This window comes from Streptomyces sp. NPDC045956 (assembly GCF_056430705.1).
Genome location: NZ_JBWKKZ010000007.1, coordinates 345,780 through 459,896 on the forward strand (window position 1 = coordinate 345,780; position 114,117 = coordinate 459,896).

Annotated in this window: 103 protein-coding genes and 2 tRNA genes; 53 read left to right on the plus strand and 52 right to left on the minus strand. The window is 70.2% G+C overall.

What is annotated here, in order from left to right; genetic code table 11:
• Positions 1 to 142: 142 nt before the first annotated feature.
• Positions 143 to 919, minus strand: a complete 777-nt coding sequence (locus tag AC07FV_RS20790) for an isoprenyl transferase (protein WP_383642537.1) — start codon at positions 917 to 919, stop codon at positions 143 to 145.
• 394 nt (positions 920 to 1,313) lie between these two features.
• Positions 1,314 to 1,386, minus strand: a tRNA-Ala gene (locus AC07FV_RS20795).
• Positions 1,387 to 1,565: 179 nt separating this feature from the next.
• On the opposite strand from AC07FV_RS20795, the gene AC07FV_RS20800 reads away from it, so the two are divergent.
• Both AC07FV_RS20800 and AC07FV_RS20805 read left to right on the plus strand, forming a co-directional pair.
• Positions 1,566 to 2,114 (plus strand): helix-turn-helix domain-containing protein, encoded by a 549-nt coding sequence (locus tag AC07FV_RS20800; protein ID WP_383642540.1) that lies wholly within the window; start codon positions 1,566 to 1,568, stop codon positions 2,112 to 2,114.
• Between the two features lie 72 nt (positions 2,115 to 2,186).
• Complete coding sequence (locus AC07FV_RS20805; protein ID WP_479088847.1) at positions 2,187 to 3,815, plus strand: serine/threonine-protein kinase; 1,629 nt, start codon at positions 2,187 to 2,189, stop codon at positions 3,813 to 3,815.
• 13 nt (positions 3,816 to 3,828) lie between these two features.
• On the opposite strand, the gene AC07FV_RS20810 is transcribed toward AC07FV_RS20805, so the two are convergent.
• Together AC07FV_RS20810 and AC07FV_RS20815 are read right to left on the minus strand one after the other, a co-directional pair.
• A complete protein-coding gene (locus AC07FV_RS20810) occupies positions 3,829 to 5,190 on the minus strand; it encodes a hypothetical protein (protein WP_479088848.1) in 1,362 nt (453 codons plus the stop codon).
• A 166-nt stretch (positions 5,191 to 5,356) separates the two neighbouring features.
• Positions 5,357 to 5,485 carry a DLW-39 family protein gene (locus AC07FV_RS20815; RefSeq protein ID WP_003999697.1) on the minus strand — a complete coding sequence of 43 codons (129 nt, stop codon included), beginning with the start codon at positions 5,483 to 5,485 and terminating at the stop codon, positions 5,357 to 5,359.
• Positions 5,486 to 5,824: 339 nt separating this feature from the next.
• Here AC07FV_RS20815 and AC07FV_RS20820 point away from each other — a divergent pair, with 339 nt between their 5' ends.
• The gene (locus AC07FV_RS20820) at positions 5,825 to 6,184 is read left to right on the plus strand and encodes a DUF6344 domain-containing protein (protein WP_479088849.1); all 360 of its coding nucleotides are present in this window, start codon (positions 5,825 to 5,827) and stop codon (positions 6,182 to 6,184) included.
• Positions 6,185 to 6,584: 400 nt separating this feature from the next.
• Positions 6,585 to 7,373: a glycosyltransferase family 2 protein gene (locus tag AC07FV_RS20825; RefSeq protein ID WP_479088850.1), complete on the plus strand. Its 789-nt coding sequence runs from the start codon at positions 6,585 to 6,587 to the stop codon at positions 7,371 to 7,373.
• 30 nt (positions 7,374 to 7,403) lie between these two features.
• Here AC07FV_RS20825 and AC07FV_RS20830 read toward each other — a convergent pair whose 3' ends face one another.
• Complete coding sequence (locus tag AC07FV_RS20830) at positions 7,404 to 8,321, minus strand: FkbM family methyltransferase (RefSeq protein ID WP_479088851.1); 918 nt, start codon at positions 8,319 to 8,321, stop codon at positions 7,404 to 7,406.
• Between the two features lie 20 nt (positions 8,322 to 8,341).
• Positions 8,342 to 8,536 (minus strand): ferredoxin, encoded by a 195-nt coding sequence (locus tag AC07FV_RS20835; protein ID WP_479088852.1) that lies wholly within the window; start codon positions 8,534 to 8,536, stop codon positions 8,342 to 8,344.
• Positions 8,537 to 9,284: 748 nt separating this feature from the next.
• Here AC07FV_RS20835 and AC07FV_RS20840 point away from each other — a divergent pair.
• Positions 9,285 to 13,367, plus strand: coding sequence for an nSTAND1 domain-containing NTPase (locus AC07FV_RS20840; RefSeq protein ID WP_479088853.1), 4,083 nt, complete (start codon positions 9,285 to 9,287; stop codon positions 13,365 to 13,367).
• Positions 13,368 to 13,585: 218 nt separating this feature from the next.
• Here AC07FV_RS20840 and AC07FV_RS20845 read toward each other — a convergent pair whose 3' ends face one another.
• From AC07FV_RS20845 to AC07FV_RS20855, 3 genes are all read right to left on the minus strand, one after another.
• The gene (locus AC07FV_RS20845; protein WP_479088854.1) at positions 13,586 to 13,825 is read right to left on the minus strand and encodes a hypothetical protein; all 240 of its coding nucleotides are present in this window, start codon (positions 13,823 to 13,825) and stop codon (positions 13,586 to 13,588) included.
• 814 nt (positions 13,826 to 14,639) lie between these two features.
• Entirely contained in the window at positions 14,640 to 15,152 is a 513-nt protein-coding gene (locus AC07FV_RS20850) for an N-acetyltransferase family protein (protein WP_479088855.1), read from the minus strand.
• A gap of 2 nt (positions 15,153 to 15,154) precedes the next feature.
• Complete coding sequence (locus tag AC07FV_RS20855; RefSeq protein ID WP_479088856.1) at positions 15,155 to 15,937, minus strand: GntR family transcriptional regulator; 783 nt, start codon at positions 15,935 to 15,937, stop codon at positions 15,155 to 15,157.
• A 137-nt stretch (positions 15,938 to 16,074) separates the two neighbouring features.
• Between AC07FV_RS20855 and AC07FV_RS20860 the strand changes: the two genes are divergently transcribed.
• The 11 genes from AC07FV_RS20860 to AC07FV_RS20910 all read left to right on the plus strand — a co-directional run bounded on the left by AC07FV_RS20860 (position 16,075) and on the right by AC07FV_RS20910 (position 22,307).
• Positions 16,075 to 16,404, plus strand: coding sequence for an SCO3933 family regulatory protein (locus AC07FV_RS20860; protein ID WP_479018486.1), 330 nt, complete (start codon positions 16,075 to 16,077; stop codon positions 16,402 to 16,404).
• A 2-nt stretch (positions 16,405 to 16,406) separates the two neighbouring features.
• Entirely contained in the window at positions 16,407 to 17,744 is a 1,338-nt protein-coding gene (locus tag AC07FV_RS20865; protein WP_479088857.1) for an FtsK/SpoIIIE domain-containing protein, read from the plus strand.
• A 20-nt stretch (positions 17,745 to 17,764) separates the two neighbouring features.
• Positions 17,765 to 17,938 (plus strand): hypothetical protein, encoded by a 174-nt coding sequence (locus AC07FV_RS20870; protein ID WP_479088858.1) that lies wholly within the window; start codon positions 17,765 to 17,767, stop codon positions 17,936 to 17,938.
• Positions 17,939 to 17,962: 24 nt separating this feature from the next.
• Positions 17,963 to 18,622, plus strand: a complete 660-nt coding sequence (locus tag AC07FV_RS20875; RefSeq protein ID WP_479088859.1) for a DUF2637 domain-containing protein — start codon at positions 17,963 to 17,965, stop codon at positions 18,620 to 18,622.
• A gap of 15 nt (positions 18,623 to 18,637) precedes the next feature.
• Entirely contained in the window at positions 18,638 to 18,820 is a 183-nt protein-coding gene (locus tag AC07FV_RS20880) for a mobile element transfer protein (RefSeq protein ID WP_479088860.1), read from the plus strand.
• Positions 18,821 to 18,833: 13 nt separating this feature from the next.
• Positions 18,834 to 19,130: a hypothetical protein gene (locus AC07FV_RS20885; protein ID WP_479088861.1), complete on the plus strand. Its 297-nt coding sequence runs from the start codon at positions 18,834 to 18,836 to the stop codon at positions 19,128 to 19,130.
• Positions 19,131 to 19,221: 91 nt separating this feature from the next.
• Entirely contained in the window at positions 19,222 to 19,401 is a 180-nt protein-coding gene (locus AC07FV_RS20890; RefSeq protein ID WP_479088862.1) for a hypothetical protein, read from the plus strand.
• 5 nt (positions 19,402 to 19,406) lie between these two features.
• A complete protein-coding gene (locus tag AC07FV_RS20895; RefSeq protein WP_479088863.1) occupies positions 19,407 to 19,577 on the plus strand; it encodes a hypothetical protein in 171 nt (56 codons plus the stop codon).
• Positions 19,574 to 20,965 (plus strand): replication initiator protein RepSA, encoded by a 1,392-nt coding sequence (repSA, locus tag AC07FV_RS20900; RefSeq protein ID WP_479088864.1) that lies wholly within the window; start codon positions 19,574 to 19,576, stop codon positions 20,963 to 20,965. The genes AC07FV_RS20895 and repSA overlap by 4 nt, the downstream gene beginning before the upstream one ends.
• A complete protein-coding gene (locus AC07FV_RS20905) occupies positions 20,962 to 21,150 on the plus strand; it encodes a helix-turn-helix domain-containing protein (protein WP_365700156.1) in 189 nt (62 codons plus the stop codon). The genes repSA and AC07FV_RS20905 overlap by 4 nt, the downstream gene beginning before the upstream one ends.
• On the plus strand, positions 21,150 to 22,307 hold the full coding sequence (locus AC07FV_RS20910; protein ID WP_479088865.1) for a tyrosine-type recombinase/integrase: 1,158 nt from the start codon (positions 21,150 to 21,152) through the stop codon (positions 22,305 to 22,307). The genes AC07FV_RS20905 and AC07FV_RS20910 overlap by 1 nt, the downstream gene beginning before the upstream one ends.
• Positions 22,308 to 22,362: 55 nt before the next feature.
• On the opposite strand, the gene AC07FV_RS20915 is transcribed toward AC07FV_RS20910, so the two are convergent.
• The 9 genes from AC07FV_RS20915 to dnaA form a co-directional block, all read right to left on the minus strand.
• Positions 22,363 to 22,439, minus strand: a tRNA-Ile gene (locus AC07FV_RS20915).
• A 100-nt stretch (positions 22,440 to 22,539) separates the two neighbouring features.
• On the minus strand, positions 22,540 to 23,268 hold the full coding sequence (locus AC07FV_RS20920) for a DUF3566 domain-containing protein (protein WP_479088866.1): 729 nt from the start codon (positions 23,266 to 23,268) through the stop codon (positions 22,540 to 22,542).
• Between the two features lie 18 nt (positions 23,269 to 23,286).
• On the minus strand, positions 23,287 to 25,881 hold the full coding sequence (gene gyrA / locus AC07FV_RS20925; RefSeq protein ID WP_479088867.1) for a DNA gyrase subunit A: 2,595 nt from the start codon (positions 25,879 to 25,881) through the stop codon (positions 23,287 to 23,289).
• A 42-nt stretch (positions 25,882 to 25,923) separates the two neighbouring features.
• Positions 25,924 to 27,984, minus strand: coding sequence for a DNA topoisomerase (ATP-hydrolyzing) subunit B (gene gyrB, locus AC07FV_RS20930; protein WP_383642566.1), 2,061 nt, complete (start codon positions 27,982 to 27,984; stop codon positions 25,924 to 25,926).
• A 423-nt stretch (positions 27,985 to 28,407) separates the two neighbouring features.
• Positions 28,408 to 28,971 (minus strand): DciA family protein, encoded by a 564-nt coding sequence (locus AC07FV_RS20935; RefSeq protein ID WP_479088868.1) that lies wholly within the window; start codon positions 28,969 to 28,971, stop codon positions 28,408 to 28,410.
• The gene (gene recF, locus AC07FV_RS20940; protein ID WP_479088869.1) at positions 28,968 to 30,089 is read right to left on the minus strand and encodes a DNA replication/repair protein RecF; all 1,122 of its coding nucleotides are present in this window, start codon (positions 30,087 to 30,089) and stop codon (positions 28,968 to 28,970) included. The genes AC07FV_RS20935 and recF overlap by 4 nt, the downstream gene beginning before the upstream one ends.
• A 35-nt stretch (positions 30,090 to 30,124) precedes the next feature.
• The gene (gnd, locus tag AC07FV_RS20945) at positions 30,125 to 31,000 is read right to left on the minus strand and encodes a phosphogluconate dehydrogenase (NAD(+)-dependent, decarboxylating) (protein WP_479088870.1); all 876 of its coding nucleotides are present in this window, start codon (positions 30,998 to 31,000) and stop codon (positions 30,125 to 30,127) included.
• 207 nt (positions 31,001 to 31,207) lie between these two features.
• Positions 31,208 to 32,338, minus strand: coding sequence for a DNA polymerase III subunit beta (gene dnaN / locus AC07FV_RS20950; RefSeq protein ID WP_356602625.1), 1,131 nt, complete (start codon positions 32,336 to 32,338; stop codon positions 31,208 to 31,210).
• A 1,038-nt stretch (positions 32,339 to 33,376) separates the two neighbouring features.
• Complete coding sequence (dnaA, locus tag AC07FV_RS20955) at positions 33,377 to 35,317, minus strand: chromosomal replication initiator protein DnaA (protein ID WP_479088871.1); 1,941 nt, start codon at positions 35,315 to 35,317, stop codon at positions 33,377 to 33,379.
• A 374-nt stretch (positions 35,318 to 35,691) separates the two neighbouring features.
• Between dnaA and rpmH the strand changes: the two genes are divergently transcribed.
• The 9 genes from rpmH (at position 35,692) to AC07FV_RS21000 (ending at position 42,684) form a co-directional block, all read left to right on the plus strand.
• Positions 35,692 to 35,829: a 50S ribosomal protein L34 gene (gene rpmH / locus AC07FV_RS20960; protein ID WP_003975051.1), complete on the plus strand. Its 138-nt coding sequence runs from the start codon at positions 35,692 to 35,694 to the stop codon at positions 35,827 to 35,829.
• Positions 35,830 to 35,850: 21 nt separating this feature from the next.
• Complete coding sequence (rnpA, locus tag AC07FV_RS20965; protein WP_079030275.1) at positions 35,851 to 36,222, plus strand: ribonuclease P protein component; 372 nt, start codon at positions 35,851 to 35,853, stop codon at positions 36,220 to 36,222.
• A complete protein-coding gene (yidD, locus tag AC07FV_RS20970; RefSeq protein WP_479088872.1) occupies positions 36,219 to 36,593 on the plus strand; it encodes a membrane protein insertion efficiency factor YidD in 375 nt (124 codons plus the stop codon). Before rnpA ends, yidD begins: the two co-directional genes overlap by 4 nt.
• Positions 36,594 to 36,596: 3 nt before the next feature.
• Positions 36,597 to 37,883 (plus strand): membrane protein insertase YidC, encoded by a 1,287-nt coding sequence (yidC, locus tag AC07FV_RS20975; protein WP_384689567.1) that lies wholly within the window; start codon positions 36,597 to 36,599, stop codon positions 37,881 to 37,883.
• A gap of 15 nt (positions 37,884 to 37,898) precedes the next feature.
• Complete coding sequence (locus AC07FV_RS20980; RefSeq protein ID WP_479088873.1) at positions 37,899 to 38,411, plus strand: Jag family protein; 513 nt, start codon at positions 37,899 to 37,901, stop codon at positions 38,409 to 38,411.
• 124 nt (positions 38,412 to 38,535) lie between these two features.
• A complete protein-coding gene (gene rsmG, locus AC07FV_RS20985; RefSeq protein ID WP_361015972.1) occupies positions 38,536 to 39,255 on the plus strand; it encodes a 16S rRNA (guanine(527)-N(7))-methyltransferase RsmG in 720 nt (239 codons plus the stop codon).
• 310 nt (positions 39,256 to 39,565) lie between these two features.
• The gene (locus AC07FV_RS20990) at positions 39,566 to 40,639 is read left to right on the plus strand and encodes a ParA family protein (protein WP_162492156.1); all 1,074 of its coding nucleotides are present in this window, start codon (positions 39,566 to 39,568) and stop codon (positions 40,637 to 40,639) included.
• Positions 40,636 to 41,733: a ParB/RepB/Spo0J family partition protein gene (locus AC07FV_RS20995; RefSeq protein WP_479088874.1), complete on the plus strand. Its 1,098-nt coding sequence runs from the start codon at positions 40,636 to 40,638 to the stop codon at positions 41,731 to 41,733. Before AC07FV_RS20990 ends, AC07FV_RS20995 begins: the two co-directional genes overlap by 4 nt.
• A gap of 333 nt (positions 41,734 to 42,066) precedes the next feature.
• On the plus strand, positions 42,067 to 42,684 hold the full coding sequence (locus AC07FV_RS21000) for a GNAT family N-acetyltransferase (protein WP_479088875.1): 618 nt from the start codon (positions 42,067 to 42,069) through the stop codon (positions 42,682 to 42,684).
• An 83-nt stretch (positions 42,685 to 42,767) separates the two neighbouring features.
• Here the strand turns inward: AC07FV_RS21000 and trxA are convergent, their stop codons facing one another.
• The 7 genes from trxA to AC07FV_RS21035 all read right to left on the minus strand — a co-directional run bounded on the left by trxA (position 42,768) and on the right by AC07FV_RS21035 (position 52,676).
• Complete coding sequence (trxA, locus tag AC07FV_RS21005) at positions 42,768 to 43,100, minus strand: thioredoxin (RefSeq protein WP_122616554.1); 333 nt, start codon at positions 43,098 to 43,100, stop codon at positions 42,768 to 42,770.
• Positions 43,101 to 43,145: 45 nt separating this feature from the next.
• Complete coding sequence (gene trxB, locus AC07FV_RS21010; protein WP_356602640.1) at positions 43,146 to 44,114, minus strand: thioredoxin-disulfide reductase; 969 nt, start codon at positions 44,112 to 44,114, stop codon at positions 43,146 to 43,148.
• Between the two features lie 173 nt (positions 44,115 to 44,287).
• Positions 44,288 to 45,175, minus strand: coding sequence for an anti-sigma factor family protein (locus AC07FV_RS21015; protein WP_479088946.1), 888 nt, complete (start codon positions 45,173 to 45,175; stop codon positions 44,288 to 44,290).
• 17 nt (positions 45,176 to 45,192) lie between these two features.
• The gene (sigM, locus tag AC07FV_RS21020) at positions 45,193 to 45,915 is read right to left on the minus strand and encodes an RNA polymerase sigma factor SigM (RefSeq protein ID WP_479088876.1); all 723 of its coding nucleotides are present in this window, start codon (positions 45,913 to 45,915) and stop codon (positions 45,193 to 45,195) included.
• Positions 45,916 to 45,944: 29 nt separating this feature from the next.
• The gene (locus tag AC07FV_RS21025) at positions 45,945 to 47,636 is read right to left on the minus strand and encodes a serine/threonine protein kinase (RefSeq protein WP_479088877.1); all 1,692 of its coding nucleotides are present in this window, start codon (positions 47,634 to 47,636) and stop codon (positions 45,945 to 45,947) included.
• A 139-nt stretch (positions 47,637 to 47,775) separates the two neighbouring features.
• Positions 47,776 to 50,199 carry a murein biosynthesis integral membrane protein MurJ gene (gene murJ / locus AC07FV_RS21030; protein ID WP_479088878.1) on the minus strand — a complete coding sequence of 808 codons (2,424 nt, stop codon included), beginning with the start codon at positions 50,197 to 50,199 and terminating at the stop codon, positions 47,776 to 47,778.
• A gap of 44 nt (positions 50,200 to 50,243) precedes the next feature.
• Positions 50,244 to 52,676, minus strand: a complete 2,433-nt coding sequence (locus AC07FV_RS21035; RefSeq protein WP_479088879.1) for a DUF6049 family protein — start codon at positions 52,674 to 52,676, stop codon at positions 50,244 to 50,246.
• A 224-nt stretch (positions 52,677 to 52,900) separates the two neighbouring features.
• On the opposite strand from AC07FV_RS21035, the gene AC07FV_RS21040 reads away from it, so the two are divergent.
• Complete coding sequence (locus tag AC07FV_RS21040) at positions 52,901 to 54,346, plus strand: CCA tRNA nucleotidyltransferase (RefSeq protein ID WP_479088880.1); 1,446 nt, start codon at positions 52,901 to 52,903, stop codon at positions 54,344 to 54,346.
• 103 nt (positions 54,347 to 54,449) lie between these two features.
• Here AC07FV_RS21040 and AC07FV_RS21045 read toward each other — a convergent pair whose 3' ends face one another.
• The 4 genes from AC07FV_RS21045 to AC07FV_RS21060 form a co-directional block, all read right to left on the minus strand.
• A complete protein-coding gene (locus tag AC07FV_RS21045; RefSeq protein WP_479088881.1) occupies positions 54,450 to 54,956 on the minus strand; it encodes an LppU/SCO3897 family protein in 507 nt (168 codons plus the stop codon).
• A 123-nt stretch (positions 54,957 to 55,079) separates the two neighbouring features.
• Positions 55,080 to 56,342, minus strand: a complete 1,263-nt coding sequence (locus tag AC07FV_RS21050) for an MFS transporter (protein WP_479088882.1) — start codon at positions 56,340 to 56,342, stop codon at positions 55,080 to 55,082.
• Positions 56,343 to 56,419: 77 nt separating this feature from the next.
• Positions 56,420 to 57,502, minus strand: coding sequence for an inositol-3-phosphate synthase (locus AC07FV_RS21055; protein ID WP_479088883.1), 1,083 nt, complete (start codon positions 57,500 to 57,502; stop codon positions 56,420 to 56,422).
• Between the two features lie 44 nt (positions 57,503 to 57,546).
• Positions 57,547 to 58,224, minus strand: coding sequence for a PadR family transcriptional regulator (locus AC07FV_RS21060; protein ID WP_356602657.1), 678 nt, complete (start codon positions 58,222 to 58,224; stop codon positions 57,547 to 57,549).
• Positions 58,225 to 58,888: 664 nt separating this feature from the next.
• Here AC07FV_RS21060 and AC07FV_RS21065 point away from each other — a divergent pair.
• Together AC07FV_RS21065 and AC07FV_RS21070 are read left to right on the plus strand one after the other, a co-directional pair.
• Positions 58,889 to 61,276 (plus strand): transglycosylase domain-containing protein, encoded by a 2,388-nt coding sequence (locus tag AC07FV_RS21065; protein ID WP_479088884.1) that lies wholly within the window; start codon positions 58,889 to 58,891, stop codon positions 61,274 to 61,276.
• Between the two features lie 121 nt (positions 61,277 to 61,397).
• A complete protein-coding gene (locus tag AC07FV_RS21070) occupies positions 61,398 to 62,906 on the plus strand; it encodes a glycosyltransferase family 87 protein (RefSeq protein WP_479088885.1) in 1,509 nt (502 codons plus the stop codon).
• 109 nt (positions 62,907 to 63,015) lie between these two features.
• On the opposite strand, the gene AC07FV_RS21075 is transcribed toward AC07FV_RS21070, so the two are convergent.
• From AC07FV_RS21075 to AC07FV_RS21085, 3 genes are all read right to left on the minus strand, one after another.
• Positions 63,016 to 64,047, minus strand: coding sequence for an alanine racemase (locus AC07FV_RS21075; RefSeq protein WP_053133891.1), 1,032 nt, complete (start codon positions 64,045 to 64,047; stop codon positions 63,016 to 63,018).
• Positions 64,048 to 64,108: 61 nt separating this feature from the next.
• Positions 64,109 to 65,230, minus strand: coding sequence for a peptidoglycan bridge formation glycyltransferase FemX (gene femX, locus AC07FV_RS21080; protein WP_064728796.1), 1,122 nt, complete (start codon positions 65,228 to 65,230; stop codon positions 64,109 to 64,111).
• 159 nt (positions 65,231 to 65,389) lie between these two features.
• Positions 65,390 to 65,695 (minus strand): hypothetical protein, encoded by a 306-nt coding sequence (locus AC07FV_RS21085; RefSeq protein ID WP_479088886.1) that lies wholly within the window; start codon positions 65,693 to 65,695, stop codon positions 65,390 to 65,392.
• 278 nt (positions 65,696 to 65,973) lie between these two features.
• Between AC07FV_RS21085 and rpsF the strand changes: the two genes are divergently transcribed.
• From rpsF to rplI, 4 genes are all read left to right on the plus strand, one after another.
• A complete protein-coding gene (gene rpsF / locus AC07FV_RS21090) occupies positions 65,974 to 66,264 on the plus strand; it encodes a 30S ribosomal protein S6 (RefSeq protein ID WP_003975025.1) in 291 nt (96 codons plus the stop codon).
• A gap of 75 nt (positions 66,265 to 66,339) precedes the next feature.
• Positions 66,340 to 66,939 (plus strand): single-stranded DNA-binding protein, encoded by a 600-nt coding sequence (locus AC07FV_RS21095; RefSeq protein ID WP_356557641.1) that lies wholly within the window; start codon positions 66,340 to 66,342, stop codon positions 66,937 to 66,939.
• A gap of 42 nt (positions 66,940 to 66,981) precedes the next feature.
• Positions 66,982 to 67,218: a 30S ribosomal protein S18 gene (gene rpsR / locus AC07FV_RS21100; RefSeq protein WP_003949403.1), complete on the plus strand. Its 237-nt coding sequence runs from the start codon at positions 66,982 to 66,984 to the stop codon at positions 67,216 to 67,218.
• An 18-nt stretch (positions 67,219 to 67,236) separates the two neighbouring features.
• On the plus strand, positions 67,237 to 67,683 hold the full coding sequence (gene rplI / locus AC07FV_RS21105) for a 50S ribosomal protein L9 (RefSeq protein ID WP_053133879.1): 447 nt from the start codon (positions 67,237 to 67,239) through the stop codon (positions 67,681 to 67,683).
• Positions 67,684 to 67,831: 148 nt separating this feature from the next.
• Here the strand turns inward: rplI and AC07FV_RS21110 are convergent, their stop codons facing one another.
• On the minus strand, positions 67,832 to 69,169 hold the full coding sequence (locus tag AC07FV_RS21110) for an MATE family efflux transporter (protein WP_479088887.1): 1,338 nt from the start codon (positions 69,167 to 69,169) through the stop codon (positions 67,832 to 67,834).
• A gap of 459 nt (positions 69,170 to 69,628) precedes the next feature.
• Between AC07FV_RS21110 and dnaB the strand changes: the two genes are divergently transcribed.
• A complete protein-coding gene (dnaB, locus tag AC07FV_RS21115; protein WP_479088888.1) occupies positions 69,629 to 71,107 on the plus strand; it encodes a replicative DNA helicase in 1,479 nt (492 codons plus the stop codon).
• 58 nt (positions 71,108 to 71,165) lie between these two features.
• The gene (locus AC07FV_RS21120) at positions 71,166 to 72,560 is read left to right on the plus strand and encodes a serine hydrolase domain-containing protein (RefSeq protein WP_479088889.1); all 1,395 of its coding nucleotides are present in this window, start codon (positions 71,166 to 71,168) and stop codon (positions 72,558 to 72,560) included.
• 96 nt (positions 72,561 to 72,656) lie between these two features.
• On the opposite strand, the gene AC07FV_RS21125 is transcribed toward AC07FV_RS21120, so the two are convergent.
• Both AC07FV_RS21125 and AC07FV_RS21130 read right to left on the minus strand, forming a co-directional pair.
• On the minus strand, positions 72,657 to 73,109 hold the full coding sequence (locus tag AC07FV_RS21125; protein WP_479088890.1) for an N-acetyltransferase family protein: 453 nt from the start codon (positions 73,107 to 73,109) through the stop codon (positions 72,657 to 72,659).
• A 58-nt stretch (positions 73,110 to 73,167) separates the two neighbouring features.
• Complete coding sequence (locus tag AC07FV_RS21130; RefSeq protein WP_356602678.1) at positions 73,168 to 73,632, minus strand: MarR family winged helix-turn-helix transcriptional regulator; 465 nt, start codon at positions 73,630 to 73,632, stop codon at positions 73,168 to 73,170.
• A 140-nt stretch (positions 73,633 to 73,772) separates the two neighbouring features.
• Between AC07FV_RS21130 and AC07FV_RS21135 the strand changes: the two genes are divergently transcribed.
• Both AC07FV_RS21135 and AC07FV_RS21140 read left to right on the plus strand, forming a co-directional pair.
• Positions 73,773 to 74,981, plus strand: a complete 1,209-nt coding sequence (locus tag AC07FV_RS21135) for an MFS transporter (protein WP_479088891.1) — start codon at positions 73,773 to 73,775, stop codon at positions 74,979 to 74,981.
• A 157-nt stretch (positions 74,982 to 75,138) separates the two neighbouring features.
• On the plus strand, positions 75,139 to 75,558 hold the full coding sequence (locus AC07FV_RS21140; protein ID WP_479088892.1) for a GlcG/HbpS family heme-binding protein: 420 nt from the start codon (positions 75,139 to 75,141) through the stop codon (positions 75,556 to 75,558).
• A gap of 90 nt (positions 75,559 to 75,648) precedes the next feature.
• Here the strand turns inward: AC07FV_RS21140 and AC07FV_RS21145 are convergent, their stop codons facing one another.
• The 6 genes from AC07FV_RS21145 to AC07FV_RS21170 all read right to left on the minus strand — a co-directional run bounded on the left by AC07FV_RS21145 (position 75,649) and on the right by AC07FV_RS21170 (position 80,400).
• On the minus strand, positions 75,649 to 76,515 hold the full coding sequence (locus tag AC07FV_RS21145) for a GNAT family N-acetyltransferase (RefSeq protein WP_479088893.1): 867 nt from the start codon (positions 76,513 to 76,515) through the stop codon (positions 75,649 to 75,651).
• A 154-nt stretch (positions 76,516 to 76,669) separates the two neighbouring features.
• On the minus strand, positions 76,670 to 77,152 hold the full coding sequence (locus AC07FV_RS21150) for an NUDIX domain-containing protein (protein WP_479088894.1): 483 nt from the start codon (positions 77,150 to 77,152) through the stop codon (positions 76,670 to 76,672).
• A 63-nt stretch (positions 77,153 to 77,215) separates the two neighbouring features.
• On the minus strand, positions 77,216 to 78,124 hold the full coding sequence (locus AC07FV_RS21155; protein ID WP_479088895.1) for a LysR family transcriptional regulator: 909 nt from the start codon (positions 78,122 to 78,124) through the stop codon (positions 77,216 to 77,218).
• A 226-nt stretch (positions 78,125 to 78,350) separates the two neighbouring features.
• Positions 78,351 to 79,526 (minus strand): cystathionine gamma-lyase, encoded by a 1,176-nt coding sequence (locus tag AC07FV_RS21160; protein WP_479088896.1) that lies wholly within the window; start codon positions 79,524 to 79,526, stop codon positions 78,351 to 78,353.
• A complete protein-coding gene (locus tag AC07FV_RS21165; protein ID WP_479088897.1) occupies positions 79,523 to 80,017 on the minus strand; it encodes a low molecular weight protein-tyrosine-phosphatase in 495 nt (164 codons plus the stop codon). The genes AC07FV_RS21160 and AC07FV_RS21165 overlap by 4 nt, the downstream gene beginning before the upstream one ends.
• Positions 80,018 to 80,022: 5 nt before the next feature.
• A complete protein-coding gene (locus AC07FV_RS21170; RefSeq protein ID WP_479088898.1) occupies positions 80,023 to 80,400 on the minus strand; it encodes a phage holin family protein in 378 nt (125 codons plus the stop codon).
• 59 nt (positions 80,401 to 80,459) lie between these two features.
• On the opposite strand from AC07FV_RS21170, the gene AC07FV_RS21175 reads away from it, so the two are divergent.
• The 4 genes from AC07FV_RS21175 to AC07FV_RS21190 all read left to right on the plus strand — a co-directional run bounded on the left by AC07FV_RS21175 (position 80,460) and on the right by AC07FV_RS21190 (position 82,741).
• A complete protein-coding gene (locus tag AC07FV_RS21175) occupies positions 80,460 to 80,777 on the plus strand; it encodes a cupin domain-containing protein (protein ID WP_053133839.1) in 318 nt (105 codons plus the stop codon).
• Between the two features lie 176 nt (positions 80,778 to 80,953).
• Positions 80,954 to 81,166 (plus strand): DUF5326 family protein, encoded by a 213-nt coding sequence (locus AC07FV_RS21180; protein WP_479088899.1) that lies wholly within the window; start codon positions 80,954 to 80,956, stop codon positions 81,164 to 81,166.
• A gap of 312 nt (positions 81,167 to 81,478) precedes the next feature.
• Positions 81,479 to 82,204 carry an IclR family transcriptional regulator gene (locus tag AC07FV_RS21185; protein ID WP_479088947.1) on the plus strand — a complete coding sequence of 242 codons (726 nt, stop codon included), beginning with the start codon at positions 81,479 to 81,481 and terminating at the stop codon, positions 82,202 to 82,204.
• Between the two features lie 99 nt (positions 82,205 to 82,303).
• A complete protein-coding gene (locus AC07FV_RS21190) occupies positions 82,304 to 82,741 on the plus strand; it encodes an SsgA family sporulation/cell division regulator (RefSeq protein WP_053133836.1) in 438 nt (145 codons plus the stop codon).
• 50 nt (positions 82,742 to 82,791) lie between these two features.
• Here AC07FV_RS21190 and AC07FV_RS21195 read toward each other — a convergent pair whose 3' ends face one another.
• A complete protein-coding gene (locus AC07FV_RS21195) occupies positions 82,792 to 84,363 on the minus strand; it encodes a YibE/F family protein (protein ID WP_479088900.1) in 1,572 nt (523 codons plus the stop codon).
• A 253-nt stretch (positions 84,364 to 84,616) separates the two neighbouring features.
• Here AC07FV_RS21195 and thiC point away from each other — a divergent pair, with 253 nt between their 5' ends.
• Together thiC and AC07FV_RS21205 are read left to right on the plus strand one after the other, a co-directional pair.
• Complete coding sequence (gene thiC / locus AC07FV_RS21200; RefSeq protein WP_479088901.1) at positions 84,617 to 86,410, plus strand: phosphomethylpyrimidine synthase ThiC; 1,794 nt, start codon at positions 84,617 to 84,619, stop codon at positions 86,408 to 86,410.
• A gap of 100 nt (positions 86,411 to 86,510) precedes the next feature.
• Entirely contained in the window at positions 86,511 to 87,947 is a 1,437-nt protein-coding gene (locus AC07FV_RS21205) for a VWA domain-containing protein (protein WP_479088902.1), read from the plus strand.
• 24 nt (positions 87,948 to 87,971) lie between these two features.
• Here AC07FV_RS21205 and AC07FV_RS21210 read toward each other — a convergent pair whose 3' ends face one another.
• From AC07FV_RS21210 to AC07FV_RS21220, 3 genes are all read right to left on the minus strand, one after another.
• Positions 87,972 to 88,841 (minus strand): hypothetical protein, encoded by an 870-nt coding sequence (locus AC07FV_RS21210; protein ID WP_479088903.1) that lies wholly within the window; start codon positions 88,839 to 88,841, stop codon positions 87,972 to 87,974.
• 182 nt (positions 88,842 to 89,023) lie between these two features.
• Positions 89,024 to 90,130 carry a metallophosphoesterase gene (locus AC07FV_RS21215; protein ID WP_479088904.1) on the minus strand — a complete coding sequence of 369 codons (1,107 nt, stop codon included), beginning with the start codon at positions 90,128 to 90,130 and terminating at the stop codon, positions 89,024 to 89,026.
• Between the two features lie 212 nt (positions 90,131 to 90,342).
• Complete coding sequence (locus tag AC07FV_RS21220) at positions 90,343 to 91,455, minus strand: LacI family DNA-binding transcriptional regulator (protein WP_479088905.1); 1,113 nt, start codon at positions 91,453 to 91,455, stop codon at positions 90,343 to 90,345.
• A 398-nt stretch (positions 91,456 to 91,853) separates the two neighbouring features.
• On the opposite strand from AC07FV_RS21220, the gene hisC reads away from it, so the two are divergent.
• Positions 91,854 to 92,933, plus strand: coding sequence for a histidinol-phosphate transaminase (gene hisC / locus AC07FV_RS21225; protein ID WP_479088906.1), 1,080 nt, complete (start codon positions 91,854 to 91,856; stop codon positions 92,931 to 92,933).
• A gap of 51 nt (positions 92,934 to 92,984) precedes the next feature.
• Here the strand turns inward: hisC and AC07FV_RS21230 are convergent, their stop codons facing one another.
• On the minus strand, positions 92,985 to 93,359 hold the full coding sequence (locus AC07FV_RS21230; protein ID WP_479088907.1) for a cyclophilin-like fold protein: 375 nt from the start codon (positions 93,357 to 93,359) through the stop codon (positions 92,985 to 92,987).
• 208 nt (positions 93,360 to 93,567) lie between these two features.
• Between AC07FV_RS21230 and AC07FV_RS21235 the strand changes: the two genes are divergently transcribed.
• The 5 genes from AC07FV_RS21235 (at position 93,568) to AC07FV_RS21255 (ending at position 102,613) form a co-directional block, all read left to right on the plus strand.
• Positions 93,568 to 95,073 (plus strand): cytochrome ubiquinol oxidase subunit I, encoded by a 1,506-nt coding sequence (locus AC07FV_RS21235; protein WP_479088908.1) that lies wholly within the window; start codon positions 93,568 to 93,570, stop codon positions 95,071 to 95,073.
• A 20-nt stretch (positions 95,074 to 95,093) separates the two neighbouring features.
• Positions 95,094 to 96,098 carry a cytochrome d ubiquinol oxidase subunit II gene (gene cydB, locus AC07FV_RS21240; RefSeq protein ID WP_479088909.1) on the plus strand — a complete coding sequence of 335 codons (1,005 nt, stop codon included), beginning with the start codon at positions 95,094 to 95,096 and terminating at the stop codon, positions 96,096 to 96,098.
• A gap of 78 nt (positions 96,099 to 96,176) precedes the next feature.
• Positions 96,177 to 99,677, plus strand: coding sequence for a thiol reductant ABC exporter subunit CydD (gene cydD / locus AC07FV_RS21245; protein ID WP_479088910.1), 3,501 nt, complete (start codon positions 96,177 to 96,179; stop codon positions 99,675 to 99,677).
• A gap of 79 nt (positions 99,678 to 99,756) precedes the next feature.
• Positions 99,757 to 101,439 carry a GAF domain-containing sensor histidine kinase gene (locus tag AC07FV_RS21250; protein WP_479088911.1) on the plus strand — a complete coding sequence of 561 codons (1,683 nt, stop codon included), beginning with the start codon at positions 99,757 to 99,759 and terminating at the stop codon, positions 101,437 to 101,439.
• A 124-nt stretch (positions 101,440 to 101,563) separates the two neighbouring features.
• The gene (locus tag AC07FV_RS21255; RefSeq protein WP_479088912.1) at positions 101,564 to 102,613 is read left to right on the plus strand and encodes a M23 family metallopeptidase; all 1,050 of its coding nucleotides are present in this window, start codon (positions 101,564 to 101,566) and stop codon (positions 102,611 to 102,613) included.
• Positions 102,614 to 102,639: 26 nt separating this feature from the next.
• Here the strand turns inward: AC07FV_RS21255 and AC07FV_RS21260 are convergent, their stop codons facing one another.
• The 4 genes from AC07FV_RS21260 to AC07FV_RS21275 all read right to left on the minus strand — a co-directional run bounded on the left by AC07FV_RS21260 (position 102,640) and on the right by AC07FV_RS21275 (position 107,067).
• Complete coding sequence (locus tag AC07FV_RS21260) at positions 102,640 to 103,530, minus strand: Cof-type HAD-IIB family hydrolase (protein WP_479088913.1); 891 nt, start codon at positions 103,528 to 103,530, stop codon at positions 102,640 to 102,642.
• A gap of 48 nt (positions 103,531 to 103,578) precedes the next feature.
• On the minus strand, positions 103,579 to 104,484 hold the full coding sequence (locus AC07FV_RS21265; RefSeq protein ID WP_356602725.1) for an LLM class flavin-dependent oxidoreductase: 906 nt from the start codon (positions 104,482 to 104,484) through the stop codon (positions 103,579 to 103,581).
• A gap of 151 nt (positions 104,485 to 104,635) precedes the next feature.
• Complete coding sequence (locus AC07FV_RS21270; protein WP_479088948.1) at positions 104,636 to 105,184, minus strand: RNA 2'-phosphotransferase; 549 nt, start codon at positions 105,182 to 105,184, stop codon at positions 104,636 to 104,638.
• Positions 105,185 to 105,309: 125 nt separating this feature from the next.
• On the minus strand, positions 105,310 to 107,067 hold the full coding sequence (locus AC07FV_RS21275; RefSeq protein WP_479088914.1) for an SDR family oxidoreductase: 1,758 nt from the start codon (positions 107,065 to 107,067) through the stop codon (positions 105,310 to 105,312).
• 270 nt (positions 107,068 to 107,337) lie between these two features.
• Between AC07FV_RS21275 and AC07FV_RS21280 the strand changes: the two genes are divergently transcribed.
• The 5 genes from AC07FV_RS21280 to AC07FV_RS21300 all read left to right on the plus strand — a co-directional run bounded on the left by AC07FV_RS21280 (position 107,338) and on the right by AC07FV_RS21300 (position 111,294).
• A complete protein-coding gene (locus AC07FV_RS21280; RefSeq protein ID WP_391971777.1) occupies positions 107,338 to 108,300 on the plus strand; it encodes an ABC transporter ATP-binding protein in 963 nt (320 codons plus the stop codon).
• The gene (locus AC07FV_RS21285) at positions 108,290 to 109,207 is read left to right on the plus strand and encodes an ABC transporter permease (protein ID WP_479088915.1); all 918 of its coding nucleotides are present in this window, start codon (positions 108,290 to 108,292) and stop codon (positions 109,205 to 109,207) included. The genes AC07FV_RS21280 and AC07FV_RS21285 overlap by 11 nt, the downstream gene beginning before the upstream one ends.
• Positions 109,204 to 110,115 (plus strand): ABC transporter ATP-binding protein, encoded by a 912-nt coding sequence (locus tag AC07FV_RS21290; protein WP_479088916.1) that lies wholly within the window; start codon positions 109,204 to 109,206, stop codon positions 110,113 to 110,115. The genes AC07FV_RS21285 and AC07FV_RS21290 overlap by 4 nt, the downstream gene beginning before the upstream one ends.
• An 11-nt stretch (positions 110,116 to 110,126) precedes the next feature.
• Positions 110,127 to 110,846: an ABC transporter permease subunit gene (locus tag AC07FV_RS21295; protein WP_384689440.1), complete on the plus strand. Its 720-nt coding sequence runs from the start codon at positions 110,127 to 110,129 to the stop codon at positions 110,844 to 110,846.
• A gap of 145 nt (positions 110,847 to 110,991) precedes the next feature.
• On the plus strand, positions 110,992 to 111,294 hold the full coding sequence (locus AC07FV_RS21300) for an SGM_3592 family protein (protein ID WP_479088917.1): 303 nt from the start codon (positions 110,992 to 110,994) through the stop codon (positions 111,292 to 111,294).
• A gap of 271 nt (positions 111,295 to 111,565) precedes the next feature.
• Here AC07FV_RS21300 and AC07FV_RS21305 read toward each other — a convergent pair whose 3' ends face one another.
• Positions 111,566 to 112,408 (minus strand): HAD family hydrolase, encoded by an 843-nt coding sequence (locus AC07FV_RS21305; RefSeq protein ID WP_479088918.1) that lies wholly within the window; start codon positions 112,406 to 112,408, stop codon positions 111,566 to 111,568.
• On the minus strand, positions 112,405 to 113,682 hold the full coding sequence (gene serS, locus AC07FV_RS21310) for a serine--tRNA ligase (RefSeq protein WP_479088919.1): 1,278 nt from the start codon (positions 113,680 to 113,682) through the stop codon (positions 112,405 to 112,407). The genes AC07FV_RS21305 and serS overlap by 4 nt, the downstream gene beginning before the upstream one ends.
• Between the last annotated feature and the right edge of the window lie 435 nt (positions 113,683 to 114,117).

Below are 114,117 nucleotides of genomic sequence, written 5' to 3' on the forward strand. Positions count from 1 at the left end.
AAGCCCAAGGAAAGGGGGACGAGGGGGAAAAACCCCCCTGCCCCCTCCCCGCCCTGGCCCCCACCACCGGGGGGGGGAAACCTGAAGTTTCCCCCCCCCCGCGGCGTCGTTTCACAGGCGTTGTTTCACGTGAAACCGTCGCTCAGCGGCCGTAGCGGCGTTCACGGAGGGAGTAGGAACGCAGGGCGCGCAGGAAGTCGATCTCACGGAAGTCCGGCCAGTAGGTCTCACAGAAGTGGACCTCGGCGTAGGCGGACTGCCAGAGCAGGAATCCGGAGAGGCGCTGTTCGCCGGACGTACGGATGATGAGGTCGGACTCGGACCGCGTCTTGGAGTACAGGTGCTTGGAGATGTGCTCCATGGTGAAGGTCTCGATGAACTCGTCGATGTCCCCGCCCTGGGAACTGTGCTCGGTCAGGGCGGACCGTACGGCGTCGACGATCTCCCGACGGCCTCCGTAGCCCACGGCGACGTCTACCTTGGTGCCGCCCTTGCGGTCCTGGGTCGCGGCGGTGGCGGTCTTCAGGCGGCTCGCGGACTCCGCGGGCAGCAGGTCCAGCGCACCCACCGCTTCGACGGGCCAGGGGTTCCCCGGCGCGGCCAGCCGCTCGACGACTTCCGCGATGATGTCGATGAGCGGGTTCAGCTGGTCCTCGGGCCGGTGGAGGTTGTCGTCGGAGAGCATGAACAGGGTGACGTGCTCGATCTGCGCGGAGTCGCACCAGCGCAGGAAGTCCAGCACCTTGGCCCCGCCGGCCCGGTAACCCTCACGCGGGTCGTCTATGCCCGACATCTTGGCCCAGCGGCGGTTCCCGTCGAGCATGATGCCGATGTGCTGGGGGCGTGGGCGTCCCTCCAACTCCCTGACCAGGCGCTTCATGTAGAGCTTGTCGAGAGCGGCCCGTACCTTCGCCCGCATGGTTACCCCTTCCACCTCGTCGGCAGCGACCGGACGGCTCCGACGGCGATGAGCCACGTGGCACCGCCCCGCAGGGGTGTGGCGCTGGTGCCCTGTGGGGTGACGATATCAAGAGCAGACCGCGCCTCCCCGGTGCCGAGCGGCGTCCGTTCGTGGGCTCCCGCGCGGGGAGCCGCGGGGAGCGGTCGGTCGTTCATCCCGATCAACTGGCCTTCTTCATTGAGTCGTTGTACGGCGGACACGATGCGTGACGGGACGGCCGCGCCACCGGCTGCTCGGTGGCGGCGCCGCGACCGCGCCGGGGCGGCTGCCGTGGCCGCCCCAGGGCTGCGCCGTGGATGCGAAGAGCCCGTCCTGACTTGCGTTTCCGCAGGTCGGACGGGCTCTTGAGGTGTGGAGCCTAGGGGAGTCGAACCCCTGACATCTGCCATGCAAAGACAGCGCTCTACCAACTGAGCTAAGGCCCCGTAGGAGGCTTCCGGCCGGAGGAACCACATACCGGCAGGCGCCGCAGACAAGAGTACCGGGTCGCCCCCCGTATCTCACAAATGATGGGGACTCCCGGGGAACAACCACGCTCCGTAAGATGCTCGGCGTGGTTCGCTGGAGCGAACTGCGGTTCTTGGGGAAGCGATGGGGAGACGCAATGGACGCCGCACAGCAGGAAGCCACCGCAAGAGCGCGGGAACTGCAGCGGAACTGGTACGGGGAGCCGCTGGGGGCGCTCTTCCGTAGGCTCATCGACGATCTTGGTCTCAACCAGGCCCGTCTCGCGGGGGTGCTGGGGCTGTCCGCGCCGATGCTGTCGCAGCTCATGAGCGGCCAGCGGGCGAAGATCGGCAATCCCGCGGTGGTCCAGCGGGTACAGCTGCTGCAGGAGCTGGCGGGTCAGGTCGCGGACGGCAGCGTGAGCGCGGCCGAGGCCACGGAGCGCATGGACGAGATCAAGAAGTCGCAGGGGGGCTCGGTGCTGAGCAACACCACGCACACGACGAACAGTTCGGGCGCTCCCACGGTCAAGCGCGTGGTGCGCGAGATCCAGTCGCTGCTGCGTTCGGTGGCGGCGGCCGGGGACATCATCGACGCGGCGGACGCGCTCTCCCCCACCCACCCGGAGCTGGCGGAGTTCCTCCGGGTGTACGGCGCCGGCCGCACCTCGGACGCGGTGGCGCACTACCAGTCCCACCAGAACTGATCGCGGGCCCGGCTGCCGAGGGGGCGGTGGCCGGGCGCCGAAGTGGCGCCAGGGGAGGAGCGACGCACGGTCATGGGTGAGGTCTTCGCCGGACGGTACGAGCTGGTCGACCCGATCGGTCGCGGCGGGGTCGGTGCCGTCTGGCGTGCCTGGGACCATCGCCGCCGACGCTACGTGGCCGCCAAGGTGCTCCAGCAGCGGGACGCGCACGCCCTGCTGCGGTTCGTACGCGAGCAGGCCCTGCGTATCGATCACCCCCATGTCCTCGCGCCCGCCAGCTGGGCCGCCGACGACGACCAGGTCCTGTTCACCATGGACCTGGTCACGGGGGGATCCCTCGTCCACCTGGTCGGGGACTACGGTCCGCTGCCGACCGGGTTCGTGTGCACCCTGCTCGACCAGCTCCTGGCGGGACTGGCGGCGGTCCACGGAGAGGGCGTCGTGCACCGGGACATCAAGCCCGCCAACCTGCTGCTGGAGGCCACCGGAACGGGCCGGCCCCGGTTGCGGCTCTCCGACTTCGGGATCGCGATGCGGCTGGGGGAGCCCCGGCTGACGGAGACGAACCTCGTGGTGGGGACGCCCGGTTACCTCGCGCCGGAGCAGCTGATGGGGGCGGAGCCGGACTTCCCCGCCGACCTGTTCGCCGTGGGCCTGGTCGCCCTGTACCTGCTGGAGGGGGCCAAGCCGGACGCCAAGGCGCTGGTGCAGTATTTCGCCGAGCACGGGACGCCGCCCGCGCCGCAGGGCATCCCCGAGCCGCTGTGGCAGGTCGTCGCGACGCTGGTCCAGCCGGACCCGGAGGCGAGGTTCCGCACGGCGACCGGCGCGCGCAAGGCGTTGGCCTCCGCCGCGGAGCTGCTGCCGGAACCCGGGCCCGACGACGAGCTGATCGAGATCTTCGACCAAGTCGGGCCGCTGCCAACGGGGTTCGGCCTCGCCGGGCCACTCGTACGGGCGTCCGGCGTGGACACCACCCCGACGGACCCACGGCGGATCTCCGCCCCGGCCCGGGCGACGGCCCCGGCCGGCACCCCCTCGCCCCCGGGCCACACCATGTCGTCCCCGGGCCGGCCACCGGCACCGGCGAACGGCACCCCACCCACCCTCGACCGGCCACCGGCACCCCCGAACGGCACGCCACCGCTGCCGGAGCACGCGCCGACGGGCTCGGCGCCGACGGGCACCGACGCCGCCCCGGGCCGCACTCCGCCCGTCCCGGCGGAAAGCCCCCTCACCCCCGGTCTGTCGCCCCCCGCCCCCGGCGATGCGCCGTCGGCATCCTCCGGTGGGGCCGCGCGGCCCGCCGCCATGTCGGAGACCGGCAGTTTCCGCCTGCCGCCCCCGCAGGCGACCGTCACCTCCCCGTCGCCACCCGCCCCCAGGCCCCAGCCGCCCCACTCTCCCCTCCACCCCCAGCCCCCGGCACCGCCGTCGGCCGCTCACGACGGGCCGCGGTACGGGGCCGCCGCGTACCCGCCACCTCCCGCGTCGGCCAGGACGCCGTCCGCGCCGCAGCGCACCGACTCGCCGACCGCGTCGTACACCGCCCGGACCCCGCAGGGGCCCCCTCCCGCGCAGCACCGCGCGCGTCGTCGGCGGCGGCGCCGGCCCGGGCCTCCGGCCAGGGTCGCGGTCCCGCTCCTGCTTCTCGCGCTGGCCTGCTACGCCGTGGGCTTCTGGGCGCTGAGCCGCCTCTGAGGACGGGGGTCCGCTAGGCCCTGCGCCGGGCCACCGCCGTCCACACGCCCAGGCCGACGAGCAGCAGACTGCCGGTGCCGATCCCGCCCGCGGCGACCGCCTGCATGGCGCGGTCGTCGCCGTCCGCGGCCCCGCCTTCCACGGTCCCGTCCTCCGGGGCTGCCACCCGGTCCTGGGCCGAGACCTCGAAGACGCCCTTGGGCCGGGACTCCCCCGTGTACTGCGGCCCGGCCCGCCCCGCCCCGCTGAGCCGCACCCGCAGGGTCAGCCCGAAGGGACCCTCGCCGAAGTCGTCGGCGACCTGCGCCGCGAGGTGCACCACGAGGTAGTACGCGCCGGCGAAGCGCATTCCGGCGACCTGCCCGTCGGCGGAGTACCGGTTGGCGTGGTCCACCGGAGGCAGCGGAGCGAGACCGACGGTCGTCGGGCGGCCGGCGTACCCCTTGGCGGCGTCGTCGACCTCGCCGCGCACCGGGTTGTGCAGGGCCAGGTGCAGGGCGCCGGTGGCGTAGCCGGAAGTGTCGCCGGAGCCGTCGAGTTCGGCGGTCGCGTGCACGCGGCGGCCCCAGTCGACCGGCACCTCGTAGAAGAGGGTCTGTCCCGGTCGGATGTCGTCGCGCCACACTCCCTGCCCGACCGGGGTGGCGTGGGCGAACCCCCGGCCGGCCGGACGGCGTTGCGGCTCACCGGCGAGGGGCTCGGGTGTGGCGGAGTCCCAGGGCGCGGGTGTGGTGGGCGTGTCGGCCGCCGCGGGGCGCGGTTCGGTGACGGCGGCCAGTTCCAGGTCCCAGGCCCGGGGCGGGGAGTCCTGGGGCCTGGTCCGCTCGACGGTGACCCAGTAGGTGCCGGACTCCTGGCAGCGGGTCGCGCCGGGGGTGATCTCGCGCCTGCTCCAGGCGGTGACCGGGCGGGGACTGTGGGCGGCGCCGAAGGTGGCGGTGTCGGTGGAGCAGGAGTTGCCCTCGGCGTCCCGCAGCCGGACGCGGATGCCGTCCACGGCCGTGACCTCCCCGGCCGAGCCGGGTACGGCGGTGACGGATATGTAGGTGTCGGAGGAGGCGTCGAGTTCGACGCGGTAGAAGAGGACACCGTTTCTCGGCAGGGAGCTGCGGTACGTGGCGCCGGGCTCCAGCGCGGCGGCGTCCGCGGTGCCGTTCGCGCCCTCGATCCGCCGGGCGTCCCCGGCGAAGGCGTAGTCGGCGGGCGCGTCGGCCGCGAGGGCCGGACCACCGAGCAGGGCGGCGGTCGTGGCCAGTACGGCGGTCAGGGCGCCCGACCGCACCGGTCCCGGCACCCGACGCACGGCCGGTGGCACATGGCGCCGGGCCCTCCCCGACCCGGCACGGCGCCGCGCCGTACACCACCGTCCCACCATCCGCCACCCCTCGTGCTCACCGGCACCGCCGCCGCCGTCCGGACCGGACCCCGGCCCATCCTGCCGCGCGACCCCCTGCCTCCGCGCCCCCGCACGGAATCCGGGCAACACAAAACCCCGACCGCAGGGCGGCCGGGGTCTGCTCAGAACCGGATGTCGGTCGTACTCACGAACCCGTGGGCACGGAGTCAGTCGCCTCCGTCCACAGATCCTGCTCGGCGCGATCCGCCTGGATCTGGCGGTACACGAGGAGCCCGCCGATGGCGGCCAGTGCGACCAGGAGAAGCTTCTTCACCGCGCGACCTCGTCTTTCCTTGACGTAGGGGACCTCTGGCGCCCGACTATACACACCGGCCGATACCGATCGGTGACCTGTGCCGACGGCCAACTTCCCACCCCCGGGGCCCTATACGGACGGACGAAACCGTTCCGATCGGAGGGTGATCACACCTCCACGGAGGGTGACTATTTGCCCCCATCCCTCCCGTCTGGGGACCTTTTCCGACCCCTTGCGGCCATCCGGGTGGTGTTCATCTGAACATCGCCGCGCCACGTGTGGAGGTCCACCACTTCGCGGTCCGCGTACACATCATGAGGAAAGTACGCAAATCGCCCAACCCGAAAGTGAGGGGTTATGGCCCGGAACAAGGTCATGACGCTGTGGACCACCATCGTCACCGCCTTCCTCGCGCTGTGCACGGCGCTCGGACTCATCACGACGACCGCCTCGGCGGCCGTACCGCAGACCCGAACGCACAGCAACAGCGAGAGCGCCTCCCCCGAGGCGGCCCCCGCGGCGGCGGCCCCCTGGTCCGGGTCACGTACCGGCTCCCTGCCCCCCACGATGAAACAGCGCATCCGCGCCGAGGCCCACGGCAAGGCGCCCAGCTGCCGCCACCGTCCGCTCGGCGACGCCGCCTCGGCCACCGGCCTCCTGTGCGACGACGACACGGCCGAGTCCCCGGCCCAGCACACCGCACCCCTCCAGCGCTGAGCGCCCCCGCGCGCGCCCGGACCCCGGCGCGCCCCCGACACCGACGTCACGGCGATCTGCGTACAGCACCGCACGCGAGAAACGGCCCGGCCGCTCGACAGAGCAGCCGGGCCGCCGCCGTGTGCGGGGGCGCCGCGGTCGTCGCTCCCCGGCGCGAGGGCGGCTCCACTGGTCGCTCCCCGGCGCGAGGACCGCTCCACTCGTCGCCCCCCGGGGCGAGGACCGCTCCACTCGTCGCCCCCCGGCGCGAGGACCGCTCCACTCGTCGCCCCCCGGCGCGGATGCGGCCGCGGCCGCCTTCCCGGTGCGCCGGGCCCCTTCCCGTCGGCGCACCCGGGGAGCCGTAGCCTGTAGCCGCATCGGGACCCAGCCCGACGACGGAGAGGTGGTGAGGGCCGGCGTGAGCAGGCACGTCGTCATCGTCACGGCCGTCCACGGCCCCTCGGCCCCCTTCCTCTCCGAGGCCCACGCGTCCCTGTGCGCACAGGAGTTGCCCGCCGGATGGGACTGGCGCTGGGTCATCCAGGAGGACGGGCGCACGGACGACGTACGGCCCCACGTGCCCGACGACCCGCGCGTCGTCTTCCGGCAGGGACGGCCGGGACGCCAGGGCGGCCCCGGAGTCGCCCGCACCCTCGCCCTGTCCCACGCGGACGGCGAGTACGTGAAGATCCTGGACGCCGACGACCAGCTCACCCCTGGCTCCCTGGCCCGGGACCTGGCCGCTCTGGAGGCCGACCCGTCCCTCGGGTGGGCCACCTCCCGGGCCCTGGACCTGCTGCCGGACGGCTCGACGGCCGGTTTCCCGGGGGATCCGGAGCACGGGCCGATCGAGCCCGGCGCGGTGCTCGACCACTGGAAAGCGAACGACTTCCGCTCCCAGGTCCACCCGGCGACCCTCCTGGTACGGCGCGACCTGCTGCTCGCGCTCGGCGGCTGGATGGCCCTGCCCGCGTCGGAGGACACCGGCCTGCTGCTGGCGCTCAACTGCGTCAGCAGGGGCTGGTTCTCCACCGAGGTCGGCCTCCTCTACCGCAAGTGGCAGGGACAGGTCACCGGTCAGGCGTCCCACGTGGATCCCGCCGAGCGGGCTGCCCGGATGGCGGTCGTGGAGGCCAGGGCGCTGGCGCTGGCCTCCTCCGGATGGAGCTTCCCGCCGGGAGCCGGCGGCCCGCGCGAGCGTCCCTGAACCGCGCGGAGAGGTGAACGGACCGGTGGTTCAGGGGAGCGTCTCGGCGTCCACCCGCGAGAAGATCAGGTCGCTCTCCCCGGTCACGGGCCCGCGCAGACGGACCGGCACGCCGGGCGCACCGCTCAGGGCCGAGGGGTAGCTGCCGGGCGCGTAGTCGTTGGCCATCCGGTACACGTGGAAACCCGCGTCGCGCATCACCGCCAGCAGTTCCTCGATGGAGTCCCCGAGCCGTGCCATCCGCTCGGGCGTCACCTCGACGCCGATCTCCGCGTCGGGTCGCAGGGCACCGAGCATGGGCACCATCCCGCGGACGACGCTCCCCTCCGCGCCCTCGACGTCGATCTTGATCACCCGGGCGTGCGCGATCTCGGCCGGGTCGAGGAGTTCCGGCAGCGGCCGGGCCTCGATCGCGAAGGTCGACTCCGCCGGGCCGTCGTAGGGGACGATGCTGTTCGCGCCCATGTTGCGCGAGCTGGCGAGCACGAAGGTCAGCGTCCGACGGCTGTCCGACACGGCGGCGTTGACCGCGCGGATGTTCCCGCGGCCGTTGAGCCGGCCGTGCCGCACCAGCCGGTGGTGGAAGTCGGGGGAGGCCTCGATCGCGACCACCCGGCCCTCGTCGCCGACGAGTCGGGCGGCCAGGACGCTGAACACCCCGATGTTGGCCCCCACGTCGACGAAGGTGTCCCCCGGCCGCAGCCGGCGCCGCAGCCAGGCCGTCATGTGCGGCTCCCAGACGCCGAACAGGTACAGGTACCGCTGGATGAGGTCCTGGGTGTCCACGGCGAACAGGTCGCCGGAACGGACCCTGACGACCCGTCGGCGCGGGTGGTCGCGCAGCCGGGGGTTCAGCCAGCGGGCGGCGAGCGCCGCCTTGCCCCATTCTCCGGGCGCGCCGCGCACGTAGCGGCTGCCGAGGGTCACCAGAGCCTCCGGCGCGCGCATCCCCGGTCCTCCCGCGCTCCTCAGTCCGTCCCCGTCACGGTGATCGCGGCGGCCGGGCACCCCTCGGCCGCCTCCCGCACCCGCGGCGCGTCGACGTCGTGCTCACGGCCCGGTATCACGGCACCCAACCCGTCCACCTGGGTGAAGACGGTCGGGGCCCGGTGCACGCAGTCTCCGGAGCCGTAGCACTGCTCGGGGTCGACGGAGATCCTCATACGTACTCCAGCGGCGGTCGGCGGCGGAACCTTCAGCACGTGCCTGCCCGCGGACCGGCGCCCTGAACCCGCGACGCGCGCACCCGCGTTGAACCGGCCGGCCCCGCGCGCGTGACCGCGGCCGCCTGCGGTGCGTCCGACCGTGCCCGCCTGCGGTGCGGCCGGCCGTGCCCGCCTGCGGTGCGGGCGACCGTGCCCGCCTGCGGTGCGTCCGACCGTGCCCGCCTGCGGTGCGGCCGGCCGTGCCTGCCTGCGGTGCGTCGACGCGTCGGTGCGTGAGGCGGCGCCCGGCGGTTCACGGTCGAGGCCCGGCACGTGATCCGCCGCCCCGCCCGCACGGCAGCCGTCCACAGGCAGCCGTCCACAGGGAGCCGTCCACAGGGGACCGGCCGCCGCCCGTCACGGTCCCCGGCGCCCGCCGGCATGATCGGGCACCGGTCCCTCCCCTCGTGGGGACCGGTGCCGGACCATGCCGGCGGCGTGCTGCGCGGATTGGACCGGGACGGGGCCGGGCAGACGAAAGCCGACCGAAGCTGACCGAGAACATGCGGCCGCACCGGATGGCTCTCCGGGCGCTGGGCCGCTGACCTGTCCGGGCGCCGGGCGGCCGCCTCGCCACTGCGACGCGATCCTGCCAGTCGAGGCCGCCGCAGAGGAGGCCGTGGTGCCGCAACGATGACGTAACCGCAGGTCAGACATATAGAGTGAGTTTTCCGGTCCGGATGTCCAAGTGCGGAGGAAGTGAGGAGTGAACGCCTTGGGTTTCGACTCAGGGGCACGCACGGCCTTCGCCGAACGTCTCGCACTGCTGTACTCGGAGGCCGGCAACCCTCCCCTCAAACGCGTCTCCGAAGCGGTCGTCCGGCTCCAGCGGGTCGACGAACGCGGGCGCCCCGTACGGGTGTCCGCGCAGCGGATCAGCGACTGGCGGCGGGCCAGGAACGTACCGGCCCAGTTCCCCGCCCTCGCGGCGGTCCTGCACGTCCTCATACCCCAGGCACGGCGCGCACGGCCGGTGCCGGTCTCCGCCGGCCTGTACGACCTGGCCCAGTGGCAGCGCCTGTGGGAGCGGGCGGTGGCCGACCCGACCGGCGAACGCCCGGCGCCGTCCGATCCGGACGAGGAGCACCCGGCGGCCGACACCGGCACCGCCCCGGGCGGGGTCTGCCCCTACCGCGGGCTGGCCGCCTACCGGCAGGAGGACGCCGGCTGGTTCTTCGGTCGGGAGCGGAGCACGCACGCCCTCGTCACCCAGCTCCGCGCCACCGAGGCCACGGGCGGCCTGGTCATGCTCGTGGGCGCCTCGGGCGCGGGGAAGTCCTCGCTGCTGAACGCCGGACTGGTGCCCGCCGTGCGCGACGGCGCGCTGGACGGGGGGACCGGCCCACGCAGGGAGGTGCTCCAGCTCGTCCCGGGTGGTGATCCGCTCGGTGAGCTGACCCGCCGGATACCCGGGCTCGCGTCCGTCGTGGCCGCGACGGAGGAGGCCTCGGCACAGGGCGCGGCAGTGCGCCGCACCGCACCGGACCGGCCGGCCCGGGCCCCGGCCGCACACGGGCCGCCGCCCGGCACCCCGGAGTTCGCGCGGGCGGCACGGGAGGCCGTCTCGGTGTGGGCCCGCGACAGCGCGTCGTCGCCGTCCGCGCGTCCGGTCGTCATCGTGGACCAGTTCGAGGAGATCTTCACCCTCTGCGCCGAGGAGTCGGACCGGCGCCTCTTCGTCCAGCTCCTCCAGGCCGCCTGCACCCCCGGCGGCCCCGAGGACCCGGCACCCGTGCTCGTGGCCCTCGGCGTGCGCGCCGACTTCTACGAGCAGTGCCTGCGCTACCCCGAACTGGCCGACGCGCTCCAGCACCGGCACATGGTGCTCGGGCCGCTGACCACCACGGAGCTGCGCGAGGCGGTGACCGGCCCGGCCAAGGCCGTGGGCATGGAACTCGAACCCGGACTGGCGGAACTGATCGTCCGTGAGGTCAGCAGCGACAGCCCTCGCGGCGCCCACGACGCGGGCGTCCTGCCGCTGCTCTCCCACGCCCTGCTCGCGACCTGGCAGCGGCGCAAGGCGGGCCGGCTGACCCTGGCCGGCTACCGCGCGGCCGGCGGCATCCAGGGAGCGGTGGCGGCGACCGCCGAGCGGGCCTGGTCCGGCCTGGACCCGGCCGCACGCACGGCCGCGCGACTGCTCCTGCTGCGACTGGTCCGGGTGAGCGAGGACACCCAGGCCACCCGCAGGCGGGGCACGCGGCGCCGGCTCGCCCAGGAGTCCAGGGACCCCGGCAAGACCGAGGAGTCGCTCGAAGCGCTGGTCCGGGCCCGGCTGGTGACCCTCGACGCGGAGACCGTGGAGATCACCCACGAGGCGCTGCTGCACGCCTGGCCCAGGCTGCGCGACTGGATCGACGAGGGCCGGGCCGACAACCTGCTGCGCCAGCGGCTGGAGGAGGACGGCCGGGCCTGGGAGGAGTCGGAGCGGGACTCCTCCCTGCTCTACCGCGGCTCCCGCCTGGAGCAGGCCCGCGGCTGGGCGGAGTCGGCGGGCGACACCTTCCTCACCCGGAGCGCCGTGGAGTTCCTGGCCGCGGCGGTCAGGCTGCGCCGGCGCGGCGTCCTGATCAGCCGCGCCGCGGTGGCGTCGCTGGTCGTCCTGGCGCTGCTCGCGGTCGGCTCCGCCGTGATCGCCTGGCAGCAGCGCAACGACGCGGTCTTCGGCCAGGTGGTCGCCGAGGCGGACCAGGTCCAGTACACGGACCCCTCGCTGTCGGCCCAGCTCGACCTGGCGGCGCACCGCCTGCGGCCGGACGACGAGAACGTGCGGAACCGGTTGATCTCGATCGTGAACGCGCCGCTGGCCACACCGCTCCTCGGCCACACCGGCGCCGTCTACCTCACCTCCTTCAGCCCCGACGGCCGGCTCCTGGCGACGGCCAGCTACGACCGGACCGTACGGCTGTGGGACGTGTCGGACGCCGCTCGCCCCGAACCGCTGGGCGCTCCCCTCACCGGCCACACCAGCTGGGTGAGCGCCTCGGTGTTCAGCCCGGACGGGCGCACCCTGGCCAGCGCCTCGGACGACGGCAGCATCCGGCTGTGGGACGTGAGCGACCCCGGCCGCCCGCGCCCGCTCGGCGCCCCCGTACCCGGCCGCGGCGGCACCGTCTACCTGCTCGCCTTCGGACCGGACGGACACACCCTGGCCTCCGCCCACGACGACCACACCGTCCGCCTGTGGGACGTGGCCGACCCGGACCGCCCCGAGAAGCTCGGTACGCTGACCGGCCCCGCCGCGGCGGTGCGCTCGGTGGCGTTCAGCCCCGACGGACGCACCCTGGCGGCCGGTGGCGACGACGACACCGTCCGGCTCTGGGACGTGGCCGACCCGCGCGCGGCCGTACCGGTCGGCCGGCCCCTGACCGGCCACACCGACCTGGTGCACTCCGTCGCCTTCAGCCCCGACGGACGCACCCTGGCCAGCGGCAGCGCGGACGACACCGTCCGGCTCTGGAACGTGGCCGACCCCCGCGACGCCACCCGCATCGGCTCCCCCCTGACCGGCCACACCGGGCCCGTCTGGTCGGTGGCCTTCAGCCCCGACGGGGACACGCTCGCCTCGAGCAGCGCGGACAGCACGGCGCGCCTGTGGAACGTCAGCGACCCGGCCCACCCCTCGCAGGTCGGCGTGCCCCTGTCGGGAAGCAGCGGCGAGATGTACGCCCTGGGCTTCAGTCCGGACGGCCGCACGCTCGCCACCGGCAGCGGCGACAGCAAGGTCCGGCTCTGGTCCATCCCGACGTCGGACGTGACCGGCCGCACCGGGGCGTTCCGCCCGGACGGCCACGTGCTGGCCACGGCGGCGCGCGACGGGCGGGTCCGGCTGTGGAACGTGTCGGACCCCGGCCGGCCCAGGTCCCTGGGGGCCCCCTTCCGTCCCGCGGAGGGTGACGTGCGGTCGCTGGTGTTCTCCCCGGACGGTGGCACCCTCGCGGTGCTGACGGGCAGCCGCGCGATGCAGCTGTGGGACGTCTCCGACACCGCCCGGCCCACCGCGCACGGCCCACCCGTGGCACTGCGCACGCGCTACGCCGGTCCCGACACCCTGGCCTTCGCCCCGGACGGCGACATGCTGGCCACGGCCTACGACGACCGCACGATCCAGTTGTGGGACACGGCCGACCCGTCCCGCCCCCGCCCGCTCGGCAAGCCGCTCGCCGGCCACACGGGGTACGTCAACACCCTCACCTTCAGCCCGGACGGGCGGACCCTCGCCAGCGGCGGCGCCGACGACACCGTCCGCTTCTGGGACGTCGGCGACCCCGCGCACGCCGCCCGCCCCGGCTCCCCGCGCACGGGCCACCTCGGTCCCGTCAACGTCCTGGCCTACAGTCCCGACGGCCGTACGCTGGCCAGCGGCAGCGACGACGGCACGGTCCGGCTCTGGAACACCACCGACCCCTCCGGCGCGCCCCGGCCCGACTCCACCCTCTCCGGCCACACCGACTCGGTGGTGTCACTGACGTTCAGCAAGGACGGCGACACCCTGGTCAGCGGCGCCAACGACAACACCGTCCGGCTCTGGGACGTCGGCACGCCCGCCGAGGCCGCCCCCATCGGGGAGTCGATGAGCCCCAACGCCCAGACGGGCACCTTCCTGGCCTTCAGCCCCCTGAGCCACATGCTCGGCATCTCCAGCGGCACGGACACCGTACGGCTGTGGAACCTGGACGTGGACGACGCCATCGACCGCATCTGCTCCTCCACCCGGGGCGTACTCACCGAGGAGAAGTGGCACGAACACCTGCCACGCCTCTCCTACGAGCAACCGTGCGACCACTGAACGCCCCCGTCCCCCGGCCGCCCCCCTGCATGCCGAAGGCCCCCAGCCGTATCGACTGGGGGCCTTCATGCTGGTGGGGCTAACAGGATTTGAACCTGTGGCCTCATCCTTATCAGGTCGATCGGGGCACCCGAGCAAACTCGATGTTCAGCTGTTCGACCACTAGACACTGGCCGCTGCCGTGCGCCCCGATCCGCGTCCGTACGCGGCTGTTGGTGTCAGCCGTTGATGTCAGGCGCCTGAGCGGGCTTGACACGAGGCTGCGGAAGGTGTCCAGCAACCGTCTGAACGATGAGCAAAGCGATCACCGCGATCACTAGCCAAGTGGCTTGTCGCAGAACGCCGGTCATCGTGTCACCGTTGATCACACATGCCAGCCCAACAGCCAACGAGAGCATGATTTTCTTGCGGCTGTCAGTCCCTCGTGCGAGAGTTGCAAGCAGGTGGGTGTCAAGCACCGACAGTCCACCGAGACCCGGGATGGGCATAGTCCTCCTCGGTTATCAGAAGGGCGCGCCCGGATCCTCTACCAAAGGCGGGCGCGTCCTTCGGTGTTGTTGCTCTAACGGTATGGCACGGCTCCGACAGTAGGTGCCGTTCGCCATCAAGTCTCCTTGTCGAACAGGGCGCACCGCCCATCACTAACTCGGGCAGACTCAAGCGAAGTTGAGCACGCGCACGCTAGCTCGCTGACCAGCAAGAACGCAGCCGCTTATCACACGCCACTGACAATCGACGTGTGCACCGCGTGCGATAACCTCATGTCACATCGGACTTTATTGGGCAAACCCCTTGTAAATAGAGTGACTAAGGTCACTCAATTCACGGCCTTCGCAGGCTGTGCCTTACCGGCTCCCACCACTTCCCCCAGCTCCCATCCCGTACGCCGTCGACCCACACACCGTGGAGCAGGCGTGGTTCAGGGGCGTCAAGGTGGAGCGCGCCACTGTACGAACGACCTTGACGCCCCTGGGCCGCGCCTGCTCGGCTCTGCCTGGGTCGATGGTGTACGGGATGGGAGCACCCCACGCACGCCCCAACGTGCCCGCGGTCGGCAACGGCGCCCCCTCCATCCCGGTGCCGGCCGATCCCCCGCCGGAGGCATCGTCTTTGACCGTCGCACGCTATGCGGTCTCTACCCTCGGGCCGTTGCTTCGCTGCGGCCCCATGGGCCGGCCCCGGCGCCGAAGGCGCAGAGGGGTCGGCCCAAGGGGGCCTGCCCGCGCCTCGCGCGGGCCCTTGATGAGGTAGAGAAACCTGTAACAGCTCTGTTCAGGCGCTCGGAGAGACGTAGCACACGGCAGGGATGGCCTCGCCATTGCCGAAGTGATGGATGGTCTCGCCGATCTTTCGCCAGCCGAGGCGTTCGTACAGGCGGATAGCGGATGCGTCCTTCACCATGACATCGAGGACTAGGCGAAGTCCGTGGTCGCGAGCGTGGGCTACAGCGGCCTCCATGAGCTGTCGGCCGACGGCTTTCTTCCTTGCCGAATGCACCACAAACAGACGTGCCAGCACGCCGACGTGGTCCATGTCGTCGCCACTCTGCTTGACCCAAAGGTCTGCGGCTGCTTCCCCCTGCGGTTTCATCACCGCCACGTGTCCGACGATCCGCCCACCGTTCTCCGCGATCCATGCCGCCAAGACGTCTTCAGACTTGATCCACGCCTCGGGGTCGTCGACACCCTCCACCGGGTAGCCATCCGTCTCGTGAACCTCGACTAGCGCCTCTGCGGCGCCCGTCAGGTCGTCGTCGGCGAACGGACGAACGATTACGGATTCCAAGATCAGTCCTCCTGCTCGACAGGGAGTTCGTAGAGCAATCCGGTCTGGTCGGCGCGATGGACATACCGCGACACCTCGAAGGGGATGTCGTTCTGATCCAGGCTGGTGTGCAGGACTTCGAGCACCGGTACCCCTGGCAACAGCTCCAGGACCGCGGCCTCCTCCGGGGTCGGCATTCGAGCGCTGATTTCGTCCCGAACGCGCGTCATAACGTGCCCAAGCTCTTCGAGCCGCCCGTAGATGCCGTCCTTGCCGGTCTTGGGCTGCATGAGCAAGGTCCCCTGCGCCTCGTCCCACCGCAGATACGTGGAAACAATCTGCACTGGCTCATCATCGGCGAAGTAGTGGTTCTCCCGGTGGACCACGCTGTCGGCGTCGGTCGCCACCCCCAGGCGGTCGGCCACGTCCGCCGGCGGCTTCTCCCTCGCGATGGACGGGACCTCGATCCGCGCCACTTTGCCCTGCCGCTTCGCCTCTAGGCGGAACGGAGTCAGCCCCGTCTCCCGGTTCTTGAGCGAGTAGCGGTCACTGCCGAAGCGGAACAGCCGTTGCGGCGTCCGGACAAACACACCGCTGCCGTGCTTGGCAGTGACAAGTCCTTGCTCCGCCAGCAGGCGCACAGCCTCACGTGCGGTGTTGCGTGCCGCACCGTACTGATCGGCGAGCTTCCTCTCGGACGGCAGCTTGGCGCCGCTGCGGAGTGCTCCGGTCTCGATCTGGCGGCGTAGGTCATCGGCGATGCGCCTGCTCGGGGGCTGTTGGGCCGAGGCGCCGGACGGGGTCATGCGACCACTTTAGCAACTGGCTCAAGCCAGATGCTTGACCCTCTTCGGCCCGTGTGGTCAACTGGCTTAAGCCAGTAAGTGGCTCAAGCCAGTTGGGCGCACAGTAGATGCGCGCCCTCCGACTTAGGGAGTGACGCATGCCGTCCTTCAAGATCGACCTCTCGACCGCCATCGTGTTCGTGGCGACCGCGCCGGAGCCGAAGATGGCCAACAAGAAGACCGGTGAGCGGGCCGTGGACCGGGACACCGGTGCGGGCCTGTCGACCGTGGGCCTGCTCGTCTCCGACGAGGGAGAGGGCAACCTCTACCAGGTCACCATCCCCGAGACCGGCTACCCCGAGGGTCTGGCCCCGGGTATGCCGGTGCGGGTGGTCGGCCTCAAGGCCCGTGACTGGGAGAACGAGTTCAACGGCCAGAAGCGCCACGGGATCTCGTTCCGCGCGGTCGCGATCACTGCGGCGGCCTGACCATGAGCGACCTGACGCTGTTACTGGAGGCCACGGGCGCCCTGGCCGGTGCCGGCGGTCTCGGCTACGCCAAGCACCGGGCGCCGCGCGTGTACTGGTCGACGGTGGGCCTGCCGCTCACCTGGGGCCGGTTCACCTTCTCCTACCGGTCCACGATGGAGGTGTGCGGCCTGACGGTGCAGCCGTCCGGGCTGCGGGCGTTCATGACCCGCAACCTGGCCCGCCGCGAAGTCCGGCCCGTGCCGCCGAAAGTCCGCCGCGTGCGCCCCTCCTCGACCGGGCTGCGCATCACCCTGCGCCTCCCGGCCGGCCTGGAGCCCGCCGACGTCGCCGCCTCCTGTGAGCGGCTGCGCCACGCCTTCGGCGTCCAGTCGGTCACCGTGTCCGAGACCCGGCCCGGCTATGTGGAACTGCGGATGACGGGCTACGACGTCCTTCGCCGGGTCCGCCTCCCGCGCTCCGCACAGCCCCGTGGTCTCACGGTTCCGGTGGCCCTGCGGGAGGACGGGACGGTGTTCGAGCGGGACTACCGGGCGGTTCCCATGGCGCTGACACTCGGCGCGAACCAGTCCGGCAAGTCCGTCTACCAGCGCAACCTGATCAAAGGCCTCGCGAAGCTGCCGGTCGGTCTGGTCGGCATCGACTGTAAGCGCGGTGTCGAGCAGAGTCGCTACGCGCCTCGCCTGTCCGCGCTGGCGACGGACCCGGACATGGCCGGGCGGCTGATAGACGCGCTGGTCCTGGAGATGGGGGAGCGCTTCGATCTCCTCGCGCTCTACGGGGTCTCGGACGTGTGGGACCTGCCGGCCAAGCTGCGTCCGGTGCCGCTGGTCGTCCTGATCGATGAGGTGGCAGAGCTGTTCTTCGTCACCTCGAAGAAGGACGAGGCGGCCCGGGACCGGACGGTCATGCAGCTCGTGCGCCTCGGGCAGATGGCGCGCGCGGTCGGCATCTACCTGGAGGTCTGCGGGCAGCGCTTCGGCTCCGACCTCGGCAGGGGTGCCACCGCCCTGCGGGCCCAGCTCACCGGGCGTGTGGTGCACCGCGTCAACGACAAGCAGACCGCCGAAATGGGCCTGGGCGACATCGCGCCGGACGCGGTGATGGCGGCGACGTCGATCCGGGCTGATCGTCCCGGTGTCGCGGTGGCCGGTGACACCTCCGGTGGCTGGTCCCGCATCCGTACCCCCGAGACCACGCCGGCCGAAGCAGCCGCCGTGTGCCGGGACTTCGCCCACCTGACCCCGGATCTGCCCTTCCTGGCCCCGTTCCGGCCCCCGGCCCGGCAGGTGGTGCCGCCGATGCCCACCACACCCCCGCTCGTCACCCCGCAGACCTGACCCCCGAAGGGGGATCGCTCATGGCTCCGCGTCGCAAGCCCGCCAAGCCCACGACCGTACCGTGTCCGCCCTGCAAGGGCACGGGTGAGGTCTCCCGACCCGTCCGCGTCGGACGCCAGCGCAGGACGGTCGGCCAGCAAACCGGCATGTGCCTGAACTGCTTCGGCGCCGGCGAGATCCCCGCCGACGACTAACCCCAGAGGGGAGGTGAAGAGCCCGTGTTCCGCTCGATCCGCATCGACGCCGTACTCATCCAAGCCGTGATCGCCGGGGCTCTGTCCTTCGCCCACCTGCACGACCTTGCCGAAGCGGCCGGACAGACCGGCTGGAAAGCCTGGGCCTACCCGGTCTCCGTCGACCTGCTCTTGGTCGCGGTGTGGCGACGGCTGCGCACCGAACGCTCGAAACTGGCCTGGTTCTGGTTCCTGGTCGCCCTGGTCGCCTCCCTCGGCGCGAACATCGCCACCGCTGGACTCCTCGACCTCGACCACGTTCCGGCCTGGCTGCGCATCCTCGTCGCCGGCTGGCCCGCCCTGGCCTTCCTCGGCGGCACCCTCCTCGCCCACACCCCCACCGGCCCGACCCCCGCACCAGATCCGGAGCCTGCGCCCCGGCCCGCATCGATCGTCTCCGCGGCGCCCGAACCGACCCCGGAGCCGCTTGCCGCCCCGGAGATCCCGACGCCGGAGCCTGCCCCGGCACTGCCTCAAGCCCCGGCTCCAGCTCCCGCGGTGCCGCCGGCGCTGGTCGATCACGCCCGGAAGGTCGCTACCGAGCACCGCACCCGCACCGGATCGGACATCGACACGGACACCCTGCGTGCTCGCCTCGGCGTCCCGGAAGACCTCGCCGGCGCGATCGTCGCCCAACTCGCCTGAAAGGAGGTGACCCGCGTGCGCCCGAACCGCTTCTACGACGTGATCCGAATCGGCCCGGTCCAGGTCGGCACGTTCAACAACGGCCGCGGTCAGACCAAGCACTCTGCCGCCTGTACCGCCCCGAAGTGCGGCTTCTCCACCGAGCACCGTGACCGCTCGGCGGCCGAACTCGCCGCCCGCACCCACCGCTGCACCTGAAAGGAGGCACGCCATGCAGTTGCCCGAGGACCAGATCCGCGCCGGACACATCCCCGCCGACCTCTACCGGCAGATCCCGACCGGCACCGACATGCGACGCGTCGTGATCGTCCAACAGGCCCCCCGCTCCTACAAGGGCCCGATCGTCCTGACGCTCGTCGTCCTCACGGGGTCGGTCGCGGTGCTGCTGGTGGTCGCCTTCGTCGTCCAGGTCCTCGCTGGCGCCGCCGTTGCGGTCCTGTCGGCCACGGGCGGCCTCACGTACACGATCAACCGCACGTCCAAGCACAAGACCCGCAAGCGCACGTAGCACCGGCCGGGGCGGCCTCAACCGCCAAGTAGCTGCCGCCCCGGACGGCTCGCCCATCCAGATCCAACGGACCCGAAAGGGAAGCCTCATCATGCCCCAGCACGCCTCGAACACGCGCGTCTGCCGCGACTGCGACGGCTTCGCCACCGCCGCCATCACCACCGGCGCCCGCCACGCCGACGGCTCCCGCGCCACCCTCCGGATCACCTGCCCGGCCTGCAAGGGCACCGGCCACACCGCCCCCGCGGCCCTCGCCCGGACGGGTCGGTGATCGCCGTGGCTCTCCTCGACTGGCGCTCTGCCAAGCACTTCGACTCCAGCGGGGACAAGCCGTGCGTCCTCTGCGACAAGCCGACCCCGCTGCGCTCCGACCGCGGCAAGCCCGTGCACAAGGTCTGCGCCGAGGACTGGATCGACCGCCACACCGTGACGGAGGACGACGCGTGACGAACGCCCCCGCCGCGGCGGGCCTGGACCCGGCCACCCTCGCCGACGTGCTGAGGCTGGCCGGGTCCACCGGCTTCGACCGCATCCAGGACCAGATCCGCCGCACCGGCGGCTGCTCCGACCCCATCCACCTCCAGGGCTCGACCGTCACCCGCGAAGCCACCACGGGCAAGGTGCTGCACTCCTACTCGACCGACACCGAGCCCGGCGGCCGGCTCCGCCTCGCCTGCGGCAACCGACGGGCCTCCCGCTGCCCCGCCTGCGCCTGGACCTACGCCGGCGACACCTACCACCTCATCCGCGCCGGCCTCGTCGGCGACCCCGCCAAAGGCACCCCCGAGACGATCCGAGACCACCCGCGGGTGTTCGCCACCCTCACCGCCCCCTCCTTCGGCCCAGTCCACAACCGGCCCGGCAACCGGCCCTGCCGCTGCGGCACCCGTCACACCGAGGACGCCCCCGAGCTTGGGACCCCGCTCGACCCCGACACCTACGACTACGCCGGCGCGGTGCTGTGGAATAACCACGCCTCCGAGCTGTGGCGCTACTTCACGATCTACCTGCGCCGTGAGATCGCCAAGCGCGCCGGCCTCACCCAGAAAGCTGCGAAGGAGCAGTCCCGGGTGTCCTTCGGGAAGGTCGCCGAGTACCAGAAGCGCGGCGCCGTGCACTTCCATGCCGTGATCCGCTTCGACGGACCCGGCGGCCCGGACGACCCTCCGCCGGCGTGGGCCACCCTCGACCTGCTCACCGACGCGATCCATGCCGCTGCCGCCCGCGTGGAAGTCGACGTAGACCCCGCCGGGGACCAGCCCGCCCGCACCCTGCGCTGGGGCACACAGCTCGACGTGCGCCCCATCCGGGCCTTCGGCGAGGGTCAGGAGATCACCGAACAGGCGGTCGCCTCCTACGTCGCCAAGTACGCCACGAAAGCGGCCGAGACCACCGGCACCGTTGACCGCCGCATCGGCAACAAGGAGGCGCTCGTCCTGCTCGGCGTGCCCGACCACCCGGCCCGGCTCATCGCCGCGTGCCTCGACCTCCACGCGCTCTACCCGGACCGCAAGCTCCGCGACTGGGCCCACATGCTCGGCTTCCGCGGCCACTTCTCCACCAAGTCCCGCCGCTACTCCACCACCCTCGGCGAACTACGCCAGACCCGCGCCGACTACCGCGCAGCCCAGCAACGCGCCGCCCTCGGCCTGCCCGACCCCGACGACGAGGAAGCCACCACGCTCACCCTCGCCCACTGGACCTACGCCGGCCACGGCCACACCCCCGGCGAATCCTGGCTCGCCGCCAACATTCGCCGCGACATCCAGCACAACCGCGAAACCGCCCGCGAGGAACTACCCGCCCTGCTCGACCTGGAAGGAGCCGCTACATGACCACCGCTGTCCCGGAACTGCTGACCGTGCCCGAGGTCATGGCGCGGCTTAAGGTGGGCCGGACCAAGGTCTACGACCTGATTCGCACCCACCGCCTCGTGTCCATCAAGGTCGACGGGTGCCGTCGTATCCCCGACCACGCGGTCCGCGACTTCATCGCCGGCCAGATCGGGGAGGCTGCCTGATGGCGAAGCGTCGGCCCAACGGTGGCGGCACAATCACGAAGCGGTCCGATGGCCGGTACCAGGGTGCCGCGTACGTGACCGACACGGACGGCAACCGTGTGCGGAAGTACGTGTACGGCCGGACGTGGGACGAAGCGAACGAGAAGCTGGGCAAGCTCCAGGACCAGGAACGCAACGGCATCCCCGTGCCCTCCCGCTCCTGGACGCTCGGGGAGTGGCTGGCGTACTGGCTGGAGCACATCGTCGCTCCGGAGCGCGAGCACAACACGTACGTGAAGTACGAGTCCAAGGTGCGGCTGTATCTGCTGCCCCATCTCGGCAGGAAACCGCTGGTCAAGCTCACCCCGGCGCAGATCCGCGTCTTCATGGCGGCCCTGACCCAGGAAAAGGTCGGCGCCTCGGCCCGCTTCGAGGTCCTGCGGGTTCTCCGCAACGCCCTCAACCGGGCCATGCGCGAGGAGCTGATCACGCGGAACGTCGCGCTTCTCGTCGACATGCCCAAGGTCAGCAAGGACAGGGGTACGGCGTGGAACGCCCGGGAGGCTATCGCGTTCCTGCGCTCGGTCCGTGCCCACCGGCTCTACGCGGCCTGCGTCCTCGTCCTGGTCCTGGGGCTCCGCCGTAGTGAAGTGCTTGGGCTGCGCTGGCAGGACATCGACTTCGAGGCCGGCCGCTTCACCCCGGTCAAGCAGGTGCAGCGCGTCAAGGGCGTCGGCCTGGTCCTCAAGGACCTCAAGACGGAGTCCTCACAGGCCGTGCTCCCGCTCCCCGAGTTCTGCGCCCGAGTCCTGGATGAGCGCCGGGAGCTGCAAGCGCTGGAAGGGAAGATCGCCGGTGAGCACTGGTCGCAGGAGCCGGATCATGACCTGATCTTCTCCTCGGAGCACGGCGGCATGATCGACCCGGTGGGCTTCTCCCGCACCTTCGATCGGCTCGTCAAGCGCGCCGGCGTCCGCCGGATCACGGTCCGCCTGGCCCGCCACACCTGCGGGACGCTGCTGGCCTTCCTGAAGGTCCACCCCAAGGTCGCTCAGGCGATCCTCCGGCACAGCCAGATCAGCATGACCATGGATGTGTACACGCACGTCGTGGGCGACAGTGAGCGCGAAGCGGTGGGCATGCTGGCCGAGCTTCTGGAAGATCCACTCATCGGCTGATGTCAGCCGTGGATGTCAAAGACCCCCAGCCGGTACCGACTGGGGGTCTTTTCGCTGGTGGGGCTAACAGGATTTGAACCTGTGGCCTCATCCTTATCAGGGATGCGCTCTAACCAACTGAGCTATAGCCCCGCCGCGCTCTGCGGTGTATGTCCCGCGCGCTGACTCCTGAAGATTAGCGCACGAGGCGGGCAGTCCCAAAATCGGTTGGCGCGGGACCCTGGAGGGACGGTCACTCGTCCTCGGCGAGCGTCAGCTCCACCCCGCCGACGAAGCCGGCGGACAGGTTGTAGATGAACGCGCCCAGCGTGGCCAGGGCGGTGGCGAGGACGACGTCGATGACCGCGATGACCGTCGCGAACAGCAGCACGTTGGGCAGCGACAGGAAGGACTGCAGGTCGAAGCCGTTGGACTCGTTCGAGCCGGTCGCCTCGGAGATCGTGCCGCCGACGGTCGAGAAGACGCCCATGGCGTCCATCACCATCCACAGGACGGCGGACGCGACGATCGTGCAGATGCCGAGCGCGATGGAGAGCAGGAAGCTGACCTTCATCACCGACCACGGGTCCGCCTTCGAGACCCGCAGCCGCGCCTTGCGCACGCGGGGCGTGGTGCGGGCGCCGGTGCGGGGGCGGCGCACGGCGGCGGTCGCGTTGCCGCCCTGCGTCTGGTAGGCCTGCGGCGGGTGGTACGGCCCGCCGGGCTGTTGGGGCTGCCGCTCTCCCGGCAGCGGCGAGGCCGCCGCTTGAGTCTGCTGGCCTCGGGTGTCCGTCACAGTTCCCCCCTGGGATCCATGCGTTGTGGACGGGCTCGCCGAGTGCGAATCGGTCGTGCCGTCGTCGATCTTGCGCAGCTGCGTGGTGTGCGGATCGGCCGCACGCGCGGCGGAGCCACGGCCGCCGCCGCCCGTTTCCGTACCCCTGGAGGTACCGGCCGACCCGGCGCCCGTGGCTCCGCTCACGATGACTCTCTCCTCGTGCTACTCGTCCGAGGGCGCCTCACCCTCGTCCGTGCCGGTGGTCGCGGCACCCTCGGCGGTCTCGTCGACGACCACATCGCCGTCGACCTCCTCCGCCTCGCGTCCCGCCTCGGCGTTGCGTGCGATGCCGACGACGGCATCGCGCTTGCCCAGATTGATCAGTTGGACGCCCATGGTGTCACGGCCCGTCTCCCTGACCCCGCTGACTCGCGTACGAATCACACCGCCCGAGAGGGTGATGGCGAGGATCTCGTCGTGCTCCTCGACCACCAGCGCACCCACGAGCGATCCGCGGTCCTCGACGATCTTGGCGGCCTTGATGCCGAGGCCGCCGCGGCCCTGGACGCGGTACTCGTCGACGGAGGTCCGCTTCGCGTAACCGCCGTCGGTGGCAGTGAACACGAACGTACCGGCTCGAACAACATTCATCGAGAGCAGCTCGTCCCCTTCACGGAAACTCATGCCCTTGACGCCCGAGGTGGCACGGCCCATCGGACGCAGTGTGTCGTCCGAGGCGGTGAACCTGATCGACTGTGCCTTCCTGCTGATCAGCAGAAGATCGTCCTCGGCCGAGACGAGTTCGGCTCCGATCAGTTCGTCGTCGGATCCGTCCTCCTGCTCGCGCAGGTTGATGGCGATCACGCCGCCGGAGCGCGGTGAGTCGTAGTCCTTCAGCGGTGTCTTCTTCACCAGGCCGGCCTTGGTGGCCAGGACCAGGTACGGAACCGCCTCGTAGTCGCGGATCGCGCGGATCTGGGCGATCGTCTCGTCCGGCTGGAAGGCCAGGAGGTTGGCCACGTGCTGACCGCGCGCGTCCCGGCCGGCGTCGGGCAGCTCATAGGCCTTCACCCGGTAGACGCGGCCCTTGTTGGTGAAGAACAGCAGCCAGTGGTGCGTGGTGGACACGAAGAAGTGGTTGACGATGTCGTCTTCCTTGAGCTTCGTGCCGCGCACCCCCTTGCCGCCGCGCTTCTGGGCGCGGTAGTCGTCGGTCTTGGTGCGCTTGATGTAGCCGCCCCGCGTGACCGTGACGACGATGTCCTCCTCGGCGATCAGGTCCTCGATGGACATGTCGCCCTCGTAGGGGATCAGCTTCGTCTTGCGGTCGTCGCCGTACTTCTCGACCAGCGCCGCCAGCTCCTCGCTGACGATGCCGCGCTGGCGGACGGGGGACGAGAGGATCTCGTTGTACTCGCGGATCTTGGCCTGGAGCTCGTCGTGCTCCTGGACGATCTTCTGCCGCTCCAGGGCCGCCAGCCGGCGGAGCTGCATCTCCAGGATCGCGTTGGCCTGGATCTCGTCGATCTCCAGGAGCTCCATCAGGCCGCCGCGCGCGATCTCGACGGTGTCGCTGCGCCGGATCAGCGCGATGACCTCGTCGATGGCGTCCAGGGCCTTGAGCAGGCCGCGCAGGATGTGCGCCCGCTCCTCGGCCTTGCGCAGCCGGAACTTCGTCCGCCGGACGATGACCTCGATCTGGTGGTTCACCCAGTGGCGGATGAACGCGTCCAGGGAGAGGGTGCGCGGCACCCCGTCCACCAGGGCCAGCATGTTGGCGCTGAAGTTGGACTGCAGGTCGGTGTGCTTGTACAGGTTGTTCAGGACGACCTTGGCGACCGCGTCCCGCTTCAGCACGATGACCAGGCGCTGACCGGTGCGCGAGGAGGTCTCGTCGCGGACGTCCGCGATGCCGCCGACCTTGCCGTCCTTCACCAGGTCGGCGATCTTCTGCGCGAGGTTGTCCGGGTTGGTCTGGTACGGCAGCTCCGTGACCACCAGGCACTGGCGGTTCTGGATCTCCTCGACCTCGACGACCGCGCGCATGGTGATCGAGCCGCGCCCGGTGCGGTACGCCTCCTCGATGCCCTTGCGGCCCACCACCAGGGCGCCCGTCGGGAAGTCCGGACCCTTGATGCGCTCGATGAGCGCGTCCAGCAGCTCCTCGTGCGAGGCCTCGTAGTTCTCCAGGTACCACTGGGCGCCGGCCGCGACCTCGCGCAGGTTGTGCGGCGGGATGTTGGTCGCCATGCCGACCGCGATACCGGCCGAGCCGTTGATCAGCAGGTTCGGGAAGCGGGCCGGCAGGACGGTCGGCTCCTGGGAGCGGCCGTCGTAGTTGTCCGTGAAGTCGACGGTCTCCTCGTCGATGTCGCGGACCATCTCCATCGACAGCGGCGCCATCTTGCACTCGGTGTAGCGCATGGCCGCCGCCGGGTCGTTGCCCGGCGAACCGAAGTTGCCGTTGGAGTCGACGAGCGGCATACGCATCGACCACGGCTGGGCGAGGCGCACCAGGGCGTCGTAGATGGAGCTGTCGCCGTGCGGGTGGTAGTTGCCCATGACGTCGCCGACGACGCGGGCGCACTTGTAGAAGCCGCGCTCGGGGCGGTAGCCGCCGTCGTACATGGCGTACAGCACGCGCCGGTGGACGGGCTTGAGGCCGTCGCGGACGTCGGGCAGCGCACGCGAGACGATGACGGACATCGCGTAGTCGAGGTAGGAGCGCTGCATCTCCGTCTCGAGCCCGACAGGCTCGACACGCATGGCCAGGGCGTCACCCTCGGGCGGCGTCACAGGAGTGTTCTCGTCGGTCATTGCTGGTGAAGGTCCTTCCTGGTGCGGTCAGCTGAGACCGACTCAGATGTCGAGGAAGCGGACGTCCTTGGCATTGCGCTGGATGAACGCGCGCCGGGCCTCGACGTCCTCGCCCATCAGTACCGAGAACAGGTCGTCGGCCTGCGCGGCGTCGTCGAGGGTGACCTGGCCGAGCACGCGGTGCTCCTGGTCCATGGTCGTGACGCGCAGCTCCTCGGCGTTCATCTCGCCGAGGCCCTTGAAGCGCTGCACGGAGTCCTCGCGGATGCGCTTGCCGGCGTTGCGTCCCAGCTCGATCAGGGCGTCGCGCTCGCGGTCGGAGTACGCGTACTCGAAGTCGTCCCGGCCCCACTTGATCTTGTAGAGCGGCGGGCGGGACAGGTACACGTGCCCGGCCTCGACCAGCGGCCGCATGAAGCGGAACAGGAAGGTCAGCAGCAGGGTGCTGATGTGCTGGCCGTCGACGTCGGCGTCCGCCATCAAGATGATCTTGTGATAGCGGAGCTTCTCGATGTCGAAGTCCTCGTGCACACCCGTGCCGAACGCGGAGATCATCGCCTGGATCTCCTGGTTCTGCAGGATCCGGTCGATGCGCGCCTTCTCGACGTTCAGGATCTTGCCGCGGATCGGGAGGATCGCCTGGTACTGCGGGTTCCGGCCGGACTTGGCGGAGCCGCCGGCGGAGTCGCCCTCGACGATGAAGATCTCGCACTTGGTCGGGTCGTTCGACTGGCAGTCGGAGAGCTTGCCCGGCAGGGACGCGGTCTCCAGCAGGCCCTTACGGCGCGTCAGGTCACGGGCCTTGCGGGCCGCCACGCGCGCGGTGGCCGCCTGGATGCCCTTGCGGATGATGTCCGCGGCCTCGTTCGGGTTCCGGTCGAGCCAGTCGGTGAGGTGCTCGTAGACCACGCGCTGGACGAAGGTCTTGACCTCCGTGTTGCCCAGCTTGGTCTTGGTCTGGCCCTCGAACTGCGGCTCGCTCAGCTTCACCGAGATGATCGCGGTCAGACCCTCGCGGATGTCGTCACCCGTGAGGTTGTCGTCCTTCTCCCGCAGCAGCCGCTTGTCGCGCGCGTACTTGTTGATCAGCGAGGTGAGCGCCGCGCGGAAGCCCTCTTCGTGCGTACCGCCCTCGTGCGTGTGGATGATGTTGGCGAAGGAGTACACGCCCTCGGTGTAGCCGCCGTTCCACTGCATGGCGACCTCGAGGGAGAGGCTCTTCTCCTTGTCCTCGGCCTCCAGGTCGATCACGGTGGGGTGCACCAGCTCCCCCTTGCGGGAGTTCAGGTACTTCACGAAGTCGACGATGCCGCCCTCGTAGTGGTACGAGACGGTCTTGACCTCGTGCTTCTCGTCCTCGCCCGCCTCGTCCGCACCGGCGGTCGCCTTCGCCGACTCGCGCTCGTCGGTGAGGTTGATCTTCAGGCCCTTGTTGAGGAAGGCCATCTCCTGGAAGCGCCGGGAGAGCGTCTCGAAGGAGTAGTCGGTGGTCTCGAAGATGTCCCCGTCGGCCCAGAAGGTGACCGACGTGCCGGTCTCCTCGATGGCCTCGTGCCGGGCGAGCGGCGCAGTGGGGACGCCCAGCTTGTACTCCTGCGTCCAGCGGTAGCCGTCGGTCCTGACCTCCACGGCGACCCGCGTGGAAAGGGCGTTGACGACGGAGACGCCCACGCCGTGCAGACCACCGGAGACCGCGTAGCCGCCGCCGCCGAACTTGCCGCCCGCGTGCAGCACGGTCAGCACGACCTCGACGGCGGGCTTGCCCTCGGAGGGGACGATGCCCACCGGGATGCCGCGGCCGTTGTCGACAACCCGGACGCCGCCGTCGGCGAGGATCGTGACGTCGATTGTGTCCGCGTGGCCGGCCAGCGCCTCGTCGACGGAGTTGTCCACGACCTCCTGCACCAGGTGGTGCAGGCCTCGTTCACCGGTCGAGCCGATGTACATACCGGGTCGCTTGCGGACCGCGTCCAGACCCTCGAGGACGGTGATGGCACTGGCGTCGTACGAGGTGGGAGCCTCGCCGGTCGAGGTGCTCACCGCGTCGTTCACGCCGGTGTCGGTGGACGGGTTGTTCTCGTTGGGGTTGCCGGAATCGGCCACGAAGCGCCCTTTCTGGCACAGCACGAGCCGGGCTCGTCGGCGGATTGCCGGAGCGGCTGCGGCATGTTGCGTTGGTAAGCCTTGATCAGCGTTGCTCAGCTACTCCCGGACGGTCCCCACGTTCGGGGCGGGATTGTCTTCCATTCTACCGGTAGCACTGACACTGATGGGGGTTTGCCGGTACCTGAGTCCGCATGTGCCGCCCTGAACCGTGCTCGTCCGACTCCCGATATAGGGAAGGGGGCCTCAAGAGGCTCACGACGGCACTCAGCGCTTCGAGACGTCAACCCTTGGCTACTTGGGAGTCAGAACCCGATTCGCAACCGTGTGCGGTTGTACGACGAAGAGGGCGCCAACGGTTCACACCGACCGCTGACGCCCATTTATGTGAGGTACATCACCCGTCCATGACGGGGTGCCAGATCACCCGTAGGTGTCACCCGGCCCCCTGCTGCCCGGCGCGCGCAACGGGCCGTAACGACGGCCCGGGCCCCCGGGACCGCCGGGTCCCAGCACCTTGATCACCCGTACCGAACCGTGGCCCAGATCCTCGTTGAGCCGCGCCACCAGCGTCGGCGCGAGCAGCCTCAGGTTCGTCGCCCAGGCCGTCGAGTCGCAGCGGACGACCAGCACCCGCTCGTCCTCGTCGTACCGCTCCGGCACGCAGTGCTTGGCCACGTCCTCGCCGACGATCTCCGGCCAGCGCCCCATCACCCCGCCGACCGCCGCCGGCGTCTCCCAGCCGCGCTCGGTGATCAGCCGGTTGATCGCCGACCCCAGCGCCATCGGATCACGGCCGTCCGCGCGCGCACCGGAGCGCAGACCGCCGCGCCGGGCCTGCTGCTTCTGCTGCGCCACGTCACCCCGCGCGCGTGCCGCCTCCCGTGCCGCCCTGAGCGCCACGCGCGCGAGGTCGACGCCGGACGGCTCCGGCTGACCGGCGCCGTCGGCGGAGGACTTCCCGGGTCCCGCCCCGTCCGCGCTCATACGCGCTCCACCGTGCCCTCGGCCACCGCGTACCGCGCCCCCGCCAGCACGTCCGGTACGTCGTCGTCGACCGCGGCCGTCACCAGTACCTGCTCGCCGGGCGCCACCAGCTCCGCCAGCCGCTCGCGGCGCCGCGCGTCCAGCTCGGCGAAGACGTCGTCGAGCACCAGCACCGGCTCGTTGCCCTCGGCGCGCAGCAGGTCGAACGAGGCCAGCCGCAGCGACAGCGCGTACGACCAGGACTCGCCGTGGGAGGCGTATCCCTTGGCGGGCAGCTCACCGAGCTTGAGCAGCAGGTCGTCCCGGTGCGGGCCCACCAGGGTGACGCCCCGCTCGATCTCCTGCTTGCGGGCCTCGGCGAGCGCGGCCATCAGCTGCTCGAAGAGGTCCTCGCGCGTGTGCGCCTCACCGGGCGCCGACGGCTTGTACTCCAGGGTGACGGGTCCGCCGCCCGGAGCCAGCTGTTCGTAGGCCTTGTCGGCCAGCGGCTGCACGGCGGCGATCAGGTCCAGGCGCTGCGCGAGCAGTTCGGCGCCCGCGCGCGCGAGGTGCTGGTCCCAGACGTCGAGCGTGGACAGGTCCATCGTGCGCCCGCCGTGCCGGCGCGCGAGCGCGGCCGACTTCAGCAGGGTGTTGCGCTGCTTGAGGACCCGGTCGTAGTCGGAGCGCACCGCGGCCATCCGCGGCGAGCGGGCGGTGATCAGCTCGTCGAGGAAGCGGCGCCGCTCCCCGGGGTCGCCCTTCACCAGCGCGAGGTCCTCCGGGGCGAACAGCACGGTGCGCACGATGCCGAGCACGTCACGCGGCTTGACCTGGGTGGATCTGTTGATCCGGGCACGGTTGGCCTTGCCCGGGTTCAGCTCCAGCTCGACCAGCTGCTGCCGCTCGCCCTGCCGGACCTGGGCGCGGATCACCGCACGCTCGGCACCCATGCGCACCAGGGGGGCGTCGGAGGAGACGCGGTGGCTGCCGAGGGTGGCGAGGTAGCCGACCGCCTCGACGAGGTTCGTCTTCCCCTGCCCGTTCGGGCCGACGAAGGCGGTGACGCCCGGGTCCAGGGGCACCTCGACCCGGGCGTACGAGCGGAAGTCGGCCAGCGACAGATGCGTGACGTGCATGGTGGTGCGCCGACCTCCCAACCCTCGGGTGCTGCTTACTTCTTCTCGACCGCGTGACCGCCGAACTGGTTGCGCAGCGCGGCGATCATCTTCATCTGCGGCGAGTCGTCCTGCCGGGACGCGAACCGCGCGAACAGCGACGCGGTGATCGCCGGCAGCGGCACCGCGTTGTCGATCGCGGCCTCCACCGTCCAGCGTCCCTCACCGGAGTCCTGTGCGTAACCGCGCAGGTCACCGAGGTGCTCGTCCTCGTCGAGCGCGTTGACGGCCAGGTCCAGCAGCCAGGAGCGGATGACCGTGCCCTCCTGCCAGGAACGGAAGACCTCGCGGACGTTCTCCACGGAGTCGACCTTCTCCAGCAGCTCCCAGCCCTCGGCGTAGGCCTGCATCATGGCGTACTCGATGCCGTTGTGGACCATCTTCGCGAAGTGGCCCGCGCCGACCTTGCCGGCGTGCACGGCGCCGAAGTCGCCCTCCGGCTTGAGGGCGTCGAAGACCGGCTGCACCTTGGCGACGTTCTCCGCGTCGCCGCCGTACATCAGCGCGTAGCCGTTCTCCAGGCCCCACACGCCGCCGGAGACGCCGCAGTCGACGAAGCCTATGCCCTTGGCGGCCAGCTCCTCGGCGTGCTTCTCGTCGTCCGTCCAGCGGGAGTTCCCGCCGTCGACGACCACGTCACCGGGCTCGAGCAGCTCGCCGAGCCGGTCGACGGTGGCCTGGGTGGCCTCGCCGGCCGGGACCATGACCCAGACCACGCGGGGGGCCTCCAGCTTGCCCACGAGCTCTTCCAGGCTGTGGACGTCGGCGAGGTCCGCATTGCGGTCGTATCCGACGACGGTGTGGCCCGCGCGGCGGATCCGCTCGCGCATGTTGCCGCCCATCTTGCCGAGGCCGACGAGACCGAGCTCCATCAGTTGCTTTCCTTAGGTGTGCGAGGGGGCGGGACGGCACGTCCTGAACCACCGGACGCGTGCCGCGGCACTTTCGTACCCGCGCCGAGCCTAAACCCGGACGTCCGTGCACAGTTGTGGGCGTACGCGCTCAGACGCACGCCCTCACCTGCGGTTCCGTCCCCAGCCTGTGGACGGTCCGGGGTCGCCCCTCGAAGCGTCGGCCGCTCAGCCGCTCAGCCGCACCGGCATGATCAGGTACTTGTAGGCCTCGTCCGCCTCGGCGTCCAGGGCGGGCTTGCCGCTGAGCAGCGCCGGCTTCGTGGACGTCGTGAAGGACAGCTGGGCCACCGGGGAGTCGATCGCGCTCAGGCCGTCGAGCAGGAACGTCGGGTTGAAGGCGATCGAGATGTCGTCGCCCTCCAGCTGCGCGTCGACCCTCTCCACAGCCTGTGCGTCGTCGCTGGAACCGGCCTCCAGGATCAGCACGCCCTGCTCGAAGCTGAGCCGCACCGGGGTGTTGCGCTCCGCCACCAGGGCCACGCGCTTGACGGCCTCCACGAAGGGGGCGGTCTCGATCACCGCGACGCTGTTGAACTCCGTCGGGAACAGCGTCTTGTACTTCGGGAGGTCGCCCTCCAGCAGACGCGTCGTGGTCCGGCGGCCCGCGCCCTCGAAGCCGATCAGCCCCTCGCCCGCACCGGAACCGGCCAGCGCGAGGATCACCTGGTCACCGCTGGTCAGCGCCTTGGCGGTGTCCTGGAGCGTCTTGGCGGGCACCAGGGCGACCGCGGAGACCTCCGGGTTCTCCGGCTTCCACAGGAACTCGCGGACCGCGAAGCGGTAGCGGTCGGTGGAGGCCAGCGTGACCGAGTCGCCCTCGATCTCGATGCGCACACCGGTGAGCACGGGCAGCGTGTCGTCGCGGCCCGCGGCGATGGCGACCTGCTGCACGGCCGCGGCGAACACCTCGCCGGGGACGGTGCCCGTGGCCTCCGGCATCTGCGGCAGCGCCGGGTACTCCTCGACCGGCAGGGTGTGGAGGGTGAACCGCGAGGAACCGCAGACCACCGTCGCCCGTACACCGTCTGTGGAAATCTCCACCGGCCGGTTGGGGAGGGCGCGGGAGATGTCCGCGAGCAGGCGGCCGGAGACGAGGACCGTGCCCTCCTCCTCGACCTCCGCCTCCACCGAGACCCGCGCGGAGACCTCGTAGTCGAAGCTGGACAGGCTCAGCTGCCCCTCCTCGGCCTTCAGCAGCAGGCCCGCGAGGACCGGCGCCGGCGGACGGGCCGGAAGGCTGCGGGCCGCCCAGGCCACCGCCTCCGCGAGTACGTCGCGTTCCACCCGGATCTTCACTGTTGCCGCCTCCTGCTGTTGCCGGCGCTGCTCGCCCTGCCTGGCTTTCGTCGTCTGAGTCGGTGTCGTCGGTCCCTCTCGGGGGCAGAACACCGGGGACCAGTCTGACGCACCCCACTGACAGTAGGTGCCGTTCGGGGTCAAGTCGTGCCGAGGGGCGGTCGGGCCCGAGAGGCCGAGTTGTGCACAGGTCCCGCTTCGAAACGGATTCCGCACTCTCTCTAGTCGTCAGTAGTAGTAGGGCCTGTGGATACCGTGGATAACCTCGTTTCCCCAGGTCAGGGCAGGAATTTTGTCCACTGGCCCTGTGGGCGCAGCCGGTGGACAACCGGGCGCTTCTGTGGAGAACGGAAAGTTCTGCACACTCCGTGCACAGGGAACGGCGACTTCTCCCCAGGGCCGTCCCCAGGTTTCGGAGTCTTTCCCACAGCCCCCTTCGGCACCTCGGTGTGACGCCTTTCACTCGACCCGGTGAGGAGGCGCGTCACGTTGCCGAACAGTGGACAGGCATGTGGAGAAGCGGGTGATCACTGGGGACAACCCGTTTCAGCCTGTGGGTTGCCCGTGGACAACTTGATGCACAGGCTGTGGACCGTTTCGTTGTCCACAGCCTGTGGAGATCGTTCGTCCACGAATCCACAGGAGGCTGACCTGCCCTGATCCTCTCCCACCACCCTGGCCTGTGGACAGGCTTGGGACAACTTCCCGGTCCCCAAGGTGTGGACGGGAAAAAGTCACCGAATCTGTGGAGGACGGCCGTAACCCGGCAGGTATTCGAACAGCCTGGATACGGCGGGGGTGGGCGGGGTGCGCCGAGGGCGGGCGGGAGGACCGGTCGGGGGCGGGCAGGGGGCCGATTCGAGGGGTGCGCGGCGTCGGTCCCGGGCTCGGCGCGAGGCGTGGGCGTGGGACGGGCGGGCGGGAGGGACGGGCGGGGCGCGCTGGAGGGGGCCGCGGGTGCCGGGCACCGAGAAGGCGCCCCCGGGTCTCCCCGGAGGCGCCTCATGGAGTGTGCGGGCACGCGTCGGCCCGCGGCCGTCAGCCGTTCTTGATGCGGTTGGTCAGCTCGGTCACCTGGTTGTAGATGGAGCGCCGCTCGGCCATCAGATTGCGGATCTTGCGGTCCGCGTGCATCACCGTGGTGTGGTCCCGGCCTCCGAACAGCGCGCCGATCTTCGGCAGCGAGAGGTCCGTCAGCTCACGACACAGGTACATGGCGATCTGCCGGGCCGTGACCAGCGCACGCCCGCGCGAGGTGCCGCACAGGTCCTCGACGGTGAGGCCGAAGTAGTCGGCGGTCGCACCCATGATCGCCGTCGACGTGATCTCGGGGGCCGAGTCCTCACCACCCGGGATCAGGTCCTTGAGCACGATCTCCGTCAGGCCCAGGTCGACGGGCTGCCGGTTGAGCGAGGCGAACGCCGTCACCCGGATCAGCGCGCCCTCCAGTTCGCGGATGTTGCGCGAGATCCGGGAGGCGATGAACTCCAGCACCTCCGGCGGGGCGTTGAGCTGCTCCTGCACCGCCTTCTTGCGCAGGATCGCGATGCGCGTCTCCAGCTCGGGCGGCTGGACGTCGGTGGTCAGGCCCCACTCGAAGCGGTTCCGCAGCCGGTCCTCCAGGGTCACCAGCTGCCGGGGCGGCCGGTCGGAGGAGAGCACGATCTGCTTGTTGGCGTTGTGGAGCGTGTTGAAGGTGTGGAAGAACTCCTCCTGCGTCGACTCCTTGTCCGCCAGGAACTGGATGTCGTCGACGAGCAGGATGTCCATCTCGCGGTAGCGCTTGCGGAAGCTGTCGCCCTTGCCGTCGCGGATGGAGTTGATGAACTCGTTGGTGAACTCCTCGGAGCTCACGTAGCGCACGCGCGTGCCGGGGTAGAGGCTGCGGGCGTAGTGCCCGATGGCGTGCAGGAGGTGGGTCTTGCCGAGTCCCGACTCCCCGTAGATGAAGAGCGGGTTGTACGCCTTGGCGGGCGCCTCCGCGACGGCGACGGCCGCCGCGTGGGCGAAGCGGTTGGAGGCGCCGATGACGAAGGTGTCGAAGAGGTACTTCGGGTTCAGCCGCGCGGTCGGCTCGCCCGGTCCGGTCGCCGGCGCGGGCTGTGCCGCCAGAGGGCCCGGGGCGCCGGTGGTGGGGCCGGGACCGACGGGACCGCCGCGGTGCACGTGCCCCGTGACCGAGGGCGGCTCGGGCAGGTCGCGGCGGGGCCTGCGCTGCTCGTAGTCGCCCCGCTGCTGCTCGTAGTCACCGCGGTCGTAGTCCTTGCGGGGCTGGTCGTAGTCGCCCCGGTCGTAGTCCTTGCGCTGCTGGTCGTACTCACCGCGCTGCGTGTCGTACGGCGGGCGCTCCGGTGCCTGCGCCCGGTAGTCCTGGGCGTACGGATCCTGCGGGTACGGCTCCTGGCCGTAGCCGTCCTGCGGCGGCGAGGCGTAGGGGTCGCGCTCGGGGAAGCCGAGGCGCTGCTGCTGCCAGCCGTAGTCGTCGGGCTGCGCCGGACGCGGCCACGAGCCGGGCTCGGGACGCTGGTACTCCTGCGGATAGGCGGGGCGAGCGGTGGGGAGCTGGTCGCCGCGGTGGCGGCCGTAGCCCTCGTACTCGTCGCGGCTGCCCTGGCCCGGGCCGGGGGCCGGAAGCTCGGGCTCCTCGTAGCGGGGCTGGGGCCGGGCCGACGGCGTCTGCGGTGCCGGGGCCGCGGGCTCGCCCACGGTGTCGTCGACGGTGATCGCGATACGGATGGGCCGGCCGCACTCGCGGCTCAGCGTCTCACTGACGACGGGCGCGAGACGCCCTTCCAGTACGCCCTTGGCGAATTCGTTCGGTACGGCGAGCAGGGCCGTGTCGGCGACCAGCGCGAGGGGCTGGCAGCGCCGGATCCAGTGCTCGTCCTTCGACTCGACGCCCTGCCCGCGGCCCTCCCCGAGGAGTTGCTCCAGTACGCGTGGCCACACTGCGGCAAGATCGGCAGGTACGTCAGCCACAGGGCACGCTCTCTCACGAGTCCCTCGAAGGTGTGATCCGGGGACGGGTCGGGATGAAACTCGGGTGGGGCAGGGACAAGGGAACGAATCGGAGTTCAGCCACGGTAGTCAGCGCGGCCGGTAGGGTTCAAGTTGTTGTCCCCAGCCTGTGGACAAGTGTCTCCCGGTCACCGCTGGTTTGACCGAATGGCGCAGTCGCACGTACCGTAACCAGGTCGAGTTGTCGATGGCTGCTGCCGCCTGCCTCCGATGGGCACAGGTCACGTCAGGTGATCGAAAAGCGGTGCACTCGGGCGTAACGCGAGCTACTCGTGGGCGCACGGTGACAGCCAGGACGGCACCCCGCCAACCCCGATTCTTTCTGGAGCCCCCGAGTGAGCAAGCGCACCTTCCAGCCGAACAACCGTCGTCGCGCCAAGACCCACGGCTTCCGGCTGCGTATGCGCACCCGTGCCGGCCGCGCGATTCTCGCGACCCGCCGCAGCAAGGGTCGCGCCCGTCTGTCCGCCTGATCCCGGTCAGGTCATGACATCGTGCTGCCCACCGAGAACCGGCTGAGGCGGCGCGAGGACTTCGCGACCGCGGTACGACGAGGCCGCCGGGCCGGCCGCCCGGCCCTCGTCGTCCACCACCGAAGCGGTGCCACGGACCCGCACGCGCCTGGGGAGAGCGCTCCCCCGACACGTGCGGGTTTCGTCGTGAGCAAAGCTGTCGGTGGCGCGGTGGTGCGCAACAAGGTGAAGCGCAGGCTTCGCCATCTGATGCGCGACCGGATCGACCTGTTCCCCCCCGGTAGCCTGGTAGTCGTACGAGCGCTGCCCGGTGCGGGTGACGCCGACCATGCACAGCTGGCCCGAGACCTGGACGCCGCCATCGAGCGGCTCACGGGAGGGGGCGCGCGATGAAGTACCCGCTACTGGCTCTGATCAAGCTGTACCAGTGGACGATCAGTCCGCTGCTGGGGCCGGTCTGCAAGTACTACCCGTCGTGCTCCCACTACGGCTACACGGCCATCGACCGGCACGGTGCCATCAAGGGCACGGCGCTCACCGCCTGGCGCATCCTGCGGTGCAATCCGTGGTCGCCGGGCGGTGTGGACCATGTCCCGCAGCGCAAGCGCCCGCGGTGGCACGAAGCGCTGCGCGGCGCGTGGCGTGCACGCAAGGGCGGGCCCTCCGCCGCCGAACCGGCCATCGAAGGACAGGCTTCTCACGTGAGTCCGCCCGGTCCTTCGAGCCCGGCCGCAGAGACCCAGTCCCATGCCCAAGGAGCATGATTAGTGGACACGATTGCCAGCCTCTTCAGCTTCATCACGACACCTGTCTCCTGGGTCATCGTCCAGTTCCACAGCGTGTACGGCGCCATCTTCGGCCCTGACACGGGATGGGCCTGGGGCCTGTCCATCGTGTCCCTGGTGATTCTCATCCGTATCTGCCTGATCCCGCTCTTCGTGAAGCAGATCAAGGCGACGCGCGGTATGCAGACGCTCCAGCCGGAGATGAAGAAGATCCAGGAGCGCTACAAGAACGACAAGCAGCGCCAGTCCGAAGAGATGATGAAGCTGTACAAGGAGACGGGTACCAACCCGCTCTCCTCGTGCCTTCCCATCCTGGCGCAGTCGCCGTTCTTCTTCGCCCTGTACCACGTGCTCAACAGCATCGCGTCGAACGACACCATCGGTGTGATCAACGAACGCCTGCTGGAGAGCGCCCAGAAGGCCCACATCTTCGGCGCGCCGCTGGCCGCGAAGTTCACCGACGGCTCCTCCAAGGTGGAAGCCCTCGGGTCCTCGCTGACGGACGTCCGTGTCGTCACCGCGATCATGATCGTGCTGATGTCCGCGTCGCAGTTCTTCACGCAGCGCCAGCTGATGACCAAGAACGTCGACACCACCGTGAAGACGCCGTTCATGCAGCAGCAGAAGATGCTGATGTACGTCTTCCCGGTCATGTTCGCCGTCTTCGGCATCAACTTCCCCGTCGGTGTCCTCGTCTACTGGCTGACCACCAACGTGTGGACCATGGGCCAGCAGATGTACGTCATCCGCAACAACCCGACGCCGGGCTCCAAGGCCCAGGCCGCCTACCTGGAGCGCCTGCACAAGAGCGTCACCCAGAACGGCAAGACGCGCGGGCGTGGTGAACGGGCGATCGTGAAGGCCATCGTCGCCAAGGGCCGGGACCGCAACGAGTTCGAGCGCAAGTTCATCAACGGGCTGAACAAGGCGGGCCTGGCGGCCCAGACCGACGGCACCGTCGTGAAGAGCGACACCGCCGTCGCCGCCCAGACCGAGGACGGCGCGACCGTGGGCACCGCCGCCACGCCGAAGCGCCAGCAGCCCAAGCGGCAGAGCAAGTCCCAGCGCCAGTCCACGAAGGCGGCCGGCGAAGCCGAGCCCAAGACCTCGCTGACCAAGTCGGACGAGCCGCAGGACGGCAAGCAGGACACCAATCCCGCCGGTGCCGCCAAGAAGCCGGCTCAGAAGTCCGGTGGCGGTGGCCGCAGCAAGGCCCAGTCCGGACAGCGCAAGGGCCCGCAGCGGCCCAAGTCCCCGTCGAAGAAGTAAGAAGGAGTCCATCCCGTGACGGAAGGCACCACCTCCGCCGCTGCCGAGGGCGCAGACACCCTGACGCGCCTCGAGCAGGAGGGCGAGATCGCTGCGGACTACCTGGAGGGTCTGCTCGACATCGCCGACCTCGACGGCGACATCGACATGGACGTCGAGGCCGACCGTGCGTCCGTCTCGATCATCAGCGACTCGAACAGCCGTGACCTGCTGAAGCTCGTCGGCCGGGACGGCGAGGTGCTGGAGGCCCTGCAGGAGCTCACGCGTCTGGCCGTGCACCGGGAGACCGGCGACCGCAGCCGTCTGATGCTCGACATCGCGAGCCACCGGGCCACGAAGCGCGCCGAGCTGTCCGAGCTGGGAGCCAAGGCCGCGGCCGAGGTCAGGAGCAGCGGCGAGTCCGTGCGCATGAAGCCCATGACACCCTTCGAGCGCAAGGTCGTGCACGACGCGGTCAAGGCCGCGGGGCTGCGCAGCGAGTCCGAGGGCGAGGAGCCGGAGCGCTTCGTCGTCGTGCTTCCCGCCTGATCGGTCCTCACGTTCTCCGGCCCCGTCTGTTGCGCAGGCGGGGCCGAATTTTGTCAGCCTGATAGTTCTGGTGGTTCCGGTAGCGGCGACTGGCGCGCCGGTGTCGTACGGAAGGACGGTCCCCGTGACGGAGGCAGCGGAGCTCCCCCCTGCGCCCGACAAAGCACACGACGTGTTCGGCGATCGCTACGCGGACGCGGTCCGCTACGCGGAGCTGCTCGCCGAAGCGGGGGTGAAGCGAGGCCTGATCGGCCCTCGTGAGGTTCCCCGCCTGTGGGAGCGGCATCTGCTGAACTGCGCGGTGCTCTCGGAGGTGGTACCCGAGGGCGTCACGGTGTGTGACGTCGGCTCGGGTGCGGGCCTGCCGGGCATTCCGCTGGCGCTCGTGCGGGACGACCTGAAGATCACCCTCCTGGAGCCCCTGCTGCGGCGCACGAACTTCCTGACGGAGGTCGTGGAGCTGCTGGGCCTGGACCATGTCACCGTCGTGCGCGGCCGGGCCGAGGAGGTCATGGGTAAGTTGCAGCCGGTGCACGTGGTGACGGCTCGGGCCGTTGCTCCGCTCGACCGCCTCGCCACCTGGGGAATCCCGCTGCTGCGCCCGTACGGCGAGATGCTCGCCCTCAAGGGCGACACGGCCGAGGAGGAGCTGAAGGCCTCGGCCGCGGCGCTGACCAAGCTGGGTGCCGTGGAGACGTCCATCCTGCATGTGGGAGAAGGCGTCGTGGACCCCATGTCCACCGTGGTGCGGGTCGAGGTCGGGGAGAGCCCCGGGGGCGTGCGGTTTGCCGCCAAGCGGGCCAAGGCGGCCCGGACGGGACGCGCGCGGCGGCGGCGCGGCTGAGCCTAGGAGCCCCCCAGGTTGCGATCAAGAGCAGGGAGGCGTGGATACGCCTCGACGGCTGCCTCTACTCCACACAGCCTGCCCGACACCGCCATGCCGGAGTGTCGCGACTGTTCGGCCTCAGCCGCTGTGCATCGTGTTTCACGTGAAACGTCGCTCACTGCTGCACGGCATCATCAGTCGCGGCCGCGCCGCGGCCGATCCCCGCGACCGTAAGCCTCTCGGGTCGCTCGGAGAGGGGACGGAGTTGTCCACAGAGGTGGATTTCTCCACAGAAGACCAGGCCTCACTGGTTCATGACCCCGAAGACATGGGAGGCTCTGTTCATTGCGAGCCTGAAGTCGAGGAGAGTGAATCCTTGCGGTCCGACGCCAATATCGCGGGACCGATGACCGATCCGGTCCCCGGTCCCCGTACCGAGTCGATGGGGGCGGATGTTTCACGTGAAACACCGCCTCCGATGGACGACACTCCGATCGGTCGCGCTGCCCAACTGGCGGTGGAGGCTCTGGGTCGCGCCGGCGAGGGCCTGCCGCGCCCGGAGCAGACCAGGGTCATGGTGGTCGCCAACCAGAAGGGCGGTGTGGGCAAGACGACGACGACCGTCAACCTTGCCGCGTCGCTCGCCCTGCACGGCGCCAGAGTCCTGGTCGTCGACCTCGACCCGCAGGGAAACGCCTCCACCGCGCTGGGTATCGACCACCATGCGGACGTCCCCTCCATCTATGACGTCCTCGTCGAGAGCAGGCCCCTCTCCGAGGTGGTCCAGCCGGTTCCCGACGTCGAAGGTCTCTTCTGCGCCCCCGCCACGATTGATCTCGCCGGTGCGGAGATCGAGCTGGTGTCGTTGGTGGCACGAGAGAGCCGTCTCCAGCGGGCGATCCAGGCGTACGAGCAGCCGCTGGACTACATCCTCATCGACTGCCCGCCCTCCCTGGGCCTGCTGACGGTCAACGCACTCGTCGCCGGCCAGGAGGTCCTGATCCCGATCCAGTGCGAGTACTACGCACTGGAAGGGCTGGGGCAGCTGCTGCGCAACGTCGACCTCGTCCGGGGCCATCTCAACCCCACCCTGCATGTCTCTACGATCCTGCTCACCATGTACGACGGCCGGACGCGGCTCGCGTCCCAGGTGGCCGACGAGGTGCGCAGCCACTTCGGTGAAGAGGTGCTGAGGACGAGCATCCCCCGCTCCGTCCGTATCTCCGAGGCCCCGAGCTACGGACAGACGGTGCTGACCTACGATCCAGGATCGAGTGGTGCTCTCTCCTATCTGGAGGCGGCACGCGAGATCGCCTTGAAGGGTGTGGGCGTCAGCTATGAAGCGACGCACGCTCACATCGGTGCACAGAACGACCCGAGCATGGTGGAGGGGATCCAGTGAGTGAGCGACGGAGGGGGTTGGGCCGTGGTCTGGGCGCACTGATCCCCAACGCTCCGACGGAGAAGTCGGTGGCATCGGCGGCGCTGGGGAATGCGGCTTCCGTATCCCCGTCGGCGCCCCTGCTGCCGAGTGAGCGTGGGGTGGCTGCGGCAAAGGTGGCCACGTTGCCGCCGGTTTCACGTGAAACGGAGGAGCCGTCGGTATGGGGCACAGTGGACGCCCCTGCCTCCCCTCCGGGGGCTCACTTCGCTGAGATCCCGCTGGACGCCATCACGCCGAACCCGCTTCAGCCCCGTGTGGTCTTCGACAGCGATGCATTGGCCGAGCTGGTCACGTCCATCAAGGAAGTCGGTCTTCTCCAGCCGGTCGTCGTTCGGCCGGTGGGGCCGGAGCGCTACGAGCTCATCATGGGTGAGCGTCGCTGGCGGGCCTGCCGTGAGGCGGGACTGGAGGCGATCCCGGCGATCGTGCGCGCCACGGAGGACGAGAAGCTCCTCCTGGATGCGCTCCTGGAGAACCTGCACCGGGCCCAGCTGAACCCGCTGGAAGAGGCCGCGGCCTACGACCAGCTGCTCAAGGACTTCAACTGCACCCATGATCAGCTGGCCGACCGCATCGGCCGCTCTCGCCCGCAGGTCTCCAACACACTGCGGTTGCTGAAGCTGTCGCCGAAGGTTCAGAACCGGGTGGCTGCCGGGGTGCTGTCCGCCGGCCACGCGCGGGCGCTGCTCTCTGTCGAGGACTCGGAGGAGCAGGAGCGGCTGGCACATCGCATCGTGGCCGAAGGGCTGTCGGTGCGGGCGGTCGAGGAGATCGTCACCCTGATGGGTTCCCGGCCGCAGAAGCCGCAACGAGCGAAGGGTCCCCGGGCCGGCTCCCTCGTGTCCCCGGCGCTCTCCGACCTGGCGACACGGCTCTCGGACCGTTTCGAGACACGGGTGAAGGTCGACCTGGGGCAGAAGAAGGGCAAGATCACCGTCGAGTTCGCCTCGATGGAGGACCTGGAGCGGATCCTGGGAAGCCTCGCTCCTGGTGAGGGTCCCGTGCTCCAGAAGGGGCTGCTGGAAGGCGAAGCCGAGGATCTCGACTCCTGAGGCTCGGGTAGGTGGAGCCCCCAGTGGTGCCCCTGCCGACAGAGGGCGGATCGTTTCCGGTGCGTGTGCACCGGAAACACGGTCCGCCCTTTGCTTTGCGTCGGTGTCGGGGTCATCGCATCGTGGATACGATGCGATCGGGATGGCGCAATCACCTGGCGGTACCTCTGAGACGAAGGCAGGGGACATGCGAACGATGAGCCGCACCGGACTGGTGGGCGCGGGCTTGGGGCTTGCCGCGGTGGGTGGGTTCTTCGGCAGCCTGCTCAGGGAACGGAGCGCTCTGACAGCCGCCCGCGCTGCTGCGGGCGAAGGAAGCGAGGAACAGCCTTCATGGGGCGCCGGCTCGTACCGCTCACGCTGGACAACCTTCAGGATCTTCCCCAGCGCTGTCGCTCGTGTGTCTTCTGGGAACTGGACCCCGTCAGCGGCGAAGCCGCGCTGAAGACGGGCACGTCGGCCCTGGAAAAGGAGTCCTGGATCTCCGCCGTCCTGCTGGACTGGGGATCATGCGGCCGAGTGGTCTACGTGGACGAGGCGCCGGTGGGCTACGTTCTCTACGCTCCTCCGGCGTACGTGCCGCGGTCGACGGCCTTTCCCACGAGCCCTGTCTCACCTGACGCGGTGCAGCTGATCACGGCGTTCGTGATGCCGGGGTACCAGGGGCAGGGATTGGGCCGGGTCCTGGTGCAGACGGTGGCCAAGGATCTGCTGCGGCGGGGCTTCAAGGCGATCGAGGCGTTCGGAGACGCTCGGTGGAAGGAGCCCGCGTGCCTCCTGCCGGCCGACCATCTACTGGCAGTGGGCTTCAAGACGGTTCGGCCCCACCCGGGCCATCCCCGGTTGCGGCTGGATCTCCGGTCCACGCTGTCGTGGAAGGAAGACGTGGAGATGGCCTTGGACCGCCTCCTGGGAGCCGTACAGAAGGAACCGGTGCTGAGGCCGCTGTAACGGACGAGCGATGCCGAGACCGTGACCGCACAGCGGAGGGGCCGACCCGCCTGGGTCGGCCCCTCCGTGTTTCACGTGAAACGTCAGTCGGCGATGAAGTCCTCGAGGTCGCGGACGATCGCGGCCTTCGGCTTCGCACCGACGATGGTCTTGGCGACCTCGCCACCCTGGTACACGTTCAGGGTCGGGATGGACATGACGCCGTACTTGGCGGCCGTACCCGGATTCTCGTCGATGTTCAGCTTGACGATCTCGATCTTGTCGCCGTACTCGGCGGCGATCGCCTCGAGGGACGGCGCGATCTGGCGGCACGGCCCGCACCAGGCGGCCCAGAAGTCCACCAGGACGGGCTTGTCGCTCTTGAGGACGTCCTGCTCGAAGGAATCGTCGGTCACGTGCTTCAGGGTGCCGGCCACGGCGGGCTCCTTAACTGGTTGGTGCGTGCGGGAAGAGGACGGGGGTCAGACGGCGGTCTTCTCGGGCTCGGCCTTGTCCTCGTCGCTGAGGGCGGCGAGGAAGCGCTCGGCGTCGAGGGCGGCGGAGCAGCCGGTGCCGGCGGCGGTGATCGCCTGGCGGTAGGTGTGGTCGACCACGTCACCGGCGCCGAAGACACCGGTCAGGTTGGTACGGGTCGACGGGGCTTCGACCTTGAGGTAGCCCTCCGGGTCCAGTTCGAGCTGGCCCTTGAAGAGCTCGGTGCGCGGGTCATGGCCGATCGCGATGAACAGGCCGGTCACCGCCAGATCCGAGAGCTCGCCGGTCTTGACGTTGCGCAGCTTCAGACTGGCCAGCTTCTGGTCGCCCTGGACCTCGGCCACCTCGCTGTCCCAGACGAACTTGATCTTGGGGTCGGCGAAGGCACGCTCCTGCATGGCCTTGGAGGCACGCAGAGTGTCACGGCGGTGGACGATCGTCACCGACTTCGCGAAGCGGGAGAGGAACGTGGCCTCTTCCATCGCGGTGTCACCGCCACCGATGACGGCGATGTCCTGGTCCTTGAAGAAGAACCCGTCACAGGTCGCGCACCAGGAGACGCCGCGACCGGACAGGGCGTCCTCGTTCGGCAGGCCCAGCTTGCGGTGCTGGGAGCCGGTGGTGACGATGACGGCCTTGGCCTGGTGGACCGTGCCCGCGGTGTCGGTGACGGTCTTGATCTCACCGGTCAGGTCGACGGCCACGACATCGTCGGGGATCAGCTCGGCGCCGAAGCGCTCCGCCTGCGCACGCATGTTGTCCATGAGCTCGGGGCCCATGATGCCGTCCTGGAAGCCCGGGAAGTTCTCCACCTCGGTGGTGTTCATCAGCGCACCGCCCGCAGTGACGGCGCCCTCGAACACCAGCGGCTTCAGCGACGCGCGCGCGGTGTAGAGCGCCGCCGTGTAGCCGGCGGGCCCGGAGCCGATGATGATCACGTTTCGGACGTCGCTCACGGCTTCATTCCTCGTCTCTGGACTGCGTCTTCAGGGCCGGGCGGAGCTTCTCTCGGAGCTCTCATCCCACCCAACGGATCCTACGGGGCGCGCATTCCCGCTGTGTCCGGGCACACGGAGCCGAGGGCCTGGGCAGGGAGGAAGGGAACCGCTGCCGAGGCCTAGCGAGACGTTCAAGAACGCGCGTAGGAGTGGGTGAGCAGGACCTGGGCCTTGCTGACGGCCGGCTGATCCACACAGCTGGACTCAACGATGTAGGCGGTGACCCTGCTGTCGTTGGCGGCGTCGGGCAGCACCACGAGAAGGGCTTCCTTGCCCTTGTAGACGCCTTCCTTGGTGGCGAGCGCCGGGTCGTCGCGGCCGATGCCCTTCTGTATGCACTCGGGGACCGCCGGCTGTTTGAACACGCGGTTGCCGGTACCGGTCTCGGACTCCATTCCGAAGCTGCGCGGCGTGCGCGGCCCGCTCTGGGCGTCCGGCTGGTCCGCGATCAGGCCGGTGACCTCTGCCTTCAGCTCTCCCTCGGAGAAGGTGTCCGCGAGGGCGGTGTTGTCGGACGGGTTCTCCCCGGTCATCGAAGAGACGATCACGGAACCGAGCCCGATGGCGGCAGCGGCGGCCACCGCCCCGAGAAGGGCGATCCTGCGCCGTCCGCCGCTCCGGCGTTGCTTGCGGCCGGGACCGGTCGCGGAGGGACGGGCATGCCCGGCGGGTCGGCTTCCTGATGCCGATGTTTCACGTGAAACACGAGCGCTGTCGTCGCCACGGTCGGCGTGCCCTGGCGGCGGGGCGGAAGCCGCACTCTCCGGGAGGTCGGGCGCCGCGGCGCTCAGCAGTGCCTCGGCCGCGAGGGCGGCGTCGATGCGGCCGGCCACGTCGTCGGGCATCCGTGACGGCCCCGGAAGCGTCCCGAGCATCCCCTGGATCTCCTCCAGTGAGGCGTAGACGTCCGCGCAGAGCTGGCAGGTCTCCAGGTGCCGTCGTAGATCCGTGGTCCGCGAGGGCGGGAGGAGACCCTCGGCGAGATCGGAGATCTCCGCGACGTCCGGGTGCCCGGCCATGTCTGTCGTCGACGACGTCACGCTCGTCCACCTCCGCCCTTCACTGCTGCCGCATCACTCTGATCCGTGCCCGGGGATCCCGCACGGCCGGGTCCCGCTGCGGGTGGGACGGATGTCCCCTGCGTCCGGTTCCGTTCCGCGGTCGTCTTCTTGGTCTCGCCGCCGTCCGGACGCAGGTGGGTGAGCAGCGGCAGGAGCTTCGCCCGGCCACGGGCGCACCGGCTCTTGATCGTGCCGGTCGCCACGTCGAGGATCCGGGCCGCCTCGGCGACGGGATAGCCCTGCATGTCCACCAGGACGAGGGCCGCCCGCTGATCGGCCGGCAGGGTGCCCAGGGCTTCCAGAAGCTGACGGTGCAGGTCGTTGCGCTCGGCGGGTGCCGCGGCCGACTCGTGCGGCTCCAGGAGCTGCTCCAGGCGCTCGGTGTCGTCGACGGGGGCGGTCTTCCGGGAAGCGGCCTTGCGGGCACGGTCCAGGCAGGCGTTCACCGTGATCCGGTGCAGCCAGGTGGTGACGGCGGCCTGGCCGCGGAAGGTGTGGGCGGCCCGGTAGGCGGAGACCAGGGCGTCCTGGACGGCGTCAGCGGCCTCCTCGCGGTCTCCCAGAGTCCGCAGGGCCACCGCCCAGAGACGGTCACGGTGCCGCCGGACGAGCTCACCGAAGGCCTCGGGGTCACCTTCGACGTGGCGGGAGAGCAGGTCCTGATCGCTCACCCCGGCGTACTCGGCGCCTTCCGCCATCGGACCCTCTCCCCTGTCGGCAGACGACCTCAGCTGGTCACCTTGATATCGGTGACCTGGCCGCGGAACTGCCCGTTCGTCAGTGGCAGCTCGGTCAGCCAGACCAGGAGGTAGCGGGACTTGAGTGTCCCGCCCGGCTGGAGTTCCACGGTCGTGCCGGAGCCGTTGGCCACCTTCGTGTAGCCGTCGAAGGACTGCGGTTCCGACTCCGTGTCGCCCCCGGCGCGGAGTTCCACCGACGTGTCGCCACCGAACGACACCGCCACCTTGCCGACCTGCCGGACCTTGCCCAGGTCGATCACGATGCCCACGCCCTGCTTCAACCGTCCGAAGTCGGCACTCGCGTAGTGGCTCGTCTGCCAGTAGGTGGCGGGGTCGCCGTCGTAGGCCTTGCTGACGTCCTCCGGGTATTCGGAACCGTCGCGGCCGAACGGATCGAAGTCGTGCCCACCCGCGATCGCAATCGGCCGGCTCACCGGCTTCTTCTGCCCCTTGTCGTCGTCCCCGTCCACCGTCTGCGTCTGGTTCTGGTCGTCGGCTTTGCCGCCCCGCTCCATGAGCGCGTCCGCGAGCTGCCAGCTGCCGAGACCGAGCGCGGCGATGAGCAGGGCGGAGACGCTCCACTTCAGTGCCCTGCCGGTACGGCTCTGCAGAGGGGGCGGAGGCGAGGGCACTGCCTGGGTCACACCGGGATGCGGTGCCGGACGGCCGTAGGCGCCCTGCTGGTAGGCCGTGCGCTGGTACGTGGGCGGGGCGGTGTAGGTCGGCTCCGGCGGCCGGATGCGGGGCATCTCGCTGATCGCCTTCACCAGTTCCTCCGGCGTGGTGCACGGGGACTCGTGCCGGGAGGCGGTGGCGCCGTCGTTGGCGAGTGCCCGCATGGCGAGCTCGGACAGGCCGCGGTGGACACCCGCGCGCACCTGGTCCGGCGGGATCAGGCCGATGTCCTTGGGCAGACCGGCCAGGCCGTGGGCGTCGCTCTCGTACGGCCAGCGCTGGGTGAGCGTGGCGTACAGCAGGGCGCCGATGGCCTCGGTGTCGGTCCGCTGGGGGGAATCGGAACTGATGCCGCGCAGGGCGGCGTTGACGGCGAGGCCGCGGATCCGCCACTGCCCCGTCGACGTCCGCAGCACCGCGGTCGGACTCAGGCGCAGGTGGGCGAGGCCCTCGCGGTGGGCGGCCGCCATGGCGGACGCGACCTGACTGACCATCTGGTAGGCGTCGTACACCTCCAGTGGTCCGGAGGCGAGGAGCGCGGTCAGTTCGGTGGCGTCGGGGAGCCATTCGTGCACGACGTAGACCAGGTCGTTGTCCTCGACGGCGTCGAGCACCTGGACGAAGCGGGGGTCGCCGAGCAGGGCGGAGGAGCGTGCCGCCGCCAGTACGGAGCGGGCGCGCACGTGGTCCGACGGAAGGATGTGGACGCCGACCGCGCGGCGGAGCTTCTCGTCAACGGCCCGCCAACTGCTGAAGCCGTCCAGACGGGTGACGCATTCCTCGAGGCGGTAGCGTCTGGCGAGCTTGTGCCCGCTGTGCAGTTCGGGAGGCGAGGGCTTGCCCGAATCCTCGCTCGTCGGACTCCCCTGTGCCTCGTCGCTGTCCGTGTCCCGCTCCCGGTTGTTGGCCACCCCGTCGGCCGTGGACTGGTCCGTCTCCGCGGTCAGCGGCTCGTCACCACTGTTGTCTGCCACGTCGACGGCAGCTGTGCTCCGTTCCGCCACCGTCGTTCCTGCCTCCCCATTCGATGCGCGCCGACCGACTCCGATGCGCGCAGTCCGACGCCGAACCCAATTGTGCCCACAGTCCGCCGCTATGCACGACACACGGCGGCGGACGATGGTTGTGCGCCTACCCCGGGCCTCAGCGTCCCAGGCGTCCGCGCACCATACCGACCAGCGAGTTGACTTCCTCGATGCGCATGCGGCGGGCGGCGACGAAGAAGACGCCGAACAGGAGCAGCCCGCCGGCCAGCAGCGCGGCCAGTGAGCCCACGGCACCCTGGCCGAGCGACTTGCTGATCGCGTAGCAGGCCGCGCCGCTGAGCAGGGCCGCCGGAACGGACGCGATGCACAGGCGGGCGTAGGTGCGCAGTACCCGAGCGCCGTCCAGGTCCCCGCCGAGCCGCTTGCGCAGCCTGCGCCAGGCGATGCCGACACCGATCACGTAGGCGAGACCGTAGGAGGCGGCCATACCGACGACGGCCCAGCGGGCGGGCAGCAGGAAGTAACACAGGGCCGATGCCGCGGCGTTGACCACGGCCACGATGACCGTGTTGTAGAAGGGCGTCCGGGTGTCCTCGTAGGCGTAGAAGGCGCGCAGGACGACGTACTGCACCGAGTACGGGATGAGACCGAGGCCGAAGGCCATCAGCATGAAGCCCATGTTGGTGGCAGCGTCCGTGCCCGAGGATCCGAAGATCAGCGTGCACATGGGGATGCCGAGCGCGACGAAGCCGAAGGAGACCGGCACGATGGCGACGGCCGTCGTGCGCAGCCCTTGGGAGATGTCGTCCCTGACGGCGCCGCCGTCCTCCTCGGCTGCCGAGCGGGAGATGCGAGGTAGCAGAGCGGCCATCAGGGAGACGGTGATGATGGCTTGCGGGAGGCCCCAGATGAGCTGGGCATTGGCGTAGGCGCTGTATCCGGTGCCGGGGATGTCCGAGTCCGTGACCGACGCCGTGGCGAGTTGGATGACGACGAGGGCGCCTGCTTGGTTGGCCAGCACGAACAGGATCGTCCATTTGGCGAGCATCGCGGCCTTGCCGAGGCCGTGCCCCTTCCAGTCGAACCGCAGCCGCAGCCGGAAACCGGTTTCTCGTAGGTAGGGGATCATTGCCAGGGCCTGGACCACGAGACCGAGGAGAATGCCTACCCCGAGAAGCCGTTCTCCCTCCGGCGGGATGCTCTCGACCGTCATCCCGGAGTTGGCAGCGGTGCCGTAGACCCACAGGAACATGCCGAGCGTGACGATGATGACGATGTTGTTCAGGACCGGGGTCCACATCATCGCGCCGAAGCGGCCACGGGCGTTCAGGATCTGCCCCATCACCACGTGGACGCCCATGAAGAAGATGGACGGCAGGAAGTACCGGGAGAAGGTGATGGCCGTCTCGTTGGCCGCGGGGTTCGTCGCGACGGGGTTGGAGAGCGCGCGCACCAGCAAGGGGGCAGCCAGCATGCCGAGCACGGTGAGGAGACCGAGCGCGACCATGACCAGGGTCAGAAGCCGGTTGGCGTAGGCCTCGCCGCCGTCCTTGTCTTCTTTCATGGCGCGGACAAGCTGCGGGACGAACACCGAGTTGAGGCCGCCACCGACGGTCAGGATGTAGATCATCGTGGGCAGCTGGTAGGCGATCTGGAACGACTCGCCCAGCAGAGCCAGCCCCAGAGCCGAGACGATCATTGCCGACCGGATGAACCCGGTGAGCCGCGACACCATCGTGCCCGCGGCCATCACGGCGCTCGACTTCAGCAGGCCTCCCGCTCGCCCGCCCTTCTTGGGCGCGGCCGCGGGGGTGGGCTCGGGGTCCTGGAGGGGGGCCTCGGCGGCTTCGGGCGCGGGGGCCACGGCGTACTGGCCCGGCGCCGCGTGCTGCCCGGGTGCCGGCGCGGGACCGCCGTAGTGGCCCTGGGCCGGCGCGGGACCGCCGTACGGGCCCGGGGCCGGAGCGTTTGCGTACGGGTCGGGTCCCTGGTGCCCGCCGTACTGGCCCTGCTCCGGTGCTCCGCCGTACTGCCCGGGTCCGGGTGTTCCGCCGTACTGCCCCGGTGCCGGGGCAGGCGCGGGTACGGACGCGTGGTCGTCGTAGGAGGGGTGGCCGCCGCCCTGCTGCTGGTCGCGGAAGAGGTGCGCGAAGGCGTCCGGCTCGTGGCGCTGCTCCCCGGCCTGGGTGACCAGGTCGTCGACTCCGACGAACTGGGTGGTCCGCGGGTCGTCGCCGTAGGGCAGGTACTGCGTCGGGCCCTCCGGTTCCGGGGCCGGCGTCTGGGCCCAGACGCGCGGGTCGGGTGCGTAGGGCGACTGGGACGGCTGGGAGTACAGCGGCTGCTGCGGCGGGTACGCGCCCGGCGGGGGCGGCGGGTGCGCGGCGCGGTCGTAGAGCGCCTCGGAGACCGGGTCCTGGGCGGAGAGGTCCTGCGCCCGGTAGGGGTCCTGGTCGTAGGCGTCCTGGAGGTACATGTCCGCGGGCGGCTGCGGCGTCCGGCCGGGGTCGGGCGGCGGACCCTCGGAGTGACCCGGGCCGTCCACGGTCTGACCGCGGTCACCGTCGTACGGCGCGTTCATGGTTACCCCACCTCATCGTCCCGGGCCGACCGGCCACGACATCCTCAACGGTCCACTCTCTCACCCGTGCCGGACGGGTCGGCGCTTTCCGCTGCGGTGTCCGGTGTCGGGTCACTCGGCTGCCCCGGGTCGCCTGCCCGGGGGTGTGCCTCGGACGCGTCCTTGAGACGCTCGTCGGAGCCCTCCCGGTTCTCCCGGTCGTCCTCGGACTCCGTCGCCTCCTCGGGCCCCTCGGACTCGCCGTGGCCCTCGGCGCTCGCCGCGGCGTCCGGGTCCGCCCTGTCCTCCTCGCGGGCAGCGGCCCGCTTGCGCTGTGTGTACATGCGGAAACCGGCGAGGACGAGCAGCAGGACACCGCCGCCGATGACGAGCATCACGGTCGCCGTGATCTCGGTGACCTTCACGTCGAAGGTGACGGGCTCGCCGTACTTGCGCCCGTCCATCGTGTAGAGCTGGGCGATCACCGTCGCACGGCCGTTGGCATTGGCCGACGTGGTGAACTTCACCGACTGGCTGTGGCCACCGGAGACAGAGATCGGCTGCTCCTCGTGGTCGGCGCCGTCGATCTCGAGCCGTGTCGGGTTCGTAGAGGTCAGTCGCAGGACCAGGGGGCCGACGTCCTGCACCAGGTTGTTCTGCACGGTCACGGGGATCGTGGCGCTGCGGCCGGAGAGCTTCGTCTCCGACTTGTCGATGAGCCTGACGCGGTCGGTCAGTCCGTCGAGGTACTCCTTGACCCTGCCGCGGAACGACTCGGCCTCGGCGGCCCGGCCGCGCCAGGACGCGGACATCTCGCGGTTCAGGGCGCGCCCGAAGGGGGTCACCACCCGGGAGGGGTTGGACAGGACGACCTTGAAGTTGTCGAGGGTGTCCTGCGTGCGCGCGATCTGCACGAACGCCGACCGGGGCAGTTCCTTCTTGCGCAGCGCCGAGGGATAGGAGGAGGTTCCCGGCACCGTCGTGGTGGCGTCCGGGTCCGGCTTGGCCGCGGCGGCCGCCGCCATGTCCTGGGACTCGGACCAGGTGCCGTCCTGCAGCGTCCGCAGCGCCTCGGCCATCGCTCGGGCCTGGCTGCCGGAGGGCGTGCGCTGCGGCGCGATGACGACGCTGCGCTGGTCGTCGGTCTGGAGGCCCAGCGCGAGGCTCTGGGCGAGGAAGCGCTGCACGGCGAGCGTGGAGTCGGACGCCTTCGTCAGATCTCCCTCGAACGCCTTGGACATGCGGGCGTCCGCGACGACGGCCGTCGTACCGCCGCCGATGGGACGGGCCGCGGACGGCGTGTACGGCAGGTCGTTGGTCTCCTGGAGGCTGTCACTGCGGGCGATCACCTTGTCGGCGCCCGCGGAGGTGGCGACCTTGACGATCGACCGGTCGACGGCGCCGTCCACGGGCCAGGCGAAGTCGGTGCTCGGCTTCACATGGAGGATTGGCCCGACCGTGTCCTCAATGACGTCCGTGGCGCTCTTCAGCTGGCTCAGCGACCCCGTGACGTTCGTGCCGTTGTGGGCCAGGGACGCCAGGTCCGGGTCGGCGAAGGGGAGGGCGATGACCTCCTTGTCGGCCACTGCGTCCTGCAAGTCGGCGAGCCACTGCTTGGCGACGTCCTGATGGGTTCCGGCGACGGTGTTCTCGCCGTCCCGGACGCGGTAGCTGCCGGTCATCGCGTCGAGGGAGGCCAGCAGGTCCGGGTCGACCACCCAGGTGACATCGAGATCCTTGCCCAGGGTCAGCATCTGGTTCAGCCGGCCGCCCGGGGAGATCTCCTTGGCCAGGTCGTCGTTGAGGAAGACCGGTGTCTGCTCCTCGTTCGGCCCCGTCTCGGCCGCCATGTGCGTGGTGGAGATCAGCGGCCACAGGGCCGTCGTCTTCGTCTTGGTGCCGGCCTGGTCGGGCTGCCAGGGCAGGAAGGTCCGCTGGATTCCGAGGATCTGCTCCCACGGCTGCGCGGAGGTCTCGCCCGAGAGGGACACGGCGAAGTCGTAGACACCGTCGTCGCCCAGTTCGAGGTCGTCGACCGGCACGGAGATGTTGAAGTGCTCGGCGACACCGGGGGTGAGCTTGTCGAACTTCTCCGTGTACTTGTCGTCGATCTCCGGGGCGATGGCGCCCTGGAGATCGGTGCTCTCCTTGGCGATCCTGTCGACGGCCGAGCGGGTGTTGACCTCGGCCCCCAGGCGCAGGCCGACGTGGGCGTCGGTGACGGTCTGCTTGCCGTTGTTGATCACGGTGCCCGACACGGTCACGGTGTCCCCGTCCGTGGGCGCCGAAGGGGTGAGCGAGTCGACCGCCACGGCCACCGAGCCCGCCTCGGCGGCGGCCTTGGCGGAGGACTGCCCCTCGGCGTGCGCCGGGCCGGCCGTCGGCAACTGGACCAGGCCGGTCAGCAGGGGCGCACCGGCGAGCAGCGCCGTGGTGCGCCTGAGCCACCGGCGGGCAGGTGAGGGACTGGTCCCCTGGAAGTCTGCCGCCTCGGCCACGCGCTCGCCCGTCCCTCGTCGTCGTCAGTGGTCGTCGGAATGTGCGTCCACGCATGGTAACGATGCGCGGCGAGGGGAAGTGCCGCGGTGTACGCCACAAGATCCGCCACCGACAGTGGCTGTCCCGTATGTGCGCCTATAACGGGAGGGGCGGGTATCGAGGGGTTTCGGGCGGGATCAATCGGGGCGCCGGTGTCCTCCCGGGCCACGTACCCTTTTCTGTTGTGCCGAACGCCAAGGAAGTCACCCCCAGCGCCCTGAGCCAGGAGCAGCACCGAGCGGTGAGGGAACCGCTGCGGGTCGCCCCAGTCGCCGACGACCTCGCCCGCCGTTTCCAGGAGGCCGGGTTCTCCCTCGCCCTGGTCGGCGGCTCGGTCCGGGACGCGTTGCTGGGCCGGCTCGGCAACGACCTGGACTTCACGACCGATGCCCGCCCCCAGGACGTCCTGAAGATCCTGCGTCCGTGGGCGGACGCCGTCTGGGACGTCGGGATCGCCTTCGGGACGGTCGGGGCGCAGAAGGACGGCTACCAGATCGAGGTGACCACCTACCGCTCGGAGGCGTACGACCGCACCTCGCGCAAGCCGGAGGTGTCCTACGGTGACTCGATCGAGGAGGACCTGGTCCGGCGGGACTTCACCGTGAACGCCATGGCGGTGGCGTTGCCGGAGGGCCGGTTCATCGATCCGCACGGTGGGCTGGACGACCTCGCGGCCCGGGTGCTGCGCACTCCGGGCACTCCCGAGGAGTCCTTCTCCGACGACCCGCTCCGCATGATGCGCGCCGCGCGCTTCGCCGCGCAGCTCGACTTCGAGGTGGCACCGGAGGTCGTACAGGCCATGAAGGACATGGCCGGGCGTATCGACATCGTCTCGGCCGAGCGGGTCCGTGACGAACTGAACAAGCTCGTCCTCTCCGCGCACCCGCGCAAGGGACTCTCCCTGCTGGTGGACACCGGACTCGCCGAGCGCATCCTGCCCGAGCTGCCGGCCCTGCGCCTGGAGCGCGACGAACACCACCGGCACAAGGACGTCTACGACCACACGCTGATCGTGCTGGAGCAGGCGATGGCCCTGGAGAGTGACGGGCCCGATCTGACCCTCCGCCTGGCTGCCCTGTTGCACGACATCGGTAAGCCCCGTACCCGGCGCTTCGAGGAGGACGGGCGGGTCTCGTTCCACCACCACGAGGTGGTCGGGGCCAAGATGACGAAGAAGCGCATGATCGCGCTCAAGTACTCCAACGACCTGGTGAAGGACGTCTCACGCCTGGTCGAGCTTCATCTGCGCTTCCACGGTTATGGCACAGGGGAGTGGACCGACTCCGCGGTCCGCCGGTATGTCCGGGACGCCGGTCCGCTGCTCGACCGTTTGCACAAGCTGACCCGTTCCGACTGCACCACCCGGAACAAGCGCAAGGCCACGGCCCTCTCGCGTGCGTATGACGGGCTGGAGGAGCGGATCGCTCAGCTTCAGCAGCAGGAGGAGCTGGACGCGATCCGTCCCGACCTGGACGGTAACGAGATCATGGAGATCCTCGGAGTCCGTCCCGGACCGGCTGTCGGCCAGGCCTACAAGCACCTGTTGGAGCTTCGCCTGGAGAACGGGCCGATGGAGCGCGAGGCCGCTGTCGCAGCGCTCAAGGAGTGGTGGGCCCAGCAGGAGGCGTGAACGGTCGTGGTCATGTTTCACGTGAAACATGACCACGACGGTGAGCAGACGAATGGGCGGTGTTTCACGTGAAACACCGCCCCTTCGGTTTTGCCGGTCCGGATCAGACGTCACCGAGGCAGAGCAGGAACTCTTCGCCGTCGCCCGTCTCCGCGTAGAAGCCCGTAGCGCCTTCGACCGGTCGGCAGGCGGACTCGGCGGTGATCTGGGAGTAGTGCCCCTTGATCTTCTTGAGGACCTTCGCCTCGGCGTCCGTGGCCGTGCAGTCCACGACCTCCATGCGGTCCGAGGAGGACGAGGCGGACTTCAGGCAGTCGCCCACGCCGGCCTGGTCGGCGTCGTCCCGGCTGGCGATGTAGCCACCGACCGCCACGCACACGACGATGACGGCGATGACGATGTTCTTGATCGTCTTGAAGCTCGGCTTGCGACGGGCCGGCTGCGGCGGGACGGGGGCGAACGGCGCACCCTGCGGCGGGAAGCCGGGCTGGCCCGCCTGCTGGGGGAAGCCCGGCTGGCCCTGGGCGTAGGGGTTCTGGCCCTGCGGCTGCTGCGCGGCCTGCGGCTGGCCTTGCGCGAACGGATTGCCCTGGGACGGCGGAGTGGTCACTTGGGGGTCCCCCTGGAACATAGGTGCGTGTCGCGAACATGACGCGAATAAGACCCACGTAAGTTATCGGTCCGCACCGACATCCCCGTAGCCCAGCGAAGCTTCGTGGCATTGATGTGACACTTACTGGCGTTCAAACCAGCCCATAGCCGCCGCAACCGCTCCGTAGACCGCGGTGACTGTCACGACCAGCGATACGGATCGGCCGTCCGGCGGCAGTATCAAGGCGGCCACGCCGGCGGCACCGACGAAAGCGACGTTGAACAGCACGTCGTAGACCGAGAAGATCCGGCCACGGAACGCGTCCTCGACCGAGGACTGCACGACCGTGTCGGTCGCGATCTTCGCTCCCTGGGTCGTCAGGCCCAGGACGAACGCCGCGACGAGCAGCGGCGCGGTGGCGAACGGCAGGCCGAGAGCCGGTACCAGTACCGTGGCAGCTCCCGCGCACACGGCCATCCAGCGGCCCGGCCCCAGCCGTCCCGCCGCCCACGGAGTGATCACCGCGGCCGCGAAGAAGCCCGCTCCGGAGACGCCCAGCGCCAGTCCCAGCAGGGCCAGCCCCTCGTCCGTGGTCGAGGACAGCGCGTACCGGCACAGCATGAGCAGCATGACCAGCAGGGCGCCGTAGCAGAACCGCATCAGGGTCATGCCCGCGAGCGACCAGGCCGCCTCCCGGCGAGCGGGTGCGGCGAGATGGCGTACGCCGGCCACCAGGTCGCGCGCGGTACCGGCCAGGGCCGAGGCCAGGCGTGGGGGCACGCGCTCGGGGTCCGGCCCCAGCAGTTCCACGGCGATGCGCAGTGACGCCAGCGCCCCGCACAGGTACAGGGCGGACCCGAGCAGCACCACGGCGGCGTCGGAGTCCGCGACCACGAGGCGTACGACGAAGGCGAGGCCGCCCCCGGCCGTCGCGGCGAGGGTGCCGGCGGTCGGGGAGAGCGAGTTGGCGACGACCAGGCGCTCCGCGTCGACCACGCGCGGCAGCGCCGCGGACAGACCCGCGAGGACGAAGCGGTTGACGGCCGTGACGCAGAGGGCGGAGACGTAGAAGAGCCAGTCGGGGACGGAGAGGATCATCAGCAGGGCCGTCATCGCCGCCAGCACGGCACGCAGCAGGTTGCCGTACAGGAAGACCTGGCGGCGGCGCCAGCGGTCCAGCAGGACGCCGGCGAAGGGGCCCACCAGGGAGTACGGCAGAAGCAGGACCGCCATCGCGGAGGCGATCGCGGCGGCCGAGGTCTGTTTCTCCGGGGAGAAGACGACGTAGGTGGCGAGCGCGACCTGGTAGACGCCGTCGGCTCCCTGGGAGAGCAGGCGCACGGCGAGCAGGCGCCGGAAGCCCTTCAGGCGCAGCAGGACGCGCAGGTCACGGACGACGGCCATGGTGCACAGCCTCACATACGGGAAAGGTCCCCGGGTCACGCGACCCGGGGACCTCCGACGGACTCAGTCCGCGCTGGTCAGCGCTCGACCTCGCCGGCGATGAACTTCTCGACGTTGGCACGGGCCTCGTCGTCGAAGTACTGGACCGGCGGGGACTTCATGAAGTAGCTCGACGCCGACAGGATCGGGCCGCCGATGCCGCGGTCCTTGGCGATCTTCGCGGCGCGCAGGGCGTCGATGATGACACCGGCCGAGTTCGGGGAGTCCCAGACCTCGAGCTTGTACTCCAGGTTCAGCGGGACGTCACCGAACGCGCGGCCCTCCAGGCGGACGTAGGCCCACTTGCGGTCGTCCAGCCAGGCCACGTAGTCGGACGGGCCGATGTGGACGTTCTTCTCGCCGAGGTCCCGGTCGGGGATCTGGGAGGTGACGGCCTGCGTCTTGGAGATCTTCTTCGACTCGAGGCGGTCACGCTCGAGCATGTTCTTGAAGTCCATGTTGCCGCCGACGTTCAGCTGCATCGTGCGGTCCAGGACGACGCCCCGGTCCTCGAACAGCTTCGCCATGACGCGGTGCGTGATGGTGGCGCCGACCTGCGACTTGATGTCGTCACCGACGATCGGGACGCCGGCCTCGGTGAACTTGTCCGCCCACTCCTTGGTGCCGGCGATGAAGACCGGGAGGGCGTTGACGAAGGCGACCTTGGCGTCGATGGCGCACTGGGCGTAGTACTTCGCCGCGTCCTCGGAGCCGACGGGCAGGTAGCAGACCAGGACGTCGACCTGCTTGTCCTTGAGGACCTTGACGATGTCGGCCGGCTCCTCGGCGGACTCCTCGATGGTCTCGCGGTAGTACTTGCCGAGCCCGTCGAGGGTGTGGCCGCGCTGGACCTGGACGCCGCTGTTGGGCACGTCGCAGATCTTGATCGTGTTGTTCTCGGAGGCGCCGATGGCGTCCGCGAGGTCCAGGCCGACCTTCTTGGCGTCCACGTCGAAGGCGGCGACGAACTCGACGTCGCGGACGTGGTAGTCGCCGAACTGGACGTGCATCAGGCCCGGGACCTTGGACGCCGGGTCGGCGTCCTTGTAGTACTCGACGCCCTGCACCAGCGATGCGGCGCAGTTGCCCACACCGACGATGGCTACGCGAACCGAACCCATTCCGGTTGCTCCCTGTGTGTACGAGTGAGGCCCTGACTGGGCGCTCACGTGGCGGTGTCGCCGGGCGTATCCGGCCGGGGGTCGTCCCCCGGCCGGGGCAGGCCGCCCGTCGCTCCAGATGTCGTGTCCTGTTGAGCGGTCCCCTCCGAAGCGGAACCCCGCAGGTCCCGCCCCGCCCGCTCGCTCTCGATGAGCTCGTTCAGCCAGCGCACCTCGCGCTCCACGGACTCCATTCCGTGGCGCTGGAGCTCGAGCGTGTAGTCGTCGAGTCGCTCCCGGGTGCGCGCCAGGGAGGCGCTCATCTTCTCCAGTCGCTCCTCCAGCCGGCTGCGCCGGCCTTCGAGCACGCGCATGCGGACATCGCGCGAGGTCTGTCCGAAGAACGCGAAGCGAGCGGCGAAGGTCTCGTCCTCGTACGCGTCCGGGCCGGTCTGGGAGAGGAGCTGCTCGAAGTGTTCCTTGCCGTCGGCCGTCAACCGGTAGACGATCTTGGCGCGCCGTCCCGTGAGGGAGGCGGCGGTCTCGTCGACGTTGCCCGGCTCCTCGATCAACCAGCCGTTGGCGACCAGCGTCTTGAGGCAGGGGTAGAGCGTCCCGTAGCTGAACGCCCGGAACACTCCCAGTGACGTGTTGAGCCGTTTACGCAGCTCATAGCCGTGCATCGGGGACTCGCGGAGCAGGCCGAGTACGGCGAACTCGAGGATGCCGGAACGTCGGCTCACGTCGCCTCCTCTCGCCCTTATGCCGCGCTGATGTATCGGCTCGATACATCAGCACGATAGAACGAGCTTCCGCGCGCGACAAGAGGCTCGGTGGTGAACGGGATCACATCCGGGATTCATGGTGAGCAAGTTGCCTGATTTGAGGTGAACTTCGAGTCCCGGGGGTTTTGGCGGTGCGTAGTCTGTGCGCCATGCAAACCACCGGGAACCGAGTGACGCCTGGGGGCGTCCTTGTCCCCGGTGCAGTACGGGTGAATGCGGAAGGGACCGCATCCGTACTTCGGGGGGACCGGAAACCAGCCGCCTTTACCAGGCGCGCGTAAGGTGCGCCTGCCCGAGGAGTAGTCGTTCGATGAGCGAGCACCGTCGCAAACCGCCGCAGCCGCAGGGAGGCGGACGTGCCGCGGCCCGACGCGGCCAGTCCGGCTCGTCCTCCGGCCGCCGTGCGGCACCGCGAGGCGCCACAGGGTCTCCGTCCGGCTCGTACGGTCCGGAGAGCGAGGAGCGTCCGTACGCCAGCCGTGCCGAGGCCCGGCGTGCGGCACAGCGCAATGGAGGCGGTCGCCGCAGAGCGGCCGAGCCGGGCCGCGGAGGCCGGCGTGTCGCCGCCGTCGGCGCGGGTGGGGCGGCCGGCCGGCGCGTCGCCGCGTCCGGCAAGAAGCGGATGATCGACTACCCGCGCTTCGACCGGGACGGGTGGCGCCGCTGGGTGCCCTCCTGGAAGCTCGTCTCCGGCGTGTGCATCGGCTTCTTCGGCACCATGGTGGCCGCGGCCGGCATCGCCTACGCCATGGTGGGCGTCCCCGAGCCGGGCAAGGCCGCCATGGCGCAGAACAACGTCTACTACTGGGCCGACGGCAGCCAGATGGTCGCGACGGGTGGTGAGGTGAACCGCCAGAGTGTGGACCTCGCCCAGATCCCCATGGAGATGCGCAATGCGGTCATCTCCCAGGAGAACAAGACCTTCTACTCCGACAGCGGCATCGACCCCAAGGGCATCGCGCGCGCCGTCTTCAACATGGCCAAGGGCGGCGAGACGCAGGGTGGTTCCACGATCACCCAGCAGTACGTGAAGAACGCGATGCTGAACGACCAGTCGCAGACGATCTCCCGCAAGGTCAAGGAGATCTTCGTATCGATCAAGGTCGGCGCCGAGGAGCCCAAGGACAAGATCCTCGAGGGCTACCTGAACTCCGCCTACTACGGACGCGGTGCCTACGGCATCCAGGCGGCCTCGCGGGCCTACTTCAACGTGGACGCCGTCGACCTCAACCCGGGCCAGTGCGCGTTCCTGTCCGCGGTGCTCAAGGGCGCCACGTACTACGACCCGGCCGGCTCACCCTCGATCGACCCGGTGAACGCGACCGCCAAGGCCAACACCGACCGCGTGCAGCGCCAGATGCAGGACACGCTCGACAAGATGGTCGAGTACGGGCATTTGAGCCAGGAGAAGCGGGCCAAGCACACCAGCCTTCCCTCGGTGCGGAACCCGGAGTCGAACACACAGCTGGGTGGCCAGATCGGCTACCTCGTCAGGCTCGCCAAGTCCTCCGTGATCAAGAACGCCGGTGTGACGGAGCAGCAGCTGGAGAAGGGCGGCTACTCGATCTACACGACCTTCGACAAGAGGAAGGTCGAGGAGCTCGAGAAGGCCGTCGAGAAGGTCTACAAGGAGAAGATCGACCCGAAGAAGCGCCCGAAGACGGACACTCACGTCCAGTTCGGCGGAGCCTCCGTGAACCCGGAGACCGGCGCCCTCGAGGCCATCTACGGTGGTGAGGACGCCACCAAGCACTTCACCAACAACGCCGACGTCACCGGTGCCCAGGTCGGTTCGACGTTCAAGCCGTACGTTCTCGCGGCCGCGATGAAGTGGGGCGTGCGCGATCCCGACCTCGGTGAGACCCAGGCCCAGGACGAGCGCACCGTCGTCTCTCCCAAGAGCCTCTACAGCGGCAAGAACAACCTCAAGATCAAGGACTACAACGGTTCGATCTGGCAGAACGAGAAGGGCGAGCAGTGGCGTCAGGAGAATGACGGCAAGCAGAGCGTGGGTGAAGCGCCGGACTACAAGATCGACCTGCGTGAGGCCATGCGGGAGTCGGTGAACTCCGCCTTCGTGCAGCTCGGCATGGACGTCGGTCTGGACAAGGTGAAGGAGGCGGCCGTCGACGCGGGGCTCCTGGAGAGCAGTCTGGCCGGTTCCGGCTACCCGTCCTTCTCCCTCGGAGTCTCGGACCCGAGCGCCATCCGCATGGCGGGTTCGTACGCCACCTTCGCGGACAGTGGCAAGCAGCGCGAGCCCTTCTCGGTCACCAAGGTGTCGAACAAGGGCGGCACGGTCTACACGCACAAGGTGACGACCAAGCAGGCGTTCGAGGCGAAGGTCGCGGACAACGTCACGGACGTCCTGAAGACCGTTGTCGAGGACGGAACGGGTTCCAACGCCCAGCTGCCCGGCCGAGAGGTGGCCGGTAAGACCGGTACCACGGACGGCAACCAGTCCGCCTGGTTCGTCGGATACACCCCCCAGCTGGCGACCGCAATCAGCATGTTCCGCTACCCGGACGACGAAACGATCAAGAACCGCTCCTTCATGGAGATGTATGGAACGGGCGGCGAGGAGAAGATCCACGGTGCTTCGTTCCCGTCGGTGATCTGGCAGGACTACATGTCGGACGCGCTGAAGGGCGAGCCGAAGGAGAAGTTCCCGAAGCCCGAGCCCATCGGCGAGGTCATCAACGACACCCCGCCGCCGAGCCCGTCCCCCTCGCCCTCCGAGACGGAGGAGGAGGAGACGAGCCCGTCGCCTTCGCCGTCGCCCAGCAAGACGGAGACCACCCCCTCCCCCTCACCGAGTGACACCTGTGGCGTCTTCGAGTGGAACTGCGAGGACGGTGACAACAACGGCAACGAGAACAGCGGCAACGAGAACGGTGGCTCGGAAGGCAGTCCGTCGCCCTCGACATCGCCCAGTGGGACAGGGGAAGAGGAAGACATCAGAGGGAATCAGAACGGAGGCGGTGGCTTCATCGCCGGCCAGGAGGGATAGCTGCCGGAACGTCCGGCATGGGTGTTTCACGTGAAACACCCGCAAGTTTCACGTGAAACAGGGGCCGCCGCATCCATCGGGGTGCGGCGGCCCCGGCGTATCGCCAGGTACGTACGGCAGGATGTGCCCCATGCCCAGTGCAGAATCGACACCAGCGAGCGTGCACGAGCCGGAGCCCGTGCGGCCGACCAGGGAAGACCCGGTCGCCGCGGCGGGCAGCGAGCTGATCGGCGGCCCCGCCGGCCGCCGTGCCCTGCTGGGGACGTCCTGGTGGACGCCCGTCCGGGTGATCGCTCTCGTGGCGATCGGCATGTTCGCCCTCGGCCTTGTCCAGAAGGCGCCCTGCTACAACGGCGCCTGGTTCTTCGGTGCCAGCTCCCAGTACACGCACGCGTGCTACTCGGACATCCCGCACCTCTACCAAGGGCGCGGGTTCGTCGACGGCCTGGTGCCGTACTTCGACAAGCTTCCCGGCGACATGGAGTACCTCGAGTACCCCGTGCTGACCGGTGTGTTCATGGAGGTCGCGTCCTGGCTCACGCCGGGCAGCGGCAGCATCCAGGACCAGGAGCAGTGGTACTGGATGGTCAACGCCGGGATGCTCATGGCGTGCGCGGCCGTCATCGCCGTCTGTGTGACCCGCACGCACACCCGGCGCCCCTGGGACGGACTGCTGGTCGCCCTCGCGCCCGCCCTCGCCCTGACCGCCACCATCAACTGGGACCTGCTGGCGGTCGCCCTGACGTCCGCCGCCCTCCTGATGTGGTCGCGAGGACGTCCGCTGGCCTTCGGCGTGCTGCTGGGCCTGGCCACGGCCGCCAAGCTCTACCCGTTCCTGATCCTCGGTCCGCTGCTCGTGCTGTGCTGGCGCGCGGGCAAGTGGCGGGACTTCGGAAAGGCACTGGGGGGAGCGGCCGTCGCCTGGGCGGTGGTGAACCTGCCGGTCATGCTCTTCGCCTTCGACGGCTGGTCGAAGTTCTACACGTTCAGCCAGGAACGGGGCGTCGACTTCGGTTCCTTCTGGCTGATCCTGGTCCACAACTCCGACAACCCGCCCAGCACCGAGACCGTCAACACGCTCGCCACGCTCCTGATGCTGCTGTGCTGCGGGGCCATCGCCGCGCTCACGCTGACCGCCCCCCGACGTCCGCGGTTCGCCCAGCTCGCCTTCCTGATCGTCGCCGCGTTCATCCTCACCAACAAGGTCTACTCACCGCAGTACGTCCTCTGGCTGGTGCCGCTGGCCGCGCTGGCCCGCCCCAAGTGGCGTGACTTCCTGATCTGGCAGGCATGCGAGGTGGCGTACTTCCTGGGCATCTGGATGTACCTCGCGTACACGACCAGCGGTGACGCCCACAAGGGCCTGCCCACGGACGGCTATCACTGGGCCATCGGCGTGCACCTGCTGGGGACGCTCTTCCTGTGCGTCATGGTCGTGCGCGACATCCTGATGCCGGACCGGGACCCTGTGCGGCGGACGGGCGACGACGACCCCTCGGGTGGTGCGCTCGACGGGGCGGAGGACGTCTTCGTCCTCGGCCCCGCCGCTCGCCCGGCGCGGCACGCCGCCCACTGCGAGGTCTCCCCGGTGCGGTGGGGGGCGCGCCAGCCGACCGGAGATTCGCTCTGAGCGAACGGACTCCGCGGCGGTCCGCCACGGACAGTCATGCCGAAGGCCGTACACGGAACAGCGTGTACGGCCTTCCGGCTGCCGTGGGGCCCACGGCCGGCGTGCAGTCTCAGCGGTCGAGGATCCGGTCGAACTGCGTGGTGGTGTGCCGCAGATGGGCCACCAACTCGTCGCCGACCTTCGGTTCCGGCGCGTCCGACGGCACGAACAGGATGGACACCTGCATGTGCGGCGGTTCCGCGAACCACCGCTGCTTGCCGCCCCAGACGAACGGCGAGAGGTTGCGGTTCACCGTGGCGAGACCGGCCCGGGCGACGCCCTTGGCGCGCGGCATGACACCGTGCAGCGCCTTCGGGGCCTCCAGGCCCACGCCGTGCGACGTACCGCCCGCCACGACCACGAGGAAGCCGTCCGAGGCAGCCTTCTGCTGCCGGTAGCCGAAGCGCTCGCCCTTGGTGACCCGCGTGACGTCCAGGACCGCGCCGTGGTACTCGGTGGCGTCGTGGTCTCCCAGCCACAGCCGGGTGCCGATCCGGGCACGGAAACGGGTCTGCGGGAACTGCTGCTGGAGCCGGGCGAGCTCGTCCGCCTTGAGGTGGCTGACGAACATCGTGTGCAGCGGCAGCCGGGCCGCGCGCAACCGGTCCATCCAGCCGATGACCTCCTCGACGGCGTCCGAGCCGTCGGTACGGTCGAGCGGCAGGTGGATGGCGAAGCCCTCCAGCCGGACGTTCTCTATGGCGGCGTGCAGCTGCGGCAGGTCCTGCTCGCTGATGCCGTGGCGCTTCATCGAGGACATCACCTCGATGACCACACGTGCGCCCACGAGGCCGTACACGCCGTCGATGGACGAGACCGAGCGCACGACCCGGTCGGGCAGCGGTACGGGCTCCTCACCGCGCCGGTACGGCGTCAGGACCAGCAGGTCACCACCGAAGAAGTCCTTGATCCGGGCGGCCTCGTACGTGGTGCCGACGGCCAGCACGTCGGAGCCCAGCCGCGTGGCCTCTTCCGCCAGCCGCTCGTGACCGAAGCCGTAGCCGTTGCCCTTGCAGACCGGGACCAGCCCGGGGAACTGCTCCTGCACGTGCTTGTGGTGCGCCCGCCAGCGCGCGGTGTCGACGTAGAGAGTGAGCGCCATGGCCGGACCTGGGACCTTTCTGGTGGCTGTCAGAGGTGCGGGAGAGGGGTGAGGAGAGGGGTCAGCGGCGCGACATGTAGATGTCGAGCGCCTTGTGGAGCAGCTTGTTCAGCGGGAAGTCCCACTCGCCGAGGTACTCGGCCGCCTGCCCGCCCGTGCCGACCTTGAACTGGATCAGACCGAAGAGGTGGTCGCTCTCGTCCAGGGAGTCGGAGATGCCGCGCAGGTCGTAGACGGTGGCGCCCAGGGCGTAGGCGTCGCGGAGCATGGCCCACTGCATCGCGTTCGAGGGCCGGACCTCGCGGCCGATGTTGTCGGAGGCGCCGTAGGAGTACCAGACGTGCCCACCGACGACCAGCATCGTGGCGGCGGACAGGTTCACCCCGTTGTGCCGGGCGAAGTACAGCCGCATGCGGTTGGGGTCCTCGTTGTTGAGGGCCGCCCACATGCGCTGGAAGTAGGACAGCGGACGCGGCCGGAAGTGGTCGCGCACGGCGGTGATCTCGTAGAGCCGCTGCCACTCCTCGAGGTCGTGGTAGCCGCCCTGTACGACCTCGACGCCGGCCTTCTCGGCCTTCTTGATGTTGCGGCGCCACAGCTGGTTGAAGTTCTTGTGGACCTCTTCCAGGGAGCGGTTGGCCAGCGGCACCTGGAAGACGTAGCGGGGCTGCACGTCGCCGAAGCCGGCGCCGCCGTCCTCGCCCTGCTGCCAGCCCATGCGGCGCAGCTTGTCGGCGACCTCGAAGGCGCGCGGCTCGATGTGGTCGGCCTCTATGTCGCGCAGGCGCTTGACGTCCGGGTCCTGGATGCCCTTCTTGATGGACGTGGCGTCCCAGCGGCGGATGATCACCGGCGGGCCCATCTTCACCGAGAAGGCGCCCTGCTGCTTGAGGTGCGCCAGCATCGGCTCCATCCACTCCTGGAGGTTCGGCGCGAACCAGTTGATGACCGGGCCCTCGGGCAGGTAGGCGAGGTAGCGCTTGATCTTGGGGAGCTGGCGGTAGAGGACGAGGCCCGCACCGACCAGTTCACCGGTCCGGTCGTCGAACCAGCCGAGGTTCTCCGAGCGCCATTCCGCCTTCACGTCCGCCCATGCCGGGACCTGCATGTGACTTGCCGCCGGCAGGCTCTGGATGTAGGCCAGATGCTGCTCGCGACTGATGGTCCTCAGGGTCAGGCTCATTCGGGGCGCTCCTCGGGCTGGTGTGTCCCCATGGGTACAGGGGCTCCGGCTCTCGCGCGAAGCCTACTGCGCCCTGTGAGCGCCTCGTCCGGCGTACGGGTGCAAGGGGTTTCCGGAGGACCTTCGGAGAGTGCTCCGGTTGGACGGGTGGGGCGCGGCTCAGCCGATGAACCCGCCGTGGTCGATGCCGAAGAACATGCCGAGCGCGGAGGCTCCGAGCGCCACCACCAGCCCGAAGCGCTCGCGGGTCGTCACCGAGATGAGCTGGCCGTATCCGGCGGTCAGCACACCCAGCAGTCCTGCCCAGGAGGTCAGGATGTGGAGCCCGCGGAAGCTCGCGGTGGCCAGGGCCAGCACGCCCAGCACCAGGGCCACGGCCAGCAGGGTGTCCTGGAGGGGGTGCGCCTTGCCGTCGGTGGCCAGCAAGCCGGTCCTCGGCTTCGCGGGTCGCATGATCTGTGCCATGGGGAAACCTCCTGCCGAAGGCAGCGTGTCGTCGCCCGTCACATCCGCTGAGTACCGATTGTGTCCCCTCACCGCCGGATTTCAACCGCAAGCGGGTGGCCGGGTACTCTGTACCTTCTGCACTGGTGTCTGCTGCCTGCTTCGGCCGGGCCGCCTCTCCGGAGGAAGCCCGAATGTCAGTGGGTCCTGCTTTACTCGCGGATGCCGGTGCCAACGCATCGCAACCCTCCTGCCACGGAACGACCGTGGCCGCTGAGTCCGAAGGAGGTGGGTTCCACATGCGTCACTACGAGGTGATGGTTATCCTCGACCCCGATCTCGAGGAGCGTTCTGTCTCCCCGCTGATCGAGAACTTCCTCTCTGTCGTCCGTGACGGCGGCGGAAAGGTCGAGAAGGTCGACACCTGGGGCCGTCGTCGTCTCTCGTACGAGATCAAGAAGAAGCCTGAGGGCATCTACTCGGTCATCGACCTGCAGGCCGAGCCTGCGGTCGTCAAGGAGCTCGACCGCCAGATGAACCTGAACGAGTCGGTCCTCCGGACCAAGGTCCTCCGTCCCGAGATGCACTGAGCTTCCGCTCAGCCGATCCCGGGATTCGAGTAGCAGCACAAGCAGCCAGCAGCAAACCCGCCGAGAGGTTCCCCCATGGCAGGCGAGACCGTCATCACGGTCGTCGGCAATCTTGTCGATGACCCCGAGCTGCGCTTCACCCCGTCCGGTGCGGCCGTCGCGAAGTTCCGTGTCGCGTCGACCCCCCGCACCTTCGACCGCCAGACGAACGAGTGGAAGGACGGCGAGAGCCTCTTCCTCACCTGCTCGGTCTGGCGGCAGGCGGCGGAGAACGTCGCCGAGTCGCTCCAGCGAGGCATGCGCGTCATCGTGCAGGGCCGGCTGAAGCAGCGGTCCTACGAGGACCGTGAGGGCGTCAAGCGCACGGTCTACGAGCTGGACGTCGACGAGGTCGGCGCCAGTCTGCGCAGCGCCACGGCCAAGGTCACCAAGACCTCGGGCCAGGGGCGCGGCGGCCAGGGCGGTTACGGCGGCGGTGGCGGCGGCGGCCAGGGTGGCGGCGGCTGGGGCGGCGGCCCCGGCGGTGGCCAGCAGGGCGGCGGCGCTCCGGCCGACGACCCCTGGGCGACCGGCGCTCCCGCCGGTGGCCAGCAGGGTGGCGGCGGCCAGGGTGGCGGCGGCTGGGGCGGTGGCTCCGGCGGCGGTGGCGGCTACTCGGACGAGCCCCCCTTCTAGACGGGCTCTACCCACACTTCTTGATCACACAGGAGAAACATCATGGCTAAGCCGCCTGTGCGCAAGCCGAAGAAGAAGGTCTGCGCATTCTGCAAGGACAAGGTCACGTACGTGGACTACAAGGACACGAACATGCTGCGGAAGTTCATTTCCGACCGCGGCAAGATCCGTGCCCGCCGCGTGACCGGCAACTGCACCCAGCACCAGCGTGACGTCGCCACGGCCGTGAAGAACAGCCGTGAGATGGCGCTGCTGCCCTACACGTCCACCGCGCGATAAGGGAAGGGTGACCGACTAATGAAGATCATCCTCACCCACGAGGTCTCCGGCCTCGGTGCCGCGGGCGAAGTCGTCGACGTCAAGGACGGCTACGCTCGCAACTACCTGATCCCGCGGAAGTTCGCCATCCGCTGGACCAAGGGCGGCGAGAAGGACGTCGAGCAGATCCGTCGCGCTCGCAAGATCCACGAGATCCAGACCATCGAGCAGGCCAACCAGATCAAGGGCCAGCTCGAGGGCGTCAAGGTTCGCCTGGCCGTCCGCTCCGGCGAGGCCGGTCGTCTCTTCGGTTCCGTCACCCCGGCCGACGTCGCTTCGGCGATCAAGGCCGCCGGCGGTCCCGACGTGGACAAGCGTCGCATCGAGCTGGGCGCGCCGATCAAGACGCTGGGCGCCCACGAGACGTCCGTGCGTCTGCACCCCGAGGTTGCCGCCAAGGTCAACATCGAGGTCGTCGCTGCCTGAGCTCCGCTCACGCTGAAGCGCTGAGAAGGGGCCGCATCCTCGCAAGGGGATGCGGCCCCTTCCACGGTCTACCCCCAGCGGGACCTGGTCTGCTCCGCGCGTTCTGTCGCCGCTCTTCCCGGGAAACGTCGTGTTTCACGTGAAACGGTCAGCGCGTCGCGCCGGTGACGACCCAGCGTCCCGAGCGGGTGCGCAGCCAGAGGGTCACCAGGCGCACCGCCATCATCAGCGTCATGGCCGCCCACAGCGCGGTGAGCCCGCCGCCGAAGGCCGGGACGAGGAGCGCCGCGGGAGTGAAGACGGCCAGGGTCAGCAGCATCGCCCAGGCGAGGTACGGGCCGTCGCCCGCGCCCATGAGTACGCCGTCCAGGACATAGACCACTCCGCAGATCGGCTGCGAGGCGGCCACGATGACAAGGGCGGGCAGGGCCGCACCCGTCACCGCGGAGTCGCCGGTGAACAGGGGCAGGAAGACCGGACGTGACAGCACGACGAGCAGACCGAGTGCGATGCCGACCGCGACGCCCCACTCGACCATCCTCCGGCAGGCTTCGCGGGCCCCGCGGGCGTCACCGGCCCCCAGGTAACGCCCGATGATGGCCTGACCGGCGATGGCGATGGCGTCGAGGGCGAAGGCGAGCAAACTCCACAGGGACAGGATGATCTGATGCGCCGCGATGTCGGCGTCTCCCAGGCGCGCCGCCACGGCCGTGGTGATCATGAGAATCGCCCGCAGGGAGAGCGTCCGGACGAGCAGCGGGACCCCCGCCTGGGCGGAGGCCTTGATCCCGGTGACGTCCGGACGCAGTGAGGCGCCGTGGCGGCGGGCCCCGCGGACCACGACCCACAGGTACACCGCGGCCATGCCGCACTGCGCGATGACGGTGCCCCAGGCGGAGCCCGCGATGCCGAGGCCGGCGCCGTAGACGAGGACGACGTTGAGGACGGCGTTGGCGACGAAGCCGGCGATGGCCACGTAGAGCGGGGTCCGGGTGTTCTGCAGCCCCCGCAGGACACCGGTCGCGGCCAGCACGACCAGCATGGCGGGGATGCCGAGGGCGGAGATCCGCAGATAGGTGATGGCGTACGGTGCCGCGGTGTCGGAGGCGCCGAAGAGTTCCACGAGGGCGGGCGCGGTCGGCAGCACCACCGCGATGACGGCGGCGCCCAGCAGCAGGGCCAGCCAGATGCCGTCCATGCCCTGCCGGATCGCCGATTGCAGGTCGCCCGCGCCGACGCGCCGGGACACGGCCGCGGTGGTGGCGTAGGCGAGGAAGACGAAGACGCTGACGGCGGTGGTGAGCAGTGCCGAGGCGATGCCGAGGCCGGCCAGCTGCGCGGTACCGAGATGGCCGACGATCGCACTGTCGGCCATCACGAAAAGGGGCTCGGCGACGAGTGCGCCGAAGGCCGGGACGGCCAGCGCGATGATCTCTCGGTCGTGTCGGCGCCGGAGGGTCCGCGAGCGCGCTGGGGCCTGTGTCATGAGCACCAATCTAATCGTCCACAGGTAAGAGATGCAAAGCCTTTGCAACCCTTACGCTTCGTCTCACCGCGTGTGCTTCTGGGCACGGTTCGGAACGATCTTGATCCGATGGGGAAAGTTTTTCTTCTGCACAGGCCGTGGACGGTGAAAGTGCAGTTCAGAGGCGTTCTGTTAGGCGGAGGGAGTGCTTGTTCACAGGGCTGTCCACCGGCTCGTGCACAGGTTTTGCCGAGTTCTCCACAGCATCTGGCCCGTCGTCCACACGGCCTGTGGATAACCAGATTGGCTGACGGTGCCCGCGGGCCTACGGTGGTCCGGCACCTGCTCCGTCCGTCGACCTGCGAACCAGCCCAAAACCGACGCGCCAGAAGCGAAGTGGGGCGTCTTATTTGTCAGTGCCGTGCCGTAGAAATGAGAGGCACGGCGAGGTCCGCTCGGCGGACGGGAGGAGGTGGCTCGGTGAGCATTTCCGAGCCCTTGGACGACCCGTGGGCCGACAGCGGACCCAGTGATCGTCTGCCCGCTTCCCGCCGTCGCGGTGACGGAGGACGCGGCCGCGACGAGCAGCACGAGCGCGGCTCGGACAACGGCGCGTGGGACGGCGGCGGTCCGTCGTTCGAGCGGGTGCCACCGCAGGACCTGGACGCCGAGCAGTCCGTCCTCGGCGGCATGCTCCTCTCCAAGGACGCCATCGCCGACGTCGTCGAGATCCTCAAGGGCCACGACTTCTACAAGCCGGCCCACGAGATGGTCTACCAGGCCATCCTCGACGTCTATGCCAAGGGCGAACCGGCCGACCCCATCACCATCGCGGCCGAACTCACCAAGCGCGGTGAGATCAACAAGGTCGGCGGCGCCTCCTATCTGCACACCCTCGTCCAGACCGTGCCGACGGCCGCGAACGCCGCGTACTACGCGGAGATCGTGCACGAGCGGGCCGTGCTGCGGCGCCTGGTGGAGGCGGGCACGCGGATCACCCAGATGGGATACGCGGCCGACGACGACGTCGACGAGATCGTCAACCGCGCCCAGGCGGAGATCTACGCCGTCACCGAGCAGCGCACCAGCGAGGACTACCTGCCGCTCGGCGACATCATGGAGGGCGCGCTCGACGAGATCGAGGCGATCGGGTCGCGCAGCGGCGAGATGACCGGTGTGCCCACCGGGTTCACGGACTTCGACTCGCTGACCAACGGCCTGCACCCCGGTCAGATGGTCGTCATCGCCGCGCGACCCGCCATGGGCAAGTCGACGCTCGCGCTGGACTTCGCTCGTGCCGCCTCGATCAAGAACAACCTGCCGAGCGTCATCTTCTCGCTCGAAATGGGGCGCAACGAGATCGCCATGCGCCTGCTCTCCGCCGAGGCGCGCGTCGCACTGCACCACATGCGGTCCGGCACCATGACGGACGACGACTGGACCCGTCTGGCCCGCCGGATGCCGGACGTGTCGGCCGCCCCGCTCTACATCGACGACTCCCCCAACCTGTCGATGATGGAGATCCGCGCCAAGTGCCGCCGCCTCAAGCAGCGCAACGACATCAAGCTGGTCGTCATCGACTACCTCCAGCTCATGCAGTCCGGAGGATCCAAGCGCGCGGAGAACCGCCAGCAGGAGGTCTCGGACATGTCCCGTAACCTCAAGCTCCTGGCCAAGGAGCTGGAGATCCCGGTCATCGCGCTCTCGCAGCTCAACCGTGGCCCCGAGCAGCGCACCGACAAGAAGCCGATGGTCTCCGACCTGCGTGAGTCCGGGTCGATCGAGCAGGACGCCGACATGGTCATCCTGTTGCACCGCGAGGACGCCTACGAGAAGGAGTCGCCGCGTGCCGGCGAAGCGGACCTGATCGTGGCCAAGCACCGTAACGGCCCCACGGCCACGATCACCGTCGCCTTCCAGGGCCACTACTCCCGCTTCGTGGACATGGCCCAGACCTGATCGCCGGGCGCGGGCGAATTGGTTCGACGTGCCGCGCCCGGGCCGGTGGACTGTGGGCATGACGACACTTCAGGAAGACGGGCAGGACCTGCTCCCCGCTACCCGCCGGGCGTTGCTGCACCGGATCGCCGTGGCCCAGTCCGCAGGGCGCACACCGTCGCTGGTGGCGGCGGTCGTCCGGGACGGGCGAGTCGTATGGCACGGTGCGCGGACCTCGGTCGACGGGCACGGCCCGGACGAGGACGTGCAGTACCGGATCGGCTCCCTCACGAAGACCTTCACCGCCGTGCTCGTTCTGCGCCTGCGCGACGAGGGGGTGCTCGACCTCACGGACGCCCTGGAGAAGCATCTGCCGGGTACCGGCGCGGGTGAGGCCACGATCGCCGAGCTGCTGGCGCACTCGGGCGGGCTGGCCGCCGAGTCGCCCGCGCCGTGGTGGGAGCGGACGCCTGGTTACCTGCGGCCGCAGCTCGCCGATGTGCTGGGCGAGAGGCCGCTCGTGCATCCGGTGGGCCGTCGGCACCACTACTCGAACCCCGGCTACACCCTGCTCGGCGCGCTGGTCGAGCGGCTGCGCGGTGCTCCGTGGGAGGAGGTGCTGCGGCGTGAGGTCCTGGAGCCGCTGGGACTGGACCGTACGAGCGCCCAGCCGCGGGCTCCGTACGCCGGTGGCTGGGCGGTGCATCCGTGGGCCGACGTGATGCTGCCCGAGCCCGCCGAGGATCTCGGGCGGATGGCTGCGGCCGGTCAGCTATGGTCCACCACCGGGGACCTGGCGCGGTTCGCCGTCTTCCTGACGAAGGGGGACGACCGAGTACTGAGCGCGCGAACCGTACAGGAGATGCGGGCACCGGCGGCACCGGCCGAGGCCGCGGACGTCATGGACGGCGCGGCCTACGGTCTGGGCCTGCAGATCCAGTACCGGGACGGGCGGCTGCTCGTGGGCCACTCCGGTTCCCTGCCGGGGTTCCTGGCCAACCTCACGATCAGTGTGGAGGACGACGTGGCCGCCGTGGTGCTGACCAACTGCACCTCCGGGCCGCTGACGGCTCAGGTCGGTGCCGATCTCGTGCGCATCGTCGCCGAGGCGGAGCCCCGGATCCCCGAACCGTGGCGTCCAGCGGCGGAAGCCGACGCCGCCTTGCTGGAGCTGGCCGGGCAGTGGTACTGGGGGACGCATGCCTTCGCGCTGCGGTTGACGGCCGACGGGGGAGTGTCGCTGGAGCCGCTCTCCGGCTTCGGTCGCCGTTCACGCTTCCGGGGGAACGGCGACGGTACGTGGACCGGACTCGAGGGCTACTACGCCGGGGAACTTCTCCGAGCCGAGCGGCGCCCGGACGGCACCGTGAGCCATCTGGATCTCGGGTCGTTCGTGTTCACGCGGCAGCCGTACGACGAGGGGGCCCCGGTGCCGGGAGGCGTGGACCCGGAGGGATGGCGGGGGATCGGTTAGCCACAGCCACCCGGGCGCCTGGTCTGCCCCGTTTCACGTGAAACAGGGCCGACCAGGCGCGTGAGGGGTGCCGTCGGGCGGGGCCGGACCGCCTGCTCAGAGCGAGAGCTTGAAGCCCGTGTGCGAGGCGGAGAAGCCGAGGCGCTCGTAGAAGCGGTGGGCGTCGACGCGGGTCTTGTCGGAGGTGAGCTGCACCAACTGGCATCCCTGGCGACGGGACTCGTCGACGGCCCACTCGATGAGCTGTGTTCCCAGGCCCCCGCCACGCTCGTCGGCGTGGACGCGCACTCCCTCGACGATGGACCGGGTGGCGCCGCGCCGGGACAGGCCGGGGACGATCGTCAGTTGCAGCGTGCCCACTACGCGGCCGTCGCGGACGGCGACGACCAGGTGCTGGTTCGGGTCGCTGTCGAGCCGTTCGAACGCGGCCAGGTAGGGGCTCAGGTCGTCCGGTGATTCGCGCTCCGCGCCCAGCGGATCATCGGCGAGCATCGCGACGACCGCTGGGATGTCGTCCTCGGTGGTGGGCCGTATCTCAAGATCTCCCATGACGGCACCTTACGCAGAGCCGCCAGGAGAGACGCAGCACGGGCCGGCACCGCGCCCGTTAGGCGGGCACCGGCGTCTTGAGGGTTTCCACCGCCCGGACCAGGGGGGCCAGGTCGGGATTCTCGGCGGCCTCGTCGAGGGCCTCACGCAGGGCGGCGTCGTTGGTGGGCCGCGCCTCGTCCAGCAGCTTCAGGCCCGCCGCGGTGACATTGGTGTAGATGCCGCGGCGATCGGTGGGGCACAGGTAGCGCTCCAGCAGCCGGCGCTCCTCGAGCCGGGTCACCAGGCGCGTGGTGGCGCTCTGGCTGAGGACGACGGCGTCGGCGACCTGCTTCATCTGCAGGTGCCCCCCGTCGCCGTCGTGCTGCCGACTGAGCACGTCGAGCAGGGAGTACTCGCGCACGCTCAGGTCGTGCCCGGCCTGAAGGGCGCGCTCGATGCGGGCCTCGATCCTCCCGTGCAGCAGGGAGAGGGCGCACCAGCCCTGGGAGAGGGCGGTGAGCGCGGGGTCCGTCGCTGTCATGTGGTTCCTCCGTCCCGGAGTGGCTGACACCAGGGTAGACCAGTGACGCAATTGTCGGCGGTTGCATATTGCCCGCGTCTGCAATTATTGTGAACGCACGCAAAGCGCTCCTGCAATCTCCTGGGAAGGTGTACCCCTCCATGCCTCTCGCGCTTCTGGCCCTCGCGATCGGGGCCTTCGGGATCGGAACGACCGAGTTCGTGATCATGGGCTTGCTGCCCGAGGTCGCGAGCGACTACGGGGTCTCCATCCCCACCGCCGGCTTCCTGGTGACCGGATACGCGCTCGGCGTCATGTTCGGCGCCCCGCTGATGACCGTGCTCGGCACCAAGGTCTCGCGCAAGCGGATGCTGATGCTGCTGATGGGCCTGTTCATCGTCGGCAACCTGTTCTCCGCCCTCGCCCCCGCCTTCTCCGTCATGCTGGTCGGCCGTGTGGTCGCCTCGCTCGCCCACGGTGCCTTCTTCGGCATCGGCTCGGTGGTCGCGGCCGATCTGGTCGCTCCGCAGAAGAGGGCCGGCGCGATCGCCATGATGTTCACCGGACTGACCGTCGCCAACGTCGTCGGTGTCCCGCTGGGGACGCTCGTCGGCCAGTCCGTCGGCTGGCGCGTCACCTTCGCCCTCGTCGCCGCGCTCGGTGTCGTCGGCCTGGCGGGGGTCGCGAAGCTGGTTCCCGACGTACCCAGGGCGGAGGGTGTGCGGCTGCGCCACGAGCTGGCGGCCTTCAAGAACGCGCAGGTGCTGCTGGCGATGGCCATGACGGTCCTCGGCTTCGGCGGCGTCTTCGCGGCCATCACCTACATCGCGCCGATGATGACCCATGTCGCGGGCTTCGCCGACGGCTCGGTCACCTGGCTGCTGGTCCTCTTCGGCCTCGGCATGGTCGGTGGCAACCTCGTCGGCGGCAAGTTCGCCGACCGCGCCCTGATGCCCCTGCTGTACGTCTCACTGGGCGCACTGGCCGTCGTGCTCGCCCTGTTCACACTCACCGCGCACAACAAGATCGCCTCGGCTGTGACCATCGTCCTGATCGGCGCCCTGGGCTTCGCCACCGTCCCGCCGCTGCAGAAGCGCGTCCTGGACCACGCACACGGCGCCCCGACCCTGGCGTCGGCCGTGAACATCGGTGCCTTCAACCTCGGCAACGCGCTCTCCGCCTGGCTCGGAGGTGTCGTCATCGCCGCCGGCTTCGGCTACACCGCGCCCAACTGGGTCGGTGCCGTGCTCGCCGGCGCCGCTCTGGTCCTCGCCTTCCTCTCGGCCGCGCTGGAACGGCGTGACGCCGCTTCCCGGCCGGGGTCCGCGGGCACCGCGCCCGTCGAGCAGCGGGCCGTCGCCCACCACTGAACCACCGGCCGCAGGGGGCGGGGCCAGGGCCGTCTCCCTCCCCTGTGGCTCCCCGCCGCATCGACCACCGAGGCACCGCACCACCGAAAACCGGCCTGACGGCACCACCGCCTGCCGACCTGACCGCACCACCGAGTACCGATCCAGGAGCATCCCCATGAGCACCACCGCTGTCGCCCCGCTGACCATCCAGGACGCCGAGGCCCTGGTCGCCGCGGCCCACCGTGCCGCTGAGGCCGCCGGAGTCGTCGTCAGCGTCACCGTCCTCGACACGGGCGGTCACCTCCTCGCCTTCCGGCGCGACGACCGGGCCGTGCTGATCTCCGGCGAGACCAGCACCCGCAAGGCCTACACGGCGCTCCAGCTGAACGCCGCCACCGCAGACCTGGTCGACGCCGTCCAGCCCGGAGGCCTCTTCCACACCCTGCCCACCGCCCTCGACCGGCCGCTGCTGTTCATCGCGGGCGGCGTACCGGTGCACCGCGACGGTCGGCTGATCGGCGCGGTCGGGGTGGGGGGCGGAGCGCCCGAACAGGACCACTCCTTCGCCACCGCAGCCGTACGGGCCCTCGCCTGACGGCAGCCACGCGCACACCAAGCCGGTTCCTGGGATGCCCCGGGGACCGGCTTCGCCGTCTGGCGGCGCACCGCAGGGACCGCCGGCCAGTCAGCCCGCCGCCACCGTCAGCGGGGCGAACCGCCGGTTCCAGTCCCCGGGCAGCTCGGTGATGCCGTACGTCATGACCGAGTTGAAAGCGACGGAGGCGAGTCCGCGTTCACGGGCCCAGCCCAGCAGCTCTTCGTGCCGTACGTCGATGTCCGTACGCAGCGGACGGTCCGTGCGGGCGGCGAGGGAGGCGAGCAGCGCCTTCGCGGTCTCGGTGTCACGGGCGATCAACGGGCCCACCACATGGGTGTCCATGTTGGGCCAGGCCGCCGCGTACCCGATGAGACGGCCGTTCTCCTCGGCGACCCGCAGCTGGTCCGCGAAGGCGGGCAGCCGGGTGATGATGTGGGTGCGATCGGCGCCGAACACCTCTTCGTCGAGCCGGAGGATCGCGGGGAGGTCCTCGGCCGTGGCCGCGCGTGTGGGCACGCCGGGCTCCGACCCTCCCGGGGTGAAACGCCCGCGCACCATCTCCGCCCGGCCCGTGACCTTGAAGCCCAGCTCCTCGTAGAGCGGCCGGCCGTACGGGGTCGCGTGCAGTGTCAGGGGCGTCGTGCCCAGTGCGGCGACGACATGACGCATCAGCCGCCGTCCGACGCCCTGACGGGCGTGCCGCTCGGCGACCAGCACCATGCCGATGGCGGCGAGGGAGGGACGCTCGTGCGGTCCGTACTCGGTGACCGCGCAGACGCTGACAAGGCCGCCACCGGGATCGTCGATGCCGTAGCCCTTCCCGGCGGTGAGGAGGAACCCCCATTTGTGCTCCTCGCGGGGCCACCCCCGGTCCTCGGACAGGTCGGCGCACGCGGTGAGGTCGCGGAGCGTCAGACGGCGGATCGGCAGCGAGGCGAGGGAAGGTGTCGGCACGCAGGTCAGGCTGTCCGACAGGAGCCCTCCGCGTCCACCACTTTCCGCTGGAACGGGCGAGCTTTTGGCCACGTCGTGAGAGAGCGCACAGTGGCCCGTGACGCGCCGGCCGGCCTGCGGACCGGCAGACCGCCTCTCGCCGCCCGGCAGTCGGTCAGCCGAGGTCGGGCGCGTGCATCGCGCGCACGCCTTCGATGTTGCCGTCCAGATAGTGCCGCAACGACAGCGGTACGAGGTGGACGGAGGCGATCCCGACCCTGGTGAACGGCACCCGGACGATCTCGTACTCGCCCGCGGGCTCGTCGACCTCGGGGCCGTGCCGCAGGGACGGGTCCATGGATTCCAGGCGGCAGACGAAGAAGTGCTGCACCTTCACGCCGGTCGTGCCCTCGTCCTCGCCGATGTGCTCCACCGTGTCGACGAAGCAGGGGACCACGTCGGAGATCTTGGCGCCGAGCTCCTCGTACACCTCACGGTGCAGGGCGTCGACGACGGTGGTGTCGTCCGGCTCGACCCCGCCCCCGGGAGTGACCCAGTAGGGATCGACACCGGGCTTGGTGCGCTTGATCAGGATCAGGTGGTCGCCGTCCAGCAGAACGGCGCGGGCGGTGCGCTTGACCACGGGTCGGACGGTCATGGGAGAAATGTGGCCCGGCTGGTTCCACGTGAAACATCACGGGCGCCTCTCGGTTCCACGGGCTCAGTTCCAGTCGGCGGCCGCGCGCATCAGCCACTCGTGGGCTCGGGCGATGTGCGACATCGCCAACGTGCCGGTCCGCACGATCAGGAAGTACGTCCGCAGCGGCGGCACCACGGGATCGTGCAGGGCGACGACGTCACCGCGCTCCAGCGCGTCGGCGCACAGATAGCGGGGCAGGACCGCGAGCCCGGCGCCGGCGACCGCGCAGGCGAGCACCGCCCGCAGGTCGGGGACGACGACCGTGCCCGGAGAGGCCGGACGGGCGTCGAAGACGGACGCCCAGTAACGGGCGACGAAGGGCAGCGATTCATGCACCTCGACCACGGGGATGCGTTGCAGGGCGAGTGCGGTGGTGCGGTGGGGCGGCCTTCCGTCACCGGACCGCACCGCCCAGCGGGGCGCGGCGACCAGGACGTGCTCCTCGTCGCAGAGCGGGGTCGCCGTGAGCAGCGCGCCGCGCGGACGGGCCGTGCCGATGGCCAGATCGTGATGCCCGGCGGCCAGGCCCTCCATGATCGCCTCTGCGTTCCCGAACGAGGCACGCAGGGCGAACGCCAGTCCGTCCTCGCCGGTGAGCCGCGTGAGCGCGGGCAGCGCTCGCTCGGCGATGAACTCGGGTGGTCCGGCGAGGTGCAGGGAACGCAGGGACGAGTCGATCTCCAGCCCGGTCTCGGCGATCTCCACCAGTGCGTCCAGGTGCGGTGCGGCCTTGTGGGCGAGTTCGTCCCCGATGGTCGTCGGCGTCACGCCCCGGGCCTGGCGCAGGAACAGAGGACGGCCGAGCTGCCGCTCCAACGTGCGGATCTGCGACGTGACGGCCGGCTGGGAGAGGCCGAGCAGGGCTGCCGCGCGCGTGAAGGAACCGGCTCGGTGCACGGTCACGAAAGTGCGCAGCAAGGCCAGATCCACGGCGGCCCCCCTCTGCTGTTCTCCTCCAGCCCTTCGGCCCGCGCCCAACTATAAATATGTCGATAGGTCGCTGTCGCTAGGGTGATTGGACACTGACACAGAGTCAACTAGCCTTGAACGCGCGGTTCTTCGCGCGCGGAACCGGAGGACGGTCCGAGCCACGAGGGGGGAGGCTCGGACCGTCCGTCGTATCGGGTCCACACGGCACGCAGGAGCGCGGCGGCGATCAGTCCGCCGATTCCTCCAGCGCGCGCAGCAGGTCCGCCACCAGGTCCTCGGGGTCCTCCGCACCGACCGAGAGCCGGACGAAGCCCTCCGGTACCGCGTCCCCGCCCCAGCGGCCGCGCCGCTCGGCCGTGGACCGCACCCCGCCGAAGCTCGTCGCGCCCTCCACGAGCCGCAAGGTCTCCAGGAAACGATCCGCACGCGCGCGTGAGGGCAGCGTGAACGAGACGACGCATCCATAGCGCAGCATCTGCTGCGAGGCGATCCTGTGCGAAGGGTCGTCCGGCAGCCCCGGGTACCGCAGCCCGGTGATCTCCGGGCGCGTCCGCAGGGCTTCGGCCACCCTGAGCGCGGTGGCGTTCTGCCGGTCCACGCGCAGCTGGAGGGTGGCGATCGAGCGGTGCGCGAGCCAGGCCTCCATGGGGCCCGGAATCGCGCCTACGATCTTGCGCCAGCGCCGTACGGCGGTCATCGCGGCGGCATCGCGGCCGGTCACGTAACCCAGGAGAACGTCGCCGTGGCCGGTCAGCTGCTTGGTGCCGCTGGCCACCGAGAAGTCGGCACCCAGCTCCAGCGGACGCTGCCCGAGGGGCGTGGCGAGCGTGTTGTCGACGGCCACCAGGGCGCCGTGCGCGTGGGCCGCCTCGGCCAGCCGCCGGACGTCGCAGACGTCGAGCCCGGGGTTCGAGGGGGTCTCGATCCACAGGAGCTTCGCCCCGTCCAGGACGTCGAGCTGGGCGTCCGCGCCGGTCGGCGCGGTGCGCACCTCGATGCCGTACGCCTCGAGCTGGGCGCGGACCAGGGGCAGCACCTGGTAGCCGTCGGCGGGCAGAACGGCCACGTCACCGGCGCGCAGCTGCGAGAAGAGCACCGCGGAGATCGCGGCCATGCCGGAGGCGAACACGAGCGTCTCGACGTCGTCCCGCCCGGGCGCCTCGAGCTCGGTGATGGCGCTCTCGAGACGGGACCAGGTCGGGTTCTCGTCCCGGCCGTAGGTGTACGGGCCGGTCGGCTCACCCGGCAGATGGAAGTGGGCGGCGAACACGGGGCCGGGCAAGGTCGGCTCGTGCTTGACGGGCTCGGGCAGCCCGGCCCGTACGGCGCGCGTACCGTCCCCGGTGTACGGACGGCCGTCCTCGCCCGTGCCGGCCCCGTCGTTGGTAGCGGAATCACTCATGCCGCCCGTCCCTCCACTTGCTCGTGTACCGCGGCGAGCAGTCCGGTGCTCGCCGCCTCCACCATCTCAAGGCATTCCTCGAAGCCGTCCGCGCCCCCGTAGTAGGGGTCCGGCACGTCGAGATCGGCACGGTCGGCGGCGGGATCGTAGGACCGCAGCAGCCGTACCTTGGCCGCGTCCTGTTCCGAGGGCGCGAGGCGGCGCAGTTCCCGCAGGTGTTCCGCGTCGAGGGCGATCACCAGGTCCAGGTGGGAGAACCAGGCCGGCCGGAAACGGCGGGCCGTGTGGTCGAGGTGGTAGCCGTTCTCCTCCAGGACGGCCAGAGTGCGCGGGTCGGCGCCCTCGCCCTCGTGCCAGCCGCCGGTGCCGGCGCTGTCGGCCTCGACCAGGCCGTCCAGCCCGGCGTCCGCCACGCGCGCGTGGAAGACGGCTTCGGCCATCGGGGAGCGGCAGATGTTGCCCGTGCACACGAAGCAGACGCGGTAGGTCATCGGGATCAGTCCCCGTCGGGGAGGAACGCGTTGAGGGCCCAGGAGACGATCGAGATGATCAGGCCGCCCAGGACGGCGGTCCAGAACCCGTCGACGTGGAAGCTCACGTCGAGCATGTCCGCGACCCATGACGTCAGCAGCAGCATCAGCGCGTTGACCACCAGCGTGAACAGGCCGAGGGTCAGGATGAACAACGGGAAGGTCAACACCTGTACGACCGGCTTCACCAGCATGTTCACCAGGCCGAACAGCAGGGCGACCACGATCAGCGTGGCGGCCTTCTCGCCGGTACTGCCCCCGGTCAGTGTGATCTTGTCGAGCAGCCACACGGCGACCGCGAGGGCACCGGCGTTGGCGATCGTCTTGACTAGGAAATTCTTCATGTGTCTGATCGTGGCAGACGCGATCGGAAACGAACGGTGAGGCAGGGGCGGACGAGGCGATGAAGGCATTCCGGCTGGACGAACTGGAGGCGGAGCGTGCCGCCAACGACGGTGCCTACCTTCAGTTCCTGCGGGAGCGGAACATGTCGGTCGGTCTGTACGCCCTCGACGCGGGCACGGCCGACCCCCAGAAGCCGCACGCGCAGGACGAGGTGTACTTCGTGGTGAGCGGACGGGCCGCGATCACCGTGGGCATGGAGACCACGCAGGTCGCCCGCGGCAGCGTGGTGTACGTGCCGGCCGGGGTCGCCCACAAGTTCCACCACATCAGCGAGGATCTGAGGGTCCTGGTGGTGTTCTCTCCGCCCGAGAGCTGAGCCGCGCCCTCGGGGTTCCCTAGGGGATCGGTCAGGGTGAGACAAGGGCCGCGAGGGCCCCGCCGGCGCCTTCGCGGTCCTAGCATCGAGTGCAGTGCAACAGGTGATTCCCCGAGGGATCCCGGGCCGCTGGAGGTCCCGGCACTCGAACGGGCGGAAAGGTAAGGACGAGGGCGATGCGAGAGATCTTCACGGGACTGCCGTGGTGGGTGAAGTGGATCGCGGTGCCGGTCATCGCCCTGGTCGTGTTCGGCGGGCTGATCGCCAGCGTGGTCGGCTTCGTGGTCGAACTTCTGTTCAAACTGCTGGTCTTCGTCGCGCTCGTCGGCGGACTGATCTACGTCGTACGCAAGTTCATGTCGAGTTCGTCGTCGCGCAGCGACTGGTGAGAGTGGTGGGACACCGGTGGCGGTAACAGGAACCACCGGTTCCCTCGCGAGGGGGAAGTTTGCCGGACGGGCCGTCGGCGGTCGATGACCGGCGGTTAGAGTCCGGAACTCCACGCGGGGGCGACCCCGCGAGTGGCGTCCACCCCCACCCGTGTTCCCCGCACGGGCTATCCCTCGCGCCCCGGGAGTGCCCCCTTGGCCACGGCTGACACCGCGTCCGTCCCGCTCACCCTGCCCGCGCAGCCCCACTCGACGCCCCGGCCACCCGCCGTCCCTCCCGCGGACGCTCCCTCAGCGACCCTCATCGGCTCCGTGCAGCGGGCGATGCGCCTGATGGAGTGCGTCGCCGAGCACGCGTACGGGGCACCCGCCAAGCAACTGGCCCGGGAGACCGGGCTGGCGCTGCCCACGGCATACCACCTGCTGCGCACGCTGGTGCACGAGGGTTATCTGCGCCGGGAGAAGGGCCTGTTCTTCCTCGGTGAGGCCGCCGAGCGGCTGGGCAGCAGCGGGGCCGCGCAGAAACGTCGCAGCACGGTGGTCGACGCGCTGGCGCGCTGGCGGGACGCGATCGGCGTACCCCTGTACTACGCCATGTACCGGGACGGCGAGATCGACGTCCTGTGCGTCTCCGACACCCCGGCCAACCCCGCGGTGGAGGAGTGGGCGGACTTCCGCGAGACCGGGCACGCCCATGCCATCGGCCAGTGTCTGCTGTCGCAGCTGGACGAGGAGGCCCGCCGGGACCACCTCGACCGCTACCCGGTGCAGCCGGTCACGCCGTACACGGTGCGTGATGGCAATGCCATGCTCAAACGCCTGGAACGCATGCGCCGGATGACGCCGGTGGTCGAACGCCAGGAGTACGCACTGGGGACCGTCTGTGCCGCGATCCCGATCACCGTCGGCACCACCGCCGCGACCATGGCCTTGTCCCTGCCTGTCCATCAGGCCGATCGGCTGCTGCCCGCGGCGCAGCGATTGCAGGACGAAGTGGGACGGTTTCTGGGGTCACTCGCCCTCTCTATCAGTATCTGAAAACTCACTCCTTGTGATCTGGTGTGTACGTTGAGCAAGATGCCACCAGTGTTAGAGGTTTGATTCCCGGACAGTCGACGGCGAATGACGGGGTAGGCGATGGGCGAGTCCGTACAGGCAGAGGTCATGATGAGCTTTCTCGTGTCAGAGGAGCTCTCGTTCCGCATCCCGGTGGAGCTGGGGTACGAGACCTGTGATCCCTATGCCGTGCGACTGACCTTCCATCTGCCCGGGGACGCCCCGGTGACATGGGCCTTCGGCCGGGAGCTGTTGGTGGACGGAGTGGGCCGGCCGTGCGGTGACGGTGACGTGCGCATCGCGCCCGTCGATCCCGAGCCGCTCGCCGAGGTGCTGATCCGACTTCAGGTCGGCACCGACCAGGCGCTGTTCCGTTCGTCGGCGGCCCCCCTGGTGGCGTTCCTCGACCGGACCGACAAGCTGGTGCCGCTGGGGCAGGAAGGCGCGCTCGCCGACTTCGACGCCCACCTCGACGAGGCGCTGGACCGCATCCTGGCGGAGGAACAGAGCGCGGGCTGAACCGTTCCCGCAGCTCGACGGGGAGTGGCGTAACGCTTCACCGGAACAGGTCAGCGCTTGCGGCGGCGGCCCCGCCCGCCGCGTACGGGAGCAGCCCCCGCACCCGGTGCCGCTCCGGCCACCTGCGCCGCCGGCCGGTCGGCCGACACGACGAGGGCCGCGAGAGCGGTGGTCACCGGCACGGACGCCACCAGGCCGATCGATCCGACCAGGGTGCGCACGATCTCCTCCGCGACCAGTTCACTGTTGGCGACCGTCCCCACTCCGCTCTGCGCGATCGAGAACAGCAGCAGCAGCGGCAGCGCGGCGCCCGCGTAGGCGAGGACGAGTGTGTTGACGACCGAGGCGATGTGGTCACGGCCGATACGGATGCCGGCGCGGTAGAGCCCGCGCCAGCCCATCGTCGGGTTGGCCTCGTGCAGCTCCCACACCGCCGACGTCTGGGTGACCGTCACGTCGTCGAGCACGCCGAGCGAACCGATGATGACGCCGGCGAGCAGCAGACCGCTCATGTCGATCGTCGGGTACAGCCCGTGGATGAGCCCGGTGTTGTCGTCCGTGTTGCCGGTGAGCGCGGCCCAGCCGATGAACAGCGATCCGAGAACGCCGATGAGCAGCAACGAGATGAGGGTGCCGAGCACCGCGACGGACGTCCGGGCCGACAGGCCGTGGCACAGGTACAGCGCGATCAGCATGATGGCGCTGGCCCCGATGACCGCCACGACCAGCGGATTCGACCCCTGAAGGATCGCGGGCAGGATGAAGAAGTTCAGCAGCAGGAAGCTGATGGCCAGCGAGACGAGGGCCATGAGTCCCCGCAGCCGCCCGACGACCACGACGGCGAGCGCGAAGATGCCGGCGAGCAGGGCCAGCGGCAGTCGGCGGTTGATGTCGGTCACCGAGTACTGCAGGTCCTCGGGGGCGGAGGGCTCGTAGGCGACCACGACCTCCTGGCCCTGGTGCAGCTGCCGCGACTGGTCGGGCTGCACGATCTCGGTGAAGGTACGGCCCTTGTCCTTGCCGGTGTCGACGCGGATCGTCGCTCGCTTGCACTCGCCGTTCGCCCGCTGTACCGCGGAGGAGCCCTCGGCGGTGGAGGTGTCACCGGTCGGCGGGACGCCCGAGTTGCCGGCGGCCTGGCAGCTCAGCCCGACCACCTTGGTGACGGTGGCCTGCTGGGTCTGCCGGTCGAAGCCGACGCCCGTGCGCTCGTGCGGGGGCGCACCGCCCGGCCACAGCACCGCCAGCCCGACCAGCACCGCGGCGGTGAAGGGGATCAGGATCGCGGCGATGACCTTCCGCAGATGCCGGGACACGGGCGCGGCCGGGCCGTGACTGTGGGAGTGACCGTGGCCGCCACCGGTTCCGTGGCCTCCACCGCTGCCGGGACCGCCGTGGCCTCCGCCATCGCCGTGACTGCCATGGCCTCCGTCACCGCCATGACCGCCGTGACCGCCGTGAGCGAGGTGCCCGCCGCCCGTGTCGTATCTGCCGTCTCCCGCGCCCGGTGCGGCGTGAGGGCCGTGCGGGGCGGATCCGGCCGCGCGGCCGTCGCCGTTCTCGGCGCCCGGACCGCGGCGGGGCTCGTGCGGCGGGAAGGGAGGATGCTGCGGTGTGGTCACCGACCGATCATCGCAAGAACGAGGGGGGCCCTCTGTTCACCGCGCCCGAATTGACGCTAGCGTGGGGGCACCTTTGTACACGCGGGAGCTCGGAGCACCGGGCTGAGAGGGCGCTGACCTCCGTCCCAGCGATGTTTCACGGGAAACGTCACCGACACCGAGTGATGTTTGCCACGAAGCATCCGCAGACGGAAGCCGCTGCGTCGACCGCCGAACCTGTTACCGGGTAATGCCGGCGTAGGGAGTAGGTCTCATGACCATCAAGGACGCACGCACGCCTGCCTCCGCGCAGAACTCCTCCCAGGAGGAGCCCGCGGAGACCGGGAAGTCCATCGGCTGGCACAAGGCGTACGTCGAGGGCTCGCGCCCCGACCTGCGGGTGCCGGTCCGTCAGGTGCACCTCACCAACGGGCAGTCGGTCACGCTGTACGACACCTCCGGCCCGTACACCGATCCGCTCGTCGACACCGACGTCCGCAGGGGGCTGTCGCCGCTGCGGGAGAACTGGATCATCGCCCGCGGAGACACCGAGGAGTACGCGGGCCGCCCCGTCCGTCCCGAGGACGACGGGATCAAGCACACCTCTCCGCGGGGTGGCCTGCGCAACCTCGACGCCGTCTTCCCCGGCCGCCCGCGTCAGCCGCGGCGCGGCCGGGACGGCGGCGCGGTCACGCAGCTCGCGTACGCACGGCGCGGCGAGATCACCCCGGAGATGGAGTACGTGGCCCTCCGGGAGAACGTGTCCCCGGAAGTGGTCCGCGAGGAGATCGCGGCGGGCCGCGCCGTCCTGCCGGCCAACGTCAACCACCCGGAGATCGAGCCGATGATCATCGGCAAGCGGTTCCTGGTGAAGGTCAACGCCAACATCGGCAACTCGGCGGTGACGTCCTCCATCGAGGAGGAGGTCGAGAAGATGACCTGGGCGACCCGCTGGGGCGCCGACACGGTCATGGACCTGTCCACCGGCCGCAACATCCACACCACCCGCGAGTGGGTGCTGCGCAACTCGCCCGTCCCCATCGGAACGGTGCCGCTCTACCAGGCCCTGGAGAAGGTCGACGGCCGCGCCGAGGAGCTGACCTGGGAGATCTACAAGGACACGGTCATCGAGCAGGCCGAACAGGGCGTGGACTACATGACGGTCCACGCCGGAGTGCGCCTGGCGTACGTACCGCTCACGGCGAACCGCAAGACCGGCATCGTCTCGCGCGGCGGCTCGATCATGGCGGCTTGGTGTCTGGCGCACCACAGGGAGTCGTTCCTGTACGAGAACTTCGAGGAACTCTGCGAGATCCTCGCCGCCTACGACGTCACCTACTCCCTCGGCGACGGACTGCGGCCGGGCTCGATCGCGGACGCCAACGACGAGGCGCAGTTCGCGGAGTTGCGTACGCTCGGGGAACTCAACACGATCGCCAAGCGTTTCCACGTACAGACCATGATCGAAGGCCCGGGCCACGTCCCGATGCACAAGATCAAGGAGAACATCGACCTTCAGCAGGAGATCTGCGATGAAGCTCCGTTCTATACGCTCGGCCCGCTGACGACGGACGTCGCGCCGGCGTACGACCACATCACTTCCGGCATCGGTGCCGCGATGATCGCCTGGTGGGGCACGGCCATGCTCTGCTACGTCACGCCCAAGGAGCATTTGGGCCTGCCCAACCGTGACGACGTCAAGACCGGCGTCATCACCTACAAGATCGCCGCCCATGCCGCCGACCTCGCCAAGGGGCACCCAGGTGCACAGGAGTGGGACGACGCGCTGTCCGACGCCCGGTTCGAGTTCCGCTGGGAGGACCAGTTCAACCTGGCCCTCGACCCCGACACGGCCCGCCAGTTCCACGACGAGACCCTGCCGGCCGAGCCTGCCAAGACGGCCCACTTCTGCTCGATGTGCGGGCCGAAGTTCTGTTCGATGAAGATCTCGCAGGACATCCGACGGGAGCACGGGGGCAGCAAGTCCGAGATCGAGGAGGGCATGGCCCAGAAGTCGAAGGAGTTCGCCGCCGCCGGCAACCGGGTCTACCTGCCGATCGCCGACTGAGTCGACTGAGTCGACTGAGCCGACGGCTCCGGTGACGAAGGGGGCGGACCGCCGGGCCTGCCCCCTCCCCACCGGGGACCCGCCTCGGCAGACTGGGCGTATGACAGCCACATCCCTGAGCAAGGGTGCCAATCTCGCCGTCGACTCCCCCGCGGTGCGCGTCGAGCTCGTCTGGTCCGCCGGGCCGGGCGTGCCCGAGGTCGACGCGTCCGCGCTGTTGCTCACAGCGGCCGGACGGGTCCGGGACGACGGGGACTTCGTCTTCTACAACCAGCCCCGCCACACGTCCGACGCGGTGCGGCATCTGGGCAAACAGGGCGGTGCAGGCACGGCCGCGGACGTGACCACCGACGCCGTCGAAGTGGACCTGCGCGAGGTCGAAGCGGCCGTCGACCGGATCGTCCTGTGCGCCTCGGCGGACGGTGGGACCTTCGGCCAGGTGCCGGGGCTGTCCCTGCGGTTGCTGGACGCGGGCACCCGTGCCGAGCTGGCGCGGTTCGACATGACGGCCGGGACGGAGACAGCCCTGGTCGGCGGTGAGCTGTACCGGCGCCAGGGGAAGTGGAAGTTCCGCGCGGTCGGTCAGGGGTACGCCTCCGGGCTGGCCGGGGTGGCCACCGACTTCGGCATCACCGTCGACGACGCGCCGCCCGTCTCCGCGCCCGCCGCCGCCCGGCCCACGACGCAGACGCCCCCGGCTCCCCCGCCCCCTCCGGTCTCCACGCCGCCGGCACCCCCCGCGACACCGGCACCGGCAGCCGGCAGCGCAGGACCCCGCCTGACGAAGGGGGAGGAACGCCTGCCCGTCGACATGCGCAAGCGGCTGTCCCTGCGCAAGGAGCAGGTCGCGGTCAGCCTGAGCAAGCACGGGGCCGCCGGTGCCACCGCGCGCGTCGTCCTCGTCCTCGACGCGTCGGGGTCCATGTCCTTCCTCTACTCCAAGGGCGTCGTCGCCGACGTCGTGGAGCGGATGGCCGCCGTCGCGGCGCAACTCGACGACGACGGCGAGATGCAGGCCTGGACCTTCGCGTCGAACCCGGCACGCCTGCCCGACCTCCGCCTCGGTGAGCTGCCCGAGTGGCTGCGGCTGCACGTACGCGTGGGCGAGATCAGCCTCTTCCGCCGCGGGAGGAAGAAGGGCCTGCACCCCGAGCAGGTCGACATGCGCGCCGTCGGCATCCAGAACGAGGAGCAGAAGGTCATCGCCGAGGTGCGTGCCTTCGTCCGCGACAACCCGGCGTCGGCTCCCACGCTCGTGCTCTTCTTCTCCGACGGCGGCGTCTACCGCAACGCCGAGATCGAGCGGGAGCTGCGGGAGGCGGTGGAGGAACCCGTCTTCTGGCAGTTCGTCGGGCTCGGGCGGTCCGACTACGGGGTCCTCGAACGGTTCGACACCCTGCCGGGCCGACGCGTCGACAACGTGGGCTTCTTCGCCGTGGACGACATCGGCACCGTCCCCGATCCGGAGCTGTACGACCGCCTGCTGTCGGAGTTCCCGTCGTGGATCACTGCCGCCGGCCGGGCGGGCATCCTCTGACCCGTTGCCCGCCCAGGCCGGAGGCTACTCGGGCCGGTGATCCGGGCCGCCGAAGTCCGGGCTGCTGAAGTCCGGACTCGAATAGCTCGGACGCTGCGACGCGCCTCGGCCCTCCCCGGGACTCGTGAACCCCGGTCGGCCGTAACCCAGGTGCGGCATGCGGCTCGTGGGTGCCGCGGGCCCCGTGGGGTGCAGGGCCGTGTTACCCGGGGCCGCCAGCGCCTCCCGCAGGAACGGCAGGATGCCCCGTTCCAGCAGGGCCTCGCGCCAGGCGTCCCGGGCCCGGGCCACCTCCTCGTCGAGTTCGCCGTACGGGCCGGGCTCGGTCGAGGAGTGGTTGCGCAGCGCGGTGAGCAGCAGCCCCACCGCGGCGACGAGGATCGCCACCGCGGTCATGGCGCCGAACACCCAGCCGGTGGTGAGCATGGTCTGCGCGAAGGCCTGCCCCGGATCGAGCATCTTGAGGATGTACCCGACGAGCAGGAAGATCGCCGCGGCGGTACCGGCCAGGACCGGCGCCAGGACGGCGACGACGGCGACGGCACCCGCGCCGGTCGCCTCGGCGACCTCGCCCACGGTGGCGGCCAGTCCCCCCGCGCCCGTGCCCGACTCCTCGGAGCCGGACTCGCGCGTGGCGGGCGTCCCGGTGGACGGCGCCGGCCGGCGCAGTTCCTCGCGGGCCTTCACGTAGTGCCGGTACTCGGTCGTGGCCGCCGCGGTGATGAGGGCGGTCGCGTTGAGTGCCATGGTGCGCAGTTGTTCGGTGTTCAGCCGCTGTCCGAGTGCGGCCAGTTCCGGGCGGTGTGGTGCGGAGCGCAGCGCCTCGTCGAGGATCCGCTCGTACTCCTGGCGGTCCTCGTTCGGCAGGTGCTGCGGAACGCTGTTCATGTGCATCCCCCGATGCTCCGTAGGGCTTGGGGCTCGCATGCCAACGAGCCGTCGGGCAGAAACGGAGGGGAGCCTGCTACGGATAAGCCGATGGTAGAGCGGTGACGGTGGCGGGTGACAGGGGGTTTCCAGAAATTGGGTGCCGACCTGTACACGCGCCACTGCCGCCCGGAGCGCCCGGGAAACGGTCAGACGTCGAGCGGCAGTTGCTGGACCAGCAGCTTTCCGGCCATGGTCACCCCGCCGTCCATCGCGATGGCCAATCCGTCCGCGTAGACGTGAGGTCCTTCGACAGCGGTACGCGTGTCGTCCTCGCCGTCCTCGGAGCCGACCTCGCCCAGCAGGTAGGGGATGGGGCTGTGGCCGTGGACGATGCGGGTGCCGCCGTACGTGTCCAGCAGGGAGCGCACGGCGTCGGCGCCGCCCTCGTCGCGGAAGGAGAAGCGCTTGGTGAACTTGCGGAACAGGTCCCACACCTCTTCCGCGTCGTTGCGCGTGAGCGCCTCGCGGACGGTGTCGTTGACCTCCTCGATGGAGCGGCCGTAGTCGAGGTAGGTGGTGGTGTCGGAGTGGACCAGCAGGTGCCCGTCGACCTCTTCGAGGGCGTCGAGGCGGGCCATCCACTGCAGGTGGTGGTCCTGCAGACGGTCCATGTCGGTCTTCTGCCCGCCGTTCAGCAGCCAGGCTGCCTGGAAGGTGGCGGTGCCCGCACCGGAGTTGACGGGGGTGTCGCCGAACCGCTTGGCGCCGAGCAGCAGCAGCTCGTGGTTTCCCATCAGCGCCTTGCAGTAGCCGCCGGCCGCGGCGGCCTCGGCGGACAGCCGCATCACCAGGTCGATGACGCCGATCCCGTCCGGGCCGCGGTCGGTGAAGTCACCGAGGAACCACAGGCGCGAGGTCCCCGCGCACCACTGGCCCGCCTCGTCGACGAGGCCCTTCTCCCGCAGGGCGGCCAGCAGCTCGTCGAGGTATCCGTGCACGTCACCGACGACGAACAGCGGCCCCTGCCCCGTGGCGGCCTGCTGCACCACCACCGGTTCGGGATCCACGGCCACCTGGACCGTGTCACCCCGGCGGATGACGGGCAGATCCCGCTGAGTGGGTGTGTACCCCTCCGGATAGGGCTCCGCGTCCCTGGCCTCGGAAGGCGGCGCGACCTCGCTCACCTGCGCGCCGGAGCCGGCGTACGGAGCGGTCTCGTGGACGTACGCGGGCACCCGGAAGTCGCGCACCGTCGCCGTCCGCTCCACCTCGGGTCCCTGACTGGCCCCCTGAGTCATCGACCCCTCCACCATCGCGCCGCATCTGCACCGCTTCGGACTGCCTGGTCGCAGCGGCCCGCGGTGTGTGGGCCCATCATAGGAATGCGGATCGCGCTGTGTGATGACCCAGGGGTGGTGAATCGGAACAGGACTCCGCTTCACCGCGGCTTTCGCCCCGATTGGGCCGGTCTTGGTCATCCGCAGAGGTGACGCGGTCACGCTCCGGCCGTGCCGGCCCGGCGCTGCTACTCGCGCTCGGGTGACCGCGGGGGACTGACCGTCGTGCGGGGCGGACGGCGCTGCGACGACGTACGGACGATCAGCTCGGTCGGTATCACCTGCTCGACCGGCTGCTCCGAGTCGAGTCCCTCGATGGCGTCGATGAGGACCTGGACCACCGCCGTGCCGATGCGGCGGGGCTTGAGCGACAACGTGGTGATCGGCGGCTCGGTGCTGGCGTAGACGGTGGACTCGCTGCAGCAGACGAGCAGCAGGTCCTCGGGGACACGCAGCCCGTAGCGGCGGGCGGCGGCGAGCAGGTCGGTGCCGTTCGGGTCGAAGAGGCCGTAGACGGCGTCGGGCCGGTCCGGGCGGGCCAGCAGTCGGTCGGCGGCGACGGCGCCGGCGCACGGGTCGTGTGCCGGGTAGGCCTCGTAGACCGGGTCCTGCCCGACACGCTCGCACCAGTGGAGGTAGGCGGTGGTCGACAGGTGGGTGTACGTGTCGGTCGTGGTGCCGGTGAGCAGGCCGATCCTGCGGGCGCCGGCGTCCGCGAGGTGGTCGAGGATGCCGAGCACGGCGGCCTCGTGGTCGTTGTCGACCCAGGCGGTCACGGGGAGCGTGCCGGCCGGACGGCCGTCGGACACGACGGGTAAGCCCTGCCGTACCAGCTCGCTGACGACCGGGTCGTGGTCGGAGGGATCGATGACGACCGTGCCGTCGAGCGCGACGTTGGACCACACGTCGTGACGGGAGGTCGCCGGGAGGATCACGAGGGCGTAGCCGCGGGCGAGCGCGGCCGACGTGGCGGCGCGCGCCATCTCGGCGAAGTACGCGAACTCGGTGAAGGTGAAAGGTTCATCCCCGTACGTCGTCACGGTCAGGCCGATCAGTCCCGACTTGCCGGTGCGGAGCGTGCGGGCGGCCGCCGAGGGCCGGTAGCCCAGTCGGTCGGCGACCTCGCGCACGTGGCGCCGGGTGGCATCCGGGAGTCGGCCCTTGCCGTTGAGGGCGTCGGAGACGGTCGTGATGGAGACTCCGGCGGCGGCGGCCACGTCCCTGATGCCCGCCCGACCCGGCCGGCTGCCTCGACGGGAGGTTTCCGCGCGGCTCACCTGGTGCTTCCCTGCTGCTGTCATGGCGAGCCGATAGTAGGGCTCATGGGGCGGGGTAGGGCGGACGCATATGCACGCGTTGACAGTCACGTTTCTGCATGATCATCAAGGGCGAACAGCCATGGAAAGCACGCCAGTTGGCGTATACCGACCCAGTATCTGACGTGTCGACCACCGAGGGCCTGCCCCGTGGCGGATGTTGCGAAGAGGTCTCAACTCACCTGCACGGGGGATGCGCGCCACGGCGCGAGCCACCGGCGCGTAGATATATGTGCGGCGCGCCCCCCGAATCGTGCGCCTTCGTGCACTGATGCCCCTGATGCCAGTGTGACGGAGGAGGTCCGGCCTCCCCTATACGCAGGGGCGCCGAATCCTCTTAAGGTGAGGAGTATTCGACGGTGGTGGTCATGAGGAGGACTGCGGTGAGTGAGACGAGCCCCAAGCTGCGTGCCGAGCTGGAGGGAATCCCCACCTACAAGCCGGGCAAGCCCGCCGCGGCCGACGGCCCGGTGGCCTACAAGCTGTCCTCCAACGAGAACCCGTACCCGCCCCTGCCGGGCGTGATGGAGACGGTGACGGCCGCGGCCTCGTCGTTCAACCGGTACCCGGACATGGCCTGTACGGCCCTGATGAGCGAGCTGTCGGACCGGTTCGGCGTTCCTCTCTCCCACCTGGCCACCGGTACCGGATCGGTGGGCGTGGCCCAGCAGCTGATCCAGGCGACCTCGGGGCCGGGTGACGAGGTGATCTACGCCTGGCGTTCCTTCGAGGCGTACCCGATCATCACGCAGATCAGTGGCGCGACCTCCGTGCAGGTGCCCCTGACGGCCGGCGACGTGCACGATCTGGACGCGATGGCGGCCGCGATCACCGACCGGACCCGGCTGATCTTCGTCTGCAACCCCAACAACCCGACGGGCACGGTGGTACGGAGGGCCGAGCTGGAGCGTTTCCTCGACCGGGTGCCGAGTGACGTCCTGGTGGTCCTCGACGAGGCGTACCGCGAGTTCATCCGCGACCCCGAGGTCCCGGACGGCGTCGAGATCTACCGCCGGCGGCCCAACGTCTGCGTCCTGCGGACCTTCTCCAAGGCGTACGGCCTCGCCGGCCTCCGGGTCGGCTTCGCGATCGCCCACGAGCCGGTGGCGGCGGCGCTGCGCAAGACGGCGGTGCCGTTCGGGGTCAGCCAGATCGCGCAGGAGGCGGCGATCGCCTCGCTGCGTGCCGAGGACGAGTTGATCGGCCGGGTCGGCTCGCTGGTGTGCGAGCGCACGCGCGTGGTCGACGCGTTGCGCGCGCAGGGCTGGACGGTGCCGGAGACCCAGGCCAACTTCGTGTGGCTGCGGCTGGGGGAGCGGACGGTCGCCTTCGCGGGCGCGTGCGAGCGGGCCGGTGTGGTGGTCCGACCGTTCCCGGGCGAGGGTGTGCGGGTGACGGTCGGGGAGAGCGAGGCGAACGACATCTTCCTGAAGGTGTCGGAGGAGTTCCGCCAGGAGATGTAGGCCGTCGTGCGGCCGGTCGGACTGTGCGGCGGTCAGGTGCGCTGCACAGTCCTAGGCGTCGACGAGTTCGACGCGTACCGGGTCGCCGTTGCGCACGGTGGCCAGCAGGCGCGGGTCGCCGTCGAGGCGCCCGAGCACGTTGCAGGGACTCGCCAGGCGGCACTCGTCGCCCAGCGAGATCGGCGTGGGCCCGTACGGGAGCGCCAGAGCGTCGCCGTCGGTCCAGAACGCGACCGTGCCCGGTTCTACGACCTGCCGGGCGTCCGTTTCACGTGAAACCGACATGCCTGTGTCGAAGTACACCTCTTCGCCCCAGGTATGGGCGGAGGCGGTGAGCGGCAGGACCGTCAGGAGGGCCTGCGCGGTCGGCGTGTCGTCGAGTACCGCGGTGAGGTGACCCGCGGGCCATGAGATCCGTAGCTTCATGCGGCGGATTCAACAAGATGTTGAAGTCCTTGCCAAGGGGTTGACGTCACAGGGGGCCCCCCTTCCGGTGCCGAAAAGCTGTAAGTCATAATTGCTTGTGAATGTGAACGCGTTCACAAGCGTGTCCCGGTTGCGCCCGAGATAGGTGTGACATACACGCTCAAACTGCCGCTGACACGGCGAGTGGCAACGCAAGGAGAGTGACGACGTGGACTTGGCTCTGGCGCCGGAGACGCTGGCGCGATGGCAGTTCGGCATCACGACCGTCTACCACTTCCTGTTCGTCCCGCTGACGATCTCGCTGGCCGCCCTCACGGCCGGTCTGCAGACCGCCTGGGTCCGTACCGAGAAGGAGAAGTACCTCAGGGCCACCAAGTTCTGGGGCAAGCTCTTCCTGATCAACATCGCCATGGGTGTCGTCACCGGCATCGTGCAGGAGTTCCAGTTCGGCATGAACTGGTCGGACTACTCCCGCTTCGTCGGTGACGTCTTCGGAGCCCCGCTCGCTTTCGAGGCGCTGATCGCCTTCTTCTTCGAGTCCACCTTCATCGGCCTGTGGATCTTCGGCTGGGACAAGCTGCCCAAGAAGATCCACCTGGCCTGCATCTGGATGGTCTCGATCGGCACCCTGCTGTCGGCCTACTTCATCCTCGCGGCCAACTCCTGGATGCAGCACCCCGTCGGCTACCGGATCAACGAGGAGAAGGGCCGCGCAGAGCTGACCGACTTCTGGGCGGTGCTGACGCAGAACACCACCCTCAACCAGGTCTTCCACAGCTTCTCGGCGGCCTTCCTGACGGGCGGCGCCTTCATGGTCGGCATCGCCGCCTTCCACCTGATGCGCAAGAAGCACATCCCGGTGATGCGGACCTCGCTCCGGCTCGGTCTGGTCACCCTGGCGGTCGGCGGCATGCTCACCGCGATCAGCGGCGACACCCTCGGCAAGGTCATGTACGAGCAGCAGCCGATGAAGATGGCGGCAGCCGAGGCCCTGTGGGACGGTGAGGAACCGGCGCCCTTCTCGGTCTTCGCCTACGGGGACGTCGACGAGGGCCACAACAAGGTCGCCCTGGAGATCCCCGGCCTGCTGTCCTTCCTGGCCCACAGCGACTTCGACTCGTACGTGCCCGGCATCAACGACACCAACAAGGCCCTTCAGGAGAAGTTCGGCCCGGGTGACTACAAGCCCATCGTCCCCGTCGCCTACTGGGGCTTCCGCTGGATGATCGGCTTCGGCATGGCGTCCTTCTCCCTCGGTCTGCTGGGCCTGTGGCTGACACGGAAGAAGTTCCTGCTGCCGGCCGCTCTGCGCACCGGTGAGGACGAGGTGCCGCATCTGGTGCTCTTCCGCCAGCCGCTCGGCGCGAGACTCACCCGCCTGTACTGGCTCCTGGCCCTGTGGACGATGGCGTTCCCGCTGATCGCCAACTCCTGGGGCTGGATCTTCACCGAGATGGGCCGGCAGCCCTGGGTCGTCTACGGCGTGATGCAGACCCGCGACGCGGTCTCCCCCGGTGTGTCCCAGGCGGAGGTCATCATCTCGATGGTCGTCTTCACCACGCTCTACGCCATCCTCGCCGTCATCGAGGTCAGGCTGCTCGCCAAGTACGTCAAGGCGGGCCCGCCCGAACTCACCGAGGCCGACCTCAACCCGCCCACGAAGATCGGCGGCGACCTGCGGGACGCCGACAAGCCGATGGCCTTCTCCTACTAGGCCGAGGGAGCCGCATCGTCATGGAACTGCACGACGTCTGGTTCGTTCTGATCGCCGTCCTGTGGACCGGCTACTTCTTCCTGGAGGGCTTCGACTTCGGGGTCGGTGTGCTGACCAGGCTGCTCGCCCGGAACCGGGCCGAGAAGCGCGTGCTGATCAACACCATCGGCCCGGTGTGGGACGGCAACGAGGTGTGGCTGCTCACGGCCGGCGGCGCGACCTTCGCCGCGTTCCCCGAGTGGTACGCCACGCTCTTCTCCGGGTTCTACCTTCCGCTGCTCGTCATCCTGGTCTGCCTCATCGTCCGGGGCGTCGCCTTCGAGTACCGGGTGAAGCGCCCCGAGGAGCGCTGGCAGCGCAACTGGGAGACAGCGATCTTCTGGGCCTCGCTGATACCGGCCTTCCTGTGGGGCGTGGCCTTCGGCAACATCGTCGGGGGCGTGAAGATCGACCGGGACCTGGAGTACGTCGGCTCCGTCTGGGAGCTGCTCAACCCGTACGCCCTCCTGGGCGGCCTGGTCACGCTGACGCTGTTCACCTTCCACGGAACGGTGTTCACCGCACTCAAGACCGTCGGCGAGATCCGGGTGCGGGCACGGGCGCTGGCCCTGCGGGTCGGTCTCGTGGCGGCGGTGCTGGCCCTGGCCTTCCTGCTCTGGACGCAGTTCGACAACGGTGACGGCAAGAGCCTGGTCGCTCTCGTGGTGGCCGTCGCCGCGCTCGTCGTCGCGCTGCTGGCCAACCAGGCCGGGCGTGAGGGCTGGTCGTTCGCCCTCTCCGGCCTCACCATCGTGGCCTCCGTGGCGATGCTCTTCCTGACGCTCTTCCCGAACGTCATGCCGTCCACCCTGGACGCGGACTGGAGCCTCACCGTCACCAACGCCTCGTCCAGTCCCTACACCCTCAAGATCATGACCTGGCTGGCCGTGGTCGCCACACCGGTCGTCCTGCTCTATCAGGGCTGGACCTACTGGGTGTTCCGCAAGCGGATCGGCACGCAGCACCTCGCCGAAGCCGCGCACTGAGTCCGAAGGGGTGCATCACGTGGCACAGCATCATGTTTCACGTGAAACGCACCCTCGGGACGGGAGGGCATGTTTCACGTGAAACCCATCGACCCACGTCTTCTGCGGTACGCCCGCGCGACCCGGTTCTTCCTGATGGCGGTCGTCGTCCTGGGCGCGATCGGCGCCGGGCTCCTCGTCGCCCAGGCGATGCTCATCGCCGAGGTGGTGGTGGGTGCCTTCCAGCACGGCCTCACGGTGGCCGAACTCCGCACGCCCGTGCTGCTCCTGGTGGCCGTCGCCTGCGGGCGGGCCCTGGTCGGCTGGCTGACCGAACTGGCCGCGCACCGAGCGAGCGCGGCGGTGAAGTCGGAGCTGCGGGGCCGGCTGCTGGAGCGGGCGACCGCGCTCGGTCCCGGCTGGCTCAGCGGGCAGCGGACCGGATCGCTGGTCGCGCTGGCCACCCGCGGAGTCGACGCCCTCGACGACTACTTCTCGCGCTATCTGCCGCAACTGGGGCTCGCGGTCGTCGTGCCCGTGGCGGTGCTGGCCCGCATCGTCACCGAGGACTGGGTCTCGGCGGCCGTCATCGTCGGCACCCTGCCGCTCATCCCGCTCTTCATGGTGCTGATCGGCTGGGCCACACAGACCCGTATGGAGCGGCAGTGGCGTCTGCTGTCCCGGCTGTCCGGGCATTTCCTCGACGTGGTCGCGGGGCTGCCGACGCTGAAGGTCTTCGGACGGGCCAAGGCACAGGCCGAGTCGATCAAGCGCATCACCGGCGAGTACCGGCAGGCGACCATGCGGACGCTGCGGATCGCCTTCCTGTCGTCCTTCGCGCTGGAGCTGCTCGCCACGCTCTCCGTGGCGCTCGTCGCCGTCACCATCGGCATGCGGCTGGTCCACGGTGACATGGCCCTGTACGACGGTCTGGTGGTCCTCGTGCTCGCGCCCGAGGCCTATCTGCCGCTGCGGCAGGTGGGGGCGCAGTACCACGCGACGGCCGAGGGGCTCGCCGCCGCCGAGGAGATCTTCGAGGTACTGGAGCGCCCCGTACCGGCGAGGGGGACCGGCCGGGTACCGGCGGACACCGCCTTGTCCTTCGAGGATGTGACGGTGCGCTATCCCGGACGCGCCGCGGACGCGGTGACGGGGGTGCGCTTCACCGTCCGGCCCGGGGAGACGGTCGCCCTCGTCGGTCCGAGCGGGGCGGGAAAGTCGACGCTGCTCAACGCCCTCCTCGGCTTCGTGCGACCGGCCGGGGGGCGGATCCGTATCGGGGGAGCCGAGCTCGACAGCCTCGACCTGGCGCAGTGGCACGCCCGCGTCGCCTGGGTGCCGCAGCATCCGCACCTCTACGCCGGCACCATCGCCGAGAATGTACGGCTGGCCCGGCCGGACGCCGACGACGACGCCGTACGGCGCGCGCTGCGGGACGCGGGCGCGCTGACGTTCGTGGACGCGTTGCCCGAGGGGACGGGGACGGTGCTCGGGGAGGACGGGGCCGGGCTGTCCGCCGGACAGCGACAGCGGCTGGCGCTGGCCCGGGCGTTCCTCGCGGACCGGCCGGTCCTGCTCCTCGACGAGCCGACGGCCGCTCTGGACGGGGCCACCGAGGCCGAGGTCGTGGCCGCCGTGCGAAGGCTGGCCGAGGGGCGGACGGTCCTGCTGGTGGTGCACCGCCCGGCCCTGCTGGAAGTGGCCGACCGCGTGGTGCGGTTGGAGGAGCCCGTCCCCGCCGTCGCGGCCGACGGCTCTCGAGGGGCACCGGCCGCGCGCGCTCTCGACGAGGCATCCGGAAGCGCGGCTGCGGTGTCCCCCGGCGCGCCGGCCTCTGCGCCGGTGCCCCGAGGCGGTGTCCTCGCCAGGGTGCGCGCGATGTCCGCGGCGCGGCGCGGGCGGCTCGGCCTGGCCCTGCTGCTCGGCAGTGCGGCCCTCGGCAGTGCCGTCGGCCTGATGGCCACTTCCGGATACCTGATCTCACGGGCCTCCGAGCAGCCGCCCGTGCTCTACCTGATGGTGGCCGTGACGGCCACGCGTGCCTTCGGCATCGGGCGGGCCGTCTTCCGGTACGCCGAGCGGCTCGTGTCGCACGACGCGGTGCTGAGGATGCTCGCCGACACCCGGGTCGCCGTGTACCGGCGCCTGGAGCGGCTCGCGCCCGCGGGGCTGCGCCGCAGCCGACGGGGTGACCTGCTGTCCCGGCTGGTCGCCGACGTCGACGCGTTGCAGGACTACTGGCTGCGCTGGCTCCTGCCCGCCGCGTCCGCGGTGGTGGTCTCGGCGGCGTCGGTCGGCTTCACGGCCTGGTTGCTGCCGGAGGCCGGCGCAGTGCTGGCGGTGGGGCTGCTGGCGGCCGGAGTCGGCGTCCCGATGGTCACCGGCCTCGTCTCGCGCCGGGCCGAGGGCCGGCTGGCGCCCGCCCGTGGCCTGCTCGCCACCCGGGTGACCGACCTGCTCAGCGGCACCGCCGAGCTGACTGTCGCCGGCGCACTGCCCGCGCGGTCCGCCGAGACGCGCCGGGCCGACGGCGCGCTCACCCGGATCGCCTCGCGCGCCGCCACCGCCACGGCGGTGGGGGACGGGCTCACGGCCCTGGTGTCCGGGCTGACCGTCGCGGGCGCCGCCGTCGTAGGGGTCCAGGCGGTTGCCGACGGGCGGCTCGCCGGGGTGGCCCTGGCCGTCGTCGTGCTGACTCCCCTGGCGGCCTTCGAGGCCGTACTGGGGCTTCCGCTGGCCGTTCAGTACCGGCAGCGCGTGCACCGGAGCGCCGAGCGGGTGTACGAGGTGCTCGACGCCCCCGAGCCCGTACGGGAGCCGGAGACGCCACGGCAGGCGCCCGCGTCACCGTTCCCGGTCGTCCTGAAAGGGCTGGCCGCGCGCCACTCCGGGCAGGACCGGGACGCCGTGGCGCAGCTCGACATGACCCTGGCGGAGGGACGCCGGGTCGCCGTGGTCGGGCCGTCCGGGTCCGGCAAGACGACGCTGGCCCAGGTGCTGCTGCGGTTCCTCGACGCGGACGCGGGCTCCTACACGCTGGCCGGTGTCGACGCCTACGCCCTGGCCGGTGACGACGTACGGCGGCTCGTCGGACTGTGCGCCCAGGATGCGCACCTCTTCGACAGCTCGGTGCGCGAGAACCTGCTCCTGGCCAGGAAGGAGGCCACCGAGGACGAGCTGCGCGACGCCCTGGCGCGAGCCCGGCTGCTGGAGTGGGCCGACAGCCTGCCCGAGGGCCTGGACACACTGGTCGGGGAGCACGGCGCCCGGTTGTCCGGCGGGCAGCGGCAGCGACTGGCGCTGGCTCGTGCGCTGCTCGCCGACTTTCCGGTCCTGGTGCTGGACGAGCCCGCCGAGCACCTGGACCTGCCGACCGCCGACGCGCTCACCGCCGATCTGCTGGCCGCCACCGAGGGCCGTACGACCCTGCTGATCACGCACCGGCTGGCGGGCCTGGGGGCCGTGGACGAGGTGATCGTGCTGGACGAGGGCCGGGTGGTCCAGCGGGGGACGTACGCGGAGCTGGCCGCGGTGCCGGGGCCGCTGCGGGCGATGGCCGAGCGTGAGGCGGCGTCGGAGCTTCTGGTCGGAGCGCGGTGAGGAACGGTCCGTGCCGATTCTCCGGAGCACTCCAGGAATCCGACTTTCCCGAACAAAAAGGTCTCATTAGGCTCGGGTCATGCCCTCAGGACCCTCTCCCGGCACCCCGCAGCCCCGGCACGGAGCCACGGCCGAGTTCCTGGCGCGGGTACCGAGACTGCTGGACGCGATGCGGTCGGTGGGCAGCGGACTGGAACTGCACTCCACCCTGCACCGGATCTGCGAGACCGCGGCCGACCTGGCCGACGCCCGGTACGCGGCCATCGGCGTCGTGGACGAGGACGGTGAAGGCCTCGCGGCGTTCGTGCACCACGGCGTCGACGAGGCGACCGCCCGGCGGATCGGCCATCTGCCCGACGGCCGCAAGGGCCTGCTGGGCGCACTCATCCGCGACCCGGCGCCGGTCCGGCTCACGGACCTGACCGACGATCCGCGCTCCTGTGGCTTCCCCGAGCACCATCCGCGGATGCGCGGCTTCCTCGGTGTGCCCATCCGCGTCCAGGGCGAGGTCTTCGGCAACCTGTACGTGACCGACAAGCGGGCCGGAGCGCCGTTCGACGACTACGACCTCGCCATGGTCCGGGTCCTGGCCACGGAGGCCGGCATCGCCATCGGCAACGCGCGGCTGTACGAGGCCGCCCAGCGGCGGGAGCGCTGGATCGACGGGTCGGTCGCCGTCACCACCGCCCTGCTGTCCGGTGGTGACGGCGACGAGGCCCTCCAGACCGTCGCCGAACAGGCACGCCGGCTGTCCGGAGCGGCGGCCGGGATCGTGCTGCTGCCGGCCGACGGGAGTGGCCTGGAGATCGTGGCCGTGTCGGCGGAGCGTCCCGCGGACGTCCTGGGCACTGTCATCCCGGCGGACAACGGCGTCGTCGGTGAACTCCTTGCCGGACGGTCCGTGTTCGTGGACGACGCCGCCACCGACCGGCGCCTGGAGGCCGGACCGGTACGCGCCTACGGGCCGATCATGCTGCTGCCCCTGCGCCGGGACGCGCGGGTGCTCGGAGCCCTCGTCATGCCCCGCGCCCGGGGCGAGCACCCCTTCACGCGCACGGAGCGAGCGCTCGGCGAACGGTTCGCCGCACAGGCCGCGCTGGCGCTGATGATGGCCGACGCCCAGCGTGACCGGGAACGGCTCGCGGTGTACGAGGACCGCGACCGCATCGCGCGGGACCTGCACGACCTCGTCATCCAGCGGCTGTTCGCCACGGGGATGATGCTGGAGAGCGCTCGGCGCGGCTCCACCGTCCCCGAGGTGCGCGAGCGGGTGGGAGGGGCCGTGGACGAACTCGACGTCACCATCCAGGAGATCCGCTCGGCGATCTTCGCGCTGCGACAGCCGGCCGAGGCACCCGCCGGGCTGCGCACCCGAGTGCTGCGGGAGGTCGAGCTGGCCGCCGTGCCGCTGGGATTCACGCCCTCGCACCGTTTCACCGGCCCCGTCGACACCGCCGTCGGCGAGGTGACCGGAAAGAACCTCATCGCGGCGTTGCGCGAGGCTCTGTCCAACGCGTTCCGGCACGCGCACGCCACCCGGATCGAGGTGGTCGTCGACGCGGCGGCGGTCCTGCCGGACGGGCGTCCGGGGGTGCGGCTGACCGTCGCCGACGACGGAGTCGGGGTCCCGGAGGGCGGGCGGCGCAGCGGCCTGCACAACCTCGAGCGCCGTGCCGAGGCCGTCGGTGGCGCCAGCCGGCTGGGCCCGGGCATCGGCCGGGACGGAGACGGCACGACGGTGCTGTGGGAGGCACCGTACTGAGCACGGTCGCCCGTCGTCGCTCCCCCGGATGCAGCAGGCGCACTGCTCCGTGTGCGGTAACCGGTCCCCCCGTCGTACGAGTCGCAGGGGGCCGCGCGCCGGCCTCCGGTCCACGATCGCCGGCATGCGCTCACGTCGTCGGCATCCGCTGCTCGTTCCGGTGCTGCTGTGCGCGCTCGCCGTGCTCGCCGCCCGCCCCACCGACGCCATGGCCGGGGACGGCGGCCCCGGCACCGGTCTCGGCCCACAGGTGGCGCGGCTGTACGAGGACGCGGCCAGGGCCACCGAGCAGTACGAGGACGGGCGGCGCGAGGCGGAGGCACAGCGGACGAAGGCGCTGGCGTACGAGAAGCGGCTCGACCGGCAGCGGGAGAGGATCGACGCCGGGCACGAGGATCTGGGCCGGATCGCCCGCGCCCAGTACCGCGCGGGCGGTGGGCTCCCGTACACCGTGCGGATGCTCCTCGCGGACGATCCGGACGAGCTGCTGCGAGGCCGGCGTGTCTTGTCCCGCGCTGATCAGGCCGTCGACAGGGCCATCGGCAAGAGCCTGCGGGCCGAGGCCCGGTTCGCCGCGGACGAGGCCGAGGCGCGGTCGGCCCGGCGGGCTCTGGAGGGGCGCAACGCACGGCTCGCGGAGCTGAAGCGGGGGATCGAGGGCCGGCTGGAGGCGGCCCGTTCGCGCCTGGAGGGGCAGGCGGATGCCTCGGTGGCGGCCGGTTCCTGTCCCGGCGCGATCCGTCTCGACCAGCCCGACGCGCGGTTCCGCCGGTCCTGGGTCGCGCCGGTGGAGACGTACGAGCTGTCGGCGTCCTTCGGCAGCGGCGGGGCGAGGTGGGCGAACCGGCACACCGGCCAGGACTTCGCGGTGCCGGTCGGAACTCCGGTGCGATCGGTCGGCACGGGCCGGGTGGTGACCGTGACGTGCGGCGGCGCCTTCGGAATGCAGGTCGTGGTCCAGCACGCGGGCGGCTACTACAGCCAGTACGCCCATCTCGCCGCGGTCGCCGTCGACCAGGGTGAGCGGGTGCGCCCCGGCCAGTGGCTCGGTCAGTCGGGGAGCACGGGCAACTCCACCGGCCCCCACCTGCATTTCGAGGTGCGGGTCACCCCGGAGACGGGCTCGGCGCTCGACCCGGTGCCGTGGCTGGCGCGGCGCGGGGTGGCGCTCTGACGGGACGGATGCGGGGTGCGGGACGGTTACCGGGGCAGGCCCGCCAGGATCCGCTCGATGACGACCGCCACCCCGTCCTCGTTGTTGGCCACCGTCCGTCCCGAGGCGGCGGCGATCACGTCGGGATGCGCGTTGCCCATCGCGTACGACTGCCCTGCCCAGGTGAGCATCTCCACGTCGTTCGGCATGTCGCCGAAGGCGACGACCTCCTCGTGCGAGATGCCGCGCTCGGCACAGCACAGGGCGAGCGTGCTGGCCTTGGACACCTCCGGTCCGCTGATCTCCAGCAGGGCGCTGGGACTGGAGCGGGTGACGTTGGCGCGGTCGCCGACGGCGAGACGGGCCAGGGTGAGGAATCCGTCGGGGTCCAGCTCTGGGTGGAACGCGAGGATCTTGAGGATCGGCTCGGTGGCGGCGCGCCCGTCCGGCGCGAGGATCTCCTCGGCGGGCAGGAGGTCGTCGGGGACCTCCATGTGCAGCTTCGGGTAGGCCGGTTCCTGATGGAAGCCGTACGTCTGCTCGACCGCGTACACCGTGCCGGGCGCCGCCTCGCGCAGCAGCCGTACGACGTCCAGCGCGGTCTCCCGGGCCAGCTCCCGCACCTTGACGAAGCGGTGGGTGCCGGGGCCTCCGTGCAGGTCGACCACGGCGGCACCGTTGCCGCAGATGGCGAGGCCGTGCCCGTGGACGTGGGCGCTGACGACGTCCATCCAGCGGGCGGGGCGGCCGGTGACGAAGAAGACCTCGATGCCCGCCTTCTCGGCGGCGGCCAGCGCGGCGACCGTGCGCGGGGAGACCGACTTGTCGTCGCGCAGCAGGGTGCCGTCGAGGTCGGTGGCGATGAGTCGGGGGCGGGTGGCGGCGGCGGAGGGCTCGGGCTGTCGGGTCGCTGAGGTCACCGGCTCATTGTCACGCATATGCCTGCACGTCCGTGCGAGAGTCCGCGCATCTGTGAGCGATGGCTCTCATCCCTTCAGCTGGGCCGGGGCCTCCATGGCGATCCGCTCGAAGACCTTCTCGTCCGCCGTGAAGTCGGAGTCCGGGATCGGCCAGTGGACGACCAGCTCCGTGAAGCCCAGGTCCCGGTGGCGGCCGGCGAAGTCGACGAAGGCGTCCACGGACTCCAGCGGGCGACTGCGGTCCGGTGTGAAACCGGTGAGCAGGACCCTGTCGAGTTCGCCCGCCTCGCGGCCGATCGCGGCGCAGGCGTCGGCCAGCTTGTCGGCCTGTCCCCGCAGCGCCCGGTCCGACTGCTCCGGGGTGCCGTCCTCGTACAGCTTCGGGTCTCCGGTGGTCACCCAGGCCTGGCCGTGGCGCGCGGCGAGGCGCAGCCCGCGCGGCCCGGTCGCGGCGACCGCGAACGGCAGCCGCGGGCGCTGCACGCATCCCGGGATGTTGCGCGCCTCGTGCGCCGAGTAGAAGTCGCCCTCGTAGGAGACGGCGTCCTCGGTCAGTAGCCGGTCGAGCAGCGGGAGGAACTCGGCGAGCCGGTCGGCCCGCTCGCGCGGCGTCCACGGTTCCTGGCCGAGTGCGGTGGCGTCGAAACCGGTGCCGCCCGCTCCTATGCCGAGGGTGACCCGGCCGCCGGAGATGTCGTCCAGGGAGATCAGCTCCTTGGCGAGCGTCACCGGGTGCCGGAAGTTCGGCGAGGTCACCAGCGTGCCCAGGCGAAGCCGCTCGGTGACCGACGCGGCGGCGGTGAGCGTCGGCACGGCGCCGAACCACGGGCCGTCCCGGAAGCTGCGCCAGGAAAGGTGGTCGTAGGTGTAGGCCGTGTGGAAACCGAGCTGCTCGGCACGCGTCCAGGTCGAACGGCCGCCGTCGTGCCAGCGGCGGTAGGGAAGGATCACGGTGCTCAGGCGCAGACTCATGTCTCCGAGCCTATGCGGAGCGGCCCTGTTTCACGTGAAACAGGGGTGGGCGTCACCGTGGGCGACGGATCTTCGACGGGGCGAGGTCGTCGATGTCCGCGGCGTCGCCGCGGTGCGGCGGCGGGGCACGGTCGACGCCGGTCGCACGGGATCAGTGCGGAGCGGGAAGACGCAGATATCGAGGCGGCACGTGCTTCGTCAGCCAGACACCGTTCGCGCTGAGGTGGAAGACGTGGCCGTCGCGTTGCATGGCGCCGGTGTCCACCGTCAGCACGATCGGCCTGCCGCGTCGGGCGCCGACCCGGGTCGCGGTTTCGCGGTCCGCCGACAGGTGCACGTCGTGCCGGTCCATGGGCTTCAGCCCTTCGGCGCGGATCGCGTCCAGGTGCCGGGCGACGGTCCCGTGGTAGAGGTACGACGGCGGGACCGCCGCGGCCAGTCCGAGGTCCACGTCGACGCTGTGGCCCTGACTCGCGCGGATGCGGGTGCCCTCGGTCGCGAAGCGCCGTTTGTCGTTGGTGGCGACCACGTGGTCGAGCTCTTCGCGGGTGAAGCGGAAGCCGTGCGCGGCCGCGGCGGCGATCAGCGTGTCGATCTCGACCCACCCGCCGTCGTCGAGGACGAGCCCGATCCTCTCCGGCTGATGGCGCAGATGCCTGGACAGATACTTGGAGACCTTCACGGTGCGTCTGTCGTCCATGTGTTCCTGTGACATGGACCCAGCCTGCCGACAGCGACACACATCACGCGATCGATTTTGCCATCGAGGTTTGATCCACAGCCAAGTGCGGTTATCCACAGGCTGATTGGCCTCTCCTGTGGAAACTACAGCGGCGGCTGCACCCGGGCGAGCCGCCTCAACGCCCCCGGGAGGAAACGGGACACGAGGTGGGCCCCCCGCGCCTCCGGCGTCACCGGGACCACGGCCCGGTCGCGCACGACCGCGTCCAGGACGGCGTCGGCCACCTTCTCCGGCGGGTAGTTGCGCAGACGGTACAGCCGAGCCGTGCGCCGCTGCAGCCGTCGCTCCTCGGCGGCGTCGACACCGGTGAAGCGTGCCGTCGAGGTGATGCCGGTGTCGACCAGACCGGGGCAGATCGCCGTGACCCCGATCCCCTGCCCGGCCAGCTCGGCGCGCAGGCATTCGCTCAGCATCAGCACGGCCGCCTTGGAGGTGCTGTAGGCCGGCAGGGCCCTGGAGGGCTGAAAGGCCGCGGCCGAGGCGATGTTGACGATGTGGCCGCCCTCTCCGCGCTCGGTCATCTGCCTGCCGAACAGGCGGCAGCCGTGGATCACGCCCCACAGATTGACGTCCAGGACCTTCTTCCAGTCCTCCGGCGTGGTGTCGAAGAAGGAGCCCGACAGACCGATCCCGGCGTTGTTCACCAGGACGTCCACCACGCCGTGATCGGCGGCCACCTTGTCGGCGAGTTTCTCCATGGCCCGCTCGTCGGAGACGTCGGTGGTCTCCGCCCAGGCCGCCGTCGCACCGATCAGGCGGGCCAGCTCCGCGGTGCGGGCGGCCGACTCGGGGTCCCGGTCGACGGCCACCACGCGTGCGCCGGACTCGGCGAAAGCGAGCGCCGTGGCTCGGCCGATGCCGCTGCCCGCGCCGGTGACCAGCACCAACTGGCCGGCGAAGCGATCGGTGTGCGGTCCGTCCGCCGTGGTGGCGGGCCGTCCGCCGTCGACGGCGTCGACGAACTCCGTGATCCAGTCCGCCAGCCGGTCGGGCCGGGTGCGCGGCACCCAGTGCTTGGCGGGCAGCGTGCGGCGGGTCAGCCGCGGCGCCCACAGCTCCAGTCCGTCGTAGAGCCGTTCCGACAGGAACGCGTCGTCGAGGGGCGTGATCAGCTGCACGGGCGCGTGCGCGTAGGCGTCGTCGCGCGGCCGGCGCAGCCGGGGCCGTACGTTGTCGCGGTACAGCCAGGCCCCGTGCGCCGCGTCCGTGGGCAGGGAGGGGGTGGGGTAGTCACCGCCGGGCACCTTCTCGACGCGGCGGAGGATGCCCGGCCAGCGCTTGCCCAGGGGGCCGCGCCAGGCCAGTTCCGGCAGTACGGGCGTGTGCAGCAGGTAGACGTACCAGGACTTGGCCCCCTGACCGAGCACCTGGCCGACCCGGCGCGGGGTGGGGCGCCTGAGGCGCTCGCCGATCCAGTGCCCGAAGTGGTCGAGGGACGGGCCGGACATCGAGGTGAAGGAGGCGACGCGGCCCTCGGTGTGCTTGACCGTGACGAACTCCCAGGACTGCACCGAGCCCCAGTCGTGGCCCACCAGGTGCACGGGCCGGTCGGGGCTGACGGCGTCCGCCACCGCCAGGAAGTCGTCCGTGAGCTTCTCCAGCGTGAACCCGCCGCGCAGCGGGCTGGGCGCGGTGGACCGGCCGTGGCCCCGCACGTCGTAGAGGACCACGTGGAAGCGGTCGGCGAGGCGGACGGCCACCTCGGACCAGACCTCCTTGCTGTCCGGGTAGCCGTGCACCAGGACGACCGTGGGCCGCAGCGGGTCACCCAGCTCGGCCACGCACAGCTCGACCCCGCCCGTGTGCACCCAGCGCTCTCGCGCGCCCTCCAGCACGGTCATTCCTCCTCCGCCCAGCGCCGCAACTGCGGCAGATCGTGGTCACCGCGGGGGTGCTGCATTCGCTGCATTCTCATGACGTGACGTGACGTCGCCGAATCTCCCAGTCGTTAGACCCGGCGTCAATAGGGAGGTGTGCGCGGCGTCGGCGCCGGGAGGTGGCTCTCAGGTACGGGACCCCCTACGGGTCCGTACTACTCGAGTCTGACGTCAAGACGGCTCTGCGGTCTGACGACTTGAGTGGCGGGCGTCACTACTGTCGTCGGTGTGACTGTGATCGCGACCGAAAGCCTGAGCAAGCGGTACCCCCGGGTGACCGCGCTCGACCGGCTCTCCGTGGACGTCGGACCCGGTGTGACCGGACTCGTGGGCGCCAACGGCGCCGGCAAGTCCACCCTGATCAAGATCCTGCTGGGTCTGTCTCCCGCCACCGAGGGCCGGGCCGAAGTGCTCGGACTCGATGTCGCCACCAAGGGCGCCGACATCCGCGAGCGAGTCGGCTACATGCCGGAACACGACTGCCTGCCGCCCGACGTCTCGGCCACCGAGTTCGTCGTCCACATGGCGCGCATGTCCGGCCTGCCGCCCACCGCCGCCCGCGAACGGACGGCCGACACCCTGCGCCACGTCGGTCTGTACGAGGAGCGCTACCGGCCCATCGGGGGTTACTCGACCGGCATGAAGCAGCGAGTGAAGCTCGCGCAGGCCCTGGTCCACGACCCGCAGCTGGTCTTCCTCGACGAGCCGACCAACGGCCTCGACCCGGTCGGCCGCGACGAGATGCTCGGCCTCATCCGCCGCATCCACACCGACTTCGGCATCTCCGTCCTGGTCACCTCGCACCTCCTGGGCGAGCTGGAACGCACCTGCGACCACGTGGTCGTCGTGGACGGCGGCAAGCTGCTGCGTTCCAGTTCCACCACGGACTTCACCCAGACCACGACGACCCTCGCGATCGAGGTCACCGACACCGACGCGCACCCCGACGGCACCCGCGCCGTGCGCGACGCGCTCCACGCGCGCGGGGTGACGGTCCAGGACGGCAGCGGCCTGCCCGGCGCCGGCCACGTCCTGCTGCTCACCGCGGCGGGCGAGGAGACCTACGACCTGGTCCGGGACGTCATCGCCGACCTGGGCATCGGCCTGGTGCGGATGGAGCAGCGCCGGCACCACATCTCGGAGGTCTTCACGGACAGCGACGCGGAACGGAAGGAGGCGGTCGGCCATGGCAACTGAGCAGCCCCTGCAGGCACCGGTCGCGGTGCCGGTCGACCAGACCCGCATCCACAACATCGGGTACCGCAGCTACGACGGCCCCCGCCTCGGCCGCGCCTACGCCCGTCGCTCGCTGTACTCGCAGTCCCTGCGCGGCGCCTACGGACTCGGCCGCTCGGCCAAGTCCAAGGTGCTGCCGATGCTGTTGCTGGCGGTGATGTGCCTGGTCGCGGGCATCCTGGTCGCCGTCTCCGTCGTCACCAAGGCGAACGACCTGCCCCTCGACTACACGCGGTACGCGGTCGTCCTCCAGGCGGTCATCAGCCTCTACGTCGCCTCGCAGGCCCCCCAGTCCGTCTCCCGCGACCTGCGCTTCAAGACCGTGCCGCTGTACTTCTCACGGCCGATCGAGACCTCCGACTACGTCCGCGCCAAGTACGCGTCGCTGGCCTCGGCCCTGTTCATCCTGACCGCCGCACCCCTGCTGGTGCTGTACGTGGGCGCGCTGCTCGCCAAACTCGACTTCGCAGACCAGACCAAGGGTTTCGCACAAGGACTCGTCTCCGTGGCACTGCTCTCGCTGCTCTTCGCCGGCCTCGGCCTGGTCGTCGCGTCGGTCACCCCGCGCCGAGGGTTCGGCATCGCGGCCGTCATCGCAGTCCTGACCATCACCTACGGCGCGGTCTCCACGCTCCAGGCCATCGCGGACGTCCAGGGCAGCTCCGGAGCCGTCGCCTGGATCGGCCTGTTCTCGCCGATCACCCTCATCGACGGCGTGCAGTCCGCCTTCCTCGGTGCCACCTCGTCGTTCCCCGGCGGAGTGGGCCCGAGCAGCGGCGAAGGCGCGGTCTACGTCCTCGTCACCCTGGGCCTGATCGCCGGCGCCTACGGACTGCTGGTTCGCCGCTACTCGAAGGTGGGACTGTGACCACGCTGAACATCGACCACGTCTCCCGCTGGTTCGGCAACGTGGTCGCCGTCAACGACATCACGATGACGATCGGCCCCGGAGTCACCGGGCTCCTCGGCCCCAACGGCGCGGGCAAGTCCACCCTCATCAACATGATGGGCGGCTTCCTCGCCCCCTCCACCGGCAGCGTCACCCTCGACGGCCAACCGGTCTGGCGCAACGAGGACATCTACCGGCACATCGGCGTCGTGCCCGAACGCGAGTCGATGTACGACTTCCTCACCGGCCGCGAGTTCGTCCTCGCCAACGCCAGACTGCACGGTCTGGGCGACAAGGCGGCCCAGGAGGCCCTTGCCACCGTGCAGATGGAGTACGCGCAGGACCGGAAGATCGCCACGTACTCCAAGGGCATGCGGCAGCGCGTGAAGATGGCCAGCGCCCTCGTGCACAACCCGTCGCTGCTCCTGCTCGACGAGCCGTTCAACGGCATGGACCCCCGCCAGCGGATGCAGCTGATGGACCTGCTGCGGAGGATGGGCGACGAGGGCCGCACGGTGCTGTTCTCCTCGCACATCCTCGAAGAGGTCGAGCAACTCGCCTGGCACATCGAGGTCATCGTCGCCGGACGGCACGCGGCCAGTGGCGACTTCCGCAAGATCCGCCGCCTGATGACCGACCGCCCGCACCGCTACCTGGTGCGTTCCAGCGACGACCGCGCCCTCGCGGCCGCGTTGATCGCGGACCCGTCGACGTCCGGTATCGAGGTCGATCTCGCCGAGGGTGCCCTGCGCATCCAGGCCGTCGACTTCGGCCGGTTCACGGCCCTGCTGCCGAAGGTCGCCCGCGACCACGGCATCCGGTTGCTCACGGTCTCGCCGTCCGACGAGTCGCTCGAGTCCGTCTTCTCGTATCTCGTCGCGGCGTAGGAGGCCGAAGAATGTACGACCCCACAGTCGCCAGGCTCACCTACCGAGCCCTGCTCGGCCGCCGCCGGGCCCTCATCCTGGGCGTGCTGCCCCTGCTGCTGCTCGTCATCGCCGTGGCGGTGCGCGCCCTCGCCGGAGCCGACGACCAGACGGCGGCGGACGTGCTGGGCGGGTTTGCCCTCGCCACCATGGTGCCGATCATCGGTGTCATCGCCGGCACCGGCGCCATCGGCCCCGAGATCGACGACGGCTCGGTGGTGTACCTGCTGTCCAAGCCGATCAAGCGCCCGACGATCGTCTTCACCAAGCTGATCGTCGCCATAGCGGTGACGATGGTCTTCTCCGCCGTGCCGACCCTGCTGGCCGGCCTGATCCTCAACGGCAACGGCCAGCAGATCGCCGTCGCCTACACGATCGCCGCGCTGGTCGCCTCCATCGCCTACGCCGCGCTCTTCCTGCTCCTGGGCACCGTGTCGCGGCACGCTGTGGTCTTCGGGCTCGTCTACGCGCTCGTCTGGGAGGCGTTGTTCGGCTCCCTGGTACCGGGTGCCCGCACCCTGAGCGTCCAGCAGTGGTCGCTGGCCGTGGCCCAGAAGGTCGCCGACGGGAACCTGGTGACCTCCGACGTCGGCCTGCTGACCGCGACGGTGCTGCTGGCCGGGGTCACCGTGCTCGCCACCTGGTACGCCGGCCAGAAGCTGCGGACGCTGACGCTCGCCGGGGAGGAGTGACCGGCCCCTGCTCCTGACGGGGCCTTCACCCCGGCCCGGGCACACGGGGCCGGGGACGCCCGCGGGAGAACGCCACGCGGACACGCCGCGCGGGACCCATCGTGCAGGACACACGGCGACGCGACGCAGGGCCGGGAGGGCCGGGATGGCGAGTCAGACACCTCAGCAGGACGGTCGCGGAGAACCGAGGGACGGGTCCCGCGACACCGGCCGGGACATCACCGGGGACGGTACGGGGACCGGCGCCGGTGACGACACCTGGGACGGCCTGGCCCTGGACGAGGAGTTCGTCCGCGGCGCAGGGGCCTCCGAGCCGTCGGCACGCGCCCGTATGCTCGCCGCCCGCTGGCGCCGTGAGAAACCGGAGCCGCAGCCGTGGCGTTCCGACGAGGAGCCCGCCGGACGGTTCTTCAGCAAGGGACGGCGCCGCCGGTGGCGCAGGCGGTAAGGCGGCGTACGTCCGGTTTTAATCGGTGGCGCCCCGCTTTCCGTACCGGCACTGTGGTGCCTGCACGAGGCCGGGCGGCACCGGCGCATCGGATGGCCGCTTCGAGCACGCGAGACGCCTCGCGTGGGCCGACCGACGGGGACGTCGGCGCCGCCCGGACCGTGCGACGAGGGCCGCGACCGCGCGGTCACCGACTTCGGAGCTGGGCGGCGGACCCGAAGAGTGACGCCGCGGTCCCACCCGACCCCGAGCCGACTCAGCGCGGGCGGGCTCAGGCCGCCAAGCGCTCCAGTACCACCGCGATGCCGTCCTCGTCGTTCGAGGACGTCACCTCGTCGGCCACCGCCTTCAGCTCGGCGTGGGCGTTGGCCATCGCCACGCCCCGGGCGGCCCAGCCGAACATCGGTACGTCGTTGGGCATGTCGCCGAACGCGATCGTGTCCGCGGCCTTCAGGCCGAGTCGGCGCGCCGCCAGCGACAGGCCGGTGGCCTTGGACAGTCCGAGGGGGAGCAGCTCGACGATGCCCGCGCCGGCCATGACGACCGTGACGAAGCCGCCCGCGGTGCGCCGGGCGGCCTCGGCCAGTTCGTCGTCGGACAGCGTCGGATGCTGGATGTAGATCTTGTTCAGCGGCGCCGACCACAGGTCCGAGGCGTCGGTGAAGGGCACCGCCGGCAGATCGCCCCCGACCGCGTAGCCCGGGCCGACCAGGACGTCGCCGTCCAGCCCGTCGCGGCTCGCCGCCAGGTACAGCGGACCGGTCTCCGCCTCGATCTTGGCCAGGGCCACCCCGGCCAGCTGGCGGTCCAGCGTGACCGAGGTCAGCAGGCGGTGCTCTCCGGCGTGGTAGACCTGGGCGCCCTGTCCGCAGACGGCCAGGCCGTCGTAGCCGAGGTCGTCGAGGATGTGCCGGGTCCACGGGACCGCACGGCCGGTGACCACGATGTGGGCGGCGCCGGCCTCGGTGGCCGCGGCCAGCGCGTCCCGGGTGCGGCGCGAGATCGTGTGGTCACTGCGCAGCAGCGTGCCGTCCAGGTCGGTCGCGACCAGGCGGTACGGGAAGCCGCCGGCGGAACCGGTGCCGGTACCCGTGGCGGAGGCGGTGTCGGTCACTTCGCCACCGGTTCCAGGACCTCTCGGCCGCCCAGGTACGGGCGCAGTACCTCGGGCACGTGCACCGAACCGTCGGCCTGCTGGTGGTTCTCCAGGATCGCCACGATCGTGCGCGGTACGGCGCACAGCGTGCCGTTCAGCGTGGCCAGCGGACGCACCTTCTTGTCCTCACGGACTCGGATGGACAGCCGGCGCGACTGGAACTCGGTGCAGTCCGAGGTCGAGGTCAGCTCGCGGTACTTGCCCTGGGTCGGGATCCAGGCCTCGCAGTCGTACTTGCGGGCGGCCGAGGAGCCCAGGTCGGCCGAGGCGACGTCGATGACCCGGAACGGCAGTTCCAGCGAGGTCAGCCACTGCTTCTCCCACTCCAGCAGGCGCTGGTGCTCCGCCTGCGAGTCCTCGGGGAGGACGTAGGAGAACATCTCGACCTTGTCGAACTGGTGGACGCGGAAGATGCCCCGGGTGTCCTTGCCGTGCGAACCCGCCTCGCGGCGGAAGCAGGGGGAGAAACCGGCGTAGCGCAGCGGCAGGCGGTCGGCGTCCAGGATCTCGTCCATGTGGTACGCGGCGAGCGGCACCTCGGACGTGCCGACCAGGTACAGGTCGTCCTTGTCGAGGTGGTAGACGTCCTGGGCGGCCTGGCCCAGGAAGCCGGTACCGGCCATCGACTGCGGGCGGACCAGGGCCGGCGTCAGCATCGGCGTGAAGCCGGCCGCCGTGGCCTGGGCGATCGCCGCGTTGACCAGCGCGAGCTCCAGCAGCGCACCGACGCCGGTGAGGAAGTAGAAGCGCGAGCCGGAGACCTTGGCACCGCGCTCCACGTCGATGGCGCCGAGCAGCTGGCCGAGCTCCAGGTGGTCCCGGGGCTCGAAGCCCTCCGCGCCGAAGTCCCGGTGCGTGCCGTGCGTCTCCAGGGTGACGAAGTCCTCCTCGCCGCCGACGGGGACGTCGGGGTGGACGAGGTTGCCCAGGCGCTGGAGCAGCTCCTGGGTCTCGGCGTCGGCGGCGTCACGCTCGGCGTCGGCCGCCTTGACGTCGGCGGCGAGCTGGCTCGCCCGCTTCAGCAGCTCGGCCTTCTCGTCACCGGAGGCCTTGCCGATGAGCTTGCCGAGGCCCTTCTGCTCGTTGCGCAGCTCGTCGAAGCGGACGCCGGACGACCTGCGCCGCTCGTCGGCAGACAGGAGGGAGTCGACGAGCGCGACATCCTCTCCACGGGCGCGCTGCGACGCGCGCACACGGTCGGGGTCCTCACGGAGCAGGCGAAGGTCAATCACGTGCTCAAGGCTACCGGTGTGCGGTGACGGCTCTCGACTCACTATCGCCGATCGCGGTTCTCACGTCCCGCAATGAGGGAATTGTGCCTTGTGTTCCTTGTGTCTTACCTGGTCAAGGAAAGTGGCCGGGGTCCCTGGAACGAGGCAGTCGTCGGGGCCACGGTTGACCGGATTCCCTTGCGAGGAAAGGGACTTGGCGGAGCCGCTGTCCACAGGGATCCGCAGTCGGGAAAAGTTATCCACAGGCTGTGCGAAAGATCTGTGGACTGCACGGAAGTGGTCGTTCCTCATCGCGGAGGTGAGTACTCCAAACCCTCCCCGTCCCCACTTTCGAGTGGAAACGGGGCGCTCGGCGTCACTCCGGAGGATGGCGGGCAAGAAACAGATGGACGAAGGGTGACCTGGGCACCTGTGGAGGGGCAAAGAGGCCGAAGG

Coding starts and splice junctions, on each gene's coding strand:
- AC07FV_RS21135 (WP_479088891.1), top strand. CDS start 73,773: ATGCCTCTCGCGCTTCTGGCCCTCGCGATCGGGGCCTTCGGGATCGGA.
- AC07FV_RS21265 (WP_356602725.1), bottom strand. CDS start 104,484: ATGAGTCTGCGCCTGAGCACCGTGATCCTTCCCTACCGCCGCTGGCAC.
- AC07FV_RS21180 (WP_479088899.1), top strand. CDS start 80,954: ATGCGAGAGATCTTCACGGGACTGCCGTGGTGGGTGAAGTGGATCGCG.
- AC07FV_RS21075 (WP_053133891.1), bottom strand. CDS start 64,047: ATGGCGCTCACTCTCTACGTCGACACCGCGCGCTGGCGGGCGCACCAC.
- AC07FV_RS20810 (WP_479088848.1), bottom strand. CDS start 5,190: ATGGTGGGACGGTGGTGTACGGCGCGGCGCCGTGCCGGGTCGGGGAGG.
- AC07FV_RS20870 (WP_479088858.1), top strand. CDS start 17,765: ATGGCTCCGCGTCGCAAGCCCGCCAAGCCCACGACCGTACCGTGTCCG.
- AC07FV_RS21140 (WP_479088892.1), top strand. CDS start 75,139: ATGAGCACCACCGCTGTCGCCCCGCTGACCATCCAGGACGCCGAGGCC.
- AC07FV_RS21015 (WP_479088946.1), bottom strand. CDS start 45,175: ATGGCCGGGCACCCGGACGTCGCGGAGATCTCCGATCTCGCCGAGGGT.
- femX (WP_064728796.1), bottom strand. CDS start 65,230: ATGAGCCTGACCCTGAGGACCATCAGTCGCGAGCAGCATCTGGCCTAC.
- AC07FV_RS21255 (WP_479088912.1), top strand. CDS start 101,564: ATGCGCTCACGTCGTCGGCATCCGCTGCTCGTTCCGGTGCTGCTGTGC.
- AC07FV_RS21165 (WP_479088897.1), bottom strand. CDS start 80,017: ATGACCTACCGCGTCTGCTTCGTGTGCACGGGCAACATCTGCCGCTCC.
- AC07FV_RS21215 (WP_479088904.1), bottom strand. CDS start 90,130: ATGGTGGAGGGGTCGATGACTCAGGGGGCCAGTCAGGGACCCGAGGTG.
- AC07FV_RS21055 (WP_479088883.1), bottom strand. CDS start 57,502: ATGGGTTCGGTTCGCGTAGCCATCGTCGGTGTGGGCAACTGCGCCGCA.
- AC07FV_RS21085 (WP_479088886.1), bottom strand. CDS start 65,695: ATGGCACAGATCATGCGACCCGCGAAGCCGAGGACCGGCTTGCTGGCC.
- AC07FV_RS21270 (WP_479088948.1), bottom strand. CDS start 105,184: ATGGACGACAGACGCACCGTGAAGGTCTCCAAGTATCTGTCCAGGCAT.
- AC07FV_RS21120 (WP_479088889.1), top strand. CDS start 71,166: ATGACGACACTTCAGGAAGACGGGCAGGACCTGCTCCCCGCTACCCGC.
- AC07FV_RS21250 (WP_479088911.1), top strand. CDS start 99,757: ATGCCCTCAGGACCCTCTCCCGGCACCCCGCAGCCCCGGCACGGAGCC.
- AC07FV_RS20910 (WP_479088865.1), top strand. CDS start 21,150: ATGGCGAAGCGTCGGCCCAACGGTGGCGGCACAATCACGAAGCGGTCC.
- cydB (WP_479088909.1), top strand. CDS start 95,094: ATGGAACTGCACGACGTCTGGTTCGTTCTGATCGCCGTCCTGTGGACC.
- rplI (WP_053133879.1), top strand. CDS start 67,237: ATGAAGATCATCCTCACCCACGAGGTCTCCGGCCTCGGTGCCGCGGGC.
- AC07FV_RS20905 (WP_365700156.1), top strand. CDS start 20,962: ATGACCACCGCTGTCCCGGAACTGCTGACCGTGCCCGAGGTCATGGCG.
- AC07FV_RS20860 (WP_479018486.1), top strand. CDS start 16,075: ATGCCGTCCTTCAAGATCGACCTCTCGACCGCCATCGTGTTCGTGGCG.
- AC07FV_RS21150 (WP_479088894.1), bottom strand. CDS start 77,152: ATGACCGTCCGACCCGTGGTCAAGCGCACCGCCCGCGCCGTTCTGCTG.
- AC07FV_RS21000 (WP_479088875.1), top strand. CDS start 42,067: ATGGGGCGCCGGCTCGTACCGCTCACGCTGGACAACCTTCAGGATCTT.
- yidD (WP_479088872.1), top strand. CDS start 36,219: ATGAAGTACCCGCTACTGGCTCTGATCAAGCTGTACCAGTGGACGATC.
- AC07FV_RS21260 (WP_479088913.1), bottom strand. CDS start 103,530: ATGCGTGACAATGAGCCGGTGACCTCAGCGACCCGACAGCCCGAGCCC.
- murJ (WP_479088878.1), bottom strand. CDS start 50,199: ATGAACGCGCCGTACGACGGTGACCGCGGTCAGACCGTGGACGGCCCG.
- AC07FV_RS20790 (WP_383642537.1), bottom strand. CDS start 919: ATGCGGGCGAAGGTACGGGCCGCTCTCGACAAGCTCTACATGAAGCGC.
- AC07FV_RS20990 (WP_162492156.1), top strand. CDS start 39,566: ATGGGAGGCTCTGTTCATTGCGAGCCTGAAGTCGAGGAGAGTGAATCC.
- rpsF (WP_003975025.1), top strand. CDS start 65,974: ATGCGTCACTACGAGGTGATGGTTATCCTCGACCCCGATCTCGAGGAG.
- AC07FV_RS20830 (WP_479088851.1), bottom strand. CDS start 8,321: ATGCGCGCGCCGGAGGCTCTGGTGACCCTCGGCAGCCGCTACGTGCGC.
- AC07FV_RS21130 (WP_356602678.1), bottom strand. CDS start 73,632: ATGACAGCGACGGACCCCGCGCTCACCGCCCTCTCCCAGGGCTGGTGC.
- AC07FV_RS21190 (WP_053133836.1), top strand. CDS start 82,304: ATGGGCGAGTCCGTACAGGCAGAGGTCATGATGAGCTTTCTCGTGTCA.
- rpsR (WP_003949403.1), top strand. CDS start 66,982: ATGGCTAAGCCGCCTGTGCGCAAGCCGAAGAAGAAGGTCTGCGCATTC.
- recF (WP_479088869.1), bottom strand. CDS start 30,089: ATGCACGTCACGCATCTGTCGCTGGCCGACTTCCGCTCGTACGCCCGG.
- AC07FV_RS21160 (WP_479088896.1), bottom strand. CDS start 79,526: ATGAGTGATTCCGCTACCAACGACGGGGCCGGCACGGGCGAGGACGGC.
- AC07FV_RS21275 (WP_479088914.1), bottom strand. CDS start 107,067: ATGACCGTGCTGGAGGGCGCGCGAGAGCGCTGGGTGCACACGGGCGGG.
- AC07FV_RS20835 (WP_479088852.1), bottom strand. CDS start 8,536: ATGAGGATCTCCGTCGACCCCGAGCAGTGCTACGGCTCCGGAGACTGC.
- AC07FV_RS20855 (WP_479088856.1), bottom strand. CDS start 15,937: ATGACCCCGTCCGGCGCCTCGGCCCAACAGCCCCCGAGCAGGCGCATC.
- AC07FV_RS21050 (WP_479088882.1), bottom strand. CDS start 56,342: ATGGCCGTCGTCCGTGACCTGCGCGTCCTGCTGCGCCTGAAGGGCTTC.
- AC07FV_RS21300 (WP_479088917.1), top strand. CDS start 110,992: ATGGCGAGTCAGACACCTCAGCAGGACGGTCGCGGAGAACCGAGGGAC.
- gnd (WP_479088870.1), bottom strand. CDS start 31,000: ATGGAGCTCGGTCTCGTCGGCCTCGGCAAGATGGGCGGCAACATGCGC.
- AC07FV_RS20865 (WP_479088857.1), top strand. CDS start 16,407: ATGAGCGACCTGACGCTGTTACTGGAGGCCACGGGCGCCCTGGCCGGT.
- AC07FV_RS21230 (WP_479088907.1), bottom strand. CDS start 93,359: ATGAAGCTACGGATCTCATGGCCCGCGGGTCACCTCACCGCGGTACTC.
- AC07FV_RS20805 (WP_479088847.1), top strand. CDS start 2,187: ATGGGTGAGGTCTTCGCCGGACGGTACGAGCTGGTCGACCCGATCGGT.
- AC07FV_RS21175 (WP_053133839.1), top strand. CDS start 80,460: ATGAAGGCATTCCGGCTGGACGAACTGGAGGCGGAGCGTGCCGCCAAC.
- AC07FV_RS20800 (WP_383642540.1), top strand. CDS start 1,566: ATGGACGCCGCACAGCAGGAAGCCACCGCAAGAGCGCGGGAACTGCAG.
- AC07FV_RS21210 (WP_479088903.1), bottom strand. CDS start 88,841: ATGCACATGAACAGCGTTCCGCAGCACCTGCCGAACGAGGACCGCCAG.
- AC07FV_RS21065 (WP_479088884.1), top strand. CDS start 58,889: ATGATCGACTACCCGCGCTTCGACCGGGACGGGTGGCGCCGCTGGGTG.
- AC07FV_RS21205 (WP_479088902.1), top strand. CDS start 86,511: ATGACAGCCACATCCCTGAGCAAGGGTGCCAATCTCGCCGTCGACTCC.
- AC07FV_RS21170 (WP_479088898.1), bottom strand. CDS start 80,400: ATGAAGAATTTCCTAGTCAAGACGATCGCCAACGCCGGTGCCCTCGCG.
- AC07FV_RS20935 (WP_479088868.1), bottom strand. CDS start 28,971: ATGAGCGCGGACGGGGCGGGACCCGGGAAGTCCTCCGCCGACGGCGCC.
- sigM (WP_479088876.1), bottom strand. CDS start 45,915: ATGGCGGAAGGCGCCGAGTACGCCGGGGTGAGCGATCAGGACCTGCTC.
- gyrA (WP_479088867.1), bottom strand. CDS start 25,881: ATGACCGACGAGAACACTCCTGTGACGCCGCCCGAGGGTGACGCCCTG.
- AC07FV_RS21285 (WP_479088915.1), top strand. CDS start 108,290: ATGGCAACTGAGCAGCCCCTGCAGGCACCGGTCGCGGTGCCGGTCGAC.
- AC07FV_RS21070 (WP_479088885.1), top strand. CDS start 61,398: ATGTGCCCCATGCCCAGTGCAGAATCGACACCAGCGAGCGTGCACGAG.
- AC07FV_RS21095 (WP_356557641.1), top strand. CDS start 66,340: ATGGCAGGCGAGACCGTCATCACGGTCGTCGGCAATCTTGTCGATGAC.
- AC07FV_RS20885 (WP_479088861.1), top strand. CDS start 18,834: ATGCAGTTGCCCGAGGACCAGATCCGCGCCGGACACATCCCCGCCGAC.
- AC07FV_RS21220 (WP_479088905.1), bottom strand. CDS start 91,455: ATGACAGCAGCAGGGAAGCACCAGGTGAGCCGCGCGGAAACCTCCCGT.
- thiC (WP_479088901.1), top strand. CDS start 84,617: ATGACCATCAAGGACGCACGCACGCCTGCCTCCGCGCAGAACTCCTCC.
- AC07FV_RS21125 (WP_479088890.1), bottom strand. CDS start 73,109: ATGGGAGATCTTGAGATACGGCCCACCACCGAGGACGACATCCCAGCG.
- AC07FV_RS20890 (WP_479088862.1), top strand. CDS start 19,222: ATGCCCCAGCACGCCTCGAACACGCGCGTCTGCCGCGACTGCGACGGC.
- AC07FV_RS21295 (WP_384689440.1), top strand. CDS start 110,127: ATGTACGACCCCACAGTCGCCAGGCTCACCTACCGAGCCCTGCTCGGC.
- AC07FV_RS21110 (WP_479088887.1), bottom strand. CDS start 69,169: ATGACACAGGCCCCAGCGCGCTCGCGGACCCTCCGGCGCCGACACGAC.
- AC07FV_RS20820 (WP_479088849.1), top strand. CDS start 5,825: ATGGCCCGGAACAAGGTCATGACGCTGTGGACCACCATCGTCACCGCC.